Below are 115343 nucleotides of genomic sequence, written 5' to 3'. Positions count from 1 at the left end.
AAACAAAAAAACACTTTTTTATTCAATAATTCCAATTTCTAGAGCCCTTTGAACAGCTTCTTCTTTGTTACGGACTCCTAGCTTTGTATAAGCTGTGGAAGCATAATTTCTGACCGTACCATTCGATAAATATAACCTTGATGCTATGGTAGTGTATCGAAGTCCCTTTGCTACTAGCTGCAATATTTCTATCTCCCTAGCTGTTAGTTCATAAGCGGCTGCTTTTGATTGTGGTGTCTCTTTTTGCTCATCGAACTTCTCAAATATTTTGTGAGACATTCCCTGATCAATCAGTGTTCCACCTTTGTGAATAAGTCGGATCGTATTAGCTAGCTCCAACGTTTCAATAGATTTAAGTAAAAAGCCATCCGCACCGTTGCGAAGTGATTCCAACGCCTGTTCGGTATCCTGAAACGTTGTGAAAATTAATACGCGGATATGTGGCCATTGTTGTTTGATTTTTTTTGTTGCTTCGACTCCATCCATGTGCTGCATATCTAAATCCATAAGTATAACATGGGGTTGAAGGCGCCCACACAAATCGATGGCTTCATTGCCATCTTCAGCTAAACCGACTACATTTAAATCTTCATATCTATCGAGTAGTGTCCTCAAACTTTCCCGGACAAATGGCTGATCGTCTACAATTAACAAACGAATAAGTCCATCTTTTATTTCAGTTTGTCGCGGTATGGTACAAGTAACAAGCATTCCTTCCTCTGGCTTTGTATATACAGACAATTGACCTTGCAAGTTCATTGCTCGTTCTTTCATCGCATTCATACCGAAGCCTTCCTGCCATTCTACATTTCCTTTTCCATTATCTTGAACTTCTAATCTCGTATATTGTTGTTCAAACTGCAATGAAACTATAATTTCAGTTCCCTGACCATGGCGTACTGCATTCGTAAGGGACTCTTGTAAGCAACGAATGAACGCTATCTTTGCTTGCCGAGACAATTCATATTCCTCTCCGTATGCTCGAAAACTTACATTAACCTGAGCGTGCTCCTGAAATTCGGCTCCAAGATTTTGTAGAGATTGAATCAAGGAAGGAGATTGACATGGAGAATCCATTTGATGTAGGTAACCTCTCACGTCCTCGATGCTTTTACGTCCCATTTCAAGCAGAGAATCTAGCCTCTGTATACCCATTTCAGTAGCAAGTTCGGTACGCAACGTTTCCATCCCCATAATAATAGAAGTATAAGCGTGACCAACTGTATCATGAAGCTCATTCGACAGTCTGTTCCGTTCTTCTGCCAGTGTAATGCGTTCAATTTGAGACATATATTGCTCAAGTACCGCGTTTTGTTTACGAATCGCTTCATTTTGCTTATGATTGACGATTAGTAAATGGAAAGCGAATCCCATTACATAAGCAAGTCCATAGTAGGTAACCAAAATCCAATAGCTATTACTTGGTGCAACCGCATGGAGAATTCCAGTTGTTATAAAAACTGTTGTTGGAGCTGTCCAATAATAGGACAAATGCTTACTATTCGCAGCAATCAGAAAAACCGATATAAGAAATGCCTTGTTAGCTTCAGGAAATAAAGAGGTTAAATATATACATAGTCCACCATATAGCAGTATTTCTGTGAACAAGTAATATTTGTAATTGAACAGTAAGGCTACCCATGGAATCGAGAAGGCAACAATCTCCCAAAAAATAACAATCCAAAATGAAAATGTTAAAAAATCCTGAAAATCTAATGTGATTACGACGATAGAGACACTAATAAGTATACGGACTCCTAACATAATCCAATCGTACCAAAACCAAGACTTAACCATATCTAACAAGTTATTCCCCCCTAAGTAGCCTACCATTTTACTTCCTATATTATGAATTAATCCTTCATACATTGTTATACTTTTTAATTTTACACTACAATTTTCTCACAGAAGGCAAACTTCTATCGATTTAGTTGCCGAATCATGCTACGGGTATAGCCCCCAATTTTCTTTGTCAAACGTTCTACTATTCTAATACTTATGGCGGTAAATACTATACCCATAAACATTACAAAGAGTGACTTAGTAAAAGTATCTATCTGTATGAATATAATATTCATTTCAATGTAGCGATACAGTAGTGGTGCCAACAGGAACATAAGTGGCATTACATAAAAAATGGTTGCACAAATGATACTAAAAATGCCAATCACAAATTTCTGCATTAACCAAAAGACAGCAGACCAAGTACGACGATCTGTAAGCACTAATTTCACCTGAGCCCAGTTTGATGTATCTATTGTTATACTTTTATCATAAGAGTCTGTTGAAATATCTGTATAAATTTTCGTCTGTATGCGCTCGAATTGGATAAAAGGTGTCGTAGTCTGTAGTACGCGTATAACTAGTGGAATCCCAATTACCGTAAATGAAAGGGTGAAACTGAATAGCAGAGCTATTAGATAAAAACAAAAATAAAACAACCCTGTAACGAAAGTTAGCAATAAAAAATAACCATTCTGGATGAATCTTGATTTCATAAAGTTCTCGCTCCTATCTATGTAATAACCGAATTGTACTGCTTTTTTTGTCATTCTCACTAGTGTAAAAGTGTCATATGACATTTTTAAATGATGATAAAAAGGGGAGAGTAACCTACTTCTGGTTAAAAAAGATGCTTATATGAATCACCATAAAACAATCCCGTTCTTGCAGATGCAAGAACGGGATTGTTTTGTACTTTTATTTAATATGAGATGGACTTGTTTTTCGAATATGAAAAATAATATCAAATTGCTCAAGCAATGACTTATCAAAGTATGCCGATTCGTTGGGGAAGAGTTGTGCCCCTATACTTAGTAATGGTCTTTTTGCTTTAACCCACTTCTCTGCTGGTCCTTTAAGGTGACGGTTATCCAATAAAAACATGTTATATGGTACTTTTCCGAGGGTATAATTGAAACTATTTACATTTTGTGGAATCGCACGCGATGTAATTTTACCTCCAGTGGAAGGATCATATTCACTGTATAAGGTGAAATTCCCCCCCGTAGTTGTACTACCAATTGTGACATAATTATTGTCTAAACGTTCCTTCAAAAACTGCCCCGCAGCATAAGGGTATGATTCATCATCGATAATTCCTTTAGCTATATGAATATTGTGTCCCCATACCATCGTTTTACCACCGAATGTTTCTTGCGCCCACATTGCATGATCGGCCATGTATTGCTCATGTAACTTTAACAGACTTGGATGGTCGTTAGGAATTAGCATTGTTGTAAATTTCTCTATTGCACTTGCCGTTGCTTTCGCCCAGATGTACTCGGGTGAAACTATTTTTGTGTTGGCTTGCTCATTCTCATCTTTTAGTAATTGGGATACTCTCTCAGCATTTCCTTTGAACTTTTCTTTTATTTCAGGAGCAAGTTTCATATATTCCTGTAAACTTCCAGTAAAAGACGGCAATTCTTTATAATTTTCTTCTACTTCTGCCAGCAAATCTGGTCGATGCAGCCTTACATAATCAATTACTTTATTAAAGCAACCTTGGTCCAACTCCTTTAAGTCGAGCCCAATAAATTGGATCTTTTTTTTAGTGGATGGATCAGCATTATAATCTTTCATCCACTCAATCATGGCTATAATTTCATCAGTAGGATATAACAAGTTTAAAAATTCTCTAGGGTTTCCTTTTCCTGTTTGGATATATTCATTTAGCTTTAAGCCGTTTCCCCAATCTTCTTCCATTGTGAAATTTGTAAAACCCATCTCAGTAACCAAATATTTCACAAGGCGAAACTTCATAGTGAAAATTTCAGAGCTTCCATGAGTATTCTCCCCTAAACCTACATATTGTGCGCTCCCAATCATTTTCTTAAGTGGTTTTAAATCTTCAAATTTTTTTGACGGCTCTATCGTTTTTAATGGGTAAGCCTGTGATTGTATAGATTTAACTATATTTTTTTGGATTGATTGACCTGAATTTTCGACTGCTATTGTTTGAGCCTTTCCTACTTCTACATATCCTGTGACTAATAAAGCTGTACTAACCATTGCAATTATTCTTTTCTTATTCATTTTTTTCACCTCAATTGAATTATTTGTAAAAGCAAGATTGATTCATTGTACTTGCACGAATCAATTGCCTTAATTCAATTGTTATCTATCCCATATCATATTTTCTAGTTACATATTGTCATAAGGTTAATTGACACAGGTCATAGACTAATCATTACACTTTTGTACTATCCGCTATGACAACTTATAAATAATAATTACATTGATGAGTCGTAAGTAAGACTAGATTATAAATTGGGGAGGGATTTTAAAGATGAATGAATTTGTATACAAAAATATTTTTATTCTAAGTTGTGTCTGTGGAAATGACAAGAAGTATATTCGATAAACAAGTGAATTATAGGGGAAGGGCGGATTAAAATGATATTACACGCAAAATCGTTCCACAATAAAGATAAAATCCAACGTGCTAAAATAGGACTTCAACTTTTTCTGAGTATCTTAATCATTACTTCAATTATCCTAAATGTAGTAGTAATAATTACGAAAAGTATGCCACTTATTGTGGTATATATGTTTACCCCAGCATTATCTTCTATTTTAACTCGCATAATACTGAAAGAAGGGTTTAAAGATGTATCTTTTAGTCTCGGTAACTTAAAGATATGGAAAGGGATTGGTTTTGCTCTGTTAATACCTATGATTATTTGTGGAATTACGTATTCTATCGCCTGGTTGAGCGGAATTGCGGGGTTTCAGTATCCCGAAGTTGGTATGTTTATTTTAGAACCGATCTACAATATGCTTGGGCTTCAGTATGTAACGGCACCATTCAGCTTCATTTATCTAGTAGTATTGAGCGGCATTTTCGGAAGTTTGCTTGGCTTAATCCCAGCTTTGGGAGAAGAAATGGGTTGGCGAGGTTATATGCTCACAAGGCTAGTCGATGCAGAGTTTTCGCGGCCCATCCTTATTAGTGGATTGATTTGGGCAACGTGGCATGTTCCAATAGTTATTGCTGGTCTATATGTAGCGGGACCATCTGTCGTTCTTTCAGTACTTGGTATCTATCTTTGTATTGTACCATTCGGTTATATTATAGCTTATTTACGACTTATCACAGGTAGCATTTGGCCTTCGGTTATCATCCATGCTACTTGGAATGCCATTATTCAAGGACCTTTCACACGTGCAAGTACAGGGTATCAAACTGAGATTTGGATTGGAGAATCTGGCTTGATAACCGCTAGTATTATCTTGATTACTGCAATAATTACGTCTCGAATCGTAAATTTTACTAAATAGCATACGGATGTGTTTTAAATTCAATTAGTGAAATATGACGAGGCGAAATAAGATGCTCCTAAAAATATTAGAAAAAATCTAGTTGAACAGACTCTTACTTTATCTTAGGCTGCTGGATATGTGGGTACATCAAGCTAAGAAAATAAACTTGGTTGTCATAAAAAACATAATGTTTTCATTTAAAGGCTATGAGATGAAATTTCATCATCTTCATCAAGTTTGACCTTCAGGAAATAAAAACTTAAACGATTATACAAATACTCTAACTGAAAAAACGATAGTCCTTCTACATTTTAGATAGAAGGACTATCGTTTATTTTTTTGACAAAATTAGGAGGTGATGTTCATAAAATGGATAATATAATTCGTATTTGCGTAAAGAGAAAAAGTTTTCCAAAGAAGATGTAGTTAATTTCCTTGGTATAACGGTTGATTGAAATTTCATTTTATAACTTGTAAAGGGCTGTGCAATGCATCGTACTATTGAAAAATCTAAATTTAATCATTAAATTGCGATAAAATGTGGTCGGAAATAATGAAATTTTAGGAAAAATAAGGTACACTAGTTTATGATTTTAGTTGAAAATCGTTTGACGTTAATGCATACGGGGGAAAGATTGATGAACAACAATACAACAAATGAATCAGTTGAAGAAATTGATCAAAAACGAGTAAGATCAAAAAAACGTTATACAAATTGGAAGTTTATTGCAGCGGGTATTGGTGTAATTGCACTTCTTATTGGGGGAATGAGTTATTATCAGGCAACTCACTTCAATTCGAATGTTACAATTAATGACACAAAAGTTGGTGGTCTGAGCGCTGATCAGGCAATACAGAAATTAAAGACATCTGGACTAGCAAACAAAGTCTATGTTGATCAACAACAAATTTTAGATGAAAAAGATACAAAAACGGAACTTACGGAAAAAGATTTGCCTCAAGTTAAGAAACTATTAAAAAACCAGTGGACATTTTTCCCTTCCTCAAAGGGAGAAAATTATTCATTGCTACCAGAGAAGGCAGATCAGTATCGTAGTGAAACGATGAAAAAACTTGTAGAAGAAAAGCTCATCTCAATGAATGAGAAGTTAAAAGCGCCTCAAGATGCTATGGCGAAGCTAGAACAAGGGAAAATTGTTATTTCGAAAAGTGTTGAAGGAAAACAGTATGATGTTACTAGTCTACTGAAAGATTATGATAAGCAAAAATATAAAAGCGAAATTCATCTGAAGTCTGCATACATAAAACCTATTAAAGAAGACGATCCGATTGTCAAAAAAGAGGAGAAAGCACTACAGAATCTTCTTGGGCAGTCTGTTGAGTATAAAGTGCAGGATGAAGTTTATCCTTTAAAAGCGAAAGATTTAATTCAAAATGCCTCTATGTCAAAGGATATGAAAGTTACAATTGATGCGAGTGACATTAAGAAGAAAATTACTGAAATTAATAATGCCAAATCAACATTAAATAAAGATTTCTCATTTAAAACTCATTCCGGTTCAGTCATATCAGTAAAAGGAGAAGGATACGGCTGGGCACTAGATGTTGAAAAAGAAACTAAACAAGTTCAACAAGCCTTTGAGAAAGGCGAAAAATCGCTTTCTGCTTCTAATATTCACGGGAATGGTTGGGAGAAGGAAGGTATCGGTTATAAAACAACATCGAATAATGGCATCGGAGACACGTATGCAGAAGTTTCAATTGCAGAGCAACAAATTTGGATTTACAAAGATGGAAAATTAGTTGTTACAACAAATGTAGTAACTGGTAAACATAGTACTGGTGAAGATACATCACCAGGTGTGTGGTACGTCCTATATAAACGAACACCATATACGCTAAGAGGTAACGCAGTAGGAAAAGCTGATTATGCGGTTAAAGTAGATTACTGGGTTCCATTCACAAATAGTGGTCAAGGATTCCACGATGCCGGCTGGCGCAAAGACTGGGGAAATAATGCTTATTTAACAGGAGGATCAGGTGGGTGTGTGAACCTTCTTCCTAATGTTGCAAAAACTGTATATGATAGTTTGAACACGTATGATCCAGTTATTGTGTATTAAAAAATAGCTACGTATCAAGAAATAAACAAAGCAGGAAATCTTACCTGATGGTATATGAAAAAACACCTCTTGCATTCGCATACTAAGTGTGCAAATGCAATGGAGGTGTTTTTGTTTGAATACAAGAGCGTATTGCTTATAAGAAACAAAGTAGAAAGAAATAATAAGTATTCAAATAGTCAATAAAATTGACAATGAATATCATTTTCACTTAATATAGAATCATTGCATTTAATTAGACATGAATTTTTTGTTAATATAATAGATTTCTATTAAGTTGTCACATTTAAGAACTATCATTAAATATTTTAAGAATTTAAACGTAGGAAAGGGTAATATAAAATGAACTGGAAAAAAGGCGGATTATGGGTTATTATTTTTTTCGTTGTAAAAGGCACGATTTCTACACTTTTAATCGTTACAGGTGCTAAATATTTTGATTTATCATTTATGCAACTTATCTTATTAATTCTGACCTTATTAGTGATTTCTCTAATAAGCCGAAAATTGCTGTATAGACATAAACAAAACAAAAAGCAAAAAGAGCTAAATATATAATGGAGCCCCAGAGACCTTTGGATTTCTGGGGTTTTATTTTGATAGTTTTTTCGCATGTATATCAATTTAACAGAATAGGTTGTCCAAAATGATAAAATCGATGATGTTTAAAATGCGTCAGTTATTTTTAATAACGATTGATACCCGTATTTCTACAATCTATATAAATGACTCAAGCTTCGCATCTTATGAATTCCCTGATGTGCTAAACCTAAGCAAAGTAATGAACTATCTTAAGGAAGAAAGTTGAGTTAGCTAATCGCATATATTTTATTGAAAGGATGTGATTGAATTATGGGACGGCCGAATTGGGGAATTGGAGGATTAGTATTCGTTGGCTGTATGTTTCTTGGTGGAGGAGTGGGATCTATGTTAGGTAATGCCCAAACTGGATGGCTAATAGGAATGGGTGTTGGATTTCTTGGGATGGCTTTAACGAGACTGTTCAGAAAATAATGTAACTGAAATTCTTCTTCCTGAAAATAATTCATGGAATAAGTGCTCTATAGATTATAGTTAGAAACTTTTCATTTGTATTAGTTTTTTTATAAATTTCTCCATACATAGATACGATTCTCAAGTCGGAGGATGACACCTTAGGGTGTCTTTTTTATGCTCTTTAAAAATGTCTTACCATTATAATAGCTGAGTTTTGCTTTCAGTCTCCGATGTCCATTAAGCATAAAATAAAAATTCTGCACCATTTAAACTCTGATAACAATTCATACGATCAAGAATAATTGAGTTAATAGCTTTCGGTAGATCGCCATCATTTTTTTATAATAGATTAGATTCATTGCCGTTTCAGACCTATGTATGAATTCATAATCTAATAGTAAAAGGAGGAATGATTAAAGGTATGGCGGTTAATGAGGAATCAATTTGTCAACAGTTTGCAAGAATCATTGGCGGTCAAGAAGGATTCGCTGGTGGGAAATGCGTGGCAACAATAAACCGAGATGAAATACGAGCAACAATCTTGGGAAAACGTTTTAGAGTAACAACTTCCTTTTCATTCGAATCACGAGACAATAAAACTGGACGGGCATTATGCCTAGGCCGAGTAGCACTCTTACAAAAAGAAGTCACTGAATTTGTGGCGACAATTATTAAACAAGGAATAATCGTTTCGTCTATACACAATGAGTGGTTATGTGATGATCCAAATTTAATTTACGTTAATATCGAAGACGTTGATGATCCACTAAATTTTGCAAGAAAAGTGAGAAGAGCGTTATGCACGTAATCAATTTCTTTAGTTAAACGAGTGATTATATTAAATTGAAAAGTTCAGCGTGTTGGATGGTTTTATAAAACGAAAGAAGGCGTTTCATATTTGGAATGCCTTTTCTTTATGTGTTCGTTACTAATGTGGATGGTTAACTGATTATATGCTGTTTATCTTGCAACAGCAAGAACTGGACGAGGTATCTTTAAAGGTGTTTGACTGTCTATAGATACCGTATTTTATCAAATGTTGTTAGCATATCATAAAACGATAAGGGAAAAATCGCCTTCATACCAACCAATCAAAATCTTGAGGTACTATTCTTTATGTTGTAAGGTTCCACTATTATTTTCATCAATTACTCAACGTATTGCTTCGATGTTTTCTGGAGTCATTTTAATAAATCCTTGCTTTTCATGAGATAATACTTTTTGATGAGTCATTTTGTGCATGGCATTGATTATATGACGATTAGAATTGAGGTCAAGTATTACCTCTTCACCTTTAATTCTATCAGTCTGCTTTTCCTTAACTCCTGATTATATTAGCTTCAATAACATATGATCATTCTTAAGAATGTCATTGAAATGTACGAATAGATGTTAGTGCAGCAAAATAAATTGTGTTATGATATGAGGAAATATAAAGCTATGTAACGGAGGGAATAACATGCCACATGTTGTGTTTCGTGGAATTACTACTGAACAATTAAAAAGCATAAGCAAGCCATTAGTAGAAGAACTCGCAGATATCTGTGAGTGTGGTACGGATAATTTCACCTTGGAATTACCAAGTTCTACGTTTGTATTCAATGGAGAAGAAATAGAAGCGTTTCCTCTTATTGAAGTGAAATGGTTCGAGCGTGGACAGGAAATTCGTGATCGATTTGCCAAGGCCATTACTACATATGTAATGGATTTTGGACTTCCAGAAGTAGAGGTTGTATTTACAGTTTTCACAGAATCAGCGTATTATATTAACGGGAAGCATTGTGCAAGTTAGAGCTATTAGAAAGATTTTTATTCCTATAATAAAATATGTTTCGTTAAAAACAAGGGCCGGAATTCCGGCTCCTTTTCTATCCTAAAGTCTTACTTTATCTCTCCGTCTCAAAAAACTCAATCCATTCTCCATCAGGGCCAGCGAAGAATATGTAACGTGTTCCATCTGGTAATGTTTCGATTTCTTCTCCTAGTAAAAAGGTTACTTTTTGTTTCTTTAGTCTTTCGATCTCATCCTCTAATGAATCCACTTTAAAGCAAATGTGATGTACTTTTCCTTCTGCCGGAAGAGAAGAGTTGTAGCCTTCAATGAGTTCTAGTATCGTTTCTTTTGATTCTTCTACACCTAAAAAAGCGAGTTTTAAGTCTGGATTCGGATGACCCATACGTTTCATGAGCTGTAAGCCGACTACTTTTTCATAAAATGAAATAGATGTTTCTAAGTTTGCAACCATAAGTCCTACGTGTTCAATTCTTCTAACTGGCATGTAGATTCCTTCTTTCTGAAAATTATATACAATATATTATTGAAAATTAAGAAAATAAGCAAGATAAAAACCTTACAAATTTTAGCGTGTTATATGGTATAGTGAGAAAGTATGTTTGGGGAGAAGGAAGGAGATTATACGATGAATACAACTACTCAAACTCCTTCATTATCGGAAACGATGAAAGAGTGGCATTATGCATTAGCATATGAAATTAAACATTGGAAAACGATAGGTGGTAGTAAAATTTCTATCATGAATGGTCGTTTTTTATATACAGATTATGAAAGTACAGTATACGTATTTCAGCTTATTTCGGAAGTAAGCTTACCTGAAGGTTCACCCATTCGAATTGAGTTTGATGGTGAGGAAGCGACAGGAGAAGTATTGTCTGTACATGGATTAGAAATAGAACTGAAATTAAATGATTATATACAAGGTGAAATACGAGAAGCTGTTTTATATAGTGAACCGTGGCAACTTTTAGAGCAACTACAAGAGAGGTTGAAAGAAGCACGTAAAGATAAGCTGAAACGTAATCGTATAAAGCGTCTTGTTGATGGGACGAGCAGTCCGAAACATATTGAGAAGATGAAAAATCCAAAAAATGAACTGGCATATCGTTCGTTTTATAATCCGACAACGTACGTATGGGGACCGCCGGGAACAGGGAAGTCTTACAATTTATCACGTATTATTTCGGCTCATTATCAAAAAGGAAAATCGGTACTTGTGTTAGCTCATAGTAATGCGGCAGTAGACGTATTAATGAGTGAAGTAACGAAGCAAATTGAGAAGAAAAAGAAATGGACGCCTGGTGAAATTGTTCGTTACGGTTATAGTCAACATGAACATATACGAAATCATGAAACGTTACTTGCGTCGAAGTTAGTTGAAACGACGAACGGATCTTGGGGTGAGGAAAGACTCTATTTAGAAGAGACACGACAAGATCTTCGTGAAAAAATCTTATCGTATAAAGCAACATCTGCTGATAAGAAGCGTATACAAGAGATTGAAAGTGATCTTCGAAAGCAAAAGGCTAAAATTAAAGAAGTAGAAAAAGAATATATTGAAAATGCAAAAGTAATCGGCGCAACTTTATCAAAATGTGCCATTGATTCACTTATTTATGAGCGTACATTTGATTTAGTTGTTGTAGATGAAGTAAGTATGGCATATGTTCCGCAAATTGCATTAGCTGCTTCACTTGGAAAACGTATCGTCGTTTGCGGTGACTTTTTACAGTTACCTCCAATTGCGATGGCAAATCATGAACTCGTTCGCAAATGGCTTGGGGAAGATATATTTTACCATGCTGGGATTGTTGAGTCTGTTAATAAATCAGAAGCACACCCAAACCTATTTATGTTGCAGGAACAAAGACGTATGCATGCGGATATATCGAAGTTTACGAATTCGTTTATTTATAAAAATAGAGTATACGATCATCCGTCTGTTTCAGAACGTAAGGAACTTGCGAAACTACAACCGTTCGCAAATGAGGCGAGTGTTTTATTTGATACGAGCCAAATGGGAGCTTTTTCGTTAAAAGATGCTGCTTCTGGTTCACGTTTTAACATTATGTCTGGTTTAGTAGCAATGCAAATGATGTTAATCGGATTGTTAGATGGTGTGCAATCAATTGGTATTGTGACACCTTACAGGGCGCAGTCACGCTTTTTAGCGACGTGTATTAGAGAAATGTTGCAGAGAACGAAATATCAAAACATACCAGTTTTAGCGGCGACAGTTCATAAGTTCCAAGGTTCTGAAAGAGATATGATGATCTTTGATACGGTTGACAGTTATCCGCAAGAACGACCTGGCGTATTATTCTTTGATCACAAAAACCATCGCCTCGTCAATGTAGCAGTGACAAGGGCGAGAGGGAAGTTCATTCAATTATCAGATTGCCATTATATGCGTAAAAACCTTTCGAGAAAACAAGCGTTATCACAATTAACAGCTCATATAGAACGTCACGGAGATGTGTATGATCGCACGACATCAAGACAATTGTGGGAACGGAAAATTTCGAAACGTTTACGCTGGTTTATGGAAATGAATCTTGAGGAAACGAAAGGGGTATTAAAAGATATTTTAGCCTCAAAACGAAAAATTATTATTTCACTTCCAAGTACAAAACAAGTGGATAAGCGAGTATGGCAAGCGTTAATGCGTACAAATGCGCAAATAACAGTTTATAGTGATGGACCAGTTCCACTGAAAAATGTAAAGTTACAAAGACAAAATAAAGCATTCCCATTCTTAGTAATTGATGATGAAATCTTCTGGGCAGGCGCACCGCTTACATCTCAAATGATGTTTGAAGGTAGTACGGAATTTCCGTACGTATGTGCAAGACTGCAAGCACCTGAGACAATTGGTGTATTAAAAGGATTTTTAGATATTCGGTAAATTCGGATAGGAATTCCTTGACTTTTACTTGGAATGAACTTAGAATAAAAAATAATTTAATATAATTTTATGAAAATTCTTATCACGAGAGGTGGAGGGACTGGCCCTATGATACCTCGGCAGCGGATTCGTTATGAATACTGTGCCAATTCCAGCAAGGTAACTTGAAAGATAAGAAAGAAGCTCATTTTGACTGTATATACAGAAGCCTCTTTCTATCTTTTAGAAAGAGGCTTTTTTATGTGAAAATAAAAGGAGGAAGAAAAATGGGAGCGACAGGAGTAGCGTCACAAAGAAAAACAATTGAAGAGAGTATCGAAAGAAATAAGGAAAAGTACATAGAAACAAGTCATGATATTCATGCGAATCCGGAAATTGGTAACCAAGAGTTTTATGCATCTAGAACGTTAAGTTTATTGCTAGGCAGTGCAGGATTTCAGTTGCAGCACAATATAGCTGGACATGAAACGGGATTTATCGCGCGAAAAAGCTCTGGAAAACAAGGACCTGCAATCGCATTTTTAGCGGAGTACGACGCTTTACCAGGACTAGGTCATGCGTGTGGTCACAATTTAATTGGCACAATTAGCGTTGCAGCAGCAATCGCATTATCAGAAACGCTTGAAGAAATTGGCGGGGAAGTTGTCGTGTTTGGTACGCCAGCAGAAGAAGGCGGGCCAAATGGTAGCGCGAAATCAAGTTATGTAAAGGCAGGTTTATTTAAAGACATTGATGCGGCGCTTATGATTCATCCGAGCGGAAAGACAGCGACAACGAGTCCTTCACTAGCAGTCGATCCACTTGATTTTCATTTTTACGGAAAAACAGCTCACGCTGCAGCTTCGCCAGAAGAAGGGATTAACGCATTAGATGCGGTTATTCAGCTCTATAACGGTATTAACGCACTTCGCCAACAACTCCCGTCAGACGTGAGAATTCATGGTGTCATTACAGAGGGCGGAAAAGCACCTAATATTATTCCTGACTATGCCGCAGCAAGATTCTTCATCCGTGCAGCAACGAGAAAAAGATGCGCGGAAGTAACAGAAAAAGTAAGAAACATTGCACAGGGAGCAGCATTAGCAACAGGTGCAAAAGTAAAAATCCATCAATTTCAAAATGAAATCGATGAATTACTCGTAACAAAAACATATAACGATATCGTAGCGGAAGAACTAGAACTATTAGGTGAAGATGTAAATCGTAAAGAAAGAGTAGGGATTGGTTCAACCGACGCAGGAAACGTAAGTCAAGTCGTACCGACAATTCATCCGTACATTAAAATCGGACCAGATGATTTAATTGCACATACGAATGAATTTAGAGAAGCAGCACGTTCAGAACTTGGAGATAAAGCATTAATTACATCGGCAAAAGCATTAGCAAATACAGCGTATCGATTAATTACGGAAGAAGGGTTGTTAGAGAAGGTGAAGGAGGAGTTTAGAGAGGCGCAGAGGAATCAAGGGTAAGGGGATTAAGGTGCTTTTTTCGAATAGAGATCTAATTCATAAGTAGAGATATAAAAAAGAACATTGAAATATCAATGTTCTTTTTTTGTTTACTAATCATTGATTTCATTGGCTTTTCTCATAAAGGAAAAACTTTTACTGTTAGCCGGGGATAATACGTATCCCTTTATTAGAACGACAATTTCTCCTCAAACTCACTCTTTAAAACAATTAAAGGAGACGATAATCCAAATTGCATTAAAGAGTCTAAAAATGTAGCGAGAGAATCCATCGAATCGCTCATGACCTTCATCATATAATTAAATTCCCCGCTAATTCGGTATAAATCTGTTACTTCAGGAGCGGCATTACAAAATTGAATAAAATCAGAGCATTGGCTCGTTTTAAACATGATGAATGCTTGAATGTTTTTATTAATTTTTGCAGGCTCAAATTTCGTTCGATAAGCCGCTATAACTCCTTGATCTTCAAGCTTGTTAATACGTTCTTTTACAGCAGGTTGCGTCATGGATATAATTCGTCCTATTTCTGAAACAGAAATTCTCGCATTTTCATATAACAGGTTCATAATTTTATGATCGATTTCATCCAATTTTACAGCGTTTTGCATTGTGGAGCCTCCTTGTTATGTTTTCTAAAGTGAATTGCAAATTATAACTATAATATCATAAGTGAACGAACTAAATTACCTATAAATCTATATTTAAAATGATTAGTATTTGCATGAAAATATAAGTATAGGGTTTATCAAAAGGGAATTTAGGAAGGATGGAAAAAATGAAGAATCTTGATGGGAAAGTAGCATTAGTAACAGGGGCAAGTCGCGGCATTGGTCGTGCGATTGCGATGAGATTGGCAAACGACGGTGCATTAGTTGCGATTCACTACGGCCGAAATAAAATAGCTGCAGACGAAACAATTAGTGAGATTGAATCTAATGGAGGAAAGGCATTCTTAATTGAAGCTGATCTCAATTTAATGGATGGTGTCAAAAAAATAGTAGAACAATTGAAGAATGAATTACAAATAAGAGTTGGTACATCAGAGATTGATATTTTAGTAAACAATGCAGGGATAGGTACACAAGGGACGATTGAAAATACGACAGAAGAAGTTTTTGATGAAATTATGGCTGTAAATATTAAGGCGCCATTCTTTTTAATTCAGCAAACATTACCGTTACTACGAGTAGAAGGGCGCGTTATTAACATTTCATCAGCGGAAGTAAGACTTGGTTTTACAGGGTCCATTGCATACGGTTTAAGTAAAGGTGCACTAAATACGATGACACTTCCTCTAGCTAAACATCTTGGAGAACGAGGTATAACAGTGAATACAATTATGCCTGGATATACGAAGACAGATATGAATGCGAAATTGCTAGATGATTCAGAAATACGGAATTTTGCTACGAATTCATCTGTGTTCGGACGAATAGGGCAAGTTGAAGATATTGCAGATGTAGTAGCATTCCTTGCTTCTTCTGATAGCCGCTGGGTAACAGGACAGATTATAGATGTCTCTGGAGGGTTTTGTTTATAGGGGCACTACTCCATAACCAGCAAGCTAATTAAGTAAATTACTAGTTATGAAACGATCCTCGTTTCATAACTAGTAATCTATAGAAAGGTAGAGATGATAAAGAAATTTATTAAAACGTGATTTTTTCGCTAGGAAATTTGAATAAAGGGGCTATTTTTCATTATTCGTAATCTAAAATAATCAAATTTTATTTTACAGTAACAATAAAACAAAATTATTGACCGTATGGTACAAAAAGGGTATTCTATTCATGTTATCTTTAAAATGAGAGGAGGATACGATTGAATAAACGCGGCAGACCTCGAGAGTTTGATTATTCCTCAATTGTAGATGTTGCAATGAAAACATTTTGGTTAAGAGGATATGAAGGATGTTCTACACAAGATTTATGCAGTGATACAGGACTTGGAAAAGGAAGTTTATACAATACTTTCGGTAGTAAACATGAACTGTATAAACAAGTATTAGAACGCTACCATGAAATTGGGATTAGGGAACAAAAGAAATTGTTACATACTCCAATTCCAGTTAAAGAACGATTAAGTAATTTTTTTGAATGGGCATTGAAAGAAGACTTTGAGAATATGGATCAAAAAGGATGCTTATTGATTAATGCCAGTATAGAACGTGCTAAAAACGATTTAATGGTACAAGAAATTTTCTCGAAGCATGTTGAACTTCTTAAACAAGCTATTGAAACAGTGATGGAGGAAGGATTGCAAACAGGTGAAATTTCAAAGAAGCAATCCGCTGAGGAATTAGCTAGTCTGCTTTTAAGCAGTTATTACGGATTCCGTGTTCTTAATGTATCGATGCAAAATCGGATGTTGTCTGAACAAGTTATCAAAGGAGCAGTAGAGTCTATTTGTGGCGCTTAGTGCGCCCTTTTTTCGCACTATTTTTGTACCGATCATTACAATAATGAATAAGGAGTGTTTTTATGCCATCGATTATTTATTTATTTATTAGCTTTAGCAATCTTTTGTATGACTACATCAGAATTTATGGTTGCAGGTATGATGAATGAACTTGCTCTTGCATTCCAGGTTTCTGTATCATCCATTGGGTATTTAATTTCAGCTTATGCAGGAGCAATGGTAATAGGAGGCCCCATTTTAACTGCAATCCTCTTACGAATGCGCAGCAAACAAGCATTATTGTTTTTAATGTTCGTATTTTTAATTGGTCAATCGCTCGGAGCTATTGCTTGGAACTATGATATTATGATGATTTCACGTATTATAACTGGTATTGCTTCAGCTTCAGCTTTTGGAGTTGCGATTTCCTTTTCTGCGGCATTGGTTCACTCTGATTCAAGGGGAAAAGCTGCATCAATTGTACTTGCAGGTTTAATGTTCGCAACTGTATTAGGTTTACCTATAACAACCGTTATTTCGCAATATTTTGGCTGGCGTATTAGTTTTGGAGCTGTTTCTGTTCTTGTGCTAGTATCAGCAATTATGATTCAACGGTTATTACCATCTTCTTCAAATAAAGAGCAATTAAATTGGAAAGATGAACTTCTGCGATTTAAGAATATTCATCTTTGGGCAGCGTACGTAACAAGTATGTTCATTATTGGTGGTACGTTTGCAGCATTTAGTTATTTCACTCCTATCTTTACAAATGTTACAGGGTTTTCAAGTGCAAGTATTCCATATTTACTTGCTCTCTATGGTAGTGCGACGGTAATTGGGAATATAATAATTGGCAAGTTCGCTGATAAATTTACAATGAAAATACTTATGGGTGGATTAATTATATTAATCATAGCGTTGTCTTTATTTGCTTTAAGTGCAGAGAATAAATACATTGCAGTTATTTCTACGATTTTTATTGGTTTAACTGGTGTAGCATTGAATCCAGCTATGGTTGCGAGGGTGATGAAGACAGCTAGTAATGGAATAATGATAAATACCGTTCATAGTTCTTTTATTACGCTAGGTATTGTTATTGGTTCGTCACTAGGTGGTCTTGGGATCAGTAAAGGATATGGTTTTGTATCTCCTCTATGGATTGGAGCTTGTTTAGCTATCCTTGGGGTAATTTCGTTATTTCCATATTTACATAAAGGAAATGTAGATTAAGAGGTTTAAAATTTCTTTATATGGGGGAGCACCCCATCGCTATCAAGCTAAGAAACACATTCTTCACCAAAAACGATAAAAATGATTAACATGTAAAAAATTAGTTCTGGAACTATTATGATATTTTAACTTAATGAGCATGTATGGTGACCCCTAATTTATTTGATTTGAAAATTTATTTCTATACAGATTACAAAATTGAATTAATGAGAAGATTTAATCAGAATCATTTACAAACTGCACTTTCGGGATAAATAAGTTATTATCTAACAACTGTTATTCATCATCACAAAAAATCCAGTAACTTCATCTGGAGAATAATAAACATCTATAAATTATTGTTAGAAGCTGTCCTTTTTGTATTTATCTTTTATAAATTTCTTCAATACATAGATGTAATTCTCAAGTCGGAGGAAGGCACCTTAGGTGTCTTTTTTCATTATAAAAACCCAAAAGCATTTATGTACTTAAGGGCTTATCCATTAAAAAGTATGGGTATTTGGAATTCCTTAAATTAAGAACAAAGTGGAATTATTCCTAAACTAATTAATAGAGCTGCAGCCAACGCTGGAATTGGTACAGGAATCTCGATACCTTCTACACCTAAGAAGTATTGTCCACTTATTACTTTAAAACAAACTAATTCCTCTTTTCTGCTAGAGTTAATGCGTTATAATATTTAATTAAACTATCTGTATGACCGGATTTTATATTTTTATAATGTATATTATTTTGCCATTCTTAGAGTCCTTATAGTATCTTTTTTCTCAATATAAGAACTCTAAAAATGTGTTAATATTTTAATACAAATTCCCTTTTGTGCAATGAGATAGTAATACCCAACAAAAAGCCCACCTATTTTAGTAGGTGGGCCTTATCTTTATTACACAATGTCAAATTACACTCTCTTTTGCTCATAAACTTTATTTAATTTGGATTAGTCAACATGTGGCATTATATACATACTAAAAGTATAATTTTTTCCGGAACTCTACATGTAACTTTCATCGATTCTGCTTAACTGGATAATCTTGAGAAAATATTAACAGAATTAAAAAAATAACATTTTTTCAATTTCCTGTAATTATAATTAAAGGTATTCTGTTAGTGTTATACAAATGTATCTGTCGATTTATTCCATGTATGAATCTAGTCTGGCTATCAACAGAATATTCCACACACAATTGAAAAAGGGGGAAAGTTTATGCAAAGAATTTTAAAATTCCTGTTCATGTCCGTTTTTTCTTTGATTTGTGTTTTGTATGTTCAAACGGACTCTTTTGCCGCACCAGCATACGAGGGAGTTGTCAAAATGAAGCAGCCTTCAGGCGAATCTTTTGAGGGCACGTTACATGGAGATGAATGGTTCCATTGGGTAAGTACAAAGGATGGAGATGTACTTTTACAAGATCAGAAGGGGTATTGGAATTACGCGGAGCTTACATTAGATGAACTGAAATCGACGGGGAAAAAATATAAAATTGATAAGAAGCCTTCAATGGCAGTAAATGAGAACAATTTGAACAAATGGATAAAGAATTACAACCCTCAAGCAAAGAAAAAACAGGAGCACATGAATAAATTACAAAAAGAATCACCAAAAAATATTGATGGAACTGTCACTCCAGTTTTAGGAAACAAAAAATTACTTGTTTTGTTAATTGGGTTTACAGATGTTGATATTGCATATAACGATAACGATTGGAGTAACAAATTCTTTTCTACAAATCAAAAGTCAGTTAAGAATTACTATAATGAAGTAAGTAACGGAAAAGTACAGATAACTCCAGCTCCTGAAACATATGGTACTCAAAATGATGGAGTGGTTAAAGTGAAATTAGATTACGCTCATCCGAGTACATCGGGAAAAAGTATGGGTACGGTTATAACAGATGCACTGGCTAAAGCTGATTCTCAAGTGAATTTTGCTAGTCTTGATACTAATAATGATCAAGTCATTGACTCTAAAGATGGCTTCTACATTGTAAGTTTTCTTGCTGGTAATGAACAGGCTAGTGGTGGTCCACTTCCAAATATTTGGGCACATCAGTCATATGCTCCTAATACAAATCACGATGGTGTTACAGTATCAGGCATGTATACAGCGCAGGGGGAAAAGCAATATGGTCATATGGCGACAATTGGTATACCTGCTCATGAGTTAGGTCATTCTTTTGGTCTTCCAGATCTATATGGCGACAATAACCGTGTGGGTAGTCTAAGTATAATGGGGAATGGAGCTTGGAATAGTCTTCCAGGAGAAGAGTATGGAACTACGCCAGATCATATGGATGCTTGGTCCAAGGTAAAACTAGGTTTTGTAACGCCAAATGTAGTAAATACCAGCAACAATTTTACTCTAAATGCGATCCCAAATAACTATAATGTGTTAAAGATTCCTTTAAAGGATAATACGTATTTTTTAGTTGAGAATCGCGCAAAGGTTGGGTATGATGCGAGCTTACCAACTAATTCTGGTGGTATTGCGGTTTGGCATATTGATGAATCCATGAATAATAATTCCAGTGATCCTCATCCTTTCATTGATATAGAACAATCCGTCAGTGAATACCAAGACCCTTTCTATTACACGAATCAAAATCATGCTGCTTCCTTTAGTCCAGACACCAATCCGAATAGTAATACCTACACGGGAGAAAAATCAGGTGTAACGATTACAACGACAAGCACAAGTAATTCGACTATGAATGTAGCGGTCACAACAAAAGAAGCTAGTTTAATTCCGCAGACAAACTGGACGCTAAAATATGTAGATAGCTATAATTGGTACAATTTAGGTACGTATGCCTTTGACGGAAATAAAGACACATTTTGGCATACAAACTGGAGTCCTGTTGCTCCAATGCCACATGAGATTCAAATTGATTTAGGTGCGACCTATAACCTCTCCAAATTCAGCTACCTGCCAAGGCAAGACGGCCAAATAAACGGAACGATTAAGGATTATGAGTTTTACGTAAGTAGTGATGGAGTGAATTGGGGAACAGCTGTATCCATAGGTGCTTTTGCAAATAATACTAATTTGAAAGAAGTCAACTTTGCAAACAAGACAGGTCGTTATATTAGACTACGTGCATTAAGCGAGGTAAACAATAATCCATGGACAAGTGCGGCAGAAATCAATGTATTTGGAGTGGCTCAATAATATATTCATGAGGGTATTTATTTAAATCATTGATATGCTATTTCAAAAGGTTATCATTCGCTGGGGGTTTCATCCAGCCTTTGATAACCTTCTTATTCTGCTAATATGTAAAAGAAAAACATAGATTGTTAAAATTGACTTTCTTAGCTTAGTTTAGCTTAAATGTGAAACTTTTTAAGGTTTATTTTGTATGCAAATCTTTCAATTACCTACACTTGTCCTTTAGAAATAAGAAACAATCTCACCTGAAATTTATTTTATATAAGCTTAGCTTGATAGAGATGGGGCGCGACCCCATGCCCATCAACTTAAGAATTCAGAATTACCCCCAAATGAAAAAATGAGCTTTTTTGCCTTTTATAGCAACGAAGCTGTTTAATGGAAATAAAGTTCTTTTTTATACTATAAAGTTACATAAAAATGAAAGTTGATATTCTCAAATACGAGGGTATCAACTTTTTCCATATAAAGTTATTTAACAAACGGGGAGAATTAATGGAGGGACATTATGGGGTTATTTGAATTTGAAGAACGATTTAAAAAACAAGTAGAATGCTATGAATTATCTGAGGAACAGTTACAATTTACAGGTAAACCAAAGAAATGTGTAGAATTATCAGAAGGCGATACTGACATACATTCTATATTATTTCTTGCAAATAATGAGCTTGTAACATTTTTTGAGCTTCATGAAAATGCAGGCATAAATCCATAATCTAAAAATCCAAAAGCTATGTTATTACGTGCTCTTTCAACGGATTATTATTATCAAGGAAAGGGGCATACCAAACAATCATTATTGTTACTACCTGATTTTGTACGCAAAGAATATCCACATATTAGTGAAATTGTATTGGCTAGCGATAAATGTGAAAAACATTACTGCACAGTTATTATATAAAAAATGTGGTTTTATTGATGAAGATGTACGAAAAATAGGAAAAAAAGGCGCACTTATTATTATGAGCTATTATTTAAAAGAGAGAGTGTGTGAAAGATTTGACAACCGAATTAAAAAGTGTAGTTTAGTATTTTCTAAATAAACTACACTCATTATAAAATATTTATAGACTAAAAAGGGGCTTTTTATGTTACATGATGATCCAAAAAGTATACACTCGCAGTCAGCATCCATCTTTGGATAATTGGCTCTTGATTTCCTGTCTCCTGACGTCCCATCACTTCTATTTCATACTGTTATAACCAGAATTTGGAAGTCTTTAAAAACTTTAAATCTGCACCAAAAGCTCAATACAATTCGTAAATAATTTGATTATAGAACTATTTTTCTGTGGCGAAATAAAGCAAGGCTATGGCCGGAAAAGTGATTCCTATCCATAATGTTAGATTCCATCCTCCTAAGGCATATGCCCATCCTCCAATAAAGGATCCAACTGCACCTCCTAAAAAGAAAATAGCCATAAATAGCCCATTTAATCGACTACGAATTTCTGGACTCAACGAGAAAATTAAACGTTGGCTAAGCACAAGGTTTGCAGATACTCCCATATCCAACAGAATTGCAGCAATTACTAAAACAGCTATTCCGATGGGCGAACTACTTTGAATAATAAGTGGTAGTAATAAAGAAATAATAACAACAGTGAGAGCTATCCCAGTGGCGGGTCGTGTCCAGCCAAGATCAGCTAGACGACCACCTATTGGAGCGGCTATTGCACCTGTAATTCCGACAAGTGCATATAATGCTATGGCAGTCTGAGAAAAATGAAAAGCAGGACTAGATAATAATAATGGAACAGTGGTCCAGAATAAGCTGAAAGCCCCAAATACACAAGCATGATAAATGGCACGACGGCGTAAAATTGGAGTAGTTCGTAGTAGTTGCCACATTGAATTAAGTAAGGTGGTATAATTTGTTTTTGCCTTTGGTTTCCTAGTAGGGAGTACTTTCGATAATACAAATGCCAAAACAATAATTACAGTAGAAGATAAAGCAAATATTGCATTCCATCCCCACATACCGGCTACTAAACTAGATATCGGTCGCGCAAGCATAATACCTAATAACAGACCACTCATGACGTTGCCAACTACGCGACCGCGTGCATTTTCAGATGAAAGATATGATACAAGAGGTACGAGCACTTGCGCTGCGACCGAACCCAGTCCGATAAAGAATGAAGCAATTAACAACAAGGTTGCGCTTTTTACAAAAACCATAGAAATGAGTGCAAATGCACTTGAAAATAACAATATAAGTATCAATTTTTTATTCTCAACAATATCCCCCAAAGGCACAAGAAATAATAAGCCAACAACATATCCAATTTGAGTTAGCGTTACAATTAATCCAGCGCTACTATTAGAAAGCCCAATTTCATTACTAATTACCCCAATTAAAGGCTGCGCATAATAAAGATTAGCCACGATGATACCACATGCAGTTGCCAGAAGAATGATTAAACCCGATGAAATTTCCTTATCACTTGCTTTATTTTTAAAATTAGACATAAGTATTTCCCCCATATTTTTATTTCAGAATTACCTTGGTGTATTTTGGAACTTAGATAAAGCCATGATTATTACGAGATTCCTTAACAATTAATAAACTGTACGTTCAGTTTATTAATTAACTAAAATATATACTAAACGTTTAGTTTTGTAAATAGGCTATTTTATTTTTTGTTCATATTAAGTATACTAAACGTATAGTTTATGATTCTTGGAAGGAATGATTAATGTGCAAGGTAAAAGAGGTAGACCACGTAATGTCGAAACCCAAAAAGCTATCCTTTCTGCATCTTATGAGTTATTACTGGAAAGTGGCTTTAAAGCAGTCACAGTCGATAAAATTGCAGACCGTGCTAAAGTTAGTAAAGCTACAATTTATAAATGGTGGCCTAATAAGGCTGCTGTAGTAATGGATGGTTTTCTTTTTGCTGCCGCAGCTAGATTGCCTATACCTGACACAGGTTCAGCATTGAATGATATTTTAATTCATGCTACAAGTTTAACCAAATTTTTGATAAGTCGTGAAGGGACTATTATTACTGAGTTAGTTGGTGAAGGACAATTTGATTCAAAGCTGGCAGAGGAATATCGTACTCGATATTTCCAGCCACGTCGCCTGCAAGCAAAACAACTCCTGGAGAAGGGAATTAAAAGGGGCGAATTAAAAGAAAATCTCGATGTTGACTTAAGTATCGATCTCATTTACGGACCAATTTTCTATCGGTTGCTAGTAACCGGTGAAAAGTTGGATGATTCCTATGTGCATGACTTGGTAATAAATGCATTCGAAGGAATACGCTTGAATTGATTAATATTAAAATGAAGATTTAGAAATTCTACTGTCTCTTATGCGAAGGCAATTTATATTAACTTGGTAAATAAAGTATTTAATTTTTAAAAACTGATGTATATGGAGTGGTCTCCCAATACATCAGTTTAAGAATTAAGGGGATGTTAAAAATAATCAAGATAATTACTCTAAATATAACGTCATGCAAACAATTTTCATTATGGGGATAATATAATATCTTAACTTGATAGACATAGGGGAGCACCCCATCACCATCAAACTAATATTTTCATATCTCCCTAAATTAAAATTTTCTTTCTCTACAGATAGTTATTCTGAGAAGCTGCTCATTTTTTCATTTTGGGAGCATTTCTTTTTCTTAAGTTGATGGGTATGTATGGTGACCCCTATTAGACGATAGTAAATTAACGATTTCGGGGTTCAGTTCAACTTTATTCAAAATAAGATTTTTTTTGCAGTAAAATCAATGTTAGTGGAACTTTTTTAAACAAACTTTTTTCTAAATGAACATAAATACTTGTAATATTTAAATTAGTACTATATAGTTCTAGTTATGACAAAGGTAAAATTAATGAATCAAAGACGTGTGATTGAAGTAGCTGCAACATTATTTTTAGAAAAAGGGTTTGCTTATACAAGTATGGATGAATTAGTACGTGTAAGCAAAGTTTCAAAGTCTAATGTGTATTATCACTTTTCTAATAAGGAAGTATTATTAGAAGCGGTCGTTGATTATTGGATTGAAATGTATCAATCTGCAATTGATGACGTACTTTCTCAGAAGCAATTTTTAGTTGAAGATCGTATCCAACTGTTTTTAAAGCAATTATCACAAGGAGTTCAGTCGAGAGAGTATAAGGGGAGCTGTCCATTTATTACTCTTTATATTCAAAGTCCTAAACAGGCCACGCAAATAAAAGAAAAAATAGGTCTTTTTTTTACAGGATTACAAAAGAAAGTTTCTCTATTACTTAAACAAGGGGTAGAGAATGGAGAATTTAGAAATACGATTCATATTGATGAGGTTGCATCACTTTTTATTACAAATCTTGAAGGAGCGTTATTTATTTCAGAAACATTGAAGGATGCAACTGTAATCACGAAAACAGCAGATCATTTTTTAAAATTGCTTCGATAAAAGAAGCATTTTTTTTATATCAAATTAGTACTGAGTAGTACTAAAAAGGGGGATTTTATATGAGAACAGTATTTTTAACTGGTGGAACAGGCTTTATTGGAAAGCAATTAGTGAAAGAATTAGCCAAAGAGGATGTTAAAATTCTTCTTTTAGTGAGGTCGAAAAGTAAAGCAATACGTCTTTTTCAAGAAAGAGGCATCTTAAAAAAGGAAGTTATGCACTTTATTGAAGGTGATTTGACGAAAATAGATTTAGGTCTAAGTGCTGAAGATAAGGAGAGGGTATTGAAAACGGATGTGATTATTCACGCAGGAGGCCCCATGGATATTCAAGCGACAAGTAAAGAGGCAGCTTCCGTATTTTTAAATGGTGCCAAACATATTAGTGAATTAGCTAAAAGTATTCATCAATTGAAGGGCTTGCAACAATTTATTCATGTTGTAGGTTATATGAGTCCCTTTGATGATAAAAATAGCAAGATTGCAATTGATGTGTTTCAAGAAGGAAATAATTATTTGAAAATAAAAAATCCATATGAGAGAACAAAATTTTTAGCAGATCTTTATATCCGTCAGCAGGCATCAGCAGTAGGTTATCCGCTTTCTGTAATTAATCCGCCAACTGTAGTCGGTAGTAGTAAAACAGGGAGTACAGAGCAGATAGCAGGATTAGGTTTGCTTGTGAAGAGTATGCGAAGAGGGCTCATGCCAGTGATTCCTGGAGGTAAGGGATACAGGTTACCACTTATTTCAAACGATGAGCTTGCGAAGTTTATTGTGCAGGTTTTCAGATTGGAGCAACCGACTATTCAAACATATACACTTGTTGAAGACAAACAGCACGATCAGAACATTGCTGAGTTATTAAGTATTATGTCGGAAAGTATGAATATGAGGGCACCAAAAATCTCTGTCCCAATGCCACTTATGAAAGCAATTATGAATAGTGGAGTAAGTAAAATAACAAAAATTCCTTCTGATGGACTGAATTTTATTACAAAACGAAAATTTTCAAATGTTTCAGCGAAAAAAATTATGGGAGGAGATTGGTTTAAGGAGACGAGTGTAATGAAATTTTTCCCTGCCGTAGTAGCTGATCTGGATTATCGAATGATGTATCAATATGGCCAGCATAATCATGTATTTAAACGAACATTATGCGATAACAATACCCTTTACCAATTACAAGGAGAGGGTAAACCCTTTATTTTATTACATGGTTTATTGAGTGATGGAGAGGATTTATTTCCTTTAGCACAAGAGCTTCATGAAAAAACTGGTCAACCTGTATGGATCTTGGATCTTCCAGGTTTGGGACGTTCTCCCTTTAAACGGGAGAAAAATCTTCTAGATATCTATTTGAATGTAGTGAAAAAGTTATTGGAGAAAGCTGCGAATGGTGCACATCTAATTGGCCATTCATTCGGTGCGTTTATTCTTCTAGAAGCATTGGTAAAAGAGTACATAGATAAGAAGTATGCAATCACTTTACTTCAGCCACCTGTTGCTAAAAAAAATGCTAAATCGCTAAATGTTCCTCAATTTATGAACAAATGGACATTAAAATTGGCAACTACTAATTTGATAGGGCGATATTTATTAAGTAATGGTTTGTTTGAAAGTATCGAGAGTATCCCTGAACATTATATTGAAAAAATAAGAAACAGTTTTACTTCTCCTAGAATTTTAAATACTACGGTCCAGCTTAACAGTTTGCTACTAAAAAATAATCAAGGTGATTTCAATGAAGTAACAAAGTATAATCTTCACATTATTTGGGGGGAGTATGACAGAGGTTATTCTGCTCCATCGCATCTTGGTAAGGTTGATTTTGTTCCATATGGCCATCATTTTCCTCTTAGCCATCCGAGTGAAACGGCAACATTAGTAATAAAAAATAGTAATACTAGCATATGAGAGTGTGAGATAAATAAAAAGTGTGTAGTAAGATCGTTGTCTTTGAAATAAAATCGTACTGTTTGGGGTCCCACCCCAAGCCTATCAAGCTAACATTTTAAAGTGCCCCCAAAACAAAAAATTGTACATTTTCACCTAGAGCTGCTAGTTTTATCGTTTTGGGGTATTTGCTTTTCTTAGGTTGCTCGAATTGGACTAGCAATCGTACCTGTCGAACCGCCAAAAACTGCTAATAATTAAAAAACTTTTTACATAACAATTTAACCCTTTGTAGAAAACTACGAGGGGTTAAATTGTTCGAAGAGTATTCCATTTGAGGTCTAATTAATTTAAGTTCTTAAATGAAAATTTGAGGAAAACATTCACGAACACCAGAATTTCTTAATGAATTAAATAATGCTGCACTGATTCTTAATAGGACGTTGTTATCAGTTCCATCTTCTAAATCGTATATTACAAAGTATGAATTATCGACTGTGAAAATACATTTTCGTTCTAATTTAAATTCAGGTGGTACAGTTGGAAGTGTATCAACTGGTTCAATTACAGGTGTATCTCCTTCATCTCTGATAAAATCGAAAGTTTGCTCGTCAATTTCATAGATATTAACTGGATCAATTTCTACACCTTTATCTGGAATTGTAATTTCATCTTCAACTAATAAGAAAAAGCGTTCGTTTCGAAAGTTAAAAAGAGATCTTGCTCCAATTTCAAATGATGCCATTTTATATTCGCCTCCTTTGCAACTTTTTATTGATTTAAAGTTACATTTATATGGTATGTCAGATTAATAGATTTAGTTACAGCTTGTACTGCACAAATTACTAAATTAGAAGTTTTCTCCTATGTCTATCAGGTTAAAATTAAAGAATACCCCAGAACGAAAATCTGGGGATCCCTCCCTCACATGCTTGTTCCCACTTAAAAACTGGATTAGATTAAACCTAGTTGATTTAAACGTGTTTCTTATCCCTTATCTTTCTAATTTATTGATTATTAAAATGTAGACTGATCATTAGGTTTTATATTATAAATAGTTTTTATTAAAATAAAGTATTAGACTCAATAGTAGCTACGCAATTATTATACAGTTAATAAGAACAATTCTGAGAAGATGTACGAAGTAATAAAATGGGAGAGGAATAATTTGAATCAAAATAAACCGATAGAAACAGAAGAAAAAATATCTATCATACAAAAAATGAAAAAATGGGCTAGAAACTTAAAAAAACAACTTCTTGTACTTTATTTGGCATATCGAGATGAAAGAGTCCCTTGGTATGCTAAATTATTTACAATGCTTGTTGTTGCGTATGCTTTTAGTCCTATAGATTTAATCCCAGACTTCATTCCAATCTTGGGGTATCTTGATGATTTGATTCTTGTACCATTAGGTGTATACTTGGCATTAAAACTTATTCCTAAAGAAGTGTTGGAGGATTGTAAAAGAAAGGTAGAGGAAAGACAGACAATAAGCAAACCAAAGAATTGGATAACAGGCATTATTATCATTACTCTCTGGATCCTTGTCTTTGTATGGGCTGTAAAAATTGCAAACCTGATTATTTTCAGGATGGAAGAATAAAGAAAGGTACAGAGTATATACAGCTAGATATGGAGGTATTAATGAGCTCTCTCCAAACAGGGCAAACATATGGAATATCCGATGCCTATGTAGGTATGACTGATAAAGTACTAACCCGTGTAATTTTTATAAATTAATATATGTATTATCTTATAAAAAAACTCAGCAGGATTTATTCTGATGAGTTTTTTTGTTTATATAATTTATCAGTAATTATTCTTTTTTCTCCGGCTGATAGGAAAGAATAACGACACCTGAACTGGTCGTTCTTGTTTCTATAAGTTTTAATGCTTTTGTATTGTTCTGGTCTTTAAAGAGACGCTTTCCGCTCCCTACGATAACGGGATTGACTATAAAGTGATATTCATCAATGAGGTCATGTTGCATTAATGTTTGTGTAAGATCACTGCTGCCATAGATTAAAAGGTTCTGACCAGGCTGTTCCTTCAGTTTCGATATTTCTTCTACAATATTACCCTTGATAAGATTTGCATTCCATTCGGTTTTTTCCAAAGTTGTTGAAGCAACAAATTTAGGCATGCTGTTCATCTTATCAGCAAAACCTTCTTCATCAGTCATAGAAGGCCAAGCAGCTGCAAAACCTTGATAGGTTACTCGCCCTAGTAGAAGAGCTTCACTTTCAAACAGTAAATTGGATTGAAACTTTGCCACTTCTTCATTGAAGTATGGAGCAGTCCAAGCTGGTTCCTCAATGACACCATCTAGTGAGAGGTACATCGATACAATTATTTGTCCCATTTTGTTCTCCTTTAGTTTTAAATTGAGATTTTTACATATTGGTAACACAATTATTAATTCTTCAGCTAGAGAAATTCTCCCTTTTTAATAGTTTCGACAAAATATATTTATGTGTGTTTCGGAATAAACTAATATATATTAATAACTTTGAAATATTGTATAACTTCTAATTTTTATGCATTATTGATTAGAATTGCTTATTGCGCTAAGGAATCAGGATAGTGTGGCGACCGACTAAATAGTTGCTTAGCCTCAATTATTAGAAGGGAAGTTCTATCATTTCGCGAATTTATTAGACATAGACGAGTGCTATAATTTTCTATATATACATAAAGAGGTGACTACGTATGAATCAAAGACCATCAGAAGAAGAATACGCTGGGAGCTCCGGCGAATATATCCGTTTGGTGCCAGACGGTAACATCATCGACATTCTGCTCGCTCAGGAAAAGCAAATGACCGAGTTCCTGGCATCGTTGACCGAAAGCCAGGCCGCATATCGGTATGCGGAAGGAAAATGGACACTGAAAGAAGTTGTGGGCCACATTACAGACGCGGAACGTGTCATGACCTACCGCCTGCTCCGGTTCGCAAGAGGGGACCAGACGCCGCTGACCGGTTTCGATCAGGAATTGTTCATGCCTCCTTTCGGAAGCTGGACAATCGCGCAACTGGCCGAAGACTACCAGGCCGTCCGGCAATCAACGATCACATTGCTGCGCGGGCTACCGGCGGAGGCGTGGAACCGCAAGGGTACAGCCAACAACCTAAGCATTACGGCGCGCGCCCTCGCGTACGGCATCGCAGGACACGAACTTCATCACATGGGAGTCATCCGAAACCGGTACTTGAGTTAATCGTCGGCTGAGGCCTTTTGAATGGAACTAACACCTTTCATACAATCTTAGATACCGTTCTTATTGGGGCCCGCCCCCATCGCCATCAAGCTAAGCTTATATAAGTTTAATTTCACGTGAAATTTTTTCGTTTTTCTAAACACAAATGTAAGTTCTTTAAAGATTTGCATGCCAAATAAACCCTATCAGGTTTCAGTTTTTTGGATTACGCTACATGACTGTGAGACATAGAAAAGTTGTATACGACGCCTAAGATATCAAAGACTGTTTTCTTCTCATACCTATGGGATTTTCGTCCGTTTTTCTGTAAGAGATTAAACAGACGAAAGAGAATCTTTGTTAATTCTTGGGTGTCTTTTTGTAAAGATTGATAAATAAGTGGAAAATAATCTTTGATGATATAAATTGCTTTATATTCACTTAATTCTCGTTTCTTCTTGATGAGGAGTAATTGGCGCATTTGAAACATGGTGGAGGAACAAAGAAGGATACTTATTAATTGTCCGTATAAGTGACATTCTAGTCGTTCTAATTTTACAGAATTACAGTGATGAATACGAAAAAATGATTTCCATGTTTTAAAAATAAGTTCAATTTGCCAGCGTAAGGAGTAAAAATCGTATACTTGTTCCTTTGGTAGATATTCTAAAGGAATATTTGTAATGTAAAAGTTAATTGCACTAAGCCTCTTACTACGTTCTTTATAGGTAATTTGCTTCTTATGTTCTTTAGATGCTAAATCCTTTTGCCTACGTTTCATTTGTGTTTCAGTTAATTTGTACAGAATGAGTCTTGCAGGAAGTTTTTGATACATTCCAATATAAATTTCGGGAATTTCATATGTTTCACCTGACTGTAATTGGTCAATGAATTGCTCCATATCTAATTGGATGTACTCAGAGTGCTTTTTTATTGTTCCATTTTGAAAGTATTCAGGCTCATTATTCTTTTGATATATACGTGTATTGAGCTTTAATCTTGAAATAAAATAAGCATTACACTCTTCTATAGTATGTAAGTCTTTTAGGTCGAAGTATCCTAAATCACGTATACATATATCGTTCGGTTGAAGGGACGCTAAACAAGTAGAACCATACGTTTTATCATTGTGCTTTCCCGATCCTACATGAATATGAAGAAATTGACCACTTAGTAAATCATACTCTAGTTGAATTTTCACACCAGCATTTTGACCACTACCACCTGAACCTTGATATATAGAAGTGAATTTATCCGGAATTTGAAAATGTGTAGAATCCAATACACGAATACGTCGAAAATAGTTTGTATACAAAGTTGGAATCTTGTTAGAAGAACAAAATTGTTGGTGAAGTAAATGTGCTAAGAGTTGTTGTAAAAACTGAACAGCCTGAGAATTAAAACGTTGATTGAGTCCTTCTGGACTCATAGAAATGCCTGTGTTAGCTTCTAATCGACTACTTAATTGTACCAATGAAGTATGGGCAATATTTTGACTTAACCAAATACATAGAGCCACTAAATCTTGTGCGCGGTATTTACTTTTTCGTTTAACAAATCCTACATTTTTAGCTAATTGCTCTAAAGCATCAGGTGACATATATCGTTGCAATTCTTTGGAAAACAATTCTAATTCATCAGAAATCGATAAATTCATACTAAAACGCCATCCTTTCCTATGATTCTATAGAAAGAATAGCGTATTTTTTCATTTTAGGGGGAATTTTGTTTTATTAGCTTGATAGCGATGGGGTGGGACCCCTATAATCGTCGAAAATATAAAAATAAAGTTAATTTTAACGTATATGTATTTTATTTATATATATAATTTTTATAAATATATTGAGCTAAAGGGTTTAAACTACTCCTAATTTCACTTCAATTTATAAAAGGCTAATCGTTAATAATTTAAAAAGGGGTTTAAAAAATTAGAGACATATAGTATCATTAGATTCCGGACCGAACGGTCCGGAATCATGTGTGAATATATTTAAAAGGAGAAATTTATGCAGAAAGAAAAATTAAAGATTCTAGGCAATTTAATTAGGGGGATAATAAAGTGAACTTTATAAAAACGAATAAAAAAGATCTTATTATGTTAGTAGTTTTTACAATGTTTGTAATACTTCAGATTGGCGTCCTCATATTAGTAGGAGTATCACTTTTAACTAATGTAAATTTAGTTGAATCAGAATTTGCCAATACTGCCGCCGCTTTTATTGTACCTGCTATTATAGGTATAAGTTTCTATAGGAAAGAAATTATTCAAAGTTTTTCTTATTTTAAAGAGAAAACAATTTTGAAAGTAGTAAGTATTCCTATGGTGGTTTTACTTACGGGAATTCTAGAAAAATTTGTTACGAAATTTCTAGTAAATACAGATCAGTCCGTGAATCAAGATGCCGTTAATCAAGCCGCTTCAGAGGTACCTTTTATATTTGCATTGATTTTAGTTGGTGTTGCAGGTCCAATAGTCGAGGAAATTATATTTCGTCATATATTAGTAAATAAATTTTCTAGTTATGTTGGTACTGCTATTGCATCAATCATTTCCATTCTAATTTTTACAGTTCTTCATTCACAAAACCTTTCCGATTTTGCTATTTATTTACCAGGCTCGGTGATATTTACTGTGGCTTATCTTATTTCTAAAAGATCCCTTGCATATATCATAGCAATACATGTGTTAAACAATGTCCTTAGTTTAATTCTGTAAGAAACTAGATCGCTTTCTGTCACCTTAAGGTTTTAGACTATTTTTTAAGTTAAAAACACGTTACTATTTTCTTATGTAAATAATGAAGACCTAGTTCTAATTTGTAACATTGAAGAAAAGAGTACAAGTGAACTAACTTCTCACTTAAAAGAAATATTCGATATTCCATATGTTAATTTTGAAGGTAAGAACATAAATAACGTAAAGAAAATAGCTATCGTTGCAGGTTGTGGCGACAAAGTAAGTTGGATGGAGGAAGCTGAAAAAAGAGGAGTTCAAGCCTATATCACTGGCGAAATCCATTGCCATATTGATAACGAATATGGTAAACAAAGATACAAACAAATGATGGGTTATGTTTCTAATACTTCGATGTCTTTAATCGGCGTTTCCCATTCTGCATCAGAATATCTGGTCCATAAAACATTGATGAAGGAATGGTTTGAGAATAACTTTGATATTGAAACAGTTTTAATTCCACAGGAAAAATGGTGGTTATAAAGTTATTAAGTAATATTTAAAAGAGCTTGGGAATTCAAGCTCTTTTTTTCGAATTTAGCTGAGAATTATATCGTGAAAACTAGATGTTTCAGTCTATGCATATTGCTGAAGTTTTAGGTCTAGCACCCCAAAAATGAAAAAAACAAGCCGAATTTTCATAAATAACTGTAAAAAAGTAAAATTCTCGTTATGGGGGTGTCTTAAAATCTTAGCTTGATGGGCATGGGGCCCGCCCCACAACCATCAACTTAAGGATTTAAACTATTTTTATGAATATGCACCAAAAACAAGAGTTATATCGATTTTTCTCATTTTGGGGTATTTGTTTTTCTTAGATTGATGGTGATGGGGCACTACTCTATAATGATCAAATTAAAATTTAAAATAGTTATAGAGACTCCATTTCTCGGAAATATTGCAACTATTAAGTTGTAAAAAGAACCGTAGTTTTTCATTTTTGAAAAAGCTAGGGTCCTTTTTAGTTGTAGCAAAGATATAATGGGAGGAAGTTTTTCTAAATCAAAAAAAATTGATTAATAAGTTGCATAATAAACTCACTAGCGTATATACTATAAACATCAAAAAAATTGATGAAAGGAGAGTGAACTACAATGGCACAAAATTTTCAGTTATATGAGAAAAAATTCAAAGCATTAGCGGATCAGAAGCGTTTAGAGATTATGTATGAACTTTGCCAGCGAGGCCAGACTTGTGTATGTGATTTAGCAGAGGTCTTTGAAATGACACAATCTAAGTTGTCCTATCATTTAAAGGTTTTATTAGATGCAGGTTTAATTGTGAAAGAAACAAAAGGTACGTGGAGTTATTATGATTTAAATGATGCGGAAGTAAATAATTTATTATCAGAAGAATTATGCTGTATCTTTAGAAAAACAGGGAAAGGTAGTTGCTGTTAAAATTTTGAGTCATTAATCAAAAAAAATTGATTAATAATATATAAAGAGGAGGAATAAGCTATGAGATATGTTCACGTCGGTATAAACGTTACGGATTTAGAGAAGTCTATTGAATTTTACGAAAAGGTATTTGGTGTGTCACCAGTTAAGGTGAAGGTGGATTATGCAAAATTTTTATTAGAGACGCCAGGACTTAATTTCACGCTGAACGTAAGAGATGAAGTGAAGGGAAACCAAGTAAATCATTTCGGTTTCCAAGTGGATACAGCTGAAGAGATTACATTGCATAAAGAAAGATTAGAAAAAGAAGGGTTCTTTGCACGTGATGAGATGGATACGACTTGTTGCTATGCAGTACAAGATAAGTTTTGGGTAACAGATCCTGACGGGAACGAGTGGGAATTCTTTTATACAAAAGCACAGAGTGATGTTCATAAAATTGAAGATCCATCTTGTTGTACGACTTCTAACGTAGTAGAACAAAATTCTTGTTGTTAATAGGAGATGGAAAATAAAATGAAACGTTTATCTTTTCTAGATCGATATTTAACACTATGGATTTTTCTAGCTATGGCTGTTGGGATTGGTTTAGGGTTTGTGTTTCCTAGTGTAGTAGACGGACTACATACATTACAGGTTGGAACGACGTCTATTCCACTTGCTGTTGGTTTAATTGTAATGATGTATCCACCATTAGCGAAAGTTCGCTATGAGGAAATGGGCCGAGTATTTAAAGATGTAAAAGTGTTAGTTCTATCTTTAGTACAAAACTGGATTATTGGTCCGGTACTTATGTTTGTGTTAGCAATTATTTTTCTTCCTGATAAACCAGAATACATGGTTGGTCTCATTATGATTGGGTTAGCACGTTGCATTGCGATGGTCATTGTTTGGAACGATCTTGCCGATGGAGATAAAGAGTATGCGGCAGGTTTAGTTGCTTTTAATTCGGTATTCCAAATGCTTTTTTTCTCAGTTTATGCATACGTATTTGTAACTGTAATTCCAGAATGGTTAGGGATTGAAGGTGCTATTGTCGATATTACAATGATAGAAGTAGCAAAATCAGTATTTATCTATTTGGGAATTCCTTTTATAGCAGGTATGTTGACACGCTTTGTACTAGTTAAGTTAAAAGGAAGACAGTGGTATGAAAAGGTGTTTATACCTAAAATTAGTCCACTTACATTACTTGCATTGCTATTTACGATCGTCATTATGTTTTCTTTAAAAGGAGAGATGATTGTTAGCGTGCCACTAGATGTGGTAAGAATAGCGATTCCGTTATTAATCTATTTTATTGTAATGTTTTTTGTATCTTTCTTTATGGGAAGAAAAATTGGTGCAAACTATCCGGTGACGACAACGTTAGCATTTACAGCAGGTAGTAATAACTTTGAGTTAGCAATTGCTGTAGCAGTTGGGGTGTTTGGTATTCATTCAGGCGCAGCATTTGCAGCAGTTATCGGACCATTAGTTGAAGTACCTGTAATGATTGCACTTGTAAACGTTGCTTTTTGGTTTAAACGTAAATATTTTAATGATCAACCAGCATAATTTAAAAACAAAGGTGGAAAACAACATGGAAAACAAAAAGACAATCTATTTCTTATGCACAGGAAATTCATGCCGAAGCCAAATGGCAGAAGCATGGGGCAAACAATGTTTAGGTGATAAATGGAATGTATATTCTGCAGGAATTGAAGCACATGGAGTAAATCCAAATGCAATTAAAGCAATGAACGAAGTAAATATCGACATAACAAATCAAACATCAGATATAATTGATGCAAACATTTTAAATAGTGCTGATTTAGTCGTTACGCTGTGTAGTCATGCGGATTCTGTTTGTCCATCTACTCCGCCGCATGTAAATCGTGTTCATTGGGGATTTGATGATCCAGCAGGAAAAGAGTGGTCCGAATTTCAACGTGTTCGTGATGAAATTGGTGAACGTATAAAGCGATTTTCTGAAACAGGGGAGTAAATAAAGGAAAGAGTCAATCTTCTATCTTATAGGGGATTGGCTCTTTTTTATTATGTATTTCATTTACTTATCGCATCGCTTTAAAACCACTCTTGAAAATAATACAGAATATTATGTGAAAGTGGTAAAGTTAGAATAGAACAGTTTAAAAAAGGGGATGTAACGTATGATCTGTGAACTAAGCAAGAATGATTTTTATAGGTGTAATAGTTTAGTGAATGAACAAGGTCAATTAGAGGTACGTGCTGTAATTGCAGGAGTGAACCCTGGTCGTATATTTGTAGATAATAGTACTGCTCCTAATTCGGGACTTATTTGGTTAGGTAATAATGATGGATTCTTCTTCATTGGAGATTCTGCAAATGAAGAGTTTAATAAAGAAATGAATCATTTTATTAATAATGTAATAGTACCTGAGGCGAGGAAGGTAGGACTAGATTGCTTTGAAGGAATCGGTAATCATTCAAAATGGAACAAAACAATTGAAAGAATATTTCAGCACCGTAAATTAAAGAGTTGGAATCAAAGAGTGTATACGCTAAGAAAAGAGGATTATGACAATCATCATGAGCCTAAATTTGAACAGGGATATACTGTGCTGAAAATGAGTAAAGCTCTCTATGAAAATAATAACAATACATTTAAGAATATTGATTTTTTACAATCAAAAATTTTAGAGTTTTGGTCTTCACCGGATTGTTTTTTCGATGAGGGAATCGGTTATTGCGTTGTTTATGATGATCTAATTGTAAGTGTATGTTTTTCAGGTTTTGTATTTGCAAATATACATTGTATAGATATTGAAACGATAAAAGGTCACCAAGGGAGAAAATTAGCTCAAAAGATAGCGCATAGTTTTGTGAAAGATTGTTTGGAGAATGATATTATTCCATATTGGGACTGTATGGAATTGAACAAGCCTTCTGTTGCAGTTGTGGAAAATGTAGGGTTTACAAATATATTTAACTATGTGGGATATTATTTTTTATTTGAATAATCTAGGTATACTTTACAATTTACACTTTGAGGTTGCCCAATCATTATATATATCTACAATTTAAAAAAGAAAGCATATGAGGTGTCCGAAAATGAAAATACAAATAGTATTGTTTGATGGTTTCGGAGAACTTGTCTCTTTCGCACCGTTTGAGGTACTGAAAAGAGCGATAGAAGAAGGGGCTCCATTTACAATTGAATTCGTTTCGAGTGAACAAAAACAAGAAGTTACGACTTCATTTGGAGTTACGGTTAAACTACATGATTTTTTACGAATGGATAATAGGCCAGATTTGTTAATTGTACCTGGTGGTGGCTGGAATCATAAAGCAGAGCATGGGGCACGAAAGCAAGCAGAGCTTGGTACTTTGACCGAAATGATTAGCGAGATGCACAATGCAGGAACAATTGTTGCTGGTGTGTGTACAGGAGGTATGCTATTAGCTGCCTCTGGTATATTGAACGGTCGAAAGGCAACGATGCACTATTTGGCACAGGATGAAATGAGTGAATACGGGGCAGAGCTTCTTCATTACAGAATTGCGGATCAAGGGGATATTATCACTGCAAGAGGAGTTACTTCAGGAGTTGATTTGGGACTTTGGATCACGGAAAGATTCGCAAGCCCTAAAATTGCGGCTGCCGTTGAATACAGAATGGAATATGAGAGGCGAGGTGTTGTTTGGAAGTAATTTGACTTCTTTTTTATCCCGCATTAACGGGCAGTAAGACTCCCACCACAAAATTCAACGAATGGGAGGGCTGCCCGTAAAAAACCAATGGATATGTACTAATAATCAGTGGGGGTGACAAAACTCCTACTGATTAAAGTTTCATTTTATAATTTTTCACCTTATTAAAAGTAGATTTGTTAGAAAGGATAATCATTTATTGATATAATGAATGGATGCGTGGCAGGAAATAGATAGAAAGATACTGCTAGTAATTTATACTTAAAATGTAGGGAGATTGAACAGAGTTATGGGGACAGAAAAAGAAATTAGTTCCGCTAAATTAATATGGAAGATGACGCGCCCACATACATTAACGGCGACATTTTCTCCTGTAATTTTAGGAACAGTGGCATCACTTTATATTGCCAAAATTGATTGGCTGTTATTTATTGCGATGATGGTTGCATGTTTAGCATTGCAAATAGCAACGAACTTATTTAATGAGTACTATGATTTCAAACGTGGATTAGATACCGCTGAATCCGTTGGCATCGGTGGTGGAATTGTCCGTCATGGATTGAAGCCAAAAAATGTGTTAACAGTTGCGCTTTTATTGTATGTAGTAGCAGCTTTTATTGGCATTTATATTTGTATGAATAGTAGTTGGTGGTTAGTGGTTATTGGTTTAATTGGGATGGCAGTTGGCTATTTATATACAGGTGGTCCACTACCAATTGCGTACACCCCGTTTGGAGAATTAGTTTCTGGATTGTTAATGGGGACATGTTTTGTACTCATTGCTTTCTTTATTCAAACGAATACTGTAACGATTGAAAGTGTATTGATTTCCATTCCAATTGGAATTTTAGTCGGTGCAATCAATATGTCGAATAACATCAGAGATATCGAAGAAGATATTAAAGGTGGAAGAAAGACATTAGTAATCCTCCTTGGGAGAGAGAAAGCTGTGGTAACACTAGCGGTAGCCTTTTTCATTGCGTATTTATGGATTGCCGTAATTGTATTAATGGGTTATATAAGCCCTTGGGCATTAGTTATGTTCCTAGGTTTGAGAAAGCCAATTTCTGCGATTCAAAGTTTCCAAAAAGGGGCAAAGGATCCCGGATATATGCGCATCGCAATGAAATCAACAGCAATGACAAATACGATTTTCGGCTTCTTATTGTCAGCAGGATTATTAATTAGTTATTTGTTTTAAATAAAAAATATTATTACGTGACTAAACCCCAATTTCTCGATTTTAATATGGAGAGATTGGGGTTTTATTTTTATAGCGTGTATTTTCCCTTTTAATCAAAAGCAAACTTTAAAAACAAATAAAAATATCAAGCATGTGAGCATCAAGAACGGAAGTGCATGAAATATACATCTTTAGCTTGATGGGTATGTGGCGGTACCCCTATGCCAATCAAGCTAATATTTTGAAATGCCCCAAAAACGAAAATTTTATCTTTTCATAGGTGTCCATGAGAGTTGAACTCATTTTTTCGTTTTGGGGTAATTTTGAATTCTTAAATTGATGGCAATATGGTGAGACCCTTTAATCATAATTAGCATTATGATAATCGTTATTTAAGCTGGGCACTCTTCCATGGGGACGATATTCTATGTGAAAGGTATTATGTTATTACTTGTACTGAGGCTCTTCATGTTCAATTTGTTGAAGACGAGGATTTAAAGATTCAATAATTTCTTGAGTTTGTTGTGCTGCACCTTTATATAATTGTTTTGCTTGCTTGTTATCAGTATCAAGAACAAATCCTTCTAGGCATGCTTGAGCACTCTTTAATCCAGCGATAGTTTGTTTAAGTTTAGTACTTACTGTCATGTAGTATTCCTCCTTGTAAATGTACTTCAAAATATAGAGTGCCTATTTTATTATCATTGTACGACTTCCAATTTTAGGGTTATGCGAATGAGAAATTTTATAGTTAATCATTCAAAGAGGGATTTTTTTAGCTAATAGATGCATGGAATAGTTTTGTCCCAATAACAAAAACTAACAGAAATAAAACGATAATATATAAAGGAGATTAAATGTGCTGAAAAAGATAAGAAGAATTTTCCGAGTATTCCTCTTTTTATTTATCGGTGGATGTTTAGTTCTGTTTGTTTGGGGTGAAATTGACAGAACGATAGCAGAAAAAAATGGGGTATTTAGCCAAAATTCTAGTCAATACCCTATGCGTCAAAGTGATATTATTTTGTATACAGATGGGAAACAGTTAAACAATCAACTATTCTCAGATATAGAGCAAGCAAAGCATTACGTGCATGTTAACTTTTTTTCTATTGCTGATGATAAAGTAAGCCATCAGTTTCTAGAGTTATTGCGGAAAAAAAGTCAAGAAGGTGTAGAAGTATACTATGCTTTGGACAGGTTAGGTGGAATTTTACTAAAGAAAAAGGAAAGAGAATTATTAGTTAAAAAAGGAGTTCATTTTACATATTACAATAAACCTGCTTTCCCTTATCTTTTTTCTTCTTTGGATCATCGGAATCATCGTCGTATTTCAGTTATTGATGGAAAGGTTGGTTACATTGGTGGATTCAACATTGGAAAGAAGTATTTGGGAGAAAAAGAAAAACTTGGTTATTGGAGAGATTATCATCTTCAAATACGAGGAGAAGGAGTTCAAGATTTAGAACAACAATTTGTATTAGACTGGAAGAGAAACTCAGAGAAACCGATTCCGATACACAATGCGGTAAAGGAAAAGGGAGCAACCTCGCAACGATTTACTGCATATTATAGTGGAGAAAAACTTGGGCAAGATTATAAAATGCTGTTTCAACAAGCAAAAGAATCCATTATTATATTAACACCTTATTTTATACCAAAAGACAGAACTATTTGGAACGCATTAGTAGATGCAAGAAAGAGGGGAGTCCGTGTCAAAATTCTATTCTCACCTCATTCGGATGCACTATTAGTTAAAGAAGCAGCATATCCATATATCCGAAAAGCATTAAAACAGGGGATGGAAGTATATGGTTACAAAAATGGGGTGTTACACGGTAAAGTATTTTTGATTGATGAAAAAGTATTGATGGTTGGGACCGTGAATTTTGATTCACGTTCGTTTCATTTAAATGAGGAAATGAACTGTTATATTCATGACCCTATCTATATTTCGAGAATAAAGCCAGTGATTAATGCAGACTTACAAAATTCAAAGCAAGTAACATCCTCTGACGTCAACCAATTATCTATAAAAGAAAAAATAAAAGAAAAGGTTGCAAAAATGTTTGAGTATTATTTGTAAAGACAATGTATTTTTATACTTGGATAACAGGGGCTATATGCTTAGTGATTTTACATATTTTCCATGGAATCAGCTGGGCAGTTGCTACAAGTTCGATAGAAAAGGCTGTGATTGATGTATTCCACGATCTCTTCGTGGAGAAGCAATGGCATGGCTTTAGGACCAGTATTAGATCTTTGGGTAATAAAATCATTTTCATTCTATTATCTATTTCTTCTATGTACAGGATTAGCACTTGTTGCATTCATACTTGTACTTGGTACAAAAATACCATCAATTCAACATGCATCAAAAAAACGCTAAGCAAAAATACAATAAGCTGCCCATATGGACAGCTTATTTACATAATTTTCGTTACAGGTAGTTCATTATTTATAAGTTAAACTCATTTATTTTTTACTCTCTTTACTTGACTTTGTTATGGAAGAAAAAGTATAAATTACAAGGGCTAACCAAATAAAGGTAAAAGCTATAAAATGAGCTTTTGTTAACGTTTCGTTATAAAGAAAAACACCGGCTATTAGTGACAGAGTTGGTGAAATATATTGGAGAATACCAAGCATAGATAATGAAACTTTTTTAGCACACTTTGTAAATAATAAAAGTGGTAGAGCTGTTACTATGCCACTCCCTATTAATAATAAACTGGTTGAAACAGAATTGAAAAATTGTATTTGAGATTGAAACATCAAGTAAGTCAAATATACTAACGCAATAGGCGAAATTACCATCGTTTCAAGTGTTAATCCAATGACTGAATCTGTTTTAATCATTTTTTTGGCTAAACCATAAAATCCAAAGGTAAGCGCCAAACTAAGAGAAATCCAAGGAATCACACCATAATGGAACGTTAGTGTTAATACACCAATGCCTGCTAATATAAATGCAAGAATTTGAGAACCACTTAACTTTTCTTTTAATGCGATTACACCGATTAACATACTTGTTAAAGGATTAATGTATTGACCAAGACTTGCTTCTAATATTTTTCCATTAAGCACTGCCCACATAAAGATACCCCAGTTTGAACTAATCAGTACAGAAGCAATAATAAGTGACCAAACTAATTTTGGATTTTTAACAATTTCTTTCATGAATTCAACATATGTAGACCATTTCTTCATGAAAAATAAAAGTACAAGCATAAAAATAAAGGACCAAAAGACTCGTTGTGCTAGAATTTCTCCTGAAGATACGTGTTGAATAAGCTTCCAGTAAATTGGAGTAATACCCCACATAATATAAGAAAGTACTGCAAACACAATGCCATCTTTTTCATTATTTAATTTCATTCTGAGCCTTCTTCCTAAATATTTAAGTGTTAAATTACCTGGTTTGTTTTAAATAACTATTAGTAGTAGGGTAGCAGGGAAAGTAGTGGTGTAATCCACTTTTTCTTTTTCGATAACGCTATTCATTTTTTATACATTCCTATCCTGGCATGGTTTTTGGGTTATTGGATTAGCAGAAAAACTGTATAAAATCTAGTATACTCCTAGCATGTTGTTTTCTTAGGTTGATGGCGGTATCCCATCAACCTAAGAAAACAGGTCACCCCCAAAATGATAAATAGGCTTTTTTCACAATAAAACCTAAAAATTTCGTTTTGGGGGTGTTATAAAACTTTATCTTGATGGAAATGGGGCGGTACCCCTGGTTTTAAGTTAAAAAAACCCCCGGAAATAAACCTTTTATAAATATGATTATTTTATTTCGAGGGGCTCCTTATAAATCTTAGCTATATATTTTACGAAATCAATGACGGGATAGTGTATGAGGGAACGGTGCTGCGTAAAACGGATCCCTTCTTTTTCCATTTTTGAAATGAGTTGTTCAATTTCCAACTCTTTTTGTTGTATCCTATTATAATTTTGATATACAATGTTTTTCCATTGATAGGAAGAACCGTGAAAAAAATTCTCCCCTTTTACCCTGTGACTAAATATAATTTCTATTTTTTCTCTTCGTTGTTTTTCCTTCATATGCGCTTCCGTTGACTGCATGTTTATCGCCTCTTCCCTTTTTGTTGTATACTGTTTCACAAAATTTGGTCTAACTCATCATAGCCAATGTGTATTAAGCTTGTTGGGAATTGTCGTTTAAGGCTATCTCATCAACTATATTTTTTTCAAGCGCTTAATCTAATATATTGGATTATAATCTTACGTCTAAATAAGTTGATAGTGTATATAAAACACTATCAATCTTTATTATAAAACGATTCTTTATAGGCATGCACCTTTTTACACTCACCAAAATTTACAACATGACGAGTATCTTTATCCATGAATGTTATTCTGTATTTACTGAGGTTAGTTTTTATTTTGACTAACTAACATATTGTTTGCCTCAATATCTATTTTATAAAAAAGAAAATAGATGTAACGGTCCCTCTTTTGATAAAAAAATCCTATGAAAATATAGCACTCTTAAAGAGTTTTGTTACAAGTTTGTTATGTTTGATTTAAAAAAAGGAAAGTAATATTCATTTGTAGAAAATTTTTAGAGATAAAAATAAGCTGAATATTCATGGTAAGAAAAGGGGGCACTTATATGCTAACAAATGATTTAGATTTCCGATTAGAACCACGTTTAAAAGAACTGTATGAACAACATAAAATAAGAGCGCAGAAGATAGACTGGGGTTATCATGAGTTTTTACCATGGGATAAGGGAATGGACTTTAAAAGAGTTCCTTGGGATGAAAGTCAAGTTACTCTCCCTTCTGGTGTAATTACGGCCATTGAAACAGCTTTATTAACAGAAGTGAATTTACCATGGTTTACAACGTATTTATCTGCGACTTTTAAAGGTTCCCTTTCTGTTATTACAGACTTTATTCATACTTGGACCTCAGAAGAGGATCAACATTCGAATTTATTAGAGACATATTTACTACTCACTCGAAGTGTAAACCCTAAACGTATACATGAATTAAGAAAATCAGTCGTTGAGTGTGGATTTGAGCCTGATTTTCATACACCAATCGAAGCCATGACGTATACGACGCTACAAGAACTTGCAACAATGGTGTTTTACAATAATGTAGCTAAGGTGGCAAGTAAGCATGATCCAGATCTGGCTACATTATTACGCCGTCTTGCAAAAGATGAAACACTTCATTATGCGTTTTATCGAGACGTTATTCGAACACATTTAGAATTGGAACCAAATTATTGCTACCATATTGCCAATGTGATTAGGAATTTTAAAATGCCAGGTGCCGTCATGCCTGATTTTGAAAATAGAATGGCTGTGATTGCAAAAGAAGCAAACTATGGGCCACTACAATATTTTGATCAAGTACTTGATGTAGTGGTTGAGTATTGGGGGTTAAAAGACTTACGACCAATTGCCCCTCTAGCAGAAAAAGCAAGAATTGAGATTTTGGAGTATCATATAAGATTGAAAAAAATACGGGATCGATTTGGCCGTTTTCAAGGAAAAACTGATCTACGTTAATGAGTAGAGATTTCAGAATATACGCGTGGGAATTCCCTTTTCTTTTATCTGAAATCTAGAACGCTCTCTATTATTTTGCGGCTGTTTTCCTTAATTTAACTTCCGAAGAAAAAAGTTATTGACACCAAAAATAAACTCATGATATTATTGAATTTTTGATAAAAAATAACATATGTGTTAAGCTTGAGAAGGTTACCACATATGGAGGTGGGTTATATGTTTCAAATTGGGGATAACATTGTTTATCCAATGCACGGAGCAGGTATAATTGAAGCCATAGAAGAAAAAGAGTTCTCAGGGAAAAAGCAACTTTATTATGTCATAAAAATGTCCATTAGTAATATGCAAATCATGATTCCTAAAGGCAAAATATTGAGTTCGAATATACGCCCAGTTATTGATATACTTACATTAACGCGCATTATACACATTTTTCAGCATGGAGAATCAGGCGAATTAATGCCTTGGAAACAAAGGTATAAAGTAAACACAGATAAAATAAAAACGGGTGAAATACAAGAAGGTGCTGAAGTTATACGTGATTTAATCCGTATAAAGAAGGAAAAAGCACTGAATACAAGCGAAAAAAAATTGTTGGATGATGCATATAAATTTTTGGTCAGTGAGCTAGAATTAATTAAAGGAATCACTGAAAAACAAATAAAAAGTTTCTGTTGAGATTTATTATAAATACTGTATGACATCCCTCGGAAATATCCTGAATTCTCTGGGTATATGATGATTATTAAAAGGAAAGTATTTCAAAGATATTCAATTTCTTCAACTCACTTTTAGAGTAGATACCTCTTTTGTTATTACTTCAATCTAATCCATTTTTATTTTTAAATTTCTTTTACGAACGTTTGAAGTTTCATCAAATAACTAGATTAAATAGTCACTTGATTTTTACAATCCTGATTCACACTGGCACGGACAAGGAGCAGTAAGGATGAAAGAGAGGTAGGGCTTTCATTGTTTTAGGTAATATACTATCTAAGTCATTATTTCTAGAAGAAAAAACAATCAATCTCACCACTATCTTTAAGAGTGCCTTATATCTACTGAGACGGTGAATAGTAATTGTTTATCTTCTTTACTTAAAATTGATAAACGAACTGGTAACACCATATGGTCAACTACAAAAATTGGTTTCCAGACCAGGAAACCAATTTAAATTTTATTTACATACCAATAGTAAATTAAGCAGTAAGAAGGAGTACACACATGAAAAAAATGTTAACAAAAGAATTAAGTAATGAATTAAAGAAGCGAGAAGGGATCATCTCTATTACAGTTGAGTCTTATGAAAAAATCGAAGTTGGTGGAATTCGTGTAGATGGACCAGCTATTATTCTAATTAATCAAGAATAGGTAAAAATAGTTGCATACAAGGAGAAAAGGATCGGCCTTTAAGAGAAGGGGGATCCTTTTTGTTTGTTGCAGCCAATATGGGATATAAATAACTTTTATCTGATGTGTTGGGGTTAAAAGGAAGTAGAGGATGGAAATTATCATGGTGGAAAGCTTAATATTGGTAGGATTTCTTTTTACGTTATATAAATTAGTTGATAAAAAAACAAACTAATTATTTAAAACGATAGATTGTTTCTTTTTTTAGGGCGAGATTTATCTGAGAGTGAAATGGATCATATAAAGGAGGAATTAAAATGGATGCAAGGAAAAAACGCATAAAATACGAGAAGATGTCAAAAAATTATGATCGTATTTATTTAGTTTCGTTTATCCTATTAATTGTACTTGTTTGTAGTAGTGTGATTATCATAGGAGCTACAGGGGGAAAATATGGAGTATTTTTATTGTTAGCAATTTTACTTAACGCACGTATTACGAAAGAATCTCAAAAAAAGTATGAGCACTATTCTAATAAAGGGCGTATTTAAAATGATACATAACCAGAAAGGAACAACCTAGATGTATATTCAAAATATCCCTTTATCATCTCCTATTAACTAGTAAAAGTAACTTTATATAAATAATTTTTTAGCAATGTAGAAATAGAAACCGTACCCTATTAAAATGTTATTTCCGTCCATATAATGAATTATCCTTCTAGCATATTTATAAGATTTATATCATATATTAGTAGAAAGAACGCAAGTTAGAAAGGAGTCTTATAGAATGAGTTATTTGGAGGGAAATGACTTTAGTAAACAAAATATGGTAAGTGTGCCTAATCCCTATGTATATCAGACATTACAATCAGTAATTGGTAAACATGTGGTTATTGAAACTGTAAGAGGAAATATAAGAGGGAAATTAAAGGATGTGAAACCAGATCATTTGCTCATTGAAGATACGGTGCCATATATTGTACGCATTCAACAAATTGTATGGATTATGCCAAAACAATAATCAAATAAAAACACAGGGTTTTATCTCTGTGTTTCTTCAAATTTTCGTTTTTGAATATATGCTTGAGCATGGATAATTTCTTTCTGAAGTTCTTTTAATTCTTCCGTAGATCCAGATTCAATCCTCATGTACGTAGTAACTAGACTAATCATCATATCCATCTTCTCTACTATATTTTGAATGACCTGTTCAGATTGCTCTTTTTTAGGGTGTTGTATTGCTATTAAAGCATTTTCTATATAATTGTTCTTTCGTTGCTGGATATCATAAATAAACTGTTTTGTGTTTGAGTTCATTTGTTATTCCTCCGTTTTGGATATACTTCTATTCTATCATATTTGAATGGAAAATATGATATTACCCTAAATTCACACCTGTCCAGGTTTTAAGGTATTCATAATGTGTTCTAAATCAACTTTGATGTACTGAGACTGTTTTTTTACTGTTCCATTTCGAAAGTATTCAGGAAACTCATTTTTGATATACACTATATTATTTAGTTTAAGTCGCGATATCATAGTATTTCTTTTGGTTTTTTATTTGATTCCAATTACAAAATTATAATAGCATTTCAATAGTAAGGCTATCTCTGCATTTTATCTTTATACCGTCATGCTATTATCTTGATATAATTATGTTGAATGTAGTAGTGACGGAAATAGTGAAAGATTTCTAATTGGTTAACATATAAAATAAACTATTTCTTCCTTACAATAAAATAAATCGTGGAGAAGATAAAAGATGCAAAGAACAATATTAATTGTAGAAGATGAAGATATTTTACGTGAAATTATGAAAGATTACTTATTAAACGAAGGGTATAACGTCTTAGAGGCGATGGATGGGAAAGAAGCGTTATCTATATTTGAAGAGCATGAGGTGCATTTAATTATTTTAGATATTATGTTACCGGAATTAGATGGTTGGACGGTTTGTCGGCGAATTCGGAAGAAATCTAATGTACCTATTATTATGCTAACGGCTCGGGTGGATGAAGATGATACTTTACTTGGATTTGAACTAGGAGCAGATGATTATGTTACAAAGCCGTATAGTCCTCCTATTTTATTAGCAAGAGCAAAACGATTAATGGAAAGCCGATATTCTTCAGCTGTTAATGTACCAGCTGAAGACACATTAACGAGTAGTGGTATCCATGTACATTTTCCTTCTCGTACAGTAACTATAGATGGGGAAGACATAAATTTGACTCATACAGAATTTGAAATAGTAACGTATCTCATGCGAAATCAAGGAATTGTAATTTCGAGAGAACAACTAATCAATAAAATTTGGGGTTATGAATTCGCTGGGGATGATCGCACTGTTAATAGTCATATTCGTAATTTGCGTCATAAATTAGGACAAAAAGCAGCTTGTATTGTAACGGTTGTACGAGCTGGTTATAAATTTGAGGGACAAGTATGAAAAAAGGAATTGTATTAAAGTTATTTATGTTAACAACAGCATTATGCACACTTATTTTAGTAACTATTTTTATTGGACAAACTATATTTTTTAAGCAATACTACGCAAATCGAAAAGTTAATGATATTAAAACAAATATTCAATCCTTTGAAAAAGCATATATAAAAGCTGGAGATGATGCGAAAGTAATTCAAGAATTAGAACAAAATTTCTATCAAGAGAATGCGACATGGATTACAACGTTAGATAGTGTAGGTAATATAAAATATGCAAATGATTTTTCTATAGAAATTCAATTAGACCCAAACGAAAATAAGATATTTTCTGAACGTTCCATTCACATACCGTTGTATAGTTTTATCAATTTAGAAGATATACAGAGGATGAAATATAGTTTAGAACAAGGGAGTCATATTATTATCGACGGAGTACAGAAGGGGGATATAGTAGTCCCTGCGATGTTAACAATAAAAGAGAAGAATGTTGGGCTAGAGAACAAGCAACTGTCAGAAAGGTTGTATGGGCCAAAAGCCGTATCTTCAAAAGAAAGTTCACAATTATATTTAGCGGGAAGCATTCAAAACGTGCAATTACCGGAGGGGACTGTAGGAACGAACTTTATATATGGAAATCGTGTGCTTATAGATAGAATAAAACAATTTCAGGTTGATTTATTATTGAATCAAAAATCTAATGATGTTACTTCTACAGAAATAATGGATTACGAAGAAAATGATATTAAATATAAAGTTTTAATCAAGCCAACAAAAGACGCGGGGGGTAAGACAAACTATATATTTGCTATGACATCATTGCAACCAGTTGATGAAGCGGTACAAATGATAAAGGATTATTATGTATATTTAATTATCTTTGTATTGATTTTAATTGTTTTGATATCGTTCTATTACTCAAAAAAAATCGCCAAGCCATTATTACAAATAAATGATACTACAAAAAAAATCGCGGGTTTAGATTTCTCTGAGACGATACCTATTACTACAAAGGATGAAATAGGTGATTTATCACAAAATATTAATACACTTTCTAAAGCTTTGCATTCGTATATTCATCAATTGCAGCAAGATATAGAGAAAGAAAAGCAATTAGAAAATACACGTAAAGAATTTATCGCGGGTGTTTCACATGAGTTAAAAACACCTTTAAGTATTATGAAGAGCTGTATTTCAATTTTGGAGGATGGCGTTGCCAGTAATAAAAAGGAGTATTACTTTAAAGCGATGTCAAAAGAAGTAGATAAAATGGATATGCTCATTATTGATATGCTCGAGTTAGCAAAATTCGAATCTGGTACGTATAAAATGGAAATGGGTGTTTTCCATATTGATGAGATGATCGATTACATATGTGAGCAATTAACCTCGGATATAACAGCTAAGCAACTACATGTTCATAAACAACTTTCTAAAATTGAAGTTGTTGCAAACCAGCATCGCATAGAACAAGTTATAACGAACTTTATTACGAATGCGATTCGTTACACACCAGAACAGGAGAATGTTATTATTTCTACAATAGAAGAGAATGAACGTGTAAAAGTATGTGTAGAAAATAAAGGGGCTCATATCGCGCCAGAACATTTAGAGAAAATATGGGATCGTTTCTATCGAGGGGATACGTCTCGTCAACGTTCAAAAGGTGGAACAGGATTGGGCCTTGCTATTTCAAAAAATATATTAGAGCTACATGATGCGGAATATGGTGTTTCAAATACAGAAGATGGAGTATTATTTTATTTCTATTTAAATAAAAACGTGTAGAATTTTTTCTACACGTTTTTATTATTTTTAAACGAAATCGACATTATCTGCATTTTATCTTTATCAGCATTCATTACTATTTTCATTAGAAAGAGAATGAAAAGTTGATAAGGAGATTGTTAAAATGAAAAAAAGAGCGATATTGCTTTTGCTTATTATAATAATAATGGGTACAGGCGTTAGTTTCATACATGCTAAAGGGCATAAAAACATATCAAAAGAGGATTTACGATTAAAAGGAAAAACTATTGTAATTGATCCAGGGCATGGTGGAGGAGATAGAGGGACGAAAGGAAAGAAATTAGGAACGATTGAAAAAGAGCTTAATTTAAAAGTAGCACAAAATATAAAGAAAGAATTAGAAGAAAGAACGGATGCAAAAGTTATATTAACACGTGAAAAAGATACGAGCTTACTTCCAGAAACAAAACAAAAGGAAGAATTACAAGCACGTGTCAAAGTAGCGAAAGACCATGCGGCGGATCTTTATATTAGCATTCATCATGATGCTTTTGAGGATACAAATGTAAAAGGAATAACAACTCATTATGGATCTAATAAAAGGAAAGATAAAAAGTTAGCTAAGACCGTACAAGAAGCTATTTTTGATCAAAATATAGACAGCCGAGATCGAGGTGTTCATGGAAGTGATTTTCTTGTCTTACGAGAAAACCCTTCTCCGTCTATTTTAATTGAATTAGGATTTACATCTAATGTGAGTGATGAAAAAAGAATGAATTCAGAAGAATTCCAAGCAAAATCGCAACAAGGTATTGTGGATGGCATTATTAATTATTTTACGATGTAATAAAATAGGCAAATAGAAAAATACTATTCTTTCTAAATCTTAATTAGAAAGAATAGTATTTTTTATTTTGGGTGTATATTTATTTTTCAAATTTAACTGTATTAATGAAACAAGTTCTTTTTTAAAAGTAAACACAATACGCTATTCTTTAACTGATTTCGACACTATCTGCATTTTATCTTTACCTCTCTCTATTAATCTATTTATTGTAAACACCGGTTGAAACGAATGATTCAGTCGAATAAAGGCTCAGCTTTATAAATAATGAAAATTAATAGGGAAAGGATCGAAAAATAATGAAAGAATCACAAAGTAAGAAAAAAACAAGTCGATTAACTAAGGTAATAATATCTCTAGGAGTTGTTTTAGCGACGACCTTTTTCACATTCTTTTTAATTGGGAAATGGAACTCTACCCCAGCAAAGGGAGTAGCTAATGAAAGTAGTAATCAAGTTAATACGCAACAACAAGAAAAGAAAAAAGAAACACCACCAGCAAAACAGAAAAGACCTGATGGAAAACCGGTAGGAAAAGTTGTTTATTTAACATTCGATGACGGTCCTAGCGAATTAACTGGGAAATTTTTAGATGTACTAAAAGAGCAAAATGTTGCTTCGACATTTTTTATGCAAGGTAGTAATTTACAAAATACAGGTTTTCAGGAAAATGTAAAACGAGCAGTAAAAGAAGGACATTATATTGGTGCACATAGTATGACACATAATAGTGATAAGCTATACAAAAAGGGACAATTTGTACCGGAAATGCAAGAAACGTTAGCTCTTATCCATAATATTACGGGTACAACTCCTAAACTAGTTCGTCCACCATATGGATCTGCACCAGGATTAAAGGGTGAGGAAATTCGTAACCAAATTGTAGAAGCAGCAATAAAAGTTTGGGATTGGACAATAGACTCAAATGATTGGAAATTAAAAGATAATCCAACTCAGATTATCGAAAATGTAAAGAAACAAACAACAGAAGAAGTAGAAGTTGTTTTAATGCATGAAAAGGCGCAAACATTACAAGCACTTCCTGAAATTATTAAATTTTATAAAGAGCAAGGGTATGAATTTGGGGTATATAATGACGAGGATCATTTTCGTCTAAACTTCCAAAAAGATCAACGTCTATAGTATAAACATAGTTATTTTAAAAAGGTGTTTTTATTACTAAATCAATAATTAAGCCAAAAGTCGATTTCCTATACGATAAAGAAATCGGCTTTTTCTTTTGCTACAGGTAGCTCCTTAGAGAGGTAACTTTATTTTTTCGATAGCTTTTATTCACTGTTACAGTGTCTATGTCCGTTATGATAATGACTCATTATGGGAGATTAAGAAAAACTTAAGTTATTTATTCACTTTTTATTAAGATATACCCATTATATTTAGAAAGGTCTTATACAACATATTTATCCTTTCGAAATTTAAATATATAAATATTGTTATAAATATATTAATTAACGAAAGGTGAAATTTAAACATGAAAGAATTATGATTTAAAATTGCTGGAGTAGTTGTAGTGCTAATTATAGCGTGTTGGGGATTAACTTTTACAGAAAACGAAATTATAGATAGATATAATCCACTTGTGATAGAAAAAGATGTCTATGCTCTTACTAAGGGACCAGCTGAACCTGACCCTGATTACCCTAGGAGATCTATGTATATGCTAAATGGAGTGGATGAATCAGGAAAAGAATCGGTAATTAAGGTAGGGATTGCTGGCCAACATGAATATCAAGATACTTATATAAAAGTTCGAGTAAAAGGAGGTTATGTTTTTTCATTAGAAGAAGTAAAAGAAAGTGATGTTCCAGAAAAAGCAAAAGAAAAAATTAAAAAATAATCAAGGAATAGTTATCTCAAGATGAGATGTATATAATAAAAAAGGGTTCCCCGTTCGTGGGGAATCCTTTTTTATCTCATTGATGTATTACATTTGTGTATATGTGTTTCGTTCTAAAAATTTATCCTAACATATTAACTCCAACTTTCAACAGAAAATCGTAAGAATTATTCTCCTTTCTTTTTCCTAGATAAATGTATCCTAGAAAGAAGGTTATGCCGCTTTTCAAACATGTAGTTTTTGTAAGAAAATATTTACATACCTCCTCGCAAATATGTTAGAAAAATCTTTGTAGCACTTGAAAATGTTTGATGTTTTTTCCAAAGAATATTTAGTCCAGCCTCTAGCTTAGGAGATAGGGGGCGGAAGCAAAGTGTACTTTCCTCAGACGTATTCATAAGCTTATCAATACATAATGCGTACCCTATATTTTCTTTTACGAGTAAGGATGCATTATAGAGTAAATTATATGTACCTATAACATTCAAGTTTTCAATTTCCTCTCCAAGCCATCCTGATAATTCATTACTTACAGCCGTTTGTCTTGATATGATAAGAGGTTTATTTAGTAAGTCTGTTGGATGGATATAAGCTTTTTCCGCTAAGGGAGTGTCTTTTCGCATAAGTACGCCCCATACATCAGTAGCTGGCAACTTTAAGTAGTCATATTTTTGTTTATTTGCTGGCTCAATAACGATACCAAAATCTAATAAACCACTATCTAATTTTGTTGTAATGTCATCAGCGTTGCCGCTATATAAATGAAATTTAATGTTAGGGTGATGGGCAACAATTTTTTTTATAGTTTGTGCAATGAACTGCATTGCCTCTGTTTCTCCAGCTCCAATATGAATTTCTCCACTAATAATTTCAGATTTTTGGTTAAAATTAGCTTCTGTTTTTTCTATTAAATCCACAATTTCTTTTGCTCGATCTAATAAAAACATACCTTCGTCTGTTAAAGTGATTTTTCGATTTCCTCGCACAAATAAAGTAGTTCCAAGCTCTTCTTCCAGGTTGTTTAACTGTCTTGATAATGTAGGTTGAGATAAATGCAATGCATTTGCAGCAGCAGATATATTCTCTTGCGTTGCTACCGCAATGAAGTAGCGTAATACACGTATGTCCAAAAAACTCTTCTCCTTCGTATGCCTATTTGTTATGGGAATGTATTCAATATAGGTATTTGTTATCTCAATAATACCATTTTATAATCACATTACCAAAAGCATTGATAAGAAGTGAAAGAGGAGTTGAAGTGTTTTTTATGAAGAATTCAAAAAGTGTATTAATTTTTATATTAGCAGTAGGGGTTTTCGGTATTCTTAATACTGAAATGGGATATATTGGCTTGCTTCCGGCATTATCAGATCATTTTGATGTAAGTGTTTCGAAGGTAAGTTTAATGGTTAGTTTGTTCGCGCTCGCCATTGCCATTGCGGCTCCAACGCTTCCTTTAGTTTTTTCGGGTGTAAATCGAAAAACGGTTATGTTGTTCGTACTAGCAATCTTTATTATCGGCAACGTTATTTCAATTTTTACAACGAATTTTACAGTTGCTTTAGTTGCACGAGTAATTCCGGCTTTCTTTCATCCAGTGTACGTATCGATGGCTTTATCAGTAGCAGCAACTTCAGTTAGTGCAAAAGAAGCTCCAAAAGCAGTTGCCAAAGTGTTTATTGGGGTTTCAGCTGGTATGGTTTTAGGTGTACCGATTGTCAACTTTTTAGCAAATGTATTTACACTTGAAATATCATTAACATTTTTTGCACTTGTTAATATTTTTGCGTTTATTATGACAATCGTATTTATTCCCTCTATGCCTGTTCAGGAAAAGCTTTCTTATGGTTCGCAGCTTAAGATTTTAACGAAAGGTATCACATGGCTATCCATACTTGCTGTAACTTTTTTAAATGGAGCGGTATTTGGAATTTATAGTTATCTAGCCGAATATTTAGATGTAGTTACGAAAATGTCGCCGTATATGATAAGTATCATGCTATTTGTTTATGGGTTAGCAAATATTATCGGGAATATTCTTGCAGGGAGATTACTGACAATAGCTCCTGTCCGTACGGTAATCATTTATCCCTTTGCTCTAATGATATTATATTTTGCCTTTTTCTTTGTATCAGATCTTGCGATACCAACTGCAATTTTTATTGTAATTTGGGGTGTTTTTGGCGGGATTGGTGGTAATGTCAATCAATATTGGATGATGTCTTCAGCACCTAATTCACCAGATTTCGCTAATGGATTATTTTTAACTTCTTGTAATTTAGGGACTACAATTGGTACTGGGATCGCAGGGATAATTATTGCACAAATTGGAACGAAATATATTTTATTTGTAGGCATGTTTGCATTAGTATTAGGGTTTATTTGTATTCTGCTTCGAAATATGTTGTATAAATCTACAAATGCCTAAGTGCTATTTTGCATTACATTACTAAGGAAAAGCGCATTTAATATAAAAGGGACTCTTAATTTTATAAGAGTTCTTTTTTGCAATCCCAATAAATTCTTCTCAATAATTGAAAATAAAATCAATCCGGATTATTATATTGTTATTGTAAATTTATTTTATTGAAGGAGGATACATAGATGAAAAGCTCAAAAGGCTCGATTGAATCAGAGATAAGCAAAGCAATTACTCACTGGGAAAAGGACTACCTAGGACGCGGGTCTATATCCGTTAAGACAGATATATTACGGGATATGATTATCGTAAATTTACAAGGTGTTTTAACGCCAGCTGAATATAGTGTTTGCGAAACAAAAGACGGGATGCTAACGATAAAGAAGAATCGTTCGGAGCTAGTTGAATCTGGAATTGATGATCTGAAAGAGATTATACTAGAATTAACTGGAGAGAAAGTGAAAAGCTTTCATACGGATATAAGCTCCCGTACAGGCGAACGAGTAATGATTTTTAAATTGCTTCATAATCTTGAGGAGAAATTTTAAAAATACCTTAAGGTTAGTGGAAGGATTAAGAAACCTACAAGTTTTGCACTTTACTAACAGGCTAATAATTAAAAACTTGAAGTTATTTAGGTATAATAAATCTTAATTCTAATAACTCTTAAAAAACGGATAAATAAATTGACAAACTGCTTAATATGGTTTATCTTATAATTGTTTTAAAAAATTGATAGATGCTCATTTTAACAGTTTGCTATAATTAACGCTTTAGCATTTTTTTAATATGTAATATTGACTAAATGAAAAAGTTTCTTAATTAAAAGATAGCGTATAACATAAATTGATATATTGATTGCATAATCTAGGAGATCAGAAATATACATTTCTTTTTAATAGGAGTAATACATACATTATTATCCTCTATAAAATGGGAGCTCTTCAAAAAACTTTATTGAAGTTAGTTGAAGGGAAACCGACAATCTCCATAATTCAATGATGATATAAAATCATTGAATTATGGAAGTTGTCGGTTTTTTTTATGGGAAAAAACGATGCACTAAAAAGAGTGAATGAAAATTGAAATTTAAAAAACTATCGTAATTAAAAGGAATTTTTATAGGTTATTTTCGCTTAGAAGGGAGTATTTAACATGTTAATTTCGCTGAGTTCATCAACACTGTTAACTTTATTTTTTATGGCGCTTAGTGCTTCTTGGCTAAGTGGATTATTGTTTTTACATGCAAGGATTCCTTTACGTTTTGTTCATATCCATATTGGTATCGCTGCTTTACCTTCATTGGTTTCTTTGCTCGCACTTGTTAATAACAATGGAGATAGAGTTGTGGGGCCTTGGCATCTAGATACTTTAGCTTGGTTAATGGCTTTCTTTGTTCTTACAATTGGTTTAATCATTCAGCGTTTTTCTGTACGTTACTTAATGGGAGATCGCTCATATCGAAAATACTTTGTACTTTTTACATTTACTACAGGTGTATCTTCGGTTGCATGGTTAAGTGATGATCTTCGTTTCATGATTATTTGTTGGGGAGCAACGCTTATAGGATTGGTTCTACTCATAGGGCTAAATAAAGGGTGGAAAGTAGTTAGTGAAGCAACTAAAATCTCTGGCTATTTATTTACAATAAGTTGGATTGCGTTGCTATCAGCTATCATTTGGCTTTTTCAAATAACTGGACAGTGGCAGTTAACATCAGTTTTAACGAATGAAAATTTAGTTCAATTTGGAACATTAGAAAGAACAGTAATCAATTTATTCATTATACTAGCTGTGATGATTCCAGCAGCACAATGGCCTTTTCAAAGATGGTTAATTGAGTCTGCCGTTGCTCCAACTCCTGTTTCAGCTATTATGCATGCAGGTTTAGTAAATGCTGGCGGTATCATGTTAACTAGATTTTCACCTCTTTTTCATGATGATATTGCACAAATCTTTTTACTTATTTTCTCTAGTATTTCTGTCTTAATCGGAACAGGAATTAGTTTAGTCCAAGTTGATTATAAACGTCAGCTAGTAGGTTCAACTATTGCACAAATGGGATTTATGCTTATTCAATGTGCATTAGGCGCTTATTTAGCGGCTATTATTCATTTAATTTTACATGGTTTGTTTAAAGCTACACTGTTTTTACAAGCTGGTTCTTCAGTGCAACGTTTTGGGATAGTGAATCAGTCTAATGAAAAGATGTCCAATTTATGGATTATAGTCGGGCGTGTTTTAGGAGTATTTATAGCAATTACTTTCTGGTTTATGACTTCTGGAGAGGGGTATCAGCTAGTTAGTGCGTTAATCTTAGGCTGGTCACTATACTTTTCATGGAAACAGCTTGTTGTTTTTGGAGAGGGAAGAATGGGACGAATTGCTGGCGTAATTGTTTTGATTGGATTTTCTCTCATTTACTTTACCGTTCATAATTCTCTTTATAAATGGTTGCATACTGATATTTATCAAAGTGTTCAACCTTCAGCTCCAGCCGTTATCTTTGTTATATGTATTTTACTATTTAGTAGTGTTACTAGTACTTTCGTTACTCGTCATCAATCTTCTACTTTATTCGCTGTACTTTATCTTTGGTTAGTTCGAGTAGGTGAGGCGAGAAGAAAATCAGTAGAAAGTCACCCAAGCTATCTGAAACATTATGTATCAAAGGGAGGTAATTCGTGATGAGCATATCGTCAATATTAAAGAAAGATACAAACATTGATATGCAAGAAAATAATATAAATGATTTAGTTGCATCTGCTAGCCGAGTTATTGCACCACTTTGGCCTATCTCTACGTTTGCAGCTCACCACCCTTGGATGGGACTTGAAAAGCAATCATTTGAACAAGTCGCAAATTGGCTAAAAGAAGCTCGTAATGTGGATATGTATCCTAGTACTTCCATGATTCATTCGGCAAAAGCGAAAGGTGAGATTGAGGAATCATTTTTACAAATGAGTTTGTCTCGTTGGCTGGATTCACAATCTTTTCATATTCCGCGAGAGAAAGTAGAGCGATTTTGCCAAGCGGCTTTAAAGTTAGAAAAATTACCTTCTAGTCTATTATCATCGCCAGAATTAAATAAATTGGCAGAAGAAATGAGTTATATAAATACAGCAAATATGAAAGCCTCTGTTATGCAGCCAATAAGTTCGCTTATAGAGAATCAAAATAGTGAAAACCTATCTGATATTCTTAATTATCATATCATTAAATGGTGTAAATTATATCTTGATGACTCCGGATCAAGTTGGACGATGCCAAATCGAGAGAAAGGTTTTTATCGCGCATGGCAACACCTTATTACATTTGATCCAGCGCTCAGTAAAAATGAGCGTAAAGTTTTAAAAGATTGGCCACAAGATGCCGAAGTAGCTTTAGCGAGAGCGTTATTTGAACTAGGAATTTCTGAATCTAACATACAAGCTTATCTTGAAGGGCACTTACTTTCTTTACCTGGGTGGGCAGGAATGATACGATGGCGCTCACAACAATCGATTCAGGAACAGGGGCTTTTAATAGAATATTTAGCAGTTCGAATTTCTATGGAGCTGGCTATTGCAAAACCTTATTTACCTTTAAAAAATCAAAAGGTTGAGAAAAAAGTTTCGATCGTCCCACTTATAGCTTCTTGGATCTATTGGGGGAATATTTCAACACGGGAATGGTCACAAATGTCTGCAGCTGAACAAAGCGAATTGTTAGCATTTGCATATCGTTTTGATGAAAATATTCGCAGGAAACTTTGGCTGGAAGCTTGGGAACAAACGCATGCAGAGCAATTAAGAGAGAAGATTGCTTCTAAACAACGTGCAACCAATGATAAAAAGCGTGTATTAGCTCAATTAGCATTTTGTATTGATGTACGTTCAGAACCGTTTCGTCGCCACTTAGAAAAACTAGGTCCGTTTGAAACGTTTGGAATAGCTGGTTTCTTTGGGTTACCAATTGCGACTAGTGAACTAGGTAGTAATGACAGCCATCCTTCCTTGCCAGTTATACTGAAACCGAAGCATCAAATAAAAGAGCTTACAGATGAAAATGAATTTAAATCTTATGAGCAACGTAAGAGGGTAGGCAGTTCGGTGCGTTATACATTTAAAACGATGAAACAGAACGTACTGACAAGTATGGCGCTACCTGAGTTAAGTGGTCCTTTACTTGGTCTACAGATGGTGACAAGAAGCTTTGTCCCAAGAGGAGTTGGTGGTTTCATTCGTAAACTTCGTAAAACTATGTTACAAAAACCTGATACAACATTCTCGCTTAATCATGTTCATGACACAAAAGGTGAGATACCTATCGGTTTTACGAAAGAAGAAAAAGTGAACTATGTGCGTCAAGCTTTAAAAATGGTGGGACTGACAGAAAAATTTGCTCCTTTAGTTGTAATGTGCGGACATAGTAGTCAAAGTACGAACAATCCTTATGCGGCAGCACTTGAGTGTGGTGCTTGTGGAGGCGCAGCAGGGGGATTCAATGCAAGAGTTTTCGCTACTTTATGTAATCTTCCAGAAGTAAGAGAGGCGTTGTCTGCTGAAGGCATTAACATTCCTAAGGATACCATTTTTGCAGCAGCTGAACATAAAACAACAGTGGACGAATTGGAATGGATTTACGTCCCAGAACTTTCGAAAACTGCGCAAGAAGCGTTTGATTGTATCGAGACGATTATGCCAAATGTGAGCCAACATGCAAATAGAGAACGTTTAACGCAATTACCTAATTTCAAAACGAAAATAAAAAATCCGAGTAAAGAGGCGCATCGATTTGCAGAAGATTGGAGTGAAATACGTCCAGAATGGGGATTAGCGCGTAATGCATCTTTTATTATCGGAAAGCGTGAATTAACTCAAGATTGTGACTTAGAAGGTAGGGCTTTCCTTCATAATTATGATTGGAAACAGGATGAAAGTGGCGATATATTAGCTAACATTATTGCAGGACCAGGAACAGTTGCACAGTGGATAAATCTACAATATTACGCATCAACTGTAGCTCCTCACTATTATGGTAGTGGAAATAAAACAACCCAAACCGTAACGGCGGGTCTCGGTGTTATGCAAGGGAATGCTAGTGACCTGTTGCCAGGCTTACCTTGGCAATCCGTTATGCAGTCAGATAGTGAGACGTATCATTCACCACTTCGTTTACTAATTGTCATTCAAGCACCTATTGAATATATAGAACGTTTGTTAAATAATGATTTCACATTTCGAGAAAAAGTTCAAAATGGATGGGTTAGACTTGCAAGTGTTGATCCAGAGGGAAGCTGGAAAAACTGGTAACAATTATTATTGTTACTAGCTTAAAAGTTTCATAAATACAATAATGAAGAAGGAGTGCTCCATATGAATTCAAAGAATAAAAAAGTTTTATTATTAACAGACATTGAACACGGAATAGAGCCTAGTATCCAACAAGTAACTAACATTCAACAAGAAAACATGTTGACTATACACAGCTATGATTCTGTAATTGTACATCCTTATGGAGATATAATGAGATCTATTATTATTGCTATTTATCAAGAAAATGTTAAAGAAATTTTTGTTGTCGGAATAGAGGATAAAGAAACTTCTTCAGTTAATCTACAAACTCAACGTGATTTCATAAAAGATAATATAGAATTAGACTATCTCTTTAAAAATTGCATGCCTGAATTTTCAAGTGGTAGCCTTAATCAATGGCTGAGTGGACAAAAAAATGTTAGTGAAAATATTGAAAAGAGTATAGATATGATCCGTCATCATCCATTAGTACCTTCTGATATTGAAGTTCATGGTTTCATAATTGATAGAACGGGTGAAAAAGAAACGGTTGTTAAAGTTTCTGCTAATAAAGTACTGAAACAAATGGATTTTTATGTGTAAGTTATCGATAAATAAGCAACTTTTATTTGGACTTGTGTCCTTTACAAAGAGCAAAAGAAATCTTCTATAAATGGGGATCTTTTGCTCTTTTTGTTTGAATTTTTAATGTGTTTTATAGGAGATACCTAATATGTACATAATAAAAATATATAACTTTTTGCATAAAATTTTAAGGACGGATTAGCAGGCGGAAAATAAAAATTTATGTTGTGATTTATTTCAAGATTATTACTAAAAAGAATGGAGATTCTTTAATTATGAGAATAAAACAGTTAAAACCTAAAGTGATATGGAAAAAAAGAATGTTGCTAACTCTTTTTATTGTTTTCGGATTGATTATTGCGGGGGTTGTTTTTTGGAATGTTTCACCTATTCCGAAAGCGTTTCTCATAAAAAAAGCATTTGAAGGTGGAATGTTTGTTCAATCTAATAATTATAAAAACGCTCTAAAAGAGACACGAATTGTTAAAGATATCAATTATAATTCTAAATTTCCTGATGGTACATTAGACATTATTTATCCCAAAAATTTTATAGGGAAAACACCTGTTATTTTTTGGGTGCACGGGGGTGGATTTGTAGGTGGAGATAAATCAGACATTACTGGTTATGCAGTAGAATTAGCTGCTCGTGGTTATACAGTGATAAATATAAATTATGCTCTTGCTCCTAAAAGAAAGTATCCTACACCAGTACTACAACTTGGTGAGGCTTATGAATATATAAAAGCAAATGCAAAGAAATATAATGTAAAACTAGATGACCTATATTTTGCAGGAGATTCTGCGGGAGCGCAAATATCTGGACAATTTGTTACTATTCAAACATCTCCAGATTATGCGAAATTAACCGGGATTGACGCTGTTGTTGCTCCTTCTACAATTAAAGGTATACTGCTATTTTGCGGCCCGTATAATATGCCTGCATTAGCTAAAATGGAAACATCCAAAGAAGTGCAAGACTTTATGCGTACTACTGGCTGGGCTTACTTTGGGAAAAAGAAATTTGAAACATTACCTGAAATGGAAATCGCCTCTATTTATAAACACGTTACAAAAGATTACCCACCAACGTTCATCACAGATGGAAATACTGCATCATTTGAAGAGCAAGGTAAAGCATTAGCTTCTACTTTACAAAATAAAGGAGTACCTGTAGATACACTTTTCTTTGATAAAAATATCTCTGGCGAGTTAGCACATGAATTTCAATTTAAAATGAACACTTCAGCAGGTGAAGAAGCTTTTAACCAAGTTCTTAAATTTCTAAATGAAAATAAATAATATATATACTATTAACTTTTTATAAGCCTAGTTTAATACTATATATGGGTGAACAAAATATTGCATTAATAATCTAATGGTAGCAAAAATAAATTTGATAAGAAGTATATAGTAAGAATGATTTGGAGATACAGATGGGGATATAACTATTTTATTTAGGACGGTGCACTTTAAATGGATTTACAGAAAGGGAAATTATATTGGAACACAACTTTTTCTAATACACCTTCTTATCCTCGGTTGGAAGAAGATATAAAATGTGACGTACTAATAATAGGAGCAGGAAGTTCAGGTGCTCAATCAGCATACTATTTGAGTGAATCAGATTTAAATATTGTTGTCGTTGATAAAAGAAAGGTAGGACACGGGAGTAACCTTACAAATACAGCACTTATTCAATATTTAGGTGACAAGATGTTTTTTGAACTTGTAAATACATTTGGAGAAGAGTATGCAGTTAAGCATATGAAATTGTGTGAACAAGCTATTAATGATATTGAATATGCTGATCAAAACTTGCCTTATTGCTCTGATTTTAAACGACGTGACAGTTTATATTATGCAAGTTATGAAGAGGATATAAAGAAATTAGAAAAAGAACTGTATTATTTACATAAGTATGATTTTAAAGCGACTTGGCTATCAGAGGAACAAATTGGACAGAGATATCCATTTAAAAAACGTGCAGCTATTTATACGTATAATGATGGTGAAATAAATCCTTATAAATTTACACATAGTTTATTAGAACAAGCTGCTAATAAAGGAGTTCAAATTTATGAAGATACAGAGATTGTTGGCAAAAAGTTAGAGAAAGAATGTGCTATCTTTTATACAAAGGGGGGCAATTCTATTACTGCCAATAAAGTAATTGTGGCTGCAGGATATGAAGGGTTGGAATTTAAAAAGGAAAAGAACGCTACACTGATTAGCTCATATGCAGTTGTTACTAATCCTGTAGAAGATTTATCTTCTTGGTATAAACGTACTCTCATTTGGGAAACTGCGAGACCATATATTTATATGAGAACTACTGCAGATAACAGGATTATTATAGGTGGGTTAGATGAAGATACAAACATTGCTCAAGAAAGAGATTCAAAATTAATCCATAAAAAAGAGAAATTAGTAAATGAATTTAATAAGCTCTTTCCCAATATAACAGTTGAACCTGAATTTTATTTAAGTGCTTTTTATGGTGGTACTCATGATGGTTTACCTATAATTGGAATGTATGAAGAGTTTCCAAATTGTCACTTTATCTATGCGTATGGAGATAATGGATTAGTATATAGTATGGTGCTTTCTAAAATTGTTCGAGATATAATTATTAGCGGTTCAAGTCCGGATTTGAATTTATATTTACAAACTAGACCAAAACTAAATGAGTAAGCTACATGTATGCAAAATCAAGGTAGTATAAAAAAGTAATAGTTTTTACGGTTTTAATTACTTTATATAGGAAGCAATTCTACAATTATAATCTCTCCAATATATTTGGGGGGATTTATTTTTTTCTTATGATTTATTGAAAAATAGTCTAATTAGACTATAATGAGTATATAGTTTAATTAGACTATATATTTTATTGAGTGTGAAAAAAGGAGGAAAGAGGTATGGTTGCAAAAGAGAGCAACTTACGCTTAGTGATAGCTGGGTTAATGCTAGGCATTTTAATGGCTGCAATGGATAATACAATTGTTGCCACTTCAATTGGTACAATTGTCTCAGATTTGGGTGGATTGGATAAATTCATCTGGGTTACTTCTGCTTATATGGTTGCAGTTATGGCGGGTATGCCTATTTTCGGGAAATTATCTGATATGTATGGTAGAAAGAGGTTTTATATTTTTGGTTTATTAATCTTCTTAATGGGTTCTGCATTATGTGGTACTGCGCAAAGTATTGTTCAGCTAAGTATTTATCGTGCAATTCAAGGTATAGGTGGGGGGGCACTGATGCCAATCGCCTTTACCATTGTATTTGATATTTTTCCTATTGAAAAAAGAGGGAAAATGACTGGATTATTAGGGGCCGTATTTGGTTCTTCAAGTGTATTAGGACCTTTATTAGGTGCGTATATAACAGAAAATATAAGTTGGCATTGGATTTTTTACGTCAATATTCCAATTGGTCTAATGTCATTAATTTTTATTTTAAAAGCTTATAAAGAAAATAATCCACCTACTAAGCAAAATATTGATTGGTGGGGGGCGATAACACTCGTCATAGCAGTAATTAGCTTAATGTTCGCTTTAGAGTTGGGAGGAAAGGAATTTAAGTGGGATTCGATACAAATTATTGGGTTATTTGCATCGTTTATTGTATTTTTCGTTGGCTTCCTATTGGTAGAAAGAAAAGTGAAAGATCCGATAATATCATTTTGGATGTTTAAGCGTAAGGAGTTTGCAATATCACAAATTATTACGTTTTTCTATGGAGCAACATTTGTTATTTTAACAGTATTTATTCCTATTTTTGTTCAGGCTGTATATGGTGGAACAGCAACTAATGCTGGATTAATTTTAACCCCAATGATGTTAGGTTCTGTAGTAGGTAGTGCAATTGGTGGAATATTTCAAACGAAAATTAGTTACCGCAACTTGATGTTATTATCTATAATATCCTTTGGGATAGGTATGTATTTGTTAGGAACGATGGATCCACAAACAAGCCGTGTACTTTTAACGATATACATGATTATAACGGGGTTTGGAGTTGGATTTTCGTTCTCTTTGCTTCCCACAGTTTCTATTCATAATATGGAACCGAGATTCCGTGGTTCAGCTACTTCAACAAATTCATTCTTTCGTTCACTAGGTATGACAATTGGAGTAACGATTTTTGGCTCCATTCAAAATAGTACCTTTACAGCTAACTTAAAGGATGCTTTTAAGGGAATAGAACATGGTTCCAGCATGTTAAATAATCTAGGTGATCCGAGTGCAATATTTCGCTCAGATGTAAGGTCCAGTATACCTACTTTTATTCTTGAAAAGGTTATAGCTGCTATGTCATCTTCCATTACTACTGTTTTTCTATTAGCTTTAATTCCAATTATCGTTTCGTTTATGGCAATATTATTTATGGGGAATGTCAAAGCTGGTACAAAGGATAATAAAGTGAATTTGAAGTTATAAATTTTATAAAACAAAAAGATTCTTTACTTATTTTTAGCTTATACTATTGGTATAGGTTATTAAGGAGTGGAGAGTTATGAATACAAAGCTTTTTATGCTGGGTCTTCTTATGGAGAAAAATAGGCATCCGTATGAAGTCCAGCAACTTTTAAAAAATAGTGAAATGAAATATTATATAAAAATTACTAAAGGCTCTTTATATTATACATTTGAGCAACTTGAAAAGAAGGGTTTTATAGAGGTTGTTGATATTATTCGTAATGAACAACGTCCTGAACGGACTATTTACGGTATTACTAAAAGTGGTAAACAAGAATTTGAACATTTATTATTAGAGCAAATGATAAAGAAAGAGGATATGCATCGTCCTATATATGAAGCGCTACTTTTTGCACAATATGGGGAAGAAGAATTAATTCTAGAACAGCTAAAAACTAAAATTTCTCAACTGACGTTATATCTTACTACCCTTCAAAAAGTATATGAAGAGAAGTGTGGAAAAGAGAGTGTAGCTAAGTTATATATATTATCTAGTGTCATTTTACATTTAAGAACAGAGTTAAAAGTTTTACAGAGTTTATATAACACTATAAAAAATGAAAAGATAGATAATATTGGAAATGATGTACTTAGAGAGATAGAAAATCAATGTTTATAGTGACAGATATTATAAAATAAAGAAAAGTATAATATTTTAATTCATAAATTAAAAACGTTAATTTGGACAGGTCTAATAGTATAGGGAACTGTCCATTTTTAATATGTAAATTCTCCATTCAATGTTAAGAAATCTTAATATTTTTGTAGGGTGAAAATTAAGATTTTTTCAGTAGATTGATTGTATGTTCTAAATTAACATTGGAGAGGAATTTATGAATGTTATTTGTTTTATGTAAGAGTATGTGAAGCGGCCTCGGATCGTAGGGGGCTATTTTACCCAGTTCAAATCAACTTGCAAAACAGATGGTTTCTTCAATATGTTTAAAAAAGCAAAGTGTATTATCACGCATTAACGGGTAGTAAGACCCACATCTCAAAATTAAGTGGAAGCAAAGAAGTTAGGTGGGGGGCGGGATTCCCGTAAAAGACCGATTGGTGAGGGCTGATTAAAGTTTCACTTTATACGTGTAAGGTAAAACTAAATGTATAATACTACAGCATAGAACGAGATGTCAGAGAGGAAGAAAATATGATGCAGAAAGAAAAAATTTTGATTGTAGATGATGATATAGAGATAAGAAAAATCGTATCCATTTATTTAAAAAATGAAGGGTATGAAATTATAGATGCATCGGATGCTATAGAAGCTTTAGAAACTTTAAGAAATACAACAATTGATTTAATCATTTTAGATATTATGTTACCGAAAATGGATGGCATAGAGGCTTGTTTAAAAATAAGAGAACAGTATCAAATGCCTATAATTTTTTTGTCAGCTAAAGATGAGGATATAGATAAGATCCAGGGATTAATGAGTGGGGCAGAAGACTACATTACCAAACCGTTTAATCCACTTGAATTAATGGCAAGAATTAAATCTCAATTACGAAGATATCGTGTTTATCAAACAGAAGAAGTAAAACAATTTATTCATGAAATAGGCCATCTTAAGGTAGACGAGGAGACAAGACAAGTTTTCATTAGAAATGAAGAAGTAAGGTTAACTCCAAAGGAATTTGACATACTTTCTTTATTAGTGAGAAATAAAGGAAAGGTTTTTAGTGTAGAAAAAATATACGAGATGGTCTGGGAAGATTCATTTTATAAATCAGATAATACAGTCATGGTTCATATTACTAAAATACGGGAAAAAATTGAAGAAAACCCTCGTCAGCCTGTTTATTTAAAAACAGTATGGGGAGTTGGCTATAGAGTATGATCGATCGTACGAAATTAAGGGATAATATATTCTTTTCTACACGCTTAAATATAAAGCTTATTTTAATTTTTTTGCTCTGTTTCATCGTTGCGGTTGTTACTTTTTTTCTCATAGCAATGAAAAGTGCAAATCTACTTTCTTATAATCAACAGATTGAAAAAGAAGCCGAAATAAGGGAAATAGCGATAGGGATAACTAATGATATACAAAAGCGTAATTTGGAATCTGGGCATATAGAACAAGTTATACCGATGATTCAATCTATCCAAAAGAAGAATGAAAATTTAAGGTTTTTAGTATTAGATTATAAAGGCCATATTATCTATCGTTCACATAATTTTCAATTGCAGGATAATCTCCCACAGGAATTATTACAGGAGAAATTAAATGTTACACCAAACGTCAGAAATCCTTTGTTTGAGAAGTTCATATTGTTTGTTTCACCAGTTTCATTTCAAGATGGAATTGGATATGTAATGGTACAATCTCCAAATTCGAATAAAACAATCTCACCAACTCAATATAATCAAAATTTATTACTTGCTTTGGTGAGCAGTATATTAATTTTCATCCTTTTATTTTTGCTGTTTATGATCCCTATTACAAGATACATTAAAGAAATTGAACGAGGTATTCAAAAGATTGTAAAAAAAGATTGGAAACATTCCATACGTGTTAAAGGAAAAGATGAATTATCTTCTTTAGCTTATAATATTAATTGGATGGCTAGTCAATTAAGGGAGCGTTTTGAGAAAGAGAGAGCAATTGAGAAAGGTAAAAGTGAATTTATTACCAATATTTCTCATGATTTGCGTACCCCTTTAACGTCTATTATTGGATATTTAGCATTAGTAAATGAAAAACAATATCGAAATAAAGAAGAATTAGAAATGTATATTCAAAATACGTATAATTTAACATTAAAATTAAAAACTCTCATTAATGAATTGTTTGAATACACAAAATTATCTTTACCTGATGTTAAGTTGAGAAAAGAAAAAGTAGAATTGGGCAATTTGTTAGGTCAGCTAGTAGGAGAGTATATCCCGATTTTTGAAAAACAGCAATTAATTGTTAAACTAAATATCATTAATAAGGATATTTGGGTATGGGCAGATATAGAAAAACTGGTGCGTGTATTTGATAATTTACTATCTAATACTGAAAAATATAGTTTTTCAAATTCAACAGTAATAGTGGAACTAAAAAAAGAAGAAGATAAGGCATTTATTTGTATTACAAATAAAACAGATCATCTTGAAGCACAAGAATTAAGCAAGATGTTTGAGAAGTTTTATCGAGTTGATAAATCACGGTCGAGTCAAATACACGGATCCGGAATTGGTTTAGCAATTGTAAAGCGCACAATTGAATTGCATGAGGGCAAAGTATGGGCTGAAAGTCATGGAAATAGTCTTACGATACATGTAGAATTACAACTTTTAAAAAATGTTTAAAAACTATTTAAGAATTTTCATTATGTAACTAATATAAATGCTTAAATAAAGCATTTATAAACAATAGTAGGCTTCTTTTGGTAACCATTGCATGAATGCCATGCCCAAATGGGGAAATCTATAGTAGAGTCAATACCTTTCTGTTTCATGTGTCTTACAATGTATTTATATGCTGTGCAATCTTCTTTACTAACAAAAATAGGATTGGCTATAAGCTTACCTTCATTCAAAAGTGTATTTATAGCATTTTTGTTTTGAAAAGTCCATAGGATTGTTGAATCAATAAATGTATTTAAGTTTGACTGTTTATCAAATTGTTTTCCTATATTTTTCTCCAGTTTCTTTTTATTTTGCAGAATTAAGAATAAATAGACTAATCTGACAATAAGAAATACCTATGCTAGATACAATTGTAAATGCTTATTTAAAGTAACAGCAAGGAATAACCTTTGTATATAGAGTGTACAATACATGCAAAACAGGATTAAAGAAGATTTTAAATATAATATGAAATAGTACAAAATAAGAATTTGATATATCTTTTATATATAAACTATTAATTGAAGTTTGTAATTACACATTATAGTTAGTATGCTAACTATATAATTAGTGTGCTAACTATATTGGAGGTTATATGAATAATTTAGGCTATTTATTACACAAGGTAAGTATAATGACGAAAACAGAATTATCAAATCAATTAAAAGAATATAAAATAACAGCTCAGCAATGGTCTGTGTTAAAGGATATATCTCTTTATCCAAATGGAACCACCCCGGCTATGATTGCTGAAAGGCTCTTAGCAGACCGTCCAACAGTAACCGGAATTATACAAAGATTATTGCAAAAAGAATGGATTCTTATAAAACATAATCCTAAAGATAAACGGTCACATTTAATATTTTTAACAGATGAAACTAAGACATTAATACAGGAGATAGAAAATGTAAGCGATGAAGTTATAAAAAATGCTACAGCTAGTATTCCTAAAGAGGAAGTAGAAAATACAGTTCGAGTTTTGCAAAGTATGATTCAAAATTTACAAAAAAATAAAGGGTGAATAAAATGATTTTAGTAACAGGTGCTACAGGGAATGTAGGAAAAGAGGTTGTAAAATGCCTAATAAAAAGAAATGCTACTTTCAAAGTCACAACGCGCAGTAGAGAAACTGAAGGAGTGTATTTTGATTTTGAAAATCCTTCATCTGTAAAGGCGGCTTTAACAGGTGTTACTAAAGTCTTTCTAATAAGACCACCACATCTAGCTGATGCAAAAAAGTATTTCCAGCCTGTTGTAGATGCCGCAAAAGAAATAGGTATAAAACACATTGTATTTTTATCTTTATTAGGTGTAGAAAAAAATCCGATAGTACCTCATGCTAAAATTGAAGCTATGATAAAGGCTTCTGGGATCCCTTACACATTCCTAAGACCGAGTTTTTTTATGCAAAATTTATTATCACAACATGGTGATGAATTAAGAAATGAAAAAATAATTGAAGTACCTGCTGGTAAAGGGGAAACAAGTTTTATAGATGTACGGGATATTGGAGAAGTTGCAGCTAAAATATTAACCGAAGAGGGACATGAATTTAAAGCCTATTCTTTAACGGGAAATGAGGCATTAACATATTATGAAGTTGCTGCTATTATTTCAAAAATAATAAATAAAGATATTACTTATACAAATCCAAGTATATTTAAATTTAGAAAAAGAATGATTCAAAAGGGACTTAACAGTGACTTTATTTGGGTTATGATTGGAATATATACAACTGCAAAATTAGGGTTAGCTAAAAAAGTCACATTAGATTTATCGAATTTACTAGATAGAAGTCCAATAACTATGGAAACGTTTGTTTACGATTACAAAGAATTATTAATATAATAATGCAAAAGTAAAAAAGAGGATTATTCACGTAAAGAATCTATTATGTTTTAAGAGTAAGAGGGGATAGCCATGCAAAACAAAATTATCGTTATGTTTCAAAAAGATTTTCGTTTATATGATAACCCAGCTCTATTTGAGGCTGTTCAGTCCGGGGAGGTTCTTCCGGTATATGTACAAGATGAAACTTTTTCAATAGGAAGTGCGGCAAAGTGGTGGTTACACCATGCTATAATAGATGTCCAAAAGCAACTTAAGGCATTGGGCTCTACTTTAATAATCCGCAAAGGAAATACACAGGAAGAAATACTTTCTCTCATAAAACAATTAGATATAACGGCTGTATATTGGAATAGTTGTTATGATCCAGACAGGTTAAAATCTAATCAAAAAATGAAAATGATATTAGAAGATAAAGGTATTATTTGTAAGGAATTTAATTCGCATTTATTATTAGAACCGTGGATTATAAAAAAGAAGGATAACACTGAATATAAGGTGTTTACGCCTTTTTACAATGCATTTCAAAAGCAGGTAATACCTAAACCTATTAGCAGAGTACAGAGTATAAAGTGGGGAAGCTCTTTACCAGCAAGCTTATCTGTCTCAGAATTACACTTGTTGCCGAATATACCGTGGACATCTCATATGGAAGCAATATGGGAGCCTACAGAGGAAGGGGCATACAAAACATTTAAGAAATTTTTCTCTAGTAAATTAGCCTCTTATAGTGAAGGAAGAGATTTTCCAAATCAAAATGCTCATTCAATGTTGGCGCCATATCTTTCATTTGGCCAAATATCAGTGAAGTTAATGTATCACTACTTAATAAATAAAAGTACCGAAAGACAATGTAGTTTTTTTGAAAAACAAGTGATTAGTTTTATACGCCAATTAATTTGGAGAGAGTTTTCTTATTATTTGCTATATCACTATCCGTTTACAGCATATAAACCTCTTAATAAAAACTTTGAACATTTTCCGTGGAATAAGGAAGAGGAGTTATTAAGAGTATGGCAGAAGGGTGAAACTGGTTATCCGTTTATTGATGCGGGAATGCGAGAACTATGGCAAACCGGTTTTATGCATAATCGGGCAAGAATGGCTGTAGCCTCTTTTCTTGTAAAGCATTTGTTAATTCCGTGGCAAGAAGGTGCAAAATGGTTTATGGATACACTACTAGATGCTGATATTGCAAATAATACAATGGGATGGCAATGGGTTGCTGGAAGTGGAGCAGATGCATCACCGTACTTTCGTATTTTTAATCCTATCACACAAGGAGAAAAGTTTGATAAAAATGGAGAGTATATAAGAAGATGGGTACCAGAATTAAGAGATATCCCAAACAAATATATACATAAACCTTGGGAAGCACCTGAGCATATTTTACAAAAATCCAATATAAAACTTGGGAATACATATCCTTATCCGATTGTTGATCATAAGGCAGCACGAGAGAGAGCCCTTTGTGCATATAAAAATATGAAAGAATTTGTATGAAATAGGTTAAACAATATGTATTTAGAATTTTATCCATTATAAGGACATACTAATCATATAAATTTTCTATAATCTTCTAGTAAAAAGGAGAATGTTTATGAAAAAATCTAGTATTATAGTATTTTTACTAACATATGGTTTGTTTTATGTTTCTAGTGTTTTATTCCCTATTGATCGTACTTGGTATGATGCGTTAGAAAAGCCGTCTTGGACACCTCCTGGTATGACAATCGGAATGATATGGGCTGTATTATTTGGACTTATTGCATTATCAGTTGCAATTATTTACAACAACTATGGATTCAAGCCAAAAACATTTTGGTTTTTATTCCTTTTAAATTATATATTCAATCAAGCGTTCAGCTATTTTCAATTTAGCCAAAAGAATTTGTTTTTAGCAACAGTAGATTGTTTACTTGTCGCTATTACTACGTTACTCCTCATAGTGGTTTCTTCCAAATTATCTAAAGTATCGACATGGTTGCTAATTCCGTATTTTTTATGGTCTGCATTTGCTACATATTTATCTTGGACCATTTATAGTATAAATTAAAGACGGAACTAAAAACTTGAGCATAATAAAAATGCTCGAGTTTTTATGTGTGTTAATGATAATCCGAAATATGGAATATATACATCTTAGGGAGGTCATCTTTGTGAAGAAATGGATAAAAATTATGCTGTACTCTTTACTAGCTATTTTAATTATAGGAAGTATTACTTTTTTGACTTGGTCTCAGTTTACTTATAAACCGACGAAAGAGGCTTTGTCGTTAGTAGATGATAAAAAAGATGAAGATAATATCGTTTTTGGAGCGAAAGATGCGAAAGTAGGGGTTATTTTTTATCAAGGAGCTAAAGTAGAAGCTGAGGCTTATAGTTACTTAGGAGAAGCTCTTGCAAAAGATGGGCACTTTGTAGTAATGCCTAAGTTACCATTAAACTTAGCGATATTTGGAATAAATGAGGTAGATAGTGTAATTGAAAAGTATCCTGAAGTTCAAAAATGGTATGTTGCGGGGCATTCAATGGGCGGAGCTATGATTTCTAAGTATGCCTCTCAGCATGAAGACAAGGTACACGGAATCATTTTCTTAGGTTCGTATCCTGCAGATGACTTTTCTACAAAATCGATTCCGATGTTATCAATTTATGGAGAAGTAGATGCTTTAGCAACTCTAGAAAAAATAGAGAACAATAAAAAGTTAATGTCGAAAAATACAACTATGCACATGATAAAAGGGGGAAACCATGCTCATTTTGGCATGTATGGTGAGCAAAAAGGTGATAATGCGAGTTTAATTACGGCAAAAGCACAACGAGATGAAACAGTAAAAGTAATTGAACAATGGTTATTGGAACAATGATAACGAATTTAATAAATCTACCGAAAGAATTATCCAAACGGTAGATGGGAGAGAGAATAAAGAGCCAAATCGTATGAATTGGCTCTTTTATTTATTTGCTATCTCCAATTGTCCCCTTATTTTCTCAGGAATATCCTCTTTAGAAATAATATCGTAAGAATACACATATTTTCCTTTCACATGAATTTTTAAGTAAGTTTTTCTTATAAAATCATTAGGCGTGTTCGTTCCAACTGTATATTCTTTTTCATTACTTAATTCGTCAACAGCTTTTAGTGAGTACATAGCTTTTCCTTTATGAGGATAATCTGGAACACCATATCCTTTCGCAACGGCATATACATTTTTTTCTTCAGCAATCGGATTAAATCTGTCTAAATCTCCGCGTAATATAAAAGGTAGTAAGTATATAGGGAGGCCTATTCCTAGTATGCAAATTACAAATTTCTTCATGATCGTTTCTCCTTTTGTCTATTTACATTTTTGAGTATAGAAAAAAGTTCTTATGAATATAGAGGGAAATTCTTTAAGTTTTTCTTAATAAAGTTTAACTTTGTGAAAAAAACTAATTTGAGCATTAAGTTTACGAAATGAATAGCCAAATAACCTATTTTCTTTATTTTTTGATGGTAGGTTATTAGGTTTTATATTGGTATGAGTGAATTAAGAAATAAGTGAGGTTTAGGAAATAGAATGAATTTATCTTATAGTAATAAGAGAATTACCTGAATAAATGATAGTGAGAACAATTAAAGAAAGCATCTAGTGGGGGGCTTTTTTCTTTTGAAACAGAGAATCTCATGGGTCGGTTACATGTAATTTCGTGCTGTGCTTCTAGGTCATTGGAAAATCCAACAATAAAAAAAGAGGGGGAAGGCGTTTTTTATTGAAGTTTGTTAATGATAGATTTTTAACTTGAGAGGGGGATCGTAAAATAGATTATTAATCTCTTTGGTAATTTTTATTTTCCTTATAGTTGGCATATTGTATTAGAAATTTTAAATTTTGAAGGGAGAATCAATAAGTATGGGTAAGAAAAGAAGAATAAGTAATAAGTTATTACTTATCAGTGCAATTTTTACAATAGCAATTCCCTCAGTCTCATATGCGGAGGAAGTAATTTCACCTGAAAATTTTAAGAGTTCTTCAAATTTGTATAAGGCACGGAATACGGAAATTTTGAAAACAAATTTATATCCTAATACATATAATAATCCATTTAACCACCAATTTATTTCAAAATTAAAGGAAGTAAACACAAATATAAAAAAAATAGACAATAGTGATGATGAAAATCCTGTTATATCTACTACTCTTTCATTTATTCGCCATATGAATAGTGAAGATTATAAATCTGCATTTGATTTAACCTCAAGGTCATTACAGAAAATAATATCCGAAGAATGGTTGAAGAGCTATTGGGAGGGACTGCCAGTTCAATTACAAGCAGGTTCTTTTATAGAAATTGGAGAGGTTACACAAAAAGAGACAAATCCTGTTCATACAAATGTGGAGATTCAATTAGTTTTTGAAAAAATGACTGTACCTTTACTAATTAAACTAGATCCATCTGGAAAAATAGACGATTTTCAACTAAGCATGTCGTTTAGTCCTGTTGCTGAGCGTCCATCATATAGTAAGCCTGAATCATTTGTTGATAAAGAAGTAGTAGTTGGAAGTGGTGCATTTCCATTACCAGGAACATTGTCGGTTCCAAAAGGAAATGGTCCTTTTCCAGCGGTTATTCTTGTTCAAGGATCAGGAGCAACTGATCAGGATGAAACAGCGTTTGCTTTAAAACCATTTCGCGATTTAGCTGAAGGTCTTGCATCGAAGGGAATTGCTGTCCTTCGCTATAATAAACGAACGTATGAACATGGGCTGAAAACACAATTCAGTCCCTTCTATACAGTTGATAAAGAGACAACAGATGATGCTCTTCTTGTAACTCAATTTCTTAAAAATGAGCCTCTAATAAATAAGAGTCAAATATATATTCTTGGTCATAGTCAAGGTGGAATGATGCTTCCGAAAATGATTGAAAAAGACCAAAATCAAAATATTGCTGGGGCAATTGTAATGGGTGGACCAGCTCGTACGATTCAAGACGTTGTTTTAGATCAATTTGAGTATCTTTTTTCTATTGGAGCAATGAACCAGGAGCAATATAAATTTTACAAATCGCAATTTGAATTATTAAATGATCCAAATTTCTCTGGTCAGAATCCTCCAAAAGATTTTTACTTAGGATCAGCAGTATTTTGGGATTCTATTCGGAAAATTAAAGCAGCAGAAATATCAAAAGAACAAAAGACACCACTTCTTATTATTCAAGGAGAAAGAGACTATCAAGTTCAATCAAAAATCGAAATTCCTCTTTGGAAAGAACAATTAAAAGAACGAAATAACGTTGATTATCGACTATATCCAAAGTTAAATCATTTCTTTACAGAGGGCGATGGGGAAATAAGTAAACCGGATGAATATTATAGTCCTGCTAATATTCCTGAGTATGTTATAAATGATATTGCTGCTTGGGTGCAAGGCAGATCGCAATTAAATTAGCAACCATATGTTTTAATAAAGACTTTCTTTCTGTAATCAAAATAGAAATATTTTTATTAGGTTATATGTTTTTTTTAGCACTCTTTGAAAAGGAGTGCTTTTTTATTTTTCTATGATTTCTATAAAATAATGGACTTGTCTTCCAAATAAAGCGTTATTTGTAACGCTGTTATCAAAGCAAAGTGCTCGTGACATTTCCTTGATATTCAAAAACATTAATAACCTATTATGTGAAGTTTTTTGAAAATTTAGGTTTAACATCTTTAAAATAGGTGTATTACATATTACATAACAACTAAATAAGAAAATAAAAAATCTAAGGGAGGAAAAATACGATGCATAAGAATGAAAGAAAACCGGTGGTTTATGAATATCAAAATGAACAGGAAGTAGTTATGAAAGTAAAAGAGCTAGAATTGAAAGGGATTCACCAAGATGACATTTACGTCTTAACACAAGAAAAACATATAACAAAAAAGATTGCGGATGATACAAACACAAATACGATTGGAGTAAAAGAACAAGGGTTGGGCACAAGTATTATCAACTTTTTCTCCAAAAAAGGGGACGAGCTCCGAAATCAAATGGAGGAAATGGGGTTGTCGAAGGAGGAAGCTAACTTATATGAAGAAAAACTAGATCAAGGGAGAATTTTACTTCTAGTAACAGATGAAACACTAACGGCGAGTGATAGGCAGCCGCAAAACTATCATTCTCTCTAATAGATTGCAATATCTGATAAATAGATAAGTTAATTATTTTAGGTTGTAGCATGGAAGAAAATAAAAGTAGAGAAGGGTGAGAAAAATGAAACATACAATATTTAAATATGCTGTGATTGGGATTACGACCGGAGTCATAGTATCTCTGTTAAAAAAAGAAAATCGGAAAGCTATACAAACAAAAGGAAAAAGCGTAAAAGACAAACTACAAGAAGGAAACATAAAGGAAACATTAGAGAAGGTAACCGAGACAAGTAAACAATTCTCTGTAACTGCAGCTAATGTTGCAAAACAAACATTACCACAACTGCTTACAGCCACACCGGTTGTCATTTCTACTATTAAAGATTTAACAGAAAACGAAAATAACAAAAAGAAAAAAGATGAAAAGGATAATGAAATAAATCAAAATAGTAAGAACCTAGCCGGAGAAAAAACGGAAAATGAAAAGAAATATGTGAAAGAAGGGAAAGAAGAGAGTGCTTAGATTTAATTCTAAAAAGAGAAAGTGAGGAAAAAAGTATGAAATCTCTGTATGCAATTGATGTAGGAATTGGTTTTACTAAGCGGGCATATCGACAGGATGTAGATTCTGAGGTGACGATTAAGAGTGAAGCTGCCACACTAGCTCCTGTACCTAATCATGCTGAAAGTGAAGATTTAACAAAGGTAAGTTTTATAGACTTAGACTTTGCATACTACATGGGAAATGAAGCACATCAATCTGACGCTTCATTTCTTCCTCCATTTGAAGAAGAAATAGAAAATTATTATGAAAGCGAACAGTTTAAACAACAAATATTTGGTTGCATTGCAAAGGATTATAAAGAAAATGTCGTGTTACCTTTAGTTGTTACCGGGCTTCCAGTCACTTGTTTTGGTAGTCAGCATGAGCAATTACAACGTGCACTAAAAAAAGAAACTTCCGTACAAATTGATGGGAAATTTATTAATATTACGGTTGAAAATGCTTTGATTCTTCAGCAACCGATCGCTTTACATGCCTATTTCTTAAAAGAGGGAATCATTCAGGAACAAGATCGCATCTTAATTATTGATGGTGGATTTCGTACATTAGAAATGACAGATATGAAACAGAATGTCATTTTAAATCATTATGAGACGGAACTAGGATGTAGCAAGCCTTTGAAAAATATTAAGAATATCCTGCAGAATCATGAGGGTGAAAGTAATCAATTGCATATTAACGACATGCCAAAAATATTAGAAAAAGGATATGGAGATAAAGAAGAAAATTATGAGACAAGTCAGGTGGATATTTTAATTCAAAAAGAGTTGGATACACATTTCCAAGACATCATGCGTGTATTACAAGAACAATTTAAGTTAGACCAGTATGATACTATTATTTGGACAGGAGGAATAGTAGATCTCCACAAAAAACAAATTGAAAAAATGCAAGGTGAAATTGTTTCTTTCCGGATGGTAGACGCTTCAAAAGAGGCCGCGCTTCATGGATACTATATTATTGGAAGTCAAGTATTTGAGGACATCACCAATCAATCTGCATATAAATCCAAATTATAATGACGACCGAAATGGAGTTCGTTGAATAGACGTGCCAAATTGTGTGGCTTCTTTTCCAAATATAAATAAGAAAAGATAAAAAGTGCTTGTATAGAGGAAATGTTTAAAATTGAGAATAAAAATAACTAATATATAGGGGGTCTTCCTTTTTAAAGAATAAGACCTCCTATGCATTTATTTTGTAATTTAGATGATTTAAAAACTTTTCCTCCAAGATATGGATACCTACATACAAATTTCATATTACGGATATGATTCGATCAAACATAAAACTATTTAGAAAGGAAGAATAATATGGAATGCATAAAAATGACGAAATGGAGTTGGTATCATGTGAAAACTAGTGAGTTTGAAGAAATTTCTTCTATAATCCCCCGTGATGTAACATCTTATTTCTCTCAATTTGTAAAGAAAATAAGTTCTCCTTGTGAAAATGGATTATATGTTTATACGTTATCACCAAGTCAAACTTGTGTATATGGTTCGTTTTTATATGATCAAGATAAAAAGGACGCCAAAATTCAAAAATTTCTTCATTATTTCGTAGCTCATGGGATACTGATAACGGTCCAAGAAAAAGAGGAAGAAGATTTTCAAGAATTAATACATAATTTCCCTATAGGTATAAAAAATTGTAATAGTTCCGCTGAAGGACTATGTGCCATCTTATCGATATTTATATCTCACTATTTACGAAAGGTTGACTATTTTGAAAACAATTTCAGAAATGTGTTATGGGATTTTTATCATCATAATAACATAGCAGTTTTAGAAAGGATTTATCATATTCGTCATGAATTATTTATGAACACACATGTGTTTCGCTTAATACAAGAAGTGTTACAAGGCTTGGAGGAAGCTTGGTTAGAAAAACTAACAAACACCCTTTGTTATAAACAAACACACGTAAAATTAGAGCGTGGATTACAACTTGTTAAAGAGTACCAAGAAGAATTAGACACGATGATTCATTTGCAAGAAGTTGTTTCTTCTCATCGTGGGAATGAAATTATGAAAGCTCTTACTGTATTAACTGCTGTGAGTACGCCTTTGACAGCCTTAGGAGCATTATGGGGTATGAATTTTAAATACATGCCTGAACTAGAATGGAAATATAGCTATTTAATCGCTCTCTTATTTATTATTTTCACAACAGCGGGTATGTATATGTATATGCGATTCAAAGGGTGGACAGGTGATTTATTACGAGTAAAGAAAAAGAAGTCTTTTTTTAAATCTAATTGATCCTGTTTATAAAAAATATGATAGACATATAGTTAATAATATTTATTAATTGGGGTAGTGCCATATCCCTATCAAGTTAAAGTTTTGATGTCCCCGCAATGATAAAAATAAACTTGGTTTCCATAAAAAACATAATATTTTCATTTAAAGGCTATGAAGTGAAATGTCATCATCTTCATCACGTTTGACCTTCAAGAAATAAAAAGTTAAACTATTCTTGTACTCGAAGTACTATTATAGTACTGGAGAGATAATAACTTTACTATTTTGGTATGAGGTGAATAAATGATGAAAGATCGGATTGCCAAAACTGCTATTGCGCTTTTTCATGTAAGGGGAATAAAATTCACAATGAGTGATTTAGCTCGTGATCTAGGTGTAAGCAAAAGTACGCTTTACGAGCATTTTCCATCTAAGGACGAGCTTATTGGTTATGTAGTTGAGCAAATAAATGAAGAAGCCCAAATACGTTTTCGGGAAATTATCGATAATTCGAATTTGACCATACCGGAAAAATTAAAAGGGATTCTTTTAATTGTGCCTAAGGATTTTCAGCACAGCTTCGTACGTTTACTGATTGAACTGCGACGTTACCATCCAGAGCAGTGGGCAAAAATAGAACAAGGCATAAATGAAGAATGGGAGGTAATTACTGGGCTAGTTGAAGAGGGCATCAATAGCGGTGTTTTACGTTCAATGGACATTCCAGTGCTAATCCAAACACTCAAAACGTTAATGAAATCAATTTTTGAACAGGGGAGTATAGCCTCTAACCAAATTACTCTACAAGAGTCACTTGCAATGATGGCCGATATCATATTGCATGGAATCACAAGTAAGGATTAAATAGTACTTCTACATAAAAAATGAGTAGGGTCACAATAACCATACAGGTTAACGTAGCCCCGCTCATTTTTTATTTTTATCCCGCTTTAATGGGCAGTAAGATTCCTACCTCAAAATTCAGTGAAAGCAAAGAATTTAGGTGGGAGATCAACTGCCCATAAAAGTCCGATTGGTGAGGGCTGATAATCAGTGGGGGATGAAGAAAACCCCACTGATTAAAGTTTCACTTTATGTCGATTTTACTTAAGGGTAATTATACTTTACAGTCTGGAAGATTTCGGTATAATATAAAATGAGTACCGAAAATAATTTTTCGGTACTAAAGGTACGAATTAAGGTAATCAGAGATGGAAACGAAAAGTTTGTAATTTTAAATTGTTTTTTCAATTTGGCTGGGATGTCCTTGAAGATAAAATACGGGTATAGGAGGAATGTAAATGGATTTTTTTGAGACTGTTATAATCATTGTGAATTTTAGTATTCTAGGCTGTATATTGTTTTTTAGTGAGAAAATAAAACAATGGTCTGTCTTCATTCTAACAGTTGCCTTTTGTGTGGTTGTTGTGCAGCTTATCGTAGAAGGGTATCGCTGGCAGATGATTCCTGCTTATTTGTCCCCATTTATTTTAACAAGCTGCTATCTATTTGCTGAATCAAAAAAGAACGTTAAAAGTTGTGGGGCATTCACAGTCAAGACAGCGCTACTGGTCATTTATTTGACTATTGCGGTCATGCTTCCTTCCCTCATGCCGGTAGTTTTATTTGAAAAAACGAGCGGTCCCTTCAAGGTTGGTACTACACTTTATCATTGGATTGATTATAATCGAGAAGAACCTTATATGAAAGATTTGAACGGCCGGCGCGAGCTGATGGTTCAGGTTTGGTATCCTGCAAAAGAAAAAGGAGAGATGAATCGCGCACCTTATATCCATAACTCGGATGAGATTGCCAAGGGGTTGGAAAAATCATTGTCTATTCCAGCATTCGCGTTTCATCATCTAGGCTTGATGAAGTCGAATGCATTCATGGAAGCTCAATTGTCAGATTCAGAGGAACGTTATCCGGTCCTACTCTTTTCCCATGGTTTAAGCGGTTTTCGCAATCAAAACACGTTTGAGGTGGAGGAGTTGGCCAGCCAAGGTTACATCGTCGTAGGAATTGATCATACCTATGATGCTGCAGCTACCGTCTTTCCAGATGGCAGAACCGCTTTTGTACAGTCGATCAATTTAACTGATTTTGCCGAACGAGATCGCCATATCAAATTATGGAAGGAAGATGTTGTTTTTGTACTTAATCAAATAGAGAAGCTTAACCAAAGCGATAAAGATAATCGCTTTACAGGAAGAATGGATACATCCCGAATTGGAATGTTTGGACATTCTTATGGTGGAGCTACAGCTGCGCAAGTGTTAGTGGAAGACTCCCGTGTCAAAGCAGCCATCAATATGGATGGTACATTATATGGGGAAAATGTTCCGAAATCTAGAGTTGGAAAACCGTTTTTGATTATGAATGCAGAGACTAGTGATGATTCCACGAAAGATTTTTTAGAGGGAAAAGTTCGTAGTGACCATGCACTTGCAGGTGGTGGCATGTCAATGGTTATTCCCCATACCAATCATACGAGTTTCACTGATTTTCATTTGTTCTCTCCTTTGTTACGAAGCTTAGATGAAGATCCAAGATACGTTCACCGTATTATAAACGAATTCAGTCTCGCTTTTTTTGATCGATATGTGAAACAGGTAGACGATAGCTCTGCGCTTGAAAAATTGGACTCCAAATACCCAGAAGTGAAATTTAAAGTGAATTAATGACAATGTCTTTTAATATATTTGCTAACAGTTGGGTATATATTTTAATCATCAAGAAAGATTGCCCTCTGTAGCATACAGAGGGCAATCTTTTTTAAATTAATATAAAGGAGTTTTTTTATGTTTAATAGATTGAAGTATTTTCTTTTATCCGAGAAAGAAATAGTTGAAACTGTGAAGAATTACAAGGAGGAAAAAATACATGTTTTCATAATAAAAGATTTTTTAGGGGAGTTAATCTTAATAAGAACTCTTATATTTTTAATGTTTGTTCCAATATCAACTTTTATTTTTTCAGTTGTAATTTTTGGAGCTGTTTTCTTTTTATCCGGTATTAAGATTACCATTTGGGGCATTGCTATAATGTTATTGGTTCCAATAACATTACTTTTCTATATGAATATAACTAATACATCAATTATTATTACTGATTTAGTGAAGAAATTTTTATTAACCATAAAATATCTAAATCCATTTTACTCAATATTAAATAAACCTTGGTTATTTATTTTTGAATTATTATTTGGTTTTTTATATGTCTTCGTGCTATCTTTGTTTTCTATTTGGATAGTATTACATTCATTAGAAATAGGTTTCTCTGAATTTAGTTCAGAGGACAATCGAAGTTTCCAATTTTCAATTATTATTTTGCATACAGCAATTTATTTGTTTATAAGAGTTCATGGCCAGCCTTGTAAGACAACTAAGCAAAAAATTAAAAAACTGAAAATGAAATTTTATTTATGGTTTTGTTCTATGATTGCAAGTATTGTATATATATTTGAATCACTCTTTAATTATATGAATGGAATTCAAGCAATTTATTTTATATTTGTTTTAATGATTGCTTTAGAAAGAACAGTGACACATTATAAGAAATTTATAGATTTTTTAGAATCTGAAAATTTGTATGAAAAATAATTTTAGAGAGAAAAGTCATTTGAAATATAAAAAGTTATACCTACTAAGTACTGAACGAGTAAAAAAACGCTATTCTTTCTCTAGAATCATAGGAAAGGATAGCGTTTTTTATGTCTATTTTTGTATCTGATGAACTACAACTATTTGCTCAAGAAATTCAATGTTATTTATCCCCGAACATCTTAAGAAATCTTGCCAGAGAGTCTGGTTTCGTGCAACGAACCTGTAAATTCCAAACAAAAAGTTTACTCAATTTATGAGTATGTATGGAAAAAGAAAGAGATTCAATAATGCTTTGTTTAATATTAATTTATACAGAAATTCATATTAAACAATATGTAATAATACATTTTATGATAATTTATTAAAATAAAATGTTATATTTTTGGGTGGAATATATAAATGGAGGAAATGTTATGAACAAGAATTTAAAATTTACTCAAATGATGATCGGTATTAGTACGATGGCATTATCATTTGGAAGTATTCAAACACAGGTATCCGCAGAAGAAAAAGCACCCTATAATACGTTACAGATGAAACCGATTGGGACAGAAACTTCAAAAGATGAAATGGCTCATGCTACAAAAGCGGACGAAACATTGAATTTTGAAGAGCGTTTAAAAGTAGGCGATTTTTCACAACGACCTACTTCGGTGATGAAACATGATGAAAGGCAATTAAAGCAAAGCTATACTCTGGCAGAATTGAATAAAATGTCTGATAGTGAATTCATTGATACGCTATCAAGAGTTTCATGGAATCAAATTACAGACTTATTTCAATTCAATCAAGATACGAAAGCTTTTTATCAAAATAAAGAACGTATGAACGTTATCATTGATGAATTAGGACAAAGAGGGACATCTTTTACGAAAGAGGATTCAAAGGGAATTGAAACTTTTGTTGAAGTATTACGTTCTGCTTTTTATGTGGGATATTTTAATAATGAAGTAGGTTACTTAAATGAGAGAAGCTTCCATGACAAATGTTTACCAGCATTAAAAGCTATTGCAAAAAATCCAAACTTTACATTAGGTACAGCTGAGCAAGATAGAGTAGTAGTTGCGTATGGGAAATTAATTAGTAATGCTTCTAGTGATGCTGAAACAGTACAGTATGCGGCAAATATTTTAAAACAGTTTAATGATAACCTTTCTATGTATGCTAATGATTATATGAAAGAACAAGCTGTATATGAAATCGTAAAAGGTATTGATTATGATATACAATCTTATTTGCAGGAAACGAATAAAAAGCCTAATGCAACAATGTGGTATGGAAAGATAGATAACTTTATAAATGAGGTTAGTAGAATTGCTCTCATACGGAATTTAACAACTGAGAATAGTTGGCTAATTAATAATGGGATTTATTATGCAGGACGTTTAGGGAAATTTCATAGCAATCCAAACAAAGGATTGGAAGTTATTACACAAGCGATGAATATGTATCCTCGCCTAAGTGGACCTTATTTTATAGCGGTAGAGCAAATCAAAACAAACTACGGTGGAAAAGATTATGATGGAAATACAGTAGATTTACAGAAAATACGTGAAGAAGGGAAGTTACAATACTTACCTAAAACATATACATTTGATGATGGATCTATTGTTTTTAAGACAGGCGATAAAGTAACAGAAGAGAAAATTAAAAGGTTATATTGGGCAGCCAAAGAAGTAAAGGCACAATATCACCGTGTAATTGGAAATGATAAAGCACTAGAACCAGGTAACGCAGATGATGTGCTGACAATTGTAATTTATAATAATCCAGATGATTATCAATTAAATAGACAATTATATGGATATGAAACGAACAACGGCGGTATTTATATTGAAGAGAAGGGTACTTTCTTTACATATGAGCGTACACCAAAACAGAGTATTTATAGTCTAGAAGAGTTATTCCGTCACGAATTCACTCATTATTTACAAGGAAGATACGAGGTTCCTGGTTTATTTGGGAGTGGAGAACTATATCAAAATGAACGCTTAACTTGGTTCCAAGAAGGGAATGCAGAATTCTTTGCAGGATCTACACGTACAAATAATGTTGTTCCACGTAAAAGTATTATAAGTGGCTTATCATCTGATCCGGCAAGCCGTTATACTGCAAAGCAAACTTTGTTCGCAAAATATGGATCATGGGATTTTTATAATTATTCCTTTGCACTACAGTCTTATCTATATAATCACCACTTTGAAACCTTTGATAAGATTCAGGATTTAATCCGTGCAAACGATGTGAAAAATTATGACGCGTATCGTGAAGCATTAAGTAAAGATGCACAGCTGAATACAGAATATCAAACGTATATGCAGCAGTTGATTGATAATCAAGATAAATACAATGTACCACAAGTAACAAATGATTACTTAATACAACATGCACCTAAGCCGTTAGCTGAAGTGAAGAAAGAAATTGTCGATGTAACTAATATAAAAGATGCAAAAATCACAAAACATGAGTCTCAATTTTTTAACACATTTACTGTAGAAGGCAAGTACATAGGTAGTACATCAAAAGGTGAGTCTGAAGACTGGAAAACAATGAGTAAACAAGTCAATCAAACCTTGGAGCAGTTGTCTCAAACAGGATGGAGCGGCTATAAAACAGTTACAGCCTATTTTGTTAACTATCGTGTGAATGCAGCCAATCAATTTGAATATGATATTGTTTTCCATGGTGTTGCAACAGAGGAAAAAGAAAAAACAACGACTATAGTAAATATGAATGGACCATATAGCGGGATAGTAAATGAAGGAATTCAATTCCATAGTGATGGTACAGAAAGTGAAAATGGAAAAATTATTTCTTATCTATGGAACTTTGGAGATGGTACAACAAGTACAGAAGTCAGCCCTACCCATGTATATGGAGAAAAAGGAGCATATACTGTGGAACTAACAGTGAAAGATAGTAGAGGAAAAGAAAGTAAAGAACAAACAAAAGTTACTGTAAAACAAGATCCGCAAACAGGTGGATCCCTTGAAGAGGAAAAGGTACTCCCGTTTAATAAGCTTGTAAAAGGAAATCTGATTGCTCCTGATCAAACAGATGTTTATACGTTTGATGTTACAGTTCCAAAAGAAGTAGATATTTCTGTGGTAAATGAACAAAACATTGGGATGACATGGGTACTTTATCATGAATCAGACATGCAAAATTACGTAGCTTGTAGTGAAGATGAAGGAAATGCTATAAAGGGAAAATTCGTAGCGAAACCAGGGAAATATTATTTGAATGTGTATAAATTTGATGATAACACTGGTGAATATTCATTATTAATAAAATAAATTTATTTTCAATATGTATATAACGGTTGTTTTTTTAGGAGGAGTCTGTCACGATAGGCTTCTCCTATTTTTTACTCTAAAATAAGTTAATAAATTAGGTAATTATCTTTAAAAATAAATCGTTATAAACCTAAAATATTCAATTAAAAAATAGAAGAGAGGGAGCTTGCGTCTTAATAAGACTAATATTAGGAGTTATGTCACATTTCGATTAAATAAAATATCGTAAAATCCCCAGAATAAATTTTTTTGCATGTTCATTCATTTAGGGTAATTCTCAACTCTTAAGCTGATGTATGTGGGGGACCGACTCATATACATCAGCTTAAATAATTAGATATTTTATTTATTAAGTTAAGCGAAATTTTATTCGTATAGGAGGAAGGCCCATTTAATTCTTTTTTCGAATGTTATTCATGTTTATCGTATTCCATCGAATGCGCTTGTTACCAAGTGATGTACATAGGAATCATCCAACTTATCACCGGTTACTAGCAACCGATAAAAAATTGGTCCGTAAATGAGATCGATGGATAATTCAATATCAAGGTTTTCTTTCAATTCTCCTCTTTGAATTCCCTTCTCTAGAAGTTGCTTTGCTTGCAGTCGACGGGGCTGGAAACATCGAGTGCGATATTCCTCTTCCAGTTTTAAGTCAACGTTTGATTTTCTCTTTGCAACCAGAAGTTCGTAGTCGCTTAAATGGATTATTCATGTCTATTTTCTTTTTGGGTGTTGCTGTTGGATCCTTTTTCGGAGGATGGAGTGTAGCATTGTGGATCGGAATCGCTTTTCCGACCATAGCGCTGCTTTATTTTGCCACAGAGAAATAGTTCTATAATCAAATTTAAACAGACCGGATTCGCTTGAATGCGTATTCATTGATATGTCTGAGTTTTATAGATTATTTGCGGTTATTTTGAAGTTTTTACATCACAACCAGATTTTTTGTCTCTATCGCTAAAAGAGGGCAAAACTCACCATATAAAATGTGTCCGAATTCCATTTAGACTATGAAAAAAGAGAGCTTGCGCTAGACAACAAGCCCTCTAAAAAATAACGTAATTGAGATATCTATATATTAACAGTTATTTTCTAACGATTCTATATGTCTTATGTTGAGAAATAAATTATAAGTGGCTTGATAACGCTAAAATGAATTATTGACATAATATTTCGACGATAATATAATAAATCTCGAATTCAAGATAACTTGTAAAGGATTGGTAATTATGAGAGCTTATCTTTAAAGTTATTTGTTATATTATCAAGGGAATTACAGCCAATCACTAAACGTATGAAAAGGATCTAAAAATTTATGGACTTAATGCAACTGAATTTGCAGTGCTTGAGCTACTATACAGTAAAGCTGATCAGCCTATAAAAAAATTGGGGACAAAATATTACTTGTAAGTTTTTGTATCACGTATGCATCAATTATTTCAGAAGGTATTGAATTGGTGACACTAATTTTTCCACAGCATAGAGAGGGGATTCGGCAAATATTTGGTAGTTTGGACTATATTGAGAAAAAATGATAAGTAAACAGTTGAAAAAGTTAGGATATTACGCACAGAAAGTGTAAGTTTTTAGATGTTATTTCTGTTTAGTAATATCCTAATTAAATATAAATTAAATAAATAGGAGGGAAAATTAATAAATAGTAGTAAATGTATTGTAGTACAAAATAAAGAAATTATGTAATTGCAATTAATATAGTAGGAAATAAAGTTGTTATGTTCACGTATACATATCGTCCTTTTCATTATAAATCTTTCATAAAGCGGAGAGTGGGTATCAAGAATGGAGTTACGTCATTTAGAGTATTTTATTCAAGTTTGTAATAATAATAGTTTTACTAAAGCTGCGGAAGTTCTAGGTATTTCACAGCCGACTTTAAGTCAACAAATACGTGTGTTAGAAGGTGAACTTGATACACCTTTGTTTCATCGAGTTGGAAGAGGTATCAAAATGACAGAAGCGGGTAAGCTGCTATTTGATAAAGGAAAATTTATCATGCAACAATTTGATGACGTTTATAATGAAATTTTTGAATTAAAGGGTGTAAAAAGAGGTGTGATTACTATAGGAGGTCTATTAGAGGACCTTACTTATTTAACACCTTATATTATGAAGTTTCAACAACATTATCCCAACATCGTAGTGAAAATTGTAGAATCCGAAGTTGCCGTAAATCAAATCGTTGACAAAAATATTGATTTTGGGATTACACGTAGTGCTCAAATTCCAGACACATTAACAAACACCCTTTTGTATAGTGAAGAGCTCGTCCTTGTCATTCCAAAAAATCATCCTTTGAATGAAAAATCATTTGTTTCTTTTCGAGAATTAGTAGGGCTGAGTAGAATAATGGTTTCATGTAGTTGTCGTGAATCTATTAAAATATATTGTGAGAGTTTAGGGTTATCTTTATCTGAAGCAAATATAGAAACAAAATCTTCTATTTCTCTATTGAGCCTTGTATACAATGGACATGGGGTTGCCATAATACCTCGTTCACTGGTTAACTTTGTTAATAATGATACTTTGAGCATAGTTCGTATTACTGATCCAACACCAAGTCAAGATATTAATCTTATTCACTTTGATGATAAATTTTTAAGTTTTGCTGCACGCATCTTTATGCAGAAGTTAAATGATTCGCAAAAAGTATCAGTGTAATAGAAATAATAATGATTCTAGTGTAAAATTTGAAAAAATCTATAAATCTTAAGATAAAGCAAATATTAAAGTCAAAGGGCAGTGGCTTTATATGTGTGGTGTGATCGATTTTTGACTTTTACTTAAGGGAAAGGGGTAGGCTTTGCACGGAGAGAAGGATGTAAAAAACAAATCAAGTTTAAGCTATCAACTCTTTTGTCCTATTAAATAGTAATAGATTCCAATAGAGATATACAATGCTATTTCGAATCTACATATCCTTATTGCAGAAAGAAAACCACCGGCATTATACCGGTGGTTTTGATTTAGAAAGCAAAGCAAGTACAACCGATACCCCATGTAGTTCCATCTTTTCCTATTACGGTATGAGTGTGTTGATGGAGAGGGTTACTGCAACTATGTAACTTGTTATCATGGGCATCGTGAGAAAGTATAGTGTTGGCTAGGTTAGCACCGCCATAACCATAAACTCCCGTCGGTGACCAGTCAGGTGATGCTGGCGGCAATTCAGGTGATAAATTTTTAAATTCATCATTTCCATACACAACCTGTCCGCCCATAATTGTGAGTAATGATTCAAGGTTTTTGATTTCTTCTTCTGGCACAGTAAAGTAGTCAGCAGACAATACAGCAAGATCAGCAAACTGACCTACTGCAAGGGTTCCTTTTTTACCTTCATCACCAGAGAACCACGCACTTCCTTTTGAATATAATTCCAGGGCTACTTTTCTATCCAGTTTATTTTTTTCATCGTATATCGAAAGTCCACCAATGGTTTTTCCGGCAACCATCCAATAAAGAGCGACCCAAGGGTTATAGCTGGAAACTCTAGTTGCATCACTACCGGCGCCAACAGGTATACCAAGGTCTAACATACGATAAATCGGAGGAGTACGCTTTGCAGCTTCCTTTCCGTATAAATCAACAAAGTATTCACCTTGAAAAGCCATGCGGTCTTGGATGGCAATACCGCCATTTAAAGCCTTAACACGTTCCATGCTACGATCTGAGATTGTTTCTGCATGATCAAACCACCATCGTAGACCATTAAAAGGAATTTCACTGTTAACTTCCTCGAATACATTTAAGAAACGTGTGATTGACTCATCATAAGTTGCATGTAAACGGAAGGGCCAACGGTTTTCCACCAATAGAGAAATTACTTTCTTTAAGTCAGCTTCCATCATCGTAGCTAGTTCAGGCCGTGGCATTTGAAATTTTTCAAAATCGGCTGCTGAGAATACTAACATCTCTCCGGCACCATTCATTTTATACTTATCAGTTCCTTGACCTGGAGAAACAATTTTTGCCCATGAAGCAAAGTCTTCATATTCATGATTTGGATTTTGCGTAAATAGATTATAAGCAATACGCAAAGTTAATTGTTCCTTCTCGGCTAAATGTTCAACAACTTTGTAATCATCAGGATAATTTTGGAATCCACCACCTGCGTCAATAGCACTTGTAATACCTAATCTATTTAATTCGCGCATAAAATGGCGAGTTGAATTAATCTGGTCGTCAAAATTAAGTGCTGGTGCTTTACCCAAACTTGAATAAAGAATAGAAGCGTTAGGATTCGCAATTAAAAGGCCCGTTGGATTACCTCGTTTATCCCGCTCAATTAAGCAGCCTGGAGGGTCTGGTGTATCTTTTGTATATCCCAGTGCATGCAGCCCAGCACGATTTACAAGTGCTCTATCGTAAAGATGTAGCACAAATACAGGAGTGTCTTCAGAAACGGCATTAATTTCTTCCAAAGTTGGCAACCGTCTCTCTTTAAATTGAAATTCAGACCAACCTCCAACTACCCTTACCCACTGAGGAGCAGGTGTACGCCTTGCCTGTTCTTTGAGCATTTCTAGAGCAATAAAAAGTGATGGCACGCCTTCCCAACGTAATTCCATATTATAATGCAGACCACCACGAATAACGTGTATATGAGAGTCATTCAGGCCTGGAATAGCTCTCTTTCTTTTAAGGTCTATTTTCTTTGTTTTTTCCGTGGCACTATTAAGAAGCTCATCTCCACCTACTGCAGTGACTAAACCATCAGTTATGGCGATAGCAGATACCTCAGGCTGAGAAGGGTCAAGGGTAGTAATTTTTCCGTTATATAAGATCATATCCGGTAAATTCATGTTCACACCTCGTCTACTTTCTATTATTTTGTAACCATGGATGAAATAATTTACCGAAAATCGGCATGACTACCCATGATAGCAAGGACACTATACATACTGAAACAAAAAAGGCCGACATAATAGGATTCATATGTTTTATAATAGGTCCTATCACTTTAGGAACTAACATGCTAAGAGGCCATACACCCAAAAGGGTAACGATAGACATTTTCCATTTTGGCGGTGGAACTGGCGTTTTCGGAGTAACAAACCAATAAGCCAAACTACTTTCAGTTTTGTAACTCGGATTAGTAACTTGAAATTGTTCTGCCGTTTTTAACAAATCCCGGCGAATGTCTGATTCTTGCCAAGCACGTAGATGCTCATACGTATCAAAGCGAAAAATAACAGTATACTCTCTCGATTCGTTATTTGGGACTATTAGATTTACACCTAAATGCCCTGGGAATTTAGTAGCGGCAGCTTCGATTTCATGTCTCCATGTTTCAAACTGTTTTTCTTTACCTTGTTGAATTTCCCATGTAACAATCGTTGTTACTGGATCAGCAGCATCCATCGTGTTCCCTGTATAAGTCTCTTCGACAGCTACTCCTTCTTGTTTCATATTTTCCTGCTTGGAAGCGCGCCGTGCACCATAGTATATGCGTATTCTACTCCTTGACCATAAGCGCCAGTGTGCTCCTTTACAATTTCCATTACAGCATCATAAGTGTCTTTGTGTGCCCAGTCACGTTGGTATTCAAGTAAAACTTGAATTGCTGTCACTGGAATTGCACCAGCTTGTTCTACACGACGCATAGCAGCGTTATGTGCTGTCAGACTAGTACCACCTGAAGCATCATCAACTGCATACACTTCATAGCCAGCTTTCATTGCTTCAAGCACAGGGAATGCAAGGCAAACTTCAGTCCAAAGTGCTGCAAATATTAATTTCTTTCTACCTGTTGCTTTAACTGCTTCAACAAATTTTGGATCTTCCCAAGAGTTCATTGAACTGCGTTCTATAATTTCATGGTTTGGGAATATATCAAGAATTTGTGGCCAAAAATAACCAGAAAAGCTGCGTGTCTCAACTGTAGTAAGAATAGTAGGTACGTTAAAAGTTTTTGCTGATTTAGCAAGTAGCATAACGTTATTAATCAATGTTTGTCTATCAATACTTGCAACTCCAAAAGTCATTTGAGGTTGAAAATCAATCAAAATTAATGCACTGTTCTCCGGATTTAACAATTCTAAATTACTCATAATAAAACGCTCCTTTTTTAATTGTTTAAAATTGTAATCGTAAAAATAAAATTTTTGCTATACCTTTTAAATTAAAAGAGAGTGCTGATTTAATCAGCACTAAATGTATACTATCCATTTTTTTGAAAGTGATTTAAAGCTATTTCTTTGAAATACATTTATCCCGCATTAACGGGCAGTAAGACCCCCACCTCAAAATTCAGCGGAAGCAAAGAAGTTAGGTGGGGGATCAACTGCCTGTAAAAGCCCGATTGGTTCAACTAATAATCAGTGGGGGATGAACAAAACCCCCACTGATTAAAGTTTCACTTTATGCATTTTGTTTACTAAGATCTCGCTGAGCTCCCCTATAGCTTCCAATTATATTTTGATAGCCTGGAAGATTGCTAGCAAGCAAATTGCCAAAACCTTCGACATCGTTGCGCCAATCGCGTTGTATTTCGCAAGCTACGCTAAACCAGTTCATAAGTTGCACACCACTATGTGCCATACGAGTATTGGCAGCATCTGCAACTTGTTTACTGAAAGTTCCTGAAGCATCCGTAACAGCAAATACTTCATATCCAGCTTTTATAGCGGAAAGTGCCGGGAAAGCAACACAAACGTCCGTAACTACGCCTGCGATGATAAGTTGTTTTTTTCCAGTTTCTTCGATTGCTTTTACAAAATCATCATTATCCCATGCGTTAATTTGTCCAGGTCGAGCTATTTTTGGTGCATGAGGAAAGAGATCAACCAATTCTTGCATTAAAGGTCCATTAGGCCCGTTTTCGAAACTTGTTGTTAAAATAACTGGTAAATCAAAAAACTTAGCAGTATGAGCAAGAGCTAAAACATTGTTCTTGAATTCATCAACACCATAGTCACGTACTAGTCCGGACATAAGACCAGTTTGATGATCTACTAAAAGCACAACAGCATCATCTTTGTTAATACGAGAATAGAGATCAGTCATTATGTATTCCTCCTAAAAATTAAGTAATCGAAGAAAGTTTAAATAGTCGGATACTATCATAAGTTTCTTCGTTTATAACTAAGCTGACCAATAATATTGGTTATAGCAGCATTCACAGAACATGAAGTGCTATACAATTTTATAGTATTTGAAAACTGATTCGTTAATCAATTCTAAATTATCTATAATTCGTATAGGTCGTAACTATAGTTGTTTTCACTATAAAATAGATTGGTTTTACCTATACATCCTATAGATAGAACAATATTGATAGTCACCTATTTTTGTTATTACAATTGAATAGGAGTAATGTTCAGTAATTATTTTATGATGAAAAAGGTATTAGAGGGGGGATTGTTCCAAAAGGAGAAAATGAATGCATTGGAACAATAGAGTTTCATACTTAGAGTTCACAACATAAACGTGCATGAATAGGTTATGACATTCATCCGGATTATTGAAGAAAAGGATACATATTAGAATATTTTTTGGAGGTAGAAGCATGGCTAAAATTACTGTAGGAACTGAAAATCAAGAACCAATTGAGATATATTATGAGGATTATGGCACAGGAAAACCAGTTGTACTAATTCATGGTTGGCCGTTAAGTGGTCGATCTTGGGAATACCAAGTTCCCGCTCTTGTTGAGGCTGGATACAGAGTTATAACATATGATCGTCGAGGATTTGGAAAATCATCTCAGCCGTGGGAAGGGTATGAATATGATACCTTTACTTCTGATTTACATCAACTATTAGAACATTTAGAGCTTCAAAATGTCACACTTGTTGGTTTTTCTATGGGTGGAGGCGAAGTAGCCCGGTATATTAGTACGTATGGAACAGATCGTATTGAAAAGGCTGTTTTTGCTGGAGCAGTACCTCCATATTTATACAAATCAGAGGATCATCCTGAAGGGGCATTAGATGATGCAACAATTGAAGCGTTCAAAAGTGGTGTGATTAATGACCGCCTTGCATTTCTTGATGAATTTACTAAGGGATTTTTCGCAGCTGGTAATCGAACAGATTTAGTTAGTGAGCCATTCCGTTTATATAATTGGGATATTGCAGCCAGTGCATCACCTAAAGGAACACTTGATTGTATTACCGCCTTTAGTAAGACAGATTTTAGAAAAGACTTGGAGAAGTTTAATATACCTACTCTTATTATTCACGGTGATTCTGATGCAACTGTACCATATGAATATAGTGGGAAATTAACACATGAAGCAATTCCTAATTCTAAAGTAACGTTAATAAAGGGTGGTCCACATGGGCTAAATGTAACGCATGCCAAAGAATTTAATGAAGCACTCCTATCATTTTTAAAGGACTAATTACAACTATATAATTGTTAATTAATAAATTATAAACAAGTTAAAATAAAGCTTTATAAAAGATGCTCTTGGATAAATCCAGGAGCATCTTTTTAATGGTGATATTGAGATGTTAGGTTGATAAATCTCCATTAATTTTGGATTGAATACTCTTCTTAACAGCTAAAATATATTAATTAGAGTTTTTTAGATTTCTTAGAAGTATTGTTATATTACTATCAAGATAATATTTTGAATAATCCTCAAAACAAAGAAATATACATTTTTTTGAGGAAGAAATATCTTGTCAGAAAACAATAAAATCTTATTAATTTTTATAATTGGTAGAATTTTTGTGGAAATAATTCTCTTAATATATTAAAATAACATCGTATTATGTCAGATTTTAATTAGGGGAGAGAAATTTTATGTTGAAAAAAATCATTCCAGTTGCTTTAGCATTAAGTACAGTTACTTTTACTAGTGTATTTGCTATGCCTTCAGCCCAAGCAAGTACAGAATCAAACCGCTACATAGATGTACAAATGCTCGGTATTAACGATTTTCATGGGCAACTAGACACTGTAAAAAAAATTAACAATAAAGATGCAGGGGGAATTGAGTACTTAGGGGCTTATTTACGTGATCGTGAAAAACAAAATCCGAATACATTAAAGGTACATGCTGGAGATGTTGTTGGAGCAAGTACTCCTGTTTCAGCATTATTACAAGACGAACCTACGATTGAATTTCTAAATGATTTGAAATTCGACGTTGGAACGATAGGGAATCATGAATTTGATGAAGGTGTTGAAGAAATGAACCGCCTTATTTATGGTGGATACCATGAGAAAACAGGGAATTTTAAAGGAGCAAAATTCCCATATGTTGCTGCAAATTTCTATAATAAATCCACCGGTCGTTTATTTTTACCACCATTCACTATAAAAAAGGTACAAGGAGTTCCTGTTGGATTTATCGGAGTCGTAACAACGGATGTTCCTAACCTTGTTATGCCTACTATGCTAAAGAATGTAGAAATTACAGATGAAGTTGAAGCTATTAACAAATCCGTAAAGCAATTAAAAAAACTAGGCGTTAAATCTATCGTTGTTCTTGCACATAACGGAGGTATAACAGATGGGAACGGCGTAACAAATGGTGATATCGTCCGATTAGCAAATGAGACTGATCCAGAAGTCGATGTTATTTTTGGTGGCCATAGCCACACTTATGTAAATGGAACTGTTAATAATAAACTTGTCGTACAAGCAAATTCATATGGTATGGCTTTTGCTGATGTTGATGTAAAGATTGATCGTAAAACACAAGATATTGTTGAGAAAAAAGCAGAAATTGTTACAACTTATCATGAAGGCATAGAGCCTGATAAAAAAATAAAGAAGAAGATGGAGAAATATCAAGCAAAAATCGCACCTCTTGTTAATGAAGTTGTAGGTAAGTCTATTGCGCCACTAGATCGCAAACTCAATACGGCTGGTGAATCTACTCTTGGAAATTTAGTTGCTGATGCCCAGCGTACAACAATGCAATCCCAAATTGCACTTATGAATCCTGGTGGTATTCGTAATGACTTAGATGCTGGTGATATTACATGGGGAGAGATATATGGTATTCAACCATTCGGAAATCAATTAATAAAAGTAAATTTAACAGGTCAAGACATTCGTGATATTTTAAATCAACAATGGCAAAAAGACATAACAAGAATGCTTCAAATTTCAGGAATCCAATACACTTGGGATGCGAACAAGCCCAATGGAGAAAAAGTAACAAGTATTCGCTTAACGAATGGAGAAGAAATTATTCCTTCTAAAACTTACAGCGTCGTTGCTAACGCATTTCTAGCTTCAGGGGGAGATGGATTTGTATCCTTTAAAAACGGTAAAGATGCTGAAACAGGACCAACTGATTTTGAAGCATTAGTAGATTATATAAAAAAATCAAAAGAACCAATTCAGTCTATTATTGATGGAAGAATTCAAAAGATAAATTAGGTTTTTATTAATCTCAAAAACAAATAGATTACCTGTGCACTATACTTTTTCGTGTGCAGGTAATCTATTTTTTTGCGTTTTCGGGCACAGATGCTACTTCAACCCTAGTGTACAAGTGATTTTGAATGTAAGGAATTTGTAAGGGATAGATAAGGAAAAAGAGATTTTCATTGTGTAGGATAAAAATATAAGGAGGCGTGAAGGGGGGATAAGTATGGCATATATATAACAATTAGTAACAAGAGTGTTTTGTGAAAATAATGAGTACAATGATTGCAAATGTATTGTTGCCTTTTCATCATTGAGAGAATGGATAGCTGTGTGGCTCGTATATGACACTGCTATCAACTATCTATACAATTTTAATAGAAGAGAGGAATTTTTTATGAAAACACGCAGTAAAATTACATGTGCAAGTCTAGCACTTTTAATAGGTGGAAGTTCCCTGTTATACATAACACCAACATCAGTTGTAAAAGCAGAATCTACGCAAAATGTATCTAGTTCGTTACAAACAAGTACGCAAAGTGATCGTACTTCCGTTAAGAAAGCAATGCGAGATGAACTGCAACTTGGATACCCAGGAATACTCGCTAAAATTTCTAAGGGGGATAAAACTTGGAGTTATAGTGCTGGGGTAGCGGATCTGAAAACTAAGAAACCAATGCAAGCAGATTTTCGCTTTCGCATTGGCAGTGTGACGAAAACGTTCATTGCAACAGTTCTACTTCAATTATCTGGAGAGAACCGTTTGAATCTAGACGACTCCATTGAAAAATGGTTACCTGGTGTTATTCAAGGAAACGGATATGATGGTAACCAGATTACGATCCGGCAAATATTGAATCATACAAGTGGTATTGCTGACTATATAAATTCAAAAGACTTTGATATTACGGATATAAAAAAATCGTATACGGCTGAAGAATTTGTAAAGATGGGGATTTCACTTCCCCCAGACTTTGCCCCAGGAAAGGGTTGGTCTTATTCAAATACAGGATATGTAATACTAGGAATCCTTATTGAAAAAGTAACAGGAAACAGCTATGCGGAAGAGGTTGAAAATCGGATTATTGAACCGCTTGATTTGTCAAATACATTTTTACCTGGTAATTCAAGCGTGATTCCAGGCACCAAGCATGCCCGTGGCTATTTGCAACTAGACGGAGCGAGTGAGCTAAAAGATGTTACTTATATTAACCCAGGTAGCTCGGATGGAGATATGATTTCTACTGCTGACGACTTAAACAAATTCTTCTCTTGCTTACTAGGTGGCAAATTACTGAAGGAACAGCAGTTAAAACAAATGCTTACTACAGTTCCTACAAATAGAGAGGGAACCGGATATGGTCTTGGAATACTTGAAATTAAGCTTCCGAACGGTGTCTCGGTATGGGGACACAGGGGGGCCGTTCCAGGGTTTTCCACTTTTGCTGGTGGAACACTTGGAGGTAAACATACACTCGCTATCAATTCGAACAGTTTAAACCTTAATAACCCAGAAGTTTTTAAAAACATTTTACTTGCTGAATTTAGCAAGTAGGAAAAACGGATAAATTTTGTCATTTGTAATTTCTATCGGAATGGATTACCGCTTGAAAGAGTTTAGAGGGATTAAGTATCTATAATTGTGTAGGAGCAGTATTTGCAAAATTAGAAATTGAACTAAATTTAACCATCAAAGATAATATTAGTGGGAAAAATTTGAGGGACATTAAGGATTTTGTGAAGAGGACTTCAAAAATGAAATAACATTGTAATAACTTTCTATTATTAATTGAAAGTTATTACCCTATAAATTCAGTCATTTATTATATAACTGAGTGCATAAAAAATGAACCAAACTCTATTAAATAACGTAAAAGCTAAAAGGTTTTCGCTTTGGGAACATCTCAAAATATTAAATTGATGGTAACTTTGTTGTAGCTCTTTAAACATACCTATATTAAAACCCAAATATCTCAGCATTAAATTGAGATATTTGGGTTTTTCTAAAGGAATCAATTTTTTAAAAAATTTTTAGAAATTTAAAGATAAAGTATTGTATACATGTAAGTATGATTAAAAATGCAAAGTTGTAAATGCTAAATTTAATTAAATATGCCTTACTCTCTTTAACATTGGCCTGAATGAATAGTTTATAGGAGATTACACTGGCTAAAGATGCGATAATTGTTCCAAGCCCTCCAATATTTACTCCTAGTAATAAAGCTTTCCAATCAGAAGTAAAGTTTGATAGAAGAATTGAAGTAGGAAAATTGCTAATCAATTGACTCAAAAATATGGAACTAAAGAAGACTGAAGTATCTCCTCTTAAATTAGCGCGAGCAAATGTCCCCAGTGCATCGGAATGGGAAATGTTTCCGATAAAAATAAAAAAACAGACAAAGGTTATTAGAAGAAAGTAATCGATCTTAAATAGTAAGTTTCTATCTAACGTAAATGCTGCTATCAGTGTGACTATTAGCGCAATGTAATAATTAATAACACCAAAAATAGATGCAATGATAGTAATAAGTATCAAAATCCAGACGGTAGCTTTTTTTCGATTTTTCACGGTAATAACAGGTAGTTCTATTTTCAAATCTGTTTTTTGAAGTTTTTGAGTAAATATAAATAACAAACTAATTCCAAGTACAGCTAAAAGCAGGATTGAACCTAAAAATGGGATGAGCTTAATTCCATAGTAAGAATATAGGTATAAATTTTGTGGGTTTCCCATAGGCATCAAGCTACTACCGATGTTTGCCGCAATTGTCTGCAGGATGATTGTATCCATCATGTTCATTTGTGTTTTTTTACTAATGACAAGTGTTATTGGTACAAAAGTGAGGAGAGCGACATCATTTGTTACAAACATGGAGCAAATAAAGCATAACAAAATTAGAATAATAGATATTGACCTGCTGTTATTGCATTTATTTAAAATCGCAACGGCAAGTTTGTCTAATATCTTTAGCTGTTCCAAGGCCTTAATGGCTACCATCAGATTAAATAAGCTAATTAACACTTCAAAGTTAATATATTCGATCTTTGGCGAATGTATTAAGCAGCTGACAATTGCTAGTATCAGTGAAATGGTAAGTACTAAATCCTTTTTTAAAAATTCGAATTTCATAAGGAGTCTTTTTTTATTTTGAACAAATACTATTTCTTTCACAATACACCACCTGTAAGTTATGTTAGTAAATATACGTTTTTTGGGATAACTCGATATTGCTAGAAAAGAGGATGACATAAGGTCCTAAATAAGAGTTTTGTAATGTTTCATCCCTTCAACAAAATCCTTTTTTTTTAGTGTCTTTCATGTTGTAAATATGTGCAATATAGACGAATCCAGCTAGGGGGATTAATTGAGAAAACAAATGTTTTTTGTATGATACCATAAATAAATTAAATGTTTTATTTTTTTAATATTCCTATAATATTCCGTCGATTCTTGATTTCAAATAATTTATATGAACTTCTAAAAGAGAAAAAGTATGCATGTTTATATGAAGAAAATAGAGACTTGTCAAAGGATAGATAGAACAAAATCTGCGACGTTTGGATACTGTATAAAATTCACAAAATCTCACTGTTTTTTTAGATGAAAAATCTTAAAAAATTTTTTGTTTTTATAAAAATCTGTACTTTTTCGTAACATTCTGTACTTTTAATTATAAATTAAAGACAAACTTCTCTTAGTTAAAGATTGAAAGCGCTTTATAGATTTTTCGTGAAATTTTTACCTAGCCTATTTTTGAGATTAGTAGTAAGAAAGGAGATATTTCCATGTTCTTAAGAAAATTAACAAAAAACCAGTTAATCACTATTGATTATTATGATTAAAATGTAAATCACCGGTAAACGAAACAAACATAATAGTACAACAACATTAGTGGATAAGAATATTAGTTTTGCAGAAGGGGATAGAGCATCTTGTGTATAAATGGTAAGTTTTTAGAAAATTCAGTTTCGCAGTTGCGTGTTGCGATGTTTGTTTAAACAGGCCAATTCTATTAATATAGAAAATTTTTATCCTTGTTGTATTTGAATATGAATGAGGTATTTATGCCAAGGAATATAGGTGATTTTATATAGATTATGATAGATAAATTTTTGGTATGGAGTGATAATATGGAAAGATTTTTTGTAGAGTTAGTCGGATCAACAAATGATTTTTTATGGTCTAAATTGTTAATTATTATGCTTGTTATTTGCGGAATTTATTTTACATTTAAATTGAATTTTGTACAGTTTCGAATGTTAAAAGAGATGGTCCGTGTATTAATGGAGGGGAAAAGTGGTTCTAAAGATCAAATCTCTCCTTTTCAAGCGTTTTGTATTGGTATGGCAGCCCGCGTTGGAACAGGGAATATCACAGGAATTGCGATTGCAATTGCATTAGGTGGTCCTGGAGCTGTATTTTGGATGTGGATTATTTCTATTATTAGCTCGGCCTCCAGTTTTGTCGAAAGCACATTAGCACAGATATATAAAGTAAAAGATAAAACTGGTTTCCGCGGTGGTCCATCCTATTATATGGAAAAAGGGTTGAATAAACGTTGGATGGGAGTATTATTCTCTATTTTAATCACAATTACTTTTGGTCTTGTATTCAATTCAGTACAATCAAATACAGTTACAATTGCTTTTCAAAACTCATTTGGTACAGATCGTCTAACAGTTGGGATAATCATGGCTATTGCTTTCGCTGCGATTATTTTTGGTGGTGTACAACGTATTGCAAAAATGGCTGAATACAAGGTGGTATTTTTAGCGGTATTATACATTGGAGTTGCATTATTTGTTGTAGTTATCAACATATCAAAAATGCCGGAAGTTCTTTCTCTTATTGTTCAAAACGCATTTGGTTTTAAACAAATAGCAGGCGGTTCAATTGGTGCAGCACTTATGAATGGAGTTAAACGTGGTTTATTTTCAAATGAAGCTGGTATGGGAAGTGCACCAAACGTTGCCGCAACAGCAACAACAAGTCATCCGGTGAAACAAGGACTGATTCAAGCATTTGGTGTATTAACGGATACACTGATCATTTGTACTAGCACTGCCTTTATTATTTTGCTGTCTGATGCATATAAACAACCGGGGTTAAATGGTATTGCACTTACACAAGCAGCATTAAGTGAACACATAGGTCCTTGGGCATCGGGTTGTCTTGCTATCTTTGTTTTTTTATTTGGATTTGGTGCGTTAATTGGCAACTATTATTATGGTGAAACAAATATTCGCTTCTTACATACAAGTAAAGTGTGGTTAATGATATACAGAATAAGTGTGTTGGCTATGATTGTATTTGGTTCTGTTGCAAAGATTCAAATTGTATGGGATTTAGCGGACTTATTTATGGGCTTTATGGTTATTATTAATTTAATTGCTATTACCTTACTTTCAAAAGTAGCATTTGCGGCGTTACAAGATTATATAAACCAGAAAAAAGCTGGTAAAGATCCTGTTTTTTATAAAGAAAACATTAAAGGGCTTGAAAATATTGAATGTTGGGATAGTTATGAGAAAACTTCAAAAAAGAAAAGTGTGTAATAAGAAGGATATTCAGACTGCAATATGTCTGAATATTTTTCTTGGTTCTAGTGCAAATATTATTGATTATAGTAAAGAAAAAATCATTCTATATAAAGTTAATAGTACGGGGGAATATGATTAAATGATAAAGGATTCTAGCGTTCAAGTTGAGGGGCAAGAAAAAGTTTGCTTAGATCAATGGGTAGCTCATTATCGAGCGTATGCAGCTAAGGGACGAAGCGCCAGTTATATTCCCGCTCTGGGGGAAATAAATGTATCGCAGTTAGGTATTTGTATAGTAAAGCCAGATGGAACAATGATAAAATCAGGAGATTGGGAGATACCTTTCACATTACAAAGTATATCAAAAGTAATCGGTTTTATAGCCGCTTGTTTAAGTCGCGGTATTTCTTATGTATTAGAACGAGTTGACGTAGAGCCAACTGGAGATGCCTTTAATTCAATTATTCGTTTAGAGATACATAAACCAGGAAAACCTTTTAATCCTATGATCAATGCTGGAGCGATTACGATAGCTTCACTTTTGCCAGGGACATCGGTGCAAGAAAAATTAGAATCTCTATACGTATTAATTGAAAAAATGATAGAGAAGCGTCCCGCTATTAATGAAATAGTATTTCAATCAGAATGGGAAACGGCTCATCGTAATAGAGCATTAGCATACTATTTAAAGGAGAATGGTTTTCTAGAATCAGATGTGGAGGAGACACTAGAGGTTTACTTAAAACAATGTTCGATTGAAATAAATACAGAAGATATTGCCTTAATAGGGCTTATACTAGCACATGATGGATATCATCCTATTCGCAAAGAACAAGTGCTCCCTAAAGAAGTAGCTAGGTTAACAAAAGCTTTAATGCTAACTTGTGGAATGTACAATGCTTCTGGAAAATTTGCTGCTTTCATTGGATTACCAGCTAAGAGTGGGGTATCCGGCGGAATTATGACACTTGTTCCCTCAAAATCTAGGAAGGATTTATCGTTCCAAGATGGATGTGGTATTGGTATTTACGGACCAGCCATTGATGAATATGGGAATAGTTTACCAGGAATTATGTTGTTAGAACATATTGCAAAAGAATGGGATTTAAGTATATTTTAAAAAGGAGCACAGATATTTTGGTGTTAGAGCGAGTCCAAAAGTGTTCAGACCTTATATTGTGTCTGAACATTTTTGAGTTATAAAGTATCTTTCTAAAGTAGAAGGGTGTAATGAATACTCACAATCTATAATGCTTTCGTTTATATCTTATTTATCAGTTTTTGAAAAAAATAGAGTAAGTATTGTATTAATGCAAATAGGTTTGTATACTGACTGTTAGGCGAAAGTGAGAAGTGATTATTTTGAATCTTAGTAATTTAGTAAAAAAAGACATCTATATTCTCGTTTTAATGATACTTACAGTACCCTTAGTAGGTGAAATAAAGTCATTTCCTTTAAATGAAACATTTAGAATGAGCTTTGGCGCACCAACATTTTTCTTTTTTTTGTTATTGTTTCGACGAATTCCAGCATTTTTACCGGGTTTTTTAACAGCGATAGTCGTTGTAGTATTTCGTATCTCAATGGATGTCATTATAAAGGGAAATATGGATTGGCTAGCCGCTTTTCATACTCACTATCCTAGTTTTTTCTTTTATTTTACTTATTCGTATCTCTTTCATTTAGCAAAAATCAAACGTTTTTATCATCAACCACTAATGATTGGTTTTATTGGTTGCATGATTGAAATACTGTCAGACTGTGTGGAATTAATGATTCAATATTTCGTATTAAAAACATCAATCACATCCGAGGCAATAAATGAGATTATTGTTATCGCATGTTCCCATAGTTTTATAGTTCTAAGCTTTTTCAATATGATGAAATTGTATGAAGCGCAATCAAGGGAGAGACATATAAAGAAGCAAAATGAACACATGCTCATGCTTATCTCTAATTTATATGAAGATGCTGTTCATTTAAAGAAAACATTACAAGATGCTGAGAATATAACAAAAAAATCCTATGATTTATATAAAACCTTAGACTCTTTTGAGCACAAACAGATGGATTTTCAGTTTGGGGATTTAAGGAAACAGGCATTACAAATTGCTGGTGAGGTCCATGACGTTAAAAAGGATAACCAACGTATTTTTGCGGGACTTTCAAAACTAATTTCTGATGAAAGTTTTACAGATTATATGTCTGTACATGAACTAGTAAATATCATTATACGGGCAAATACGAAATATGCACGGTTGCTAGAGAAAGACATCCAATTTGTGTATAAAATTGATGGTGTGCATTCTCATTATCATATTTACACAATCTTATCTATTATAAATAATATCGTTACAAACGCTGTAGAAGCTATCCAAGGTATGGGAACCATCACAATTGACATTAATAAAGACCACCATTTTGTTGAATTTCAAATAGGCGATAATGGTCCTGGTATTTCTTCAAAATATAAAGATTCAATTTTTGAGCCTGGGTTTACTTCTAAATATGATGATTTAGGCAACCCATCGACAGGTATCGGATTATCGTATGTTAAAGAAATGGTCGAACAACTTGAAGGTGATGTTACGCTTGAGGACAGAACCGAAGGAAAAGGATCAATTTTTATAATTAGATTAGGGATTGATCATATAATTTCGAAAGGGTGATTCTATGTATTTTTATATAGTAGATGATGAAAAAGCGGTTCGCTCAATGTTGGCTCAAATTATCGAGGATGAAGATCTTGGGGAGGTTATAGGAGAAGCTGAGGATGGTTTATCTTTAGAGCAACAAATGCTAATCCTTAAAAATATAGACATTTTATTTATCGATTTGTTAATGCCGATTCAAGATGGAATAAAAACAATCCGTCAAATAAAACCTTCGTTTAAAGGGAAAATCATCATGGTCTCTCAAGTAGAATCAAAAGAATTAATTGCTGAAGCTTATTCGCTTGGTGTTGAATACTATATTATTAAGCCAATTAACCGGATTGAAGTATTAACAGTTGTTCGGAAAGTCATTGAACGAATTCGTTTGGAAAAATCGATAAAAAACATTCAAGAATCGCTTAATATGGTACTAAAATTGGATAGTAATTCAAGTACGCAAGAAAAATACCGTAATGAAAAACATTTAAATACTTTTAATCATTTTCAAAATTCCATTCATTTTCTTTTGTCTGAATTAGGAATAGCCAGTGAAAGTGGAAGTAAAGATTTAATGGATATGCTAGATTATTTATATAAATATGAACAAGATAACACGTTGGAACAAGGCTTTCCCTCACTAAAAGAGATTTTTATGAATTTGGCTCAAAAAAAACTTGGGGATTCAGCTGAAGATGCCGAATTAAAAAGGTTCATAGAAGCTTCCAAACAACGGATTCGGAGAGCAATTTATCAATCATTAAACCATTTAGCATCCCTTGGACTTACTGATTTTTTAAACCCGAAGTTCGAAAACTATGCTTCTAGATTTTTTGATTTTACTACCGTAAGGAGAAAGATGACAGAATTGAATAATGAACCAACATTACCTGCTCGTATTGATACGAAAAAATTTATTCAAGTTCTTTATTTTGAAGCAAAACGAATACACTTGGAGTTAAGATGATAAACTCTTGTTAAGTATTATTTTCAATTGATAGATTGATAATAATTTTTCTTTTTATTCTCCTTTATTTCATATTAGTTTTAAAATCAGAAAATTCCGTATCGATTTGGTAGAAGTGCATGAACTTAGAACAAAAGAATATGTATTTTTTATTTTTTTAAACATTAATATTCATTAAAAAAACGAGTATTTCCAAAATAAAATATAACTACATAGTAAGTTGAATTTAAAAAAAGATGCTATCTTCTAGCATCTTTTTTTCTTTAAGAGGAAATATCATTGATCCTTATATTATTTGGAATTCAAATGCGGGCATATAAATAAGGGAAAAGGAGATAATATTTAACAAATTATAATTGGAAATGGTATTTTAGGTCAGAAATGTTTTTATACTAATTAGGTTATTTGTACTAAATAAGCATAATGTCTCGCTTTTCTGCTCTTTAATCTTATCGTTATTTTTTATTAAGTACATATCGTTTTTTAGAAATCTTAATCCTAGCAGAGTATATAAATTGGGTGATAAAAATGTGGAACATAATTACTTCTTATCTTCCAGATTGGAAAGTCTTTGTACAAGCTTTTATCTTGTTTTTAATTCCGTATACTATCTCAAGATTTTTTCATTGGGTTCGTATGTCAGAGAAAGAGTGGGAAGAATGAGTTGGTGGAAGTCAAGAGACAAACAAGTGAAAAAAAATAATATTCAAATTAAAACGAAACAAGAGCATAAACCATCTCAAAATGCAAACGTTCATTTCACAAATGATTTTGCCTCTAACTTAGAACTTATAAAGCAACAAATCGGACATAATTCTGATGTTCGCTTTCGGAAGTTTAATATTGGACGCACAGATATTCAAGCTGGGATCGTTTTTGTTGATGGTCTATCAGATAAAGAGATAATTGACAAACATATTATGAAATTACTAATGGATGATTTTTCTGATGAATATAAAAATGAATCTTCTTATGTGGAGGGGACTGTTTCAAAAGAATATATTAAAAATAAAGTTCTTACAATTAGTGAAGTAGCAGAAGTCCATTACATAAAAGATTTAATACCCAAAGTATTGATAGGTTCAACAGCTCTTTTAATTGATGGTTTAGCAGATGTGTTTATTCTTGGTACAACAAAAGCAAATAAACGAAATATTGAAGAACCAGTATCGGAGGCATTAGTCAGAGGGCCACGGGTCGGTTTTACTGAAGTATTGAGTGATAATACCTCACTTTTGCGACGACACTGTGCGGATGAGAACTTATCATTAGTAAAGCTACCAGTAGGAGAACGTGCAAAGAAAGAGTTAGTTGTCGCATTTATTAAAGATCTTGCTAGTACAGAATTGGTGGATGAAATAAAAAACAGAATTCAGAAAATTGACATAGACAGTGTACTCGAATCTGGTTATATAGAGCAACTTATTGAAGATAATTATCTCAGTCCTTTTCCGCAGATTCAAAATACAGAACGACCTGATCGTGTTATTAGTGCTTTAATGGAAGGTCGAGTAGCTATTTTGTTAGATGGAACACCATTTGTTTTAATTGCTCCAGTTACATTTAGTATGCTGCTGCAATCACCAGAAGATTATTATGAAAGGTGGCTTCCTGGTACGCTTCTCCGCTTATTACGCTTCATGACAGCTTTTGTTTCATTATTTGCTCCAGCACTATATATTTCTTTTATTTCATTTCATCCAGGATTAATTCCCACTAAGCTCGCTATTTCTATTATCGGATCGCGAGAAGGAGTTCCTTTTCCCGCTTTAATAGAAGCGTTAATTATGGAAGTAGCTATCGAAGTTTTGCGAGAAGCAGGTTTACGTCTGCCTAAACCGATTGGGCCTGCAATGGGAATTGTGGGTGGTTTAATAATTGGTCAGGCTGCCGTAGAAGCAGGAATTGTTAGTCCAATAATGGTTATCGTTGTTGCGGTAACAGCTATTTCTTCTTTTACTATTCCGCAATATAGTGTGGGAATTACGTTACGCATTCTTCGTTTTATAGCTATGTTTTGTGCTGCGATATTTGGCTTGTATGGAGTTATTCTCTTCTTTCTTTTACTTTGCAGTCATTTAGTGAAACTGAAAAGTTTTGGCGTTCCTTATACCAGCCCTGCTGTTCCATATCGATTTAGTGACTGGAAAGATTTTATGGTTCGCATGCCATTAAAAATAATGAGACGTCGACCAAAAATAATGCATACCAAAAAAAATATCCGCAAAAGGTAGCTGATGACGAAAGGAAGTGGCCTTCAGTGATTACTAAACTTAAAGACCGAATAACAACTTCGCAAGCAGTTGTTATTATTGTAAATTACATACTTGGGACAGGAATCCTCACTTTGCCCAGAGCATCTGTGGAAAAAGTGAAAACACCAGATGTATGGCTAAGTGTGATATTAGGTGGAATACTGGCAATGGTTTCAGGAGTAATTATGGTCAAATTAAGTCAGCAGTTTCCAGAAAAAACATTTTGCCAATACAGTCAAGATATTGTAGGGAAATGGATAGGCAGGTTGCTTAGTTTTCTTATTATAGGGTATTTTCTTACAACTTCAGCATTTCAAATTCGTTCAATGGCAGAAGTAATAAGCTTTTTTTTGCTCGAAGGAACCCCCACATGGGCTATTGTTATGCCTTTTATGTGGATAGGTCTCTATTTGATTATGAGTGGTATTAATTCAATTGCACGGATGTTTGAAATAATATTTCCTATTACTGTTTTTATTTTTTTAATCATTTCCTTTATGAGCATCGGAATATTCGAGATAGATAATCTCCGTCCCGTATTGGGTTTGGGGATTAAACCAGTGTTAGATGGGATAAAAACAACGTCTCTCGCATATACAGGTCCTGAAATTATGTTAATTCTTTTGGTATTTATGGAACAACGAAATAAAGCAGTAAAAGCTATTTTAGTTGGAATTTCTATTCCGTTAATCTTTTATGTAATAACTGTTGTAATGGTCATTGGTGCATTATCAATTGATGGGGTTGTAACAAGAACATGGCCGACAATTGATCTTATGCGCAGTTTTGAAATTTCTGGATTGATATTTGAACGTTTTGAATCTTTATTGCTTGTAATATGGATTATGCAAATATTTGCTACCTATACGATTAGTTATTATGCAGCTGCATTAGGATTAGCACAACTCTTTAAAAAGGGAATTCATCCGTTTATTTTTGCTTTGATTCCAATCATTTACATCATTGCTATGACTTCGAAAAATATAAATGACTTGCTTAAATTGGGGGATATGCTCGGTAATGCTGCTTTATTTTTATTTGGTTTACTGCCACTGCTTCTTCTTATTATTACGCGATTAAAAGGAGGAGTAGTGTGAAAAATAAATTTAATTATATGCGGTTCTATTTGGCTTTGTTATGGACGCTTTTGCTTCTATTTTTAACAGGATGTTGGAGCAGTAAAGAAGTAGAAGAGTTGAGTTTAACTGCAGGTATAGCACTAGATAAAGGGAAGGATTCAACAATTGAGAAAGAGGATGAGGAAGGAGGTTATCCTAAAAGAAATCTTATAACAGCTACTTATCAAATTGTTAGTTCGCAAGCACAAAGTAAAGGAAATGGACAACAAAAACGTTATATAAATGTTTCTGAGACCGGTGATTCCATTCATCAAATTGTTCGTGAGTTTTCATTGAAAAGAGAGAGCACAATGTTCAGCCCACATTTAAAAAACATTGTTATTAGTGATAGTCTTGTACGTACATTCAGTTTAGAACAATTACTTGAACAGTATCTCCGTGACAATGAAGTTCGGCTTAGCTGTATGCTCTTAATTAGCAAGGGTCTAGCGAAGGAGGTACTGGAATCAAACAAAAAAGGAGAAATCCCAGCATTTCGTTTGTCTGGAATTGCAGATAATAGAAATAGAACAACAAGGATTTTACCTCCTGTATCGCTCGCTAAATTGGAAGGAAAGATGCGGTCAGGGTCCAGTTTTCTTTTGCAAAATGTAATCTCGATAAAAGGGGAAACAAAATTTGCAGGAGCTGCTGTAATTAAAGGGAAGACAAAAAAGTTGATGGGCTTTTTAAATGAACAGGAATTGGAAGGAGTAGTATGGATAAATGGAAAAAGGAATGGTGGTGTGGTAAAAACTTTTGATAAAGAATCAAAGAAACTCATTATATACGAGATAAAGTCAATAAAAAGCAAAATCATACCACATGTTAACGGAAATAATATTTCCTTTGATGTAAACATTGAATCAGAAGGGCGTTTGTCTGAAAATTGGATGCAATCAGGAAAAGATTTTGAAAATGAATTTTTAAAAAGGGAAGAAAAAGCTATTGAAAAAGAAGTAAAGCACTTAGTACATCATGTTACAAAAAAAATACAAAAAGAATACCAAGTCGATATTGCGGGTTTTGGCAACCAATTAAGAATTAAACACCCGAGAACATGGGAGAAAGTCAAAAAAGATTGGGATCAAACATTTAGTAAAGTACCGATTAAATATCATATAAATGTAACTATACAAGATTATGGAGCGTCAAGTTTAAAACGGTGAGATACATTAATTGAAATTATATTTACATCAAAACAAAAAGTTATAAAAGTTTTAATTTGAAAATTTTTGTAACTTTTTGTTTTTTTATGTCCTTCTTATTATAGATTAAAGAAATGATTTTATCCCGCTATTTGCCGGGCAGTAAGACCCACACCTCAAAATTCAGCGAAAGCAAAGAAGTTATTAGAGGTATATGTAAGCTCTATATAGGAAGGAGAATTTTGAAATTCTATTGATAAACCAAGTAATTGTAATAGCCCTTATTTAGAATAATAATTTCAAAATCAATAAAATTTAGAGTAGAAGGAGTAAGAGCAAATTATTATGAATAAACAAATAGGATTCATCGGATGTGGAAACATGGGTATTGCTATGATAGGTGGGATGATTAAAAAAAATATAGTTTCTCCAGATCAAATAATTTGTTCAGATTTAAATGTCATTAATTTAAAAAATGCTAGTAATGAATATGGCATAACTATAACTACTAACAACAATGAAGTCGCTAACAGCGCTGACATTTTAATTTTATCAATCAAACCAGATTTATACTCATCGGTAATTAACCAAATAAAAGATCAAATAAAAAATGATGTAATCGTTGTAACTATTGCTGCAGGAAAAAGTATTAAGAGCACTGAGAATGAATTTGGTAGAAAGTTAAAAGTTGTTAGAGTAATGCCTAATACACCGGCACTTGTTGGAGAAGGAATGTCTGCGTTATGTTTTAATGAAATGGTTACAGAAAAAGATATAAAAGAGGTACTGAACATATTTAATATTTTCGGCCAGACGGAGGTCATAAATGAAAAACTAATGGATGTTGTTACATCTATTAGTGGTTCTTCTCCAGCATATGTGTATATGTTTATAGAAGCCATGGCAGATGCTGCTGTACTTGGCGGTATGCCGAGAAAACAAGCTTATAAATTTGCGGCTCAGGCTGTATTAGGTTCTGCAAAAATGGTATTGGAAACAGGAATACATCCAGGTGAATTGAAGGATATGGTTTGTTCTCCAGGTGGAACGACGATAGAGGCTGTAGTAACGCTAGAAGAAAAAGGTTTAAGAACAGCTATCATTTCAGCTATGAAACGTTGTACGCAAAAATCTATGGAAATGTCTAGTTTAACTAGTAAGTGAGAAGCGAATTTATATAATATTTTAAATCTATTTAATGTAAAAGAAATATTATGAGGCTAGTTAATAACTAAGTAAATTTATATACAACACTAACGAGAAGAATAAACCTTATTTTAAAGGGGATACAGAAAATATGAGTAATTTACTAAAAAAGAAATCCGTTACACAATTGTTAGAGCATAATCAAAGTAAGACTTTAACGAAAACATTAGGAGCATTTGATTTAATTATGTTAGGGGTAGGCTCGATAGTTGGAACGGGCGTTCTTGTGTTAACTGGATTAGTAGCAGCAAGAAATGCTGGCCCAGCAGTTGTTTTTTCATTTATACTTGCAGCAATTATATGTGGATTTATAGCATTATGTTACGCGGAAATTGCTTCTACACTCCCGGCGTCTGGTAGTGTATATACATACTCATATGCAACAATTGGTGAGTTTGTTGCTCATCTAGTAGGTTGGTCATTGCTATTAATATATATCGTGGCAACAGCGGCTGTCGCTACTGGATGGACAGGCTATTTCCACAATTTAATAAAGGGATTTGGATTAGAGATACCTAAAGCTCTAGTAACGATTCCTTCGCATGGTGGTATTGTGAATCTACCAGCAGTAATCATTACATTGATATTAGCATGGATGTTATCCCGTGGTACGAGGGAAAGTAAACGAATCAATAATACAATGGTATTGATTAAAATTGGAATGATTTTGTTGTTTATTACGGTTGGTATATTCTATGTAAAACCAATGAACTGGATACCAATTGCACCATACGGTTTAAGTGGAGTTTTTACGGGTGGAGCAGCTATTTTATTCGCTTTTACGGGTTTTGATATATTAGCAACTTCAGCAGAAGAAGTAAAAGATCCGAAACGTAATCTTCCGATCGGTATTATTGCATCATTAATCATATGTACAATTATTTATGTTATGGTATGTCTTGTTATGACAGGAATGGTTTCCTATAAAGAATTAAATGTTCCTGAGGCGATGGCTTATGTAATGGAAGTTGTAGGACAAGGAAAAGTCGCTGGTGCAATTGCTGCAGGTGCTGTAATTGGCCTTATGGCTGTTATTTTTTCCAATATGTATGCGGCAACACGAGTATTCTTTGCAATGAGTCGTGATGGATTGTTACCGAAATCATTTGCGAAAGTTAATAAGAAAACTGGAGCACCCACTTTTATAACTGGATTGGCAGGAATAGGGAGCTCTATAATAGCTGGGTTTATTGATTTGAAAGAATTAGTTAATTTAGTTAATATCGGTAGTTTGGTGACGTTTGCGTTAGTTTGTCTATCAGTTATTATTCTACGTAAATCACACCCAAATTTAAAACGTGGATTTATGGTACCTTTTGTACCTGTATTACCATGCGTTGCAATTGTATGCTGTGTGTTTTTAATGCTAAATTTACCGTTAAGGACATGGGTGTACTTTAGTATTTGGATTACTATTGGGGTAGTAATATATTTCCTTTATTCGATAAAACACAGTAATTTAAATGAGGAAACGATCTCGAAATTACATGATAAAATTGCGAGATAATAACGATAGAAAATTTTATTAATAATCATATTGATAGTTGAGGAACATAGAAACAGTTTTTTGACATTTAGCAAGAGATAAAATAAGAGATGCTAGGGCAGCTAAGTACTTTTTTAGAAACCTTGCTTGTTTTTTACGATTTAAAACTGCTAAGGAGAGAGAAGTATGAGTGAATTGCATTTTATGAGTATAGAAGAATTAGATAATAAATTGAAAAAATCTGACAGTGGTATTTATTTCATTAAAGATTATAATGACAATATTATTTATGTAGGCAAGGCTTTTAGTATAAAAAGTAGAGTATTAGCTCATTTTAATAGTTATTCCAATATTGAGGAATATGTCCATTTATTTAATAAAGTAGCGTATCTCATTGAAGATAGTTTGTTAAAACGCTCATTGTTACAAGTTACTTATATGATTAAATATAAACCAGTATTAAACAAAGAAGTACAAAAAGAATTCCCAGAGTTGTATACTCAATACATTAAGCAGACAAATAAAAAATCTATGTTGTTAGAAATTGATGAAGCTAAAGAAAAAGGGGATGAGTTAAAGAATAAATTAGTAAAATTAGTGGGTGGAAAAACTATGTTTTATGACATAATTTCTCTGTTAAACAATGGATATAACTATCATGTCCTCGCAAAAGTATTGAACATAGAACTTCAAACTTTAATTATAATAAAAGAACACCGAAATAAATTCCCGATACCACATAATTATAAGAGGACAATAAAACATCAAGATATAATGTATGCTTTATCTGGAAAAAAGAATTTAAGTACTTCAAGGTTAAACACTTAACTTTAAAATAGTAAATTCGTTGCTTTTGTAGTTTTTATTGTTATATTGAAATGCAATGTACATTTGTGTTTCAAATTTAATTGGTGTAATAAGGGGAGGGAAAGGGTTCCTATAAAAACACTGGAATAAATTAGGTTGCTCATGCATAAATAGCATAATTAGGTACATGTTATTTATAAATATTCAAAGATGCGAAAGTAATACAAATGAAATTCTTATTTCTGCTACTACAAGTACTATTGAGCAAATGAAGTATGAAATTGCTTTTGAACTAGGAGTCACACTGGGACCTGATACATCACATCATCTGCAAATGGTTCGGATCGGTGGAGAGATTACAAAACGCTTAGTTCGAATGGCTGAAAAACAGTTAACAGGTCAATACAGAGTACACTAAGAAAA

Annotated in this window: 97 protein-coding genes, 10 pseudogenes and 1 riboswitch; of the genes and pseudogenes, 83 read left to right on the top strand and 24 right to left on the bottom strand. The window is 33.5% G+C overall.

The window, feature by feature from the left end; translation table 11 throughout:
- Window positions 1-18: 18 nt before the first annotated feature.
- From AB6801_RS19165 to AB6801_RS19155, 3 genes are all read right to left on the bottom strand, one after another.
- Complete coding sequence (locus tag AB6801_RS19165) at window positions 19-1806, bottom strand: helix-turn-helix transcriptional regulator (protein ID WP_061654907.1); 1788 nt, start codon at window positions 1804-1806, stop codon at window positions 19-21.
- A 113-nt stretch (window positions 1807-1919) separates the two neighbouring features.
- Complete coding sequence (locus AB6801_RS19160) at window positions 1920-2498, bottom strand: sensor domain-containing protein (RefSeq protein ID WP_097999274.1); 579 nt, start codon at window positions 2496-2498, stop codon at window positions 1920-1922.
- Window positions 2499-2700: 202 nt separating this feature from the next.
- A complete protein-coding gene (locus AB6801_RS19155) occupies window positions 2701-4038 on the bottom strand; it encodes an erythromycin esterase family protein (RefSeq protein WP_001036187.1) in 1338 nt (445 codons plus the stop codon).
- Between the two features lie 360 nt (window positions 4039-4398).
- Here AB6801_RS19155 and AB6801_RS19150 point away from each other — a divergent pair, with 360 nt between their 5' ends.
- From AB6801_RS19150 to AB6801_RS19130, 5 genes are all read left to right on the top strand, one after another.
- The gene (locus tag AB6801_RS19150; RefSeq protein WP_000600468.1) at window positions 4399-5283 is read left to right on the top strand and encodes a CPBP family intramembrane glutamic endopeptidase; all 885 of its coding nucleotides are present in this window, start codon (window positions 4399-4401) and stop codon (window positions 5281-5283) included.
- 620 nt (window positions 5284-5903) lie between these two features.
- Entirely contained in the window at window positions 5904-7349 is a 1446-nt protein-coding gene (locus tag AB6801_RS19145) for a L,D-transpeptidase family protein (protein WP_001064057.1), read from the top strand.
- A gap of 342 nt (window positions 7350-7691) precedes the next feature.
- The gene (locus AB6801_RS19140) at window positions 7692-7907 is read left to right on the top strand and encodes a hypothetical protein (protein ID WP_001104104.1); all 216 of its coding nucleotides are present in this window, start codon (window positions 7692-7694) and stop codon (window positions 7905-7907) included.
- Window positions 7908-8201: 294 nt separating this feature from the next.
- The gene (locus AB6801_RS19135; protein WP_170950082.1) at window positions 8202-8363 is read left to right on the top strand and encodes a hypothetical protein; all 162 of its coding nucleotides are present in this window, start codon (window positions 8202-8204) and stop codon (window positions 8361-8363) included.
- Between the two features lie 403 nt (window positions 8364-8766).
- The gene (locus tag AB6801_RS19130) at window positions 8767-9153 is read left to right on the top strand and encodes a DUF1259 domain-containing protein (protein ID WP_001986336.1); all 387 of its coding nucleotides are present in this window, start codon (window positions 8767-8769) and stop codon (window positions 9151-9153) included.
- A 302-nt stretch (window positions 9154-9455) separates the two neighbouring features.
- On the opposite strand, the pseudogene AB6801_RS19125 reads toward AB6801_RS19130, so the two are convergent.
- Window positions 9456-9674 (bottom strand): annotated as a pseudogene (locus AB6801_RS19125) (DUF6241 domain-containing protein); the annotation flags it as partial.
- 130 nt (window positions 9675-9804) lie between these two features.
- Here AB6801_RS19125 and AB6801_RS19120 point away from each other — a divergent pair.
- Window positions 9805-10137 carry a DUF1904 family protein gene (locus AB6801_RS19120; protein ID WP_001120970.1) on the top strand — a complete coding sequence of 111 codons (333 nt, stop codon included), beginning with the start codon at window positions 9805-9807 and terminating at the stop codon, window positions 10135-10137.
- Between the two features lie 94 nt (window positions 10138-10231).
- Here AB6801_RS19120 and AB6801_RS19115 read toward each other — a convergent pair whose 3' ends face one another.
- Window positions 10232-10624, bottom strand: coding sequence for a VOC family protein (locus AB6801_RS19115; protein WP_097998396.1), 393 nt, complete (start codon window positions 10622-10624; stop codon window positions 10232-10234).
- A 111-nt stretch (window positions 10625-10735) separates the two neighbouring features.
- Here AB6801_RS19115 and AB6801_RS19110 point away from each other — a divergent pair, with 111 nt between their 5' ends.
- On the top strand, window positions 10736-13045 hold the full coding sequence (locus AB6801_RS19110; protein WP_141403617.1) for an AAA domain-containing protein: 2310 nt from the start codon (window positions 10736-10738) through the stop codon (window positions 13043-13045).
- 76 nt (window positions 13046-13121) lie between these two features.
- Window positions 13122-13223, top strand: a riboswitch (SAM riboswitch).
- An 88-nt stretch (window positions 13224-13311) separates the two neighbouring features.
- Window positions 13312-14517: a M20 family metallopeptidase gene (locus AB6801_RS19105; RefSeq protein WP_061654903.1), complete on the top strand. Its 1206-nt coding sequence runs from the start codon at window positions 13312-13314 to the stop codon at window positions 14515-14517.
- Window positions 14518-14686: 169 nt separating this feature from the next.
- Here AB6801_RS19105 and AB6801_RS19100 read toward each other — a convergent pair whose 3' ends face one another.
- Window positions 14687-15127, bottom strand: a complete 441-nt coding sequence (locus AB6801_RS19100) for an Lrp/AsnC family transcriptional regulator (RefSeq protein ID WP_001178562.1) — start codon at window positions 15125-15127, stop codon at window positions 14687-14689.
- Window positions 15128-15294: 167 nt separating this feature from the next.
- Between AB6801_RS19100 and AB6801_RS19095 the strand changes: the two genes are divergently transcribed.
- The 5 genes from AB6801_RS19095 (at window position 15295) to AB6801_RS19075 (ending at window position 22027) form a co-directional block, all read left to right on the top strand.
- Window positions 15295-16059 (top strand): SDR family oxidoreductase, encoded by a 765-nt coding sequence (locus AB6801_RS19095; protein WP_033668450.1) that lies wholly within the window; start codon window positions 15295-15297, stop codon window positions 16057-16059.
- Between the two features lie 281 nt (window positions 16060-16340).
- Window positions 16341-16937 carry a TetR/AcrR family transcriptional regulator gene (locus tag AB6801_RS19090; RefSeq protein ID WP_087948649.1) on the top strand — a complete coding sequence of 199 codons (597 nt, stop codon included), beginning with the start codon at window positions 16341-16343 and terminating at the stop codon, window positions 16935-16937.
- A 108-nt stretch (window positions 16938-17045) separates the two neighbouring features.
- Window positions 17046-18146, top strand: coding sequence for an MFS transporter (locus tag AB6801_RS19085; protein WP_097999275.1), 1101 nt, complete (start codon window positions 17046-17048; stop codon window positions 18144-18146).
- A gap of 1204 nt (window positions 18147-19350) precedes the next feature.
- Window positions 19351-21312 (top strand): M6 family metalloprotease domain-containing protein, encoded by a 1962-nt coding sequence (locus tag AB6801_RS19080; RefSeq protein ID WP_061654901.1) that lies wholly within the window; start codon window positions 19351-19353, stop codon window positions 21310-21312.
- 508 nt (window positions 21313-21820) lie between these two features.
- Window positions 21821-22027, top strand: a complete 207-nt coding sequence (locus AB6801_RS19075) for a hypothetical protein (RefSeq protein ID WP_087948651.1) — start codon at window positions 21821-21823, stop codon at window positions 22025-22027.
- A 386-nt stretch (window positions 22028-22413) separates the two neighbouring features.
- Here AB6801_RS19075 and AB6801_RS19070 read toward each other — a convergent pair.
- Together AB6801_RS19070 and AB6801_RS19065 are read right to left on the bottom strand one after the other, a co-directional pair.
- Window positions 22414-22560 (bottom strand): annotated as a pseudogene (locus AB6801_RS19070) (VOC family protein); the annotation flags it as partial.
- 33 nt (window positions 22561-22593) lie between these two features.
- The gene (locus AB6801_RS19065) at window positions 22594-23784 is read right to left on the bottom strand and encodes an MFS transporter (RefSeq protein WP_087948652.1); all 1191 of its coding nucleotides are present in this window, start codon (window positions 23782-23784) and stop codon (window positions 22594-22596) included.
- 220 nt (window positions 23785-24004) lie between these two features.
- Here AB6801_RS19065 and AB6801_RS19060 point away from each other — a divergent pair, with 220 nt between their 5' ends.
- From AB6801_RS19060 to AB6801_RS19050, 3 genes are all read left to right on the top strand, one after another.
- Window positions 24005-24592 (top strand): TetR/AcrR family transcriptional regulator, encoded by a 588-nt coding sequence (locus tag AB6801_RS19060; protein ID WP_002062846.1) that lies wholly within the window; start codon window positions 24005-24007, stop codon window positions 24590-24592.
- A 574-nt stretch (window positions 24593-25166) separates the two neighbouring features.
- Entirely contained in the window at window positions 25167-25733 is a 567-nt protein-coding gene (locus AB6801_RS19055) for a TetR/AcrR family transcriptional regulator (protein ID WP_061654899.1), read from the top strand.
- A 59-nt stretch (window positions 25734-25792) separates the two neighbouring features.
- Window positions 25793-27649 carry an alpha/beta fold hydrolase gene (locus AB6801_RS19050; RefSeq protein WP_087948653.1) on the top strand — a complete coding sequence of 619 codons (1857 nt, stop codon included), beginning with the start codon at window positions 25793-25795 and terminating at the stop codon, window positions 27647-27649.
- A gap of 337 nt (window positions 27650-27986) precedes the next feature.
- On the opposite strand, the gene AB6801_RS19045 is transcribed toward AB6801_RS19050, so the two are convergent.
- Window positions 27987-28373, bottom strand: a complete 387-nt coding sequence (locus AB6801_RS19045) for a type 1 periplasmic-binding domain-containing protein (protein WP_000135751.1) — start codon at window positions 28371-28373, stop codon at window positions 27987-27989.
- Between the two features lie 423 nt (window positions 28374-28796).
- On the opposite strand from AB6801_RS19045, the gene AB6801_RS19040 reads away from it, so the two are divergent.
- Both AB6801_RS19040 and AB6801_RS19035 read left to right on the top strand, forming a co-directional pair.
- Window positions 28797-29234 carry a YkvA family protein gene (locus AB6801_RS19040; protein WP_001075128.1) on the top strand — a complete coding sequence of 146 codons (438 nt, stop codon included), beginning with the start codon at window positions 28797-28799 and terminating at the stop codon, window positions 29232-29234.
- Window positions 29195-29359: pseudogene (locus AB6801_RS19035) on the top strand (IS4 family transposase); the annotation flags it as partial. The gene AB6801_RS19040 and the pseudogene AB6801_RS19035, both read left to right, overlap by 40 nt.
- 88 nt (window positions 29360-29447) lie before the next feature.
- On the opposite strand, the gene AB6801_RS19030 reads toward AB6801_RS19035, so the two are convergent.
- Window positions 29448-29993, bottom strand: a complete 546-nt coding sequence (locus tag AB6801_RS19030) for a dihydrofolate reductase family protein (protein WP_050821975.1) — start codon at window positions 29991-29993, stop codon at window positions 29448-29450.
- A 347-nt stretch (window positions 29994-30340) separates the two neighbouring features.
- Here AB6801_RS19030 and AB6801_RS19025 point away from each other — a divergent pair, with 347 nt between their 5' ends.
- Window positions 30341-30850 (top strand): DinB family protein, encoded by a 510-nt coding sequence (locus AB6801_RS19025; RefSeq protein WP_001076310.1) that lies wholly within the window; start codon window positions 30341-30343, stop codon window positions 30848-30850.
- Window positions 30851-31055: 205 nt separating this feature from the next.
- Here the strand turns inward: AB6801_RS19025 and AB6801_RS19020 are convergent, their stop codons facing one another.
- Window positions 31056-32486 carry an IS4 family transposase gene (locus AB6801_RS19020; protein WP_097813898.1) on the bottom strand — a complete coding sequence of 477 codons (1431 nt, stop codon included), beginning with the start codon at window positions 32484-32486 and terminating at the stop codon, window positions 31056-31058.
- A gap of 402 nt (window positions 32487-32888) precedes the next feature.
- On the opposite strand from AB6801_RS19020, the gene AB6801_RS19015 reads away from it, so the two are divergent.
- The 9 genes and pseudogenes from AB6801_RS19015 (at window position 32889) to menA (ending at window position 39839) form a co-directional block, all read left to right on the top strand.
- A complete protein-coding gene (locus AB6801_RS19015; RefSeq protein ID WP_061663671.1) occupies window positions 32889-33545 on the top strand; it encodes a CPBP family intramembrane glutamic endopeptidase in 657 nt (218 codons plus the stop codon).
- Window positions 33546-33629: 84 nt separating this feature from the next.
- Window positions 33630-34046 (top strand): annotated as a pseudogene (locus AB6801_RS19010) (Nif3-like dinuclear metal center hexameric protein); the annotation flags it as partial.
- 611 nt (window positions 34047-34657) lie between these two features.
- Window positions 34658-34963: an arsenical resistance operon transcriptional regulator ArsR gene (arsR, locus tag AB6801_RS19005; RefSeq protein WP_002103330.1), complete on the top strand. Its 306-nt coding sequence runs from the start codon at window positions 34658-34660 to the stop codon at window positions 34961-34963.
- Between the two features lie 60 nt (window positions 34964-35023).
- The gene (locus tag AB6801_RS19000) at window positions 35024-35461 is read left to right on the top strand and encodes an ArsI/CadI family heavy metal resistance metalloenzyme (protein WP_001270993.1); all 438 of its coding nucleotides are present in this window, start codon (window positions 35024-35026) and stop codon (window positions 35459-35461) included.
- An 18-nt stretch (window positions 35462-35479) separates the two neighbouring features.
- The gene (gene arsB, locus AB6801_RS18995) at window positions 35480-36520 is read left to right on the top strand and encodes an ACR3 family arsenite efflux transporter (protein ID WP_000826532.1); all 1041 of its coding nucleotides are present in this window, start codon (window positions 35480-35482) and stop codon (window positions 36518-36520) included.
- 25 nt (window positions 36521-36545) lie between these two features.
- Window positions 36546-36950 carry an arsenate reductase (thioredoxin) gene (gene arsC / locus AB6801_RS18990; RefSeq protein ID WP_097999659.1) on the top strand — a complete coding sequence of 135 codons (405 nt, stop codon included), beginning with the start codon at window positions 36546-36548 and terminating at the stop codon, window positions 36948-36950.
- A gap of 166 nt (window positions 36951-37116) precedes the next feature.
- The gene (locus tag AB6801_RS18985; protein ID WP_370941120.1) at window positions 37117-37947 is read left to right on the top strand and encodes a GNAT family N-acetyltransferase; all 831 of its coding nucleotides are present in this window, start codon (window positions 37117-37119) and stop codon (window positions 37945-37947) included.
- A 91-nt stretch (window positions 37948-38038) separates the two neighbouring features.
- A complete protein-coding gene (locus tag AB6801_RS18980) occupies window positions 38039-38638 on the top strand; it encodes a DJ-1/PfpI family protein (RefSeq protein ID WP_000701557.1) in 600 nt (199 codons plus the stop codon).
- Window positions 38639-38927: 289 nt separating this feature from the next.
- On the top strand, window positions 38928-39839 hold the full coding sequence (gene menA, locus AB6801_RS18975; RefSeq protein ID WP_000536355.1) for a 1,4-dihydroxy-2-naphthoate polyprenyltransferase: 912 nt from the start codon (window positions 38928-38930) through the stop codon (window positions 39837-39839).
- 429 nt (window positions 39840-40268) lie between these two features.
- Here the strand turns inward: menA and AB6801_RS18970 are convergent, their stop codons facing one another.
- Window positions 40269-40469 (bottom strand): DUF1657 domain-containing protein, encoded by a 201-nt coding sequence (locus AB6801_RS18970; protein ID WP_000218933.1) that lies wholly within the window; start codon window positions 40467-40469, stop codon window positions 40269-40271.
- Window positions 40470-40680: 211 nt separating this feature from the next.
- On the opposite strand from AB6801_RS18970, the gene AB6801_RS18965 reads away from it, so the two are divergent.
- Together AB6801_RS18965 and AB6801_RS18960 are read left to right on the top strand one after the other, a co-directional pair.
- Window positions 40681-41907, top strand: coding sequence for a phospholipase D-like domain-containing protein (locus AB6801_RS18965; protein WP_000913873.1), 1227 nt, complete (start codon window positions 40681-40683; stop codon window positions 41905-41907).
- Window positions 41895-42204, top strand: a pseudogene (locus tag AB6801_RS18960) (MFS transporter); the annotation flags it as partial. The gene AB6801_RS18965 and the pseudogene AB6801_RS18960, both read left to right, overlap by 13 nt.
- Window positions 42205-42296: 92 nt before the next feature.
- On the opposite strand, the gene rarD reads toward AB6801_RS18960, so the two are convergent.
- Window positions 42297-43199, bottom strand: coding sequence for an EamA family transporter RarD (gene rarD / locus AB6801_RS18955; protein WP_000773903.1), 903 nt, complete (start codon window positions 43197-43199; stop codon window positions 42297-42299).
- A gap of 411 nt (window positions 43200-43610) precedes the next feature.
- Window positions 43611-43910, bottom strand: a complete 300-nt coding sequence (locus AB6801_RS18950; RefSeq protein WP_001191994.1) for a hypothetical protein — start codon at window positions 43908-43910, stop codon at window positions 43611-43613.
- Between the two features lie 550 nt (window positions 43911-44460).
- On the opposite strand from AB6801_RS18950, the gene AB6801_RS18945 reads away from it, so the two are divergent.
- The 5 genes from AB6801_RS18945 (at window position 44461) to AB6801_RS18925 (ending at window position 47742) form a co-directional block, all read left to right on the top strand.
- On the top strand, window positions 44461-45369 hold the full coding sequence (locus tag AB6801_RS18945; RefSeq protein ID WP_000957101.1) for an acyl-ACP desaturase: 909 nt from the start codon (window positions 44461-44463) through the stop codon (window positions 45367-45369).
- Between the two features lie 216 nt (window positions 45370-45585).
- Complete coding sequence (locus AB6801_RS18940; RefSeq protein WP_000486298.1) at window positions 45586-46047, top strand: CarD family transcriptional regulator; 462 nt, start codon at window positions 45586-45588, stop codon at window positions 46045-46047.
- Window positions 46048-46593: 546 nt separating this feature from the next.
- A complete protein-coding gene (locus AB6801_RS18935) occupies window positions 46594-46740 on the top strand; it encodes a BC1881 family protein (protein WP_000738548.1) in 147 nt (48 codons plus the stop codon).
- Between the two features lie 296 nt (window positions 46741-47036).
- A complete protein-coding gene (locus tag AB6801_RS18930; RefSeq protein WP_000340044.1) occupies window positions 47037-47270 on the top strand; it encodes a hypothetical protein in 234 nt (77 codons plus the stop codon).
- 238 nt (window positions 47271-47508) lie between these two features.
- Window positions 47509-47742, top strand: a complete 234-nt coding sequence (locus AB6801_RS18925) for a YuzF family protein (RefSeq protein ID WP_000120818.1) — start codon at window positions 47509-47511, stop codon at window positions 47740-47742.
- A gap of 20 nt (window positions 47743-47762) precedes the next feature.
- Here AB6801_RS18925 and AB6801_RS18920 read toward each other — a convergent pair whose 3' ends face one another.
- Window positions 47763-48038 carry a hypothetical protein gene (locus AB6801_RS18920; protein ID WP_001087712.1) on the bottom strand — a complete coding sequence of 92 codons (276 nt, stop codon included), beginning with the start codon at window positions 48036-48038 and terminating at the stop codon, window positions 47763-47765.
- Window positions 48039-48483: 445 nt separating this feature from the next.
- Between AB6801_RS18920 and AB6801_RS18915 the strand changes: the two genes are divergently transcribed.
- The 5 genes from AB6801_RS18915 to AB6801_RS18895 all read left to right on the top strand — a co-directional run bounded on the left by AB6801_RS18915 (window position 48484) and on the right by AB6801_RS18895 (window position 53613).
- Window positions 48484-49170 carry a response regulator transcription factor gene (locus AB6801_RS18915; RefSeq protein WP_001189873.1) on the top strand — a complete coding sequence of 229 codons (687 nt, stop codon included), beginning with the start codon at window positions 48484-48486 and terminating at the stop codon, window positions 49168-49170.
- Window positions 49167-50951: a sensor histidine kinase gene (locus tag AB6801_RS18910; protein ID WP_000715394.1), complete on the top strand. Its 1785-nt coding sequence runs from the start codon at window positions 49167-49169 to the stop codon at window positions 50949-50951. Before AB6801_RS18915 ends, AB6801_RS18910 begins: the two co-directional genes overlap by 4 nt.
- A gap of 124 nt (window positions 50952-51075) precedes the next feature.
- Window positions 51076-51759: an N-acetylmuramoyl-L-alanine amidase family protein gene (locus AB6801_RS18905; protein ID WP_000745358.1), complete on the top strand. Its 684-nt coding sequence runs from the start codon at window positions 51076-51078 to the stop codon at window positions 51757-51759.
- Between the two features lie 296 nt (window positions 51760-52055).
- Window positions 52056-52898 carry a polysaccharide deacetylase family protein gene (locus AB6801_RS18900; RefSeq protein ID WP_000665180.1) on the top strand — a complete coding sequence of 281 codons (843 nt, stop codon included), beginning with the start codon at window positions 52056-52058 and terminating at the stop codon, window positions 52896-52898.
- 370 nt (window positions 52899-53268) lie between these two features.
- Entirely contained in the window at window positions 53269-53613 is a 345-nt protein-coding gene (locus AB6801_RS18895; RefSeq protein ID WP_255261998.1) for a YxeA family protein, read from the top strand.
- 254 nt (window positions 53614-53867) lie between these two features.
- Here the strand turns inward: AB6801_RS18895 and AB6801_RS18890 are convergent, their stop codons facing one another.
- Window positions 53868-54743: a LysR family transcriptional regulator gene (locus AB6801_RS18890; protein WP_097999423.1), complete on the bottom strand. Its 876-nt coding sequence runs from the start codon at window positions 54741-54743 to the stop codon at window positions 53868-53870.
- Between the two features lie 137 nt (window positions 54744-54880).
- Between AB6801_RS18890 and AB6801_RS18885 the strand changes: the two genes are divergently transcribed.
- The 11 genes from AB6801_RS18885 to AB6801_RS18835 all read left to right on the top strand — a co-directional run bounded on the left by AB6801_RS18885 (window position 54881) and on the right by AB6801_RS18835 (window position 69670).
- Window positions 54881-56041, top strand: a complete 1161-nt coding sequence (locus tag AB6801_RS18885) for an MFS transporter (protein ID WP_170954568.1) — start codon at window positions 54881-54883, stop codon at window positions 56039-56041.
- 176 nt (window positions 56042-56217) lie between these two features.
- Complete coding sequence (locus tag AB6801_RS18880; protein WP_000842548.1) at window positions 56218-56580, top strand: Na-translocating system protein MpsC family protein; 363 nt, start codon at window positions 56218-56220, stop codon at window positions 56578-56580.
- A gap of 607 nt (window positions 56581-57187) precedes the next feature.
- The gene (locus AB6801_RS18875) at window positions 57188-58720 is read left to right on the top strand and encodes an NADH dehydrogenase subunit 5 (RefSeq protein ID WP_048568432.1); all 1533 of its coding nucleotides are present in this window, start codon (window positions 57188-57190) and stop codon (window positions 58718-58720) included.
- Window positions 58720-61326 carry a DUF2309 domain-containing protein gene (locus AB6801_RS18870; protein ID WP_098330452.1) on the top strand — a complete coding sequence of 869 codons (2607 nt, stop codon included), beginning with the start codon at window positions 58720-58722 and terminating at the stop codon, window positions 61324-61326. The genes AB6801_RS18875 and AB6801_RS18870 overlap by 1 nt, the downstream gene beginning before the upstream one ends.
- Before the next feature lie 63 nt (window positions 61327-61389).
- Entirely contained in the window at window positions 61390-61911 is a 522-nt protein-coding gene (locus AB6801_RS18865) for a carbonic anhydrase (RefSeq protein ID WP_065703713.1), read from the top strand.
- A 257-nt stretch (window positions 61912-62168) separates the two neighbouring features.
- Window positions 62169-63194, top strand: coding sequence for an alpha/beta hydrolase (locus AB6801_RS18860; RefSeq protein ID WP_001220684.1), 1026 nt, complete (start codon window positions 62169-62171; stop codon window positions 63192-63194).
- Between the two features lie 174 nt (window positions 63195-63368).
- Complete coding sequence (locus tag AB6801_RS18855) at window positions 63369-64586, top strand: NAD(P)/FAD-dependent oxidoreductase (RefSeq protein ID WP_097999669.1); 1218 nt, start codon at window positions 63369-63371, stop codon at window positions 64584-64586.
- 224 nt (window positions 64587-64810) lie between these two features.
- A complete protein-coding gene (locus AB6801_RS18850) occupies window positions 64811-66334 on the top strand; it encodes an MDR family MFS transporter (RefSeq protein ID WP_097999668.1) in 1524 nt (507 codons plus the stop codon).
- 76 nt (window positions 66335-66410) lie between these two features.
- Entirely contained in the window at window positions 66411-66992 is a 582-nt protein-coding gene (locus AB6801_RS18845; protein ID WP_001093176.1) for a PadR family transcriptional regulator, read from the top strand.
- 534 nt (window positions 66993-67526) lie between these two features.
- Window positions 67527-68213 carry a response regulator transcription factor gene (locus AB6801_RS18840; protein WP_001168370.1) on the top strand — a complete coding sequence of 229 codons (687 nt, stop codon included), beginning with the start codon at window positions 67527-67529 and terminating at the stop codon, window positions 68211-68213.
- Window positions 68210-69670 (top strand): sensor histidine kinase, encoded by a 1461-nt coding sequence (locus AB6801_RS18835; RefSeq protein ID WP_000567229.1) that lies wholly within the window; start codon window positions 68210-68212, stop codon window positions 69668-69670. Before AB6801_RS18840 ends, AB6801_RS18835 begins: the two co-directional genes overlap by 4 nt.
- Window positions 69671-69735: 65 nt before the next feature.
- Here AB6801_RS18835 and AB6801_RS18830 read toward each other — a convergent pair.
- Window positions 69736-69996: pseudogene (locus tag AB6801_RS18830) on the bottom strand (DUF3841 domain-containing protein); the annotation flags it as partial.
- 308 nt (window positions 69997-70304) lie between these two features.
- Here AB6801_RS18830 and AB6801_RS18825 point away from each other — a divergent pair.
- The 5 genes from AB6801_RS18825 (at window position 70305) to AB6801_RS18805 (ending at window position 74427) form a co-directional block, all read left to right on the top strand.
- On the top strand, window positions 70305-70730 hold the full coding sequence (locus AB6801_RS18825; protein WP_001061041.1) for a MarR family winged helix-turn-helix transcriptional regulator: 426 nt from the start codon (window positions 70305-70307) through the stop codon (window positions 70728-70730).
- Between the two features lie 5 nt (window positions 70731-70735).
- Window positions 70736-71557: an SDR family oxidoreductase gene (locus AB6801_RS18820; RefSeq protein ID WP_097999666.1), complete on the top strand. Its 822-nt coding sequence runs from the start codon at window positions 70736-70738 to the stop codon at window positions 71555-71557.
- 72 nt (window positions 71558-71629) lie between these two features.
- Window positions 71630-73060, top strand: a complete 1431-nt coding sequence (locus tag AB6801_RS18815) for a cryptochrome/photolyase family protein (protein ID WP_048568436.1) — start codon at window positions 71630-71632, stop codon at window positions 73058-73060.
- Window positions 73061-73157: 97 nt separating this feature from the next.
- Window positions 73158-73613, top strand: coding sequence for a TspO/MBR family protein (locus AB6801_RS18810; RefSeq protein WP_065703722.1), 456 nt, complete (start codon window positions 73158-73160; stop codon window positions 73611-73613).
- Between the two features lie 103 nt (window positions 73614-73716).
- Entirely contained in the window at window positions 73717-74427 is a 711-nt protein-coding gene (locus AB6801_RS18805; RefSeq protein WP_087965133.1) for an alpha/beta hydrolase, read from the top strand.
- A gap of 87 nt (window positions 74428-74514) precedes the next feature.
- Here AB6801_RS18805 and AB6801_RS18800 read toward each other — a convergent pair whose 3' ends face one another.
- Window positions 74515-74880: a YxeA family protein gene (locus AB6801_RS18800; RefSeq protein ID WP_097999665.1), complete on the bottom strand. Its 366-nt coding sequence runs from the start codon at window positions 74878-74880 to the stop codon at window positions 74515-74517.
- Window positions 74881-75453: 573 nt separating this feature from the next.
- On the opposite strand from AB6801_RS18800, the gene AB6801_RS18795 reads away from it, so the two are divergent.
- From AB6801_RS18795 to colA, 10 genes and pseudogenes are all read left to right on the top strand, one after another.
- Window positions 75454-76992: an alpha/beta hydrolase gene (locus AB6801_RS18795; protein WP_141530604.1), complete on the top strand. Its 1539-nt coding sequence runs from the start codon at window positions 75454-75456 to the stop codon at window positions 76990-76992.
- A gap of 335 nt (window positions 76993-77327) precedes the next feature.
- Complete coding sequence (locus tag AB6801_RS18790) at window positions 77328-77714, top strand: YflT domain-containing protein (protein WP_097999664.1); 387 nt, start codon at window positions 77328-77330, stop codon at window positions 77712-77714.
- A gap of 85 nt (window positions 77715-77799) precedes the next feature.
- Window positions 77800-78201, top strand: coding sequence for a peptidase U61 (locus tag AB6801_RS18785; RefSeq protein ID WP_097999663.1), 402 nt, complete (start codon window positions 77800-77802; stop codon window positions 78199-78201).
- Window positions 78202-78236: 35 nt separating this feature from the next.
- The gene (locus AB6801_RS18780; protein WP_065703729.1) at window positions 78237-79262 is read left to right on the top strand and encodes a ParM/StbA family protein; all 1026 of its coding nucleotides are present in this window, start codon (window positions 78237-78239) and stop codon (window positions 79260-79262) included.
- Window positions 79263-79556: 294 nt separating this feature from the next.
- The gene (locus AB6801_RS18775; protein ID WP_000388911.1) at window positions 79557-80507 is read left to right on the top strand and encodes a magnesium transporter CorA family protein; all 951 of its coding nucleotides are present in this window, start codon (window positions 79557-79559) and stop codon (window positions 80505-80507) included.
- Between the two features lie 288 nt (window positions 80508-80795).
- Window positions 80796-81353, top strand: coding sequence for a TetR/AcrR family transcriptional regulator (locus AB6801_RS18770; RefSeq protein ID WP_000654864.1), 558 nt, complete (start codon window positions 80796-80798; stop codon window positions 81351-81353).
- Window positions 81354-81790: 437 nt separating this feature from the next.
- Entirely contained in the window at window positions 81791-83170 is a 1380-nt protein-coding gene (locus AB6801_RS18765; RefSeq protein ID WP_000345276.1) for an alpha/beta hydrolase family protein, read from the top strand.
- Window positions 83171-83290: 120 nt separating this feature from the next.
- Window positions 83291-84091, top strand: a complete 801-nt coding sequence (locus tag AB6801_RS18760; RefSeq protein ID WP_000483298.1) for a hypothetical protein — start codon at window positions 83291-83293, stop codon at window positions 84089-84091.
- 110 nt (window positions 84092-84201) lie between these two features.
- A pseudogene (locus tag AB6801_RS18755) lies at window positions 84202-84348 on the top strand (IS4 family transposase); the annotation flags it as partial.
- Window positions 84349-84507: 159 nt separating this feature from the next.
- Entirely contained in the window at window positions 84508-87390 is a 2883-nt protein-coding gene (colA, locus tag AB6801_RS18750; protein ID WP_370941119.1) for a collagenase ColA, read from the top strand.
- A gap of 420 nt (window positions 87391-87810) precedes the next feature.
- Here the strand turns inward: colA and AB6801_RS18745 are convergent.
- Window positions 87811-88050, bottom strand: a pseudogene (locus AB6801_RS18745) (TetR-like C-terminal domain-containing protein); the annotation flags it as partial.
- Between AB6801_RS18745 and AB6801_RS18740 the strand changes: the two are divergent.
- The 3 genes and pseudogenes from AB6801_RS18740 to AB6801_RS18730 all read left to right on the top strand — a co-directional run.
- Window positions 88038-88223: pseudogene (locus tag AB6801_RS18740) on the top strand (MFS transporter); the annotation flags it as partial. The pseudogenes AB6801_RS18745 and AB6801_RS18740 overlap by 13 nt on opposite strands.
- A 389-nt stretch (window positions 88224-88612) precedes the next feature.
- Window positions 88613-88975: pseudogene (locus AB6801_RS18735) on the top strand (MarR family transcriptional regulator).
- Between the two features lie 218 nt (window positions 88976-89193).
- Window positions 89194-90072: a LysR family transcriptional regulator gene (locus AB6801_RS18730; protein ID WP_000423205.1), complete on the top strand. Its 879-nt coding sequence runs from the start codon at window positions 89194-89196 to the stop codon at window positions 90070-90072.
- A gap of 305 nt (window positions 90073-90377) precedes the next feature.
- Here the strand turns inward: AB6801_RS18730 and AB6801_RS18725 are convergent, their stop codons facing one another.
- The 4 genes from AB6801_RS18725 to ycaC form a co-directional block, all read right to left on the bottom strand.
- Window positions 90378-92213 carry an amidohydrolase gene (locus AB6801_RS18725; RefSeq protein ID WP_070756681.1) on the bottom strand — a complete coding sequence of 612 codons (1836 nt, stop codon included), beginning with the start codon at window positions 92211-92213 and terminating at the stop codon, window positions 90378-90380.
- Window positions 92214-92226: 13 nt separating this feature from the next.
- The gene (locus AB6801_RS18720) at window positions 92227-92820 is read right to left on the bottom strand and encodes an antibiotic biosynthesis monooxygenase (protein WP_000806851.1); all 594 of its coding nucleotides are present in this window, start codon (window positions 92818-92820) and stop codon (window positions 92227-92229) included.
- Window positions 92817-93461: a hydrolase gene (locus AB6801_RS18715; RefSeq protein ID WP_000067163.1), complete on the bottom strand. Its 645-nt coding sequence runs from the start codon at window positions 93459-93461 to the stop codon at window positions 92817-92819. The genes AB6801_RS18720 and AB6801_RS18715 overlap by 4 nt, the downstream gene beginning before the upstream one ends.
- Before the next feature lie 310 nt (window positions 93462-93771).
- On the bottom strand, window positions 93772-94416 hold the full coding sequence (ycaC, locus tag AB6801_RS18710; RefSeq protein ID WP_097999581.1) for an isochorismate family cysteine hydrolase YcaC: 645 nt from the start codon (window positions 94414-94416) through the stop codon (window positions 93772-93774).
- 502 nt (window positions 94417-94918) lie between these two features.
- Between ycaC and AB6801_RS18705 the strand changes: the two genes are divergently transcribed.
- The 3 genes from AB6801_RS18705 to AB6801_RS18695 all read left to right on the top strand — a co-directional run bounded on the left by AB6801_RS18705 (window position 94919) and on the right by AB6801_RS18695 (window position 99295).
- Window positions 94919-95755, top strand: coding sequence for a bromoperoxidase (locus AB6801_RS18705; protein WP_097999582.1), 837 nt, complete (start codon window positions 94919-94921; stop codon window positions 95753-95755).
- Window positions 95756-96162: 407 nt separating this feature from the next.
- Window positions 96163-97752 (top strand): bifunctional metallophosphatase/5'-nucleotidase, encoded by a 1590-nt coding sequence (locus AB6801_RS18700; RefSeq protein WP_000913791.1) that lies wholly within the window; start codon window positions 96163-96165, stop codon window positions 97750-97752.
- Between the two features lie 385 nt (window positions 97753-98137).
- Window positions 98138-99295, top strand: coding sequence for a serine hydrolase domain-containing protein (locus tag AB6801_RS18695; RefSeq protein WP_070756674.1), 1158 nt, complete (start codon window positions 98138-98140; stop codon window positions 99293-99295).
- A gap of 465 nt (window positions 99296-99760) precedes the next feature.
- Here the strand turns inward: AB6801_RS18695 and AB6801_RS18690 are convergent, their stop codons facing one another.
- On the bottom strand, window positions 99761-100912 hold the full coding sequence (locus tag AB6801_RS18690) for an anion transporter (protein ID WP_000659286.1): 1152 nt from the start codon (window positions 100910-100912) through the stop codon (window positions 99761-99763).
- 959 nt (window positions 100913-101871) lie between these two features.
- On the opposite strand from AB6801_RS18690, the gene AB6801_RS18685 reads away from it, so the two are divergent.
- The 11 genes from AB6801_RS18685 to AB6801_RS18635 all read left to right on the top strand — a co-directional run bounded on the left by AB6801_RS18685 (window position 101872) and on the right by AB6801_RS18635 (window position 115338).
- A complete protein-coding gene (locus AB6801_RS18685) occupies window positions 101872-103296 on the top strand; it encodes an alanine/glycine:cation symporter family protein (protein ID WP_098330451.1) in 1425 nt (474 codons plus the stop codon).
- Window positions 103297-103420: 124 nt separating this feature from the next.
- Window positions 103421-104401, top strand: coding sequence for a glutaminase GlsA (glsA, locus tag AB6801_RS18680; RefSeq protein ID WP_000588648.1), 981 nt, complete (start codon window positions 103421-103423; stop codon window positions 104399-104401).
- 233 nt (window positions 104402-104634) lie between these two features.
- The gene (locus AB6801_RS18675) at window positions 104635-105951 is read left to right on the top strand and encodes a sensor histidine kinase (protein ID WP_097999688.1); all 1317 of its coding nucleotides are present in this window, start codon (window positions 104635-104637) and stop codon (window positions 105949-105951) included.
- A 4-nt stretch (window positions 105952-105955) separates the two neighbouring features.
- Window positions 105956-106900 carry a response regulator gene (locus tag AB6801_RS18670; RefSeq protein WP_044584615.1) on the top strand — a complete coding sequence of 315 codons (945 nt, stop codon included), beginning with the start codon at window positions 105956-105958 and terminating at the stop codon, window positions 106898-106900.
- Window positions 106901-107559: 659 nt separating this feature from the next.
- Window positions 107560-109134 carry a spore germination protein gene (locus AB6801_RS18665; RefSeq protein ID WP_103652778.1) on the top strand — a complete coding sequence of 525 codons (1575 nt, stop codon included), beginning with the start codon at window positions 107560-107562 and terminating at the stop codon, window positions 109132-109134.
- 26 nt (window positions 109135-109160) lie between these two features.
- A complete protein-coding gene (locus AB6801_RS18660; protein ID WP_098330450.1) occupies window positions 109161-110252 on the top strand; it encodes a spore germination protein in 1092 nt (363 codons plus the stop codon).
- Window positions 110249-111442: a Ger(x)C family spore germination protein gene (locus AB6801_RS18655; RefSeq protein WP_000790799.1), complete on the top strand. Its 1194-nt coding sequence runs from the start codon at window positions 110249-110251 to the stop codon at window positions 111440-111442. The genes AB6801_RS18660 and AB6801_RS18655 overlap by 4 nt, the downstream gene beginning before the upstream one ends.
- 324 nt (window positions 111443-111766) lie before the next feature.
- Window positions 111767-112585 carry a pyrroline-5-carboxylate reductase gene (gene proC, locus AB6801_RS18650; protein ID WP_001041290.1) on the top strand — a complete coding sequence of 273 codons (819 nt, stop codon included), beginning with the start codon at window positions 111767-111769 and terminating at the stop codon, window positions 112583-112585.
- A gap of 133 nt (window positions 112586-112718) precedes the next feature.
- Entirely contained in the window at window positions 112719-114134 is a 1416-nt protein-coding gene (locus tag AB6801_RS18645) for an amino acid permease (RefSeq protein WP_098330449.1), read from the top strand.
- Window positions 114135-114299: 165 nt separating this feature from the next.
- Window positions 114300-114941: a GIY-YIG nuclease family protein gene (locus tag AB6801_RS18640; RefSeq protein ID WP_001292158.1), complete on the top strand. Its 642-nt coding sequence runs from the start codon at window positions 114300-114302 to the stop codon at window positions 114939-114941.
- Between the two features lie 166 nt (window positions 114942-115107).
- Entirely contained in the window at window positions 115108-115338 is a 231-nt protein-coding gene (locus AB6801_RS18635) for an alpha/beta-type small acid-soluble spore protein (protein WP_000897397.1), read from the top strand.
- The last annotated feature ends 5 nt before the right edge of the window (window positions 115339-115343 follow it).

This window comes from Bacillus sp. RCC_6_1, assembly GCF_041360755.1.
Classification (GTDB): Bacteria; Bacillota; Bacilli; order Bacillales; family Bacillaceae_G; genus Bacillus_A; species Bacillus_A cereus.
The sequence above is the reverse complement of the archived record's forward strand: the minus strand, read 5'-3'. Positions and strand labels throughout refer to the sequence as shown.

Bases quoted from the DNA above. Each gene is read 5' to 3' on its own strand.
- AB6801_RS19105 (WP_061654903.1), top strand. From the start codon at position 13,312: ATGGGAGCGACAGGAGTAGCGTCACAAAGAAAAACAATTGAAGAGAGT.
- AB6801_RS19150 (WP_000600468.1), top strand. From the start codon at position 4,399: ATGATATTACACGCAAAATCGTTCCACAATAAAGATAAAATCCAACGT.
- AB6801_RS18775 (WP_000388911.1), top strand. From the start codon at position 79,557: ATGGAATGCATAAAAATGACGAAATGGAGTTGGTATCATGTGAAAACT.
- AB6801_RS18885 (WP_170954568.1), top strand. From the start codon at position 54,881: ATGAAGAATTCAAAAAGTGTATTAATTTTTATATTAGCAGTAGGGGTT.
- menA (WP_000536355.1), top strand. From the start codon at position 38,928: ATGGGGACAGAAAAAGAAATTAGTTCCGCTAAATTAATATGGAAGATG.
- AB6801_RS18730 (WP_000423205.1), top strand. From the start codon at position 89,194: ATGGAGTTACGTCATTTAGAGTATTTTATTCAAGTTTGTAATAATAAT.
- AB6801_RS18920 (WP_001087712.1), bottom strand. From the start codon at position 48,038: ATGAACTCAAACACAAAACAGTTTATTTATGATATCCAGCAACGAAAG.
- AB6801_RS18725 (WP_070756681.1), bottom strand. From the start codon at position 92,213: ATGAATTTACCGGATATGATCTTATATAACGGAAAAATTACTACCCTT.
- AB6801_RS19045 (WP_000135751.1), bottom strand. From the start codon at position 28,373: ATGGCATCATTTGAAATTGGAGCAAGATCTCTTTTTAACTTTCGAAAC.
- AB6801_RS19000 (WP_001270993.1), top strand. From the start codon at position 35,024: ATGAGATATGTTCACGTCGGTATAAACGTTACGGATTTAGAGAAGTCT.
- colA (WP_370941119.1), top strand. From the start codon at position 84,508: ATGAACAAGAATTTAAAATTTACTCAAATGATGATCGGTATTAGTACG.
- AB6801_RS19135 (WP_170950082.1), top strand. From the start codon at position 8,202: ATGGGACGGCCGAATTGGGGAATTGGAGGATTAGTATTCGTTGGCTGT.
- AB6801_RS19120 (WP_001120970.1), top strand. From the start codon at position 9,805: ATGCCACATGTTGTGTTTCGTGGAATTACTACTGAACAATTAAAAAGC.
- AB6801_RS19155 (WP_001036187.1), bottom strand. From the start codon at position 4,038: ATGAATAAGAAAAGAATAATTGCAATGGTTAGTACAGCTTTATTAGTC.
- AB6801_RS19075 (WP_087948651.1), top strand. From the start codon at position 21,821: ATGGGGTTATTTGAATTTGAAGAACGATTTAAAAAACAAGTAGAATGC.
- AB6801_RS18935 (WP_000738548.1), top strand. From the start codon at position 46,594: ATGAAAAAAATGTTAACAAAAGAATTAAGTAATGAATTAAAGAAGCGA.
- ycaC (WP_097999581.1), bottom strand. From the start codon at position 94,416: ATGACTGATCTCTATTCTCGTATTAACAAAGATGATGCTGTTGTGCTT.
- AB6801_RS18720 (WP_000806851.1), bottom strand. From the start codon at position 92,820: ATGAAACAAGAAGGAGTAGCTGTCGAAGAGACTTATACAGGGAACACG.
- AB6801_RS18715 (WP_000067163.1), bottom strand. From the start codon at position 93,461: ATGAGTAATTTAGAATTGTTAAATCCGGAGAACAGTGCATTAATTTTG.
- AB6801_RS18700 (WP_000913791.1), top strand. From the start codon at position 96,163: ATGTTGAAAAAAATCATTCCAGTTGCTTTAGCATTAAGTACAGTTACT.
- AB6801_RS19115 (WP_097998396.1), bottom strand. From the start codon at position 10,624: ATGCCAGTTAGAAGAATTGAACACGTAGGACTTATGGTTGCAAACTTA.
- AB6801_RS18850 (WP_097999668.1), top strand. From the start codon at position 64,811: ATGGTTGCAAAAGAGAGCAACTTACGCTTAGTGATAGCTGGGTTAATG.
- AB6801_RS18855 (WP_097999669.1), top strand. From the start codon at position 63,369: ATGGATTTACAGAAAGGGAAATTATATTGGAACACAACTTTTTCTAAT.
- AB6801_RS18635 (WP_000897397.1), top strand. From the start codon at position 115,108: ATGTTATTTATAAATATTCAAAGATGCGAAAGTAATACAAATGAAATT.
- AB6801_RS18930 (WP_000340044.1), top strand. From the start codon at position 47,037: ATGGATGCAAGGAAAAAACGCATAAAATACGAGAAGATGTCAAAAAAT.
- AB6801_RS19100 (WP_001178562.1), bottom strand. From the start codon at position 15,127: ATGCAAAACGCTGTAAAATTGGATGAAATCGATCATAAAATTATGAAC.
- AB6801_RS18815 (WP_048568436.1), top strand. From the start codon at position 71,630: ATGCAAAACAAAATTATCGTTATGTTTCAAAAAGATTTTCGTTTATAT.
- AB6801_RS19130 (WP_001986336.1), top strand. From the start codon at position 8,767: ATGGCGGTTAATGAGGAATCAATTTGTCAACAGTTTGCAAGAATCATT.
- AB6801_RS18945 (WP_000957101.1), top strand. From the start codon at position 44,461: ATGCTAACAAATGATTTAGATTTCCGATTAGAACCACGTTTAAAAGAA.
- AB6801_RS18970 (WP_000218933.1), bottom strand. From the start codon at position 40,469: ATGACAGTAAGTACTAAACTTAAACAAACTATCGCTGGATTAAAGAGT.
- AB6801_RS19065 (WP_087948652.1), bottom strand. From the start codon at position 23,784: ATGTCTAATTTTAAAAATAAAGCAAGTGATAAGGAAATTTCATCGGGT.
- AB6801_RS18910 (WP_000715394.1), top strand. From the start codon at position 49,167: ATGAAAAAAGGAATTGTATTAAAGTTATTTATGTTAACAACAGCATTA.
- AB6801_RS18670 (WP_044584615.1), top strand. From the start codon at position 105,956: ATGTATTTTTATATAGTAGATGATGAAAAAGCGGTTCGCTCAATGTTG.
- AB6801_RS18810 (WP_065703722.1), top strand. From the start codon at position 73,158: ATGAAAAAATCTAGTATTATAGTATTTTTACTAACATATGGTTTGTTT.
- AB6801_RS18860 (WP_001220684.1), top strand. From the start codon at position 62,169: ATGAGAATAAAACAGTTAAAACCTAAAGTGATATGGAAAAAAAGAATG.
- AB6801_RS19050 (WP_087948653.1), top strand. From the start codon at position 25,793: ATGAGAACAGTATTTTTAACTGGTGGAACAGGCTTTATTGGAAAGCAA.
- AB6801_RS19145 (WP_001064057.1), top strand. From the start codon at position 5,904: ATGAACAACAATACAACAAATGAATCAGTTGAAGAAATTGATCAAAAA.
- AB6801_RS18780 (WP_065703729.1), top strand. From the start codon at position 78,237: ATGAAATCTCTGTATGCAATTGATGTAGGAATTGGTTTTACTAAGCGG.
- AB6801_RS18925 (WP_000120818.1), top strand. From the start codon at position 47,509: ATGAGTTATTTGGAGGGAAATGACTTTAGTAAACAAAATATGGTAAGT.
- AB6801_RS19085 (WP_097999275.1), top strand. From the start codon at position 17,046: ATGACTACATCAGAATTTATGGTTGCAGGTATGATGAATGAACTTGCT.
- AB6801_RS18665 (WP_103652778.1), top strand. From the start codon at position 107,560: ATGAGTTGGTGGAAGTCAAGAGACAAACAAGTGAAAAAAAATAATATT.
- AB6801_RS18940 (WP_000486298.1), top strand. From the start codon at position 45,586: ATGTTTCAAATTGGGGATAACATTGTTTATCCAATGCACGGAGCAGGT.
- AB6801_RS18915 (WP_001189873.1), top strand. From the start codon at position 48,484: ATGCAAAGAACAATATTAATTGTAGAAGATGAAGATATTTTACGTGAA.
- AB6801_RS18765 (WP_000345276.1), top strand. From the start codon at position 81,791: ATGGATTTTTTTGAGACTGTTATAATCATTGTGAATTTTAGTATTCTA.
- AB6801_RS19030 (WP_050821975.1), bottom strand. From the start codon at position 29,993: ATGGGACAAATAATTGTATCGATGTACCTCTCACTAGATGGTGTCATT.
- AB6801_RS18905 (WP_000745358.1), top strand. From the start codon at position 51,076: ATGAAAAAAAGAGCGATATTGCTTTTGCTTATTATAATAATAATGGGT.
- AB6801_RS19060 (WP_002062846.1), top strand. From the start codon at position 24,005: ATGATTAATGTGCAAGGTAAAAGAGGTAGACCACGTAATGTCGAAACC.
- AB6801_RS19020 (WP_097813898.1), bottom strand. From the start codon at position 32,486: ATGAATTTATCGATTTCTGATGAATTAGAATTGTTTTCCAAAGAATTG.
- AB6801_RS18760 (WP_000483298.1), top strand. From the start codon at position 83,291: ATGTTTAATAGATTGAAGTATTTTCTTTTATCCGAGAAAGAAATAGTT.
- AB6801_RS18950 (WP_001191994.1), bottom strand. From the start codon at position 43,910: ATGCAGTCAACGGAAGCGCATATGAAGGAAAAACAACGAAGAGAAAAA.
- AB6801_RS18880 (WP_000842548.1), top strand. From the start codon at position 56,218: ATGAAAAGCTCAAAAGGCTCGATTGAATCAGAGATAAGCAAAGCAATT.
- AB6801_RS18705 (WP_097999582.1), top strand. From the start codon at position 94,919: ATGGCTAAAATTACTGTAGGAACTGAAAATCAAGAACCAATTGAGATA.
- AB6801_RS18790 (WP_097999664.1), top strand. From the start codon at position 77,328: ATGCATAAGAATGAAAGAAAACCGGTGGTTTATGAATATCAAAATGAA.
- AB6801_RS18645 (WP_098330449.1), top strand. From the start codon at position 112,719: ATGAGTAATTTACTAAAAAAGAAATCCGTTACACAATTGTTAGAGCAT.
- arsR (WP_002103330.1), top strand. From the start codon at position 34,658: ATGGCACAAAATTTTCAGTTATATGAGAAAAAATTCAAAGCATTAGCG.
- AB6801_RS18875 (WP_048568432.1), top strand. From the start codon at position 57,188: ATGTTAATTTCGCTGAGTTCATCAACACTGTTAACTTTATTTTTTATG.
- AB6801_RS19140 (WP_001104104.1), top strand. From the start codon at position 7,692: ATGAACTGGAAAAAAGGCGGATTATGGGTTATTATTTTTTTCGTTGTA.
- arsB (WP_000826532.1), top strand. From the start codon at position 35,480: ATGAAACGTTTATCTTTTCTAGATCGATATTTAACACTATGGATTTTT.
- AB6801_RS18825 (WP_001061041.1), top strand. From the start codon at position 70,305: ATGAATAATTTAGGCTATTTATTACACAAGGTAAGTATAATGACGAAA.
- AB6801_RS19080 (WP_061654901.1), top strand. From the start codon at position 19,351: ATGCAAAGAATTTTAAAATTCCTGTTCATGTCCGTTTTTTCTTTGATT.
- AB6801_RS18685 (WP_098330451.1), top strand. From the start codon at position 101,872: ATGGAAAGATTTTTTGTAGAGTTAGTCGGATCAACAAATGATTTTTTA.
- AB6801_RS18900 (WP_000665180.1), top strand. From the start codon at position 52,056: ATGAAAGAATCACAAAGTAAGAAAAAAACAAGTCGATTAACTAAGGTA.
- AB6801_RS18845 (WP_001093176.1), top strand. From the start codon at position 66,411: ATGAATACAAAGCTTTTTATGCTGGGTCTTCTTATGGAGAAAAATAGG.
- AB6801_RS18640 (WP_001292158.1), top strand. From the start codon at position 114,300: ATGAGTGAATTGCATTTTATGAGTATAGAAGAATTAGATAATAAATTG.
- AB6801_RS18695 (WP_070756674.1), top strand. From the start codon at position 98,138: ATGAAAACACGCAGTAAAATTACATGTGCAAGTCTAGCACTTTTAATA.
- AB6801_RS19160 (WP_097999274.1), bottom strand. From the start codon at position 2,498: ATGAAATCAAGATTCATCCAGAATGGTTATTTTTTATTGCTAACTTTC.
- AB6801_RS18800 (WP_097999665.1), bottom strand. From the start codon at position 74,880: ATGAAGAAATTTGTAATTTGCATACTAGGAATAGGCCTCCCTATATAC.
- AB6801_RS18795 (WP_141530604.1), top strand. From the start codon at position 75,454: ATGGGTAAGAAAAGAAGAATAAGTAATAAGTTATTACTTATCAGTGCA.
- AB6801_RS19110 (WP_141403617.1), top strand. From the start codon at position 10,736: ATGTTTGGGGAGAAGGAAGGAGATTATACGATGAATACAACTACTCAA.
- AB6801_RS19025 (WP_001076310.1), top strand. From the start codon at position 30,341: ATGAATCAAAGACCATCAGAAGAAGAATACGCTGGGAGCTCCGGCGAA.
- AB6801_RS19055 (WP_061654899.1), top strand. From the start codon at position 25,167: ATGAATCAAAGACGTGTGATTGAAGTAGCTGCAACATTATTTTTAGAA.
- AB6801_RS18865 (WP_065703713.1), top strand. From the start codon at position 61,390: ATGAATTCAAAGAATAAAAAAGTTTTATTATTAACAGACATTGAACAC.
- glsA (WP_000588648.1), top strand. From the start codon at position 103,421: ATGATAAAGGATTCTAGCGTTCAAGTTGAGGGGCAAGAAAAAGTTTGC.
- proC (WP_001041290.1), top strand. From the start codon at position 111,767: ATGAATAAACAAATAGGATTCATCGGATGTGGAAACATGGGTATTGCT.
- AB6801_RS18980 (WP_000701557.1), top strand. From the start codon at position 38,039: ATGAAAATACAAATAGTATTGTTTGATGGTTTCGGAGAACTTGTCTCT.
- AB6801_RS18770 (WP_000654864.1), top strand. From the start codon at position 80,796: ATGAAAGATCGGATTGCCAAAACTGCTATTGCGCTTTTTCATGTAAGG.
- AB6801_RS18835 (WP_000567229.1), top strand. From the start codon at position 68,210: ATGATCGATCGTACGAAATTAAGGGATAATATATTCTTTTCTACACGC.
- AB6801_RS18785 (WP_097999663.1), top strand. From the start codon at position 77,800: ATGAAACATACAATATTTAAATATGCTGTGATTGGGATTACGACCGGA.
- AB6801_RS18820 (WP_097999666.1), top strand. From the start codon at position 70,736: ATGATTTTAGTAACAGGTGCTACAGGGAATGTAGGAAAAGAGGTTGTA.
- AB6801_RS18840 (WP_001168370.1), top strand. From the start codon at position 67,527: ATGCAGAAAGAAAAAATTTTGATTGTAGATGATGATATAGAGATAAGA.
- AB6801_RS19095 (WP_033668450.1), top strand. From the start codon at position 15,295: ATGAAGAATCTTGATGGGAAAGTAGCATTAGTAACAGGGGCAAGTCGC.
- arsC (WP_097999659.1), top strand. From the start codon at position 36,546: ATGGAAAACAAAAAGACAATCTATTTCTTATGCACAGGAAATTCATGC.
- AB6801_RS18985 (WP_370941120.1), top strand. From the start codon at position 37,117: ATGATCTGTGAACTAAGCAAGAATGATTTTTATAGGTGTAATAGTTTA.
- AB6801_RS18870 (WP_098330452.1), top strand. From the start codon at position 58,720: ATGAGCATATCGTCAATATTAAAGAAAGATACAAACATTGATATGCAA.
- rarD (WP_000773903.1), bottom strand. From the start codon at position 43,199: ATGAAATTAAATAATGAAAAAGATGGCATTGTGTTTGCAGTACTTTCT.